This window comes from Rhizobium esperanzae, assembly GCF_002204185.1.
Classification (GTDB): Bacteria; Pseudomonadota; Alphaproteobacteria; order Rhizobiales; family Rhizobiaceae; genus Rhizobium; species Rhizobium esperanzae.
This window is the reverse complement of the sequence record NZ_MXPU01000004.1, coordinates 1-115343: the sequence shown is the minus strand read 5'-3', so window position 1 is coordinate 115343 and position 115343 is coordinate 1. Positions and strand designations below refer to the sequence as shown.

The window sequence follows — 115343 nt, the reverse complement described above, 5'->3', positions numbered from 1 at the left end:
CCGCCATTCGCATGGCGACCGGGTCGTCGAGGCGGTTGGCGAGCGCACCGTAGCTGTTGGGGTTCAGCGGCAACAAGGTGTGGAAGTACGCCAAGGCAAAGTTGCCGTGCGTCTCGTCGAGCACAAGACGCAATTCGCCTGCAGCCAGCGACTCTTCGAAATGCTGGCCGAGCTGCGGCAGGGTCAGCGGTTCGCGCCAGTCGATGTCGAAATGACCGGCATAGGCGCTTTGCCGGCCGAATGCCAGCACGTCGCGCCACCAGCCGTTTTCCGGCGAGGCGGCCATATGGTTTGGGACGATGTCGAGGATGAGGCCCATGCCCGCCAAGGCGAGGCGCTCGGTCAGCCGGTCGAAACCTGTCCGGCCGCCGAGCGCGGGGTCGATCTCGTTGGCGTCGGTGACGTCATAGCCATGGGTCGAACCGCTGACGGCGGTGAAAATCGGTGAGGCGTAGAGGTGGCTGATACCGAGCGTCTTCAGATAGGGAATGAGACCGCAGGCGCGATCGAAGGTCATGCCGTTGCGAAACTGTATCCGGTAGGTCGCTGTCGGAAATGTCATGAGCCCGCCTGACGTTAGAGGGAGATTTCTTCCAACGGTTGCCTCCGGACTTTGGTTCCTTCAGTCGATGAAAACGCCCACACTTGCGGCGCGCCCGGCCGAGTCGATGACGGTCAGCTTGGAATAGCCGCCGCCATCGGGCTGCCATTGCTGCGTGCGCCGGCGCGAGAGATCGGGTAAGGGCTTGCCGTTGGCAAGCCAGCGAAAGGGCGCACGGCCACCTTGCAGCTTCAGCATCAATGGCGACAGATCGCCGCCTTTTGCACCGAGATCGATATGGGCGCCTTCGGGCGGATAGACGATCTGCGGCGCGGGTTCGCGCCAGGAGGCGACGAGCAGGCCGCTGGCATTCAGCGCAAAACGCCGCTGGCTGATCGGAAGCTCCGATTGGGCGATGCGCACGGCTCCGGCCGGGGGGCGCGGCAAGGGTGTGGTCGCGATGCCTGATTTGGCGAATGCCTCGAACAGGATGGGGGCGGCGGTGCCGTAGCCGGTCAAACCCGGGACGGCGCTGTTATCGGGCCGGCCGACCCAAACGCCGAGCACGTAACGGCCGTTATAGCCGACCGACCAGGCGTCGCGATAGCCATAGCTCGTGCCGGTCTTATAGGCGATGCCGCGCTGCGGCGCGCCGGCGGGGGGAATGACGCCGGAGAGAATATCGGCGACGTTCCAGACGGCGATCGGCTCCAGCAGCGGTTCGCTGTCGATTTTGCCCGGTGTGCCGGTGACACCGTCGCCGAGCCTTGCCGGCTGGCCGCGATTGGCGAGCGCCGTATAAAGCTGCACCAGATCCTTCAGCGTGAGGCCGACGCCGCCGAGACCGATCGCCAGTCCGGGCGTTTCATTCGGCGGCAGGGCCGGGCGCACCTCGGCGCGGCGGAAGCGCACCAGCAGGCGCGACGGCCCGACGGCGTCGAGCAGCTTGACGGCCGGCACGTTCAAGGAGAGCTGCAAGGCCTCGCGGACGGTGACATCACCCTGATAGCTCATGTCGAAATTGCGCGGCCGGTAGCCGAAGAAATCGGCGGGCCGGTCTTCAATGATCGTCTCCTGGGAGACGAGGCCCTGCTCGAAAGCGAGCCCGTAGATGAAAGGCTTCAGCGTCGAGCCCGGCGAACGGTTGACGCGCGTCATGTCGATCCAGCCGGAGCGGCTCGCATCGAAATAATCGGCCGAGCCGACTTCGCCGACGATCGCCCCGGTCTGCGCATCCGCCATCACCATGGCGAGCGAAAGTTTGGGCCCGAGTTTCGTCGCGGCTGCGCGCGCCACGGATTCCAGCCCCTGTTGCACCTGCTTCTTCAACGTCGTCTGATGCTTGAGGACCAGAGGCTCCTTGCGCAATGCGGCTTCGCCGAGATGGGCGGCAAAGGCAGGCAATTGCAGGCGTCGCGGCGGAATGGCGACAGCTTCGGCTCGTTCCGCCTCGCCATCGCCGACGGCCTCGGCCACGGCGACGCGATCGAGCACGCGTTTGCGCGCCTCCTGCGCCGCCTTCAGATTGCGGTCCGGCCGACGCCGTTCCGGCAATTGCGGCAGGGCGACCAGCAGCGCCGCCTCGGCCACCGTCAGGCGGCGCGGCTCCTTGCCGAAATAGGCAAGGCTTGCGGCGCGCACGCCCTCGAGGTTGCCGCCATAGGGCGCATGTGTGAGATAGAGGTCGAGGATCTCTTCCTTCGACAGCCGCCGTTCGATCTGCACGGCGCGTGCGAGCTGCAGGAGTTTTGCCGAAAACGAACGTTCGGCGCGCGGCTCGATCAGCCGGGCCACCTGCATCGAGAGCGTCGAGGCGCCGGAAACGATGCGGCCGTTGCGGACGAACTGCAGGCTGGCACGCCCGAGCGCCCAAAGATCGATGCCGCCGTGATCGTAGAAGCGCTGATCCTCATAGGCAACAAGCATGCGCAGGAACTGCGGATCGACATCGGCGACCACAGTCTTCAGCCGCCAACGGCCTTCTGGCGTGGCGAAGGCGCGCAGCAGCTGCCCATCGGCATCCAGCACCTCGGGTGAAACCACATCAGCCTTGTCGAGCGGCGGCGGAAAGGCCCGGTCGGCGGCGTCGAGCGCGAAGAGAGCCGCGCCGGCAAGCAGGATGCCGGCGGCGGAGCCGATCGCGAACTTGTGCCACAGCCTCATTATTGTGCTGCTACGACCTCCATCTTGCCGGTCGCCGTGCGGGCCGAAAGCTCCGGCCGGTACATGTCCTCGACGCTTGCGGCCGGATGGTCGTAGGTGCCGGGGGTGACGGCGCGTACGACATAGGCGACGTTGAATTCACGCTCGTCGCCCGGTGCGCGGTTGAAGGCGGCGACAAAGCGGTCGTAACGGAATTCGGTATGGGCGGCTGATATTTCGCCGATCCAGTCGAAATTCGTCATCTGGGCGCTGTCGACGAGGTTCGGATTGTCGATCTGGAACCCGGCCGGCAGAAGGTCGGTGATGACGATGCGCGACTGCCAGTCATTGGTTTCGCGCACGTGGATGACGACCACATAACGCTCGTTCTGCTTTGCCTCGCTGACATTGGCCTCCTCGCCGTCGAGCGTGTAGTAGCTGCGCTCGATGAGGAAGCCGTCGCCGCCGGCCGGCAGCGGCACGGTGGGGGCGGCAACGGTGGTGACGACAGCCGAGACGGAGTCGTTCGTCTGGTTGGTCAGCGTTAGCGGATGATCGGCGAGCGCATCGCCGGTCATGCGCGCCATATAGGCGCCGCTATGCGCCGCGCCGTTGACATCGATCTTCAGGCCGTCATCACCGCCCTGGAGGGCCCGCGCGGCAAGCAGCATCCAGGCCTCTTCCTGGGTGCTCTTGTATTTGCTGCGGCCCCATTCCTTGGCGACGGCCTTGGCGAGATCCGGAACGACAGGCGGCACCGGCCGGCTTTCGGCGGCGAGCGCCAGGATCGCCGCACCGTCGCGCAGGATCGTGCCGTAGTCGGTGCGCGAGAGGTTGACGCGCGACACCATCGATTGCTGCGACATCTGCAGCGCGTCGATAAAAATGTTCTTCGAACGCTGGGCGTCGCCATAAAGCGCCAGTGCGGCGGCGATATGCGCCTTGGCAAGCGGCGTCGGAAAGTCATTGATCATCGTATCGGCGTAATAACGCAGATCGCTGATTGCGGCCTTCTTGTTGCGGGCAAGAACATAGATGGCATAGGCGATCTGGTCGCCCTGGCCCTTGATGTCGGTGGTGTAGGAGAGGGTGTTCTGCAGGTTTTCGAGGGCCTGCACGAAGGCCTTTTCCGGCACGTCATATTTCATTTCGCGGGCCCGCGTCAGGAAATCGGTGACGTAGGAATCGAGCCAGACGTCGCCGGAATCCGGTCCCCAGAGGCCGAAGCTGCCGGCCGAGGCCTGGTAGGAGAGCACGCGATAGATCGCGTCCTGCACGCGCTTGTGCACGTCGTCGTCGTTTTCGATGCCGGCCTGCTTCGCCACTTCGGCGAAGTAGAGCAGCGGCAGCGCCCGGCTGGTGGTCTGCTCGGCGCAGCCGAAGGGATAACGGTCGAGCGTCATCAGCAGCGCCGGAATGTCGAATGCCGCCGAACGGGTGACGTTGACGCTGATCGAGGCGCCGGGCAGCACGCTGTCGGCCAACAGGTTCTTGTCGACCGTCAGCTTGGCCGCCGGCTTCAGCGCCAGCACCCGGCGTTGGGTGATCGGCAGGGATGCCGGACGAACCGGCACATCGACGGTTTGGTCGAGCGAAAGGCCGGAGGCGTCGGACAGGTTGATCGAGACACTGCCGGCGCCCGGCTGTTTGCCGATGAGCGAAAGCGTCAGTTCGGATTTCGCCCCGGCTTCGAGGCGGATCGTCTGCGCGGCGGATGCTGCTTCGATGCCGACCGCGTCATTGCCGGTCAGCTGCAGCTTGTAGTCGCCGGCCGGCGCATCGGTATTGGCGATGTCGAGGCGCAGATTGGCCTTGTCGCCAGGGGCGAGGAATTTCGGCAGGCTCGCTGTCACGACCACGGGATCGCGGATGATCACGTCCTTGACGCCGTGGCCGACACCTGATTTCGACCAGGCGACCGCCATGACGCGCGCCGTGCCGTTGAACTGCGGAATGTCGAAGGAGACCTTCGCCTTGCCCTCGGAGTCGAGCTTGACCGGGCCGGAGAAGAAGGCGACGAGCTTCTGCGTCGGCGGGCTTGCCTGCAGCGCAATGGCGCCGCCGTCGCCGCCGGTCCTGAGCTTGCCGGTCGCACCCAGCGAGCCGTCGATCAGCCGGCCATAGAGATCGCGGATCTCGAGACCGAGCTGACGCTGGCCGAAATACCAGTCTTCCGGGTTCGGCGGTTCGTAACGCGTCAGGTTGAGAATGCCGACATCGACGGCGGCAACCGTCACATAGGCATCCTCGTTGGCGCCGGCGCCCGCCACCTGCAGGCTGATATCAAGCGGTCCGCGCGGCAGCATCTTTTCCGGCGTATCGAGTTTCACATCAAGCGCGCGCTGTTCGGGGTCGACCTTCAGCCACTTGATGCCGATCGAGCGCATCGGCATACGGCTGTCCTGCGCGTCGCCCGGGCGGAAGAGTGTTGCCGTGACATAGGCGCCGGCGCCCCAGTCCGCCGTGACCGGGATGTCGATCTCGCCGCCGGTCTCGCCGATCGTGGCGTTCTCTACGGCAACGAGCTTTTCTGTTCCGGCCGTCACCATCAGTTCGCCGCCGTAGCGCGACGTGATTTTCAGTTTGGCGGTTTCGCCGATCTTGTAGCTGTCCTTATCCAGGGCGATTTCCAGGCCGTCCGGCGTTTCGGTCGACGTCGAGGCGACGAACCAGCCGGCGTCGAATTCGACACTGGAGGTCGGGCCGTCGGCGTCAGGGCTTTCCACTTCGAGGCGGTAGCGGCCCCAGGTCACCGGCACGGAAATCTTGCCGCCATCCATCGTCGCGTCGACGCTGCCGTTGGAAATCTGCTCGGCGGTATAAACCGGCTCGTATTTCCAGGCCGTCCCTTCGCGATACCATTGGTACTCGCGGTTGAGGCTGTAGAATTTCCAGCGCAGGCCCTTCGTCTCCTGCTTCTGTCCCTCGGCATTGACGCCGATCACCGTGAAGTTGGCGACGGAATTCTCGGGCAGCTCGTCGGAAAATTCCGGCTTGATGCCGATCGAGGCGCGCTCGCTCTTCACCGGAAGGACAAGCGAGCGCTCGATGGCGCGCCCACCCGCTTCCTGCATGCGTATATAAACGGTGGCGTTGAGCAGCTGCGTCGTTGCCGGCAGCTCGCCGACGGTGAGGTCGGTCGAAGCTTCGCCATTTTCGTCAAGTTCGGGCAGCCCCTCGATCGGCAGACGCGAATCCTCGTTCGCCTCCTCGTCGGCAAGGCCGAAGAAGAATCCCTTATAGGCGGCGCTCTCACGCGTCGGCTTGACGACGACGTCGCCCTCGAGCGTCAGGCCGACGGCCGGAGCGCCATAGAGATATTTGCCTGAGATGGTGATGTTCGCCGGCGTGTCCGGGCCGATCTCCTTGGCCTCGGTCTTGATCTCCATGTCGGTACGATCGGGGACGAAATCGTCGACCAGGAAACTCTTGCTGGCGATCGCGCTGCCCTTCGGATCGGTATAGATGTTCATCGTCCAGGTGCCGCGCATGGCGTTTTCCTGGGTGGCGAAATCGACGGAATAACCGCCGAGATTGCTGGTCTGGCTGACGATCCGGCGGTCTTCGACGCCATCCGGCCGGCTGAAGATGAAGGTGAGCGGCAGGTTCTCGATGGCATTGCCGTCGGTATCGCGGGCAAGAGCCTGCGCATGCACCGTTTCGCCGGCGCGATAGATGCCGCGTTCGGTAAAGGTCAGCACGTCGATCGCGCCGGGTGAGGCCCGGCCGGTGACGCCGCGGTCGGAGAGATCGAAGCCGGCGCGTGTCATATCGAGGAAGACATAATCCGACGCGCCGTTCTTGGCGGTAATGACGGCGGGCGTCAGCGCCGCCGTGCCGCGGATCAGGCCGGCGGTGAAGGTCGCGCGGCCGTTTTCGTCGGTCGTTGCCGTGCCGAGCACCTCATTGTTCTTGGCAAGCAGCTGCAATTCGACGCCTGCTATCGGCTTGGCCGAGGCGAGCGAGCGGGTGAAGACGTTGAGCCCGTCGGTGCCGGCATAAGTGCTGATGCCGATATCGGAGACGAGGAACCATTGTGTCGCCTGCGAATCCCACTCCTGCGCCGGGCCGTTCGGCGCCGTCGCCGTCAGCACATAGATGCCGGGCTTGCGCTCGGGCAGCGCCTCATCGACGGGGAAGCTGGTGATGATGTCCTTGTTGAGCTCGTTGGCGATGTCGATCGAACCCTGCCACACGAGTTCGCCGCTTTGATCCTCGATGTTCTGGGCGCTGTAGCCGTCGAGCTGGGTCAGGAACTGCGAGTTGGTCAAGAGCGGCGCGATGGCGCGGTCGCCGATGCGGTAGAGCTTGAGGTTGGCCGAGGTCAGGTTGACCGAGACGATCGGAATGCCGCGGCGCGCCGTCGAAGGCAGCACGAAGCTGTCACCGGTGAAACGCACCATCTGGCTGCGGTCCTTGATATAGACGTCGATGGTAACAGGCGCATCGAGCGTCTCGTCGACCGATGACGGCAGGCCGGTGCGGAAGGCGATCTTGTAGGTCTGGCCATGAGTCAGGCCCTCGACGCAAATCTGCTTGTCCTTGGTTTCGACCGCCTTTGGCGCCTCACCGTTCAGCGTCACGAAAGGCGTGTAGTCGGTGGTCTTGATCAGCGCCTCGGAGAAGGTGACGCAGGCGCGCGGCGTGGCGCTGTCGGCGTCGACCGTATGTTCGGTGATGCGGAAGCCCTGCGTCGATTTCAGCTGCAGGTAGGCCGCCTGCACATCCTCGGAGGCAACCAGCGCCAGGCTCGCCTTGTAGGCGTCGAGTGCCGGACGGTAATTGGCGTTTCGGTTCAGGGCGTCGGCGAGGACGGCGAGCGCCTCGGCGCGCTTGGGCTTGGTGCGCGTCAGCTCGTAGCCGTTCAGCGCGTCGAGCACGGCCTGGCCTGATGTATTGCTCTCGGCGCTGCCGAGCGAAGCGGCGGCGCGGGCGGTTTCGAGCCAGAGATCGGCGTCGTCAGGGGTGATCGACAGCGCGCCATGGAAGGACTTCAGCGCCTCGGCCAGATTGTTGCCGGTGAGGTCGATGCGGGCGTTGGCCGTCAGGCTGTCGACGCCCTGGCCCTGCTGGTCGTCGGCAAGCGCGAGATTGTCTTTGAAGTCATGCGCCTGCTGGACGAGGTCGTTGCTCAGGAAGGTCAGGCGCGGTGCGGCCCCGAGATCCGGCTCCTGCTTGCCTGATGTCTCGACGATCTTGCCGGCGATGGCGCCGGGGAAGGCGTTCATCGTCTTGAAATCTGATTTCAGGAAGCACCATTTCACCTTGGGATTGTAGGTGAAGGCCTTGCAGCTCTTGTCGCCGATGCAGGAGGTCTTGCACTGGTCGAGCGAGACGTTCTGCTCGGTGCGAAGATCGAAGCCGAAGAAATCGGCGTCTTTTATCGTCTGGATGTCACGCTTGGTCTCCGCAGCGGCGGCTGGAAGGCCGATGGCGATGGCGGAAAAAAACGCGATAATGGCGAAAGCAAAGAAAGAGCGCACGGACATAGGTTCCCCCCGGAATGCTGGCTCTGATCGGCGGCACTCTCCTCACTCCTCATGCGATTGTCAACTCAACTTGAGCGGTGTTTCATCTCCAAACACACGCTTTCATCTGGTTGTCACATCGGCGTGAGTGAACGCCTTGTGATTTGCCGCTTTTGCAAGGATGAGCAAGGATTTGAGTGATCGTCAGGAGGTCGTGCAATGTCGATGTCGTCGCGCCGCCGCAATAGCCTTGCCGGGGTCTTTGCCGCCACCATTCTCACACTCGGCGCCGGTGCTGCCGGTGCGGCCGAGGAAGCGGTTGTGATACCGCCGCCCGCCATGGACGAGACCGCCGGGTCCGGCACCGAGACCGCCATTTTTGCCGGCGGCTGTTTCTGGGGCGTCCAGGGTGTTTTCCAGCATGTGAACGGCGTCGAGAACGCCGTCTCCGGTTATGCCGGCGGCGAGGCTGAAACGGCGCAATACGAAACGGTCAGCACCGGCTCGACCGGTCACGCTGAAGCCGTCGAGGTCAGGTTCGATCCGAAGAAGGTGACCTACGGCAGGTTGCTCCAGATCTTCTTCTCCGTGGCGCACAACCCGACGCAGCTGAATTTCCAGGGACCGGATCGCGGCACCCAGTACCGCTCGGCGCTGTTCGTCACCGCTGCCGAGCAGCGAGAGGTGGCCGAACGCTACATCGATCAGCTCGACAAGGCGCACGTCTTCCCGAAGCCGATCGTCACCAAGGTATCGGATGCGCGCGGCTTCTATCCCGCCGAGGCCTATCACCAGGATTTCCTGACACGCAATCCGACCTATCCCTATATCGTCTACAACGACCTGCCGAAGATCGAGAATTTGAAGTCGCTGTTTCCCGCCGACTACCGCAGCCAGCCGATGCTCGTCGGGAAGACCAAGGGCTGATTTGAGCCTGTCGGTCTCGGGGTTGATGCCGGTGGACTGGATCGATCGCACTCGCTTAAGGCATGATGTCGATGGGCGTATGGTCGGGAACGCGAGCCCAGACATCGCGCATCTCCGCATCGGTGACCGCGATACAGCCATCCGTCCAATCCCATAGGCGATGGATTCCTCCGAGCAGGCCCCAGCCATTGGGCAGCCCGTGGATCATGATGCTGCCGCCGGGCGGATAGCCGCCTACTTCAGCCTCATGCTGCTCTTTCGGATTCGGATAGGAAATGTGCAGGCTGAGATGGGCCACGGATTTTGGATTGCGCCAGTCTATTTCATAACGCCCTTCCGGTGTTTTCTCGTCGCCTTCGCGTTGTTTGGGGCCCGCATCGGCGGCACTTCCAAGCGAAATCTGATACGTCGAGATCGGAGCGTCTCCCCTGAAAAGGACCATGCGGCGTTCGGACTTGTAAACGCGAATGAGGTCGGCGCGCTGCTCCGGCGGTGCATCCGCGGGCGGCGAGCCCGAACCGATCCTGGCCATCACTTTGGTATAGGCGAAAAGGCTGACGGCCACGATGACCAGGACGATAAATTTGGTTCGCAACGTGATCCTCGATCGCCGAGTTCCATGGAATGATCCGATCGTATCATTGCCCGCTCTCATCCAGAAGTAGGCGGTTGAAATTCAACGTGATTGAGCGGCGGGTTTTTGCCTTGTCGGCTTCGTGTTTAAGGATTTGTCAACGTTAACAATAGGTTAAATGGCGAAAATCGCGTTCCACCGCGGAACATATCGTCAGGTTTCCCGTTACGACAATGAGTTTCGGCAGGGACGACTGCCAAGCGGCTCCTTCTTTCGAAGTATGTGCGTAACAAGAGGACGGATCATGGCCACCAATGTCGTGCGGAGCTGCCAACGAGATGATCTCATGAAGCAGAGAGTATTGATCGTCGAAGATGAATTCCTGATCGCGCTTGATCTCGGCGCGACGGTGGAAGGTATCGGCATGCAGGTCGCAGGCCTTGCGAATAATCGCGAACAGGCGCTGCGGCTGGCGCCGTCCGCCGATATCGCCTTCGTCGACGTCAATCTCGCCGATGGCCGGACCGGGCCTGAGCTCGGCAGGCGGCTGGCGGAAGAGCATGGTCTCGCCGTCGTGTTCATGACCGGCAATCCCGAGACCGTCGCCGGCGGTGTCAAGGGAGCGGTCGGCGTCGTCCAGAAGCCGGTCATGCCTTCGCTTGTCGAACAGCTGCTGAAATATCTTGCCGCGCGCCGTGTCGGCCGCTTCGCGGTCGTGCCGGCGCAGATGACGGTCTTTACGTGATCGCAAGGGAGATCAGCCGGACATGGCCGCGAGCTGCGGCTCTCCGGCGCCCTTTTCGGCCTTCGGGTTGCCATAGGCCTTGAGAAAGGTCCGCACGGCATTGCGCGCCGCCTTTTCCAGTTCTTCATTGGTGGGTGTGCCGCCGAACAGCGTCATCATCTGCAGGTCGGCATTGGCGAGCGCCACGAACTGCCGGGCGGCGACGTCGAAATCATCGATAGCAAGCGCTTGACTGTGGGCAAGGCGCGCGAGAAGCGCGGAAAGCGCAGTGGTCAGCTTGCCCGGCCCCTGCTGGCGCCAGCTTTCGAAGAGGTGCGGATATCGCTCACCCTCCGTCTGCACCAGTTTGCGCAGGAATTTTCCGTCATGATTGCAGATGCAGTTTTTGTTGAGGCGCACCGCAAACGCCGTCAGACCGTCCTCCAGATCGTCGGCGCTGTCAGGAAAGGTCGACAGCACGGAAAAGAGCGTGGCGTTGGCGCGGTTCATCACGTTCTCGACGACGGCGACGAACAGCGTCTCCTTTTCCCGATAATGATTGTAGATCGTCTGGCGGGAGACACAGGCAACGGCGGCGATCTCGTCGATGCTGGCGGCTGCAAAGCCCTTGCGGCAGAAGACGTCGGCGGCGGCATCGAGGATCGACATACGCTTGGCGCATTGTCCACGCTGCGTATGCCCCGCCATCCGGCCTGCCGGTGTCACGCTGTCTTTCATGGAGCGAAGATAAGACGTCTTGACGGTTTAGACAATGGCGTCTAACTTTACAAGCGTGTCCAAATTTATTGACACCCTTGGTTCCGCCGCTGAAGATATGAGCTCCCAACTTCGTCTTCGCGCGAACGATCATCATTGAACCCAGCGCATCGGCGCGAAAATCGGACTGATTTTCGGAGAGCACGATGCGTCGATTCCAAAGAGTGCGGAGCGACGATCCGGCGCCTCCGCTGCGCTTTTACGAAAGATCACCATTATGACGGCTTCCTTCTTTCGCATTGCCCTCATTCTCGGCCTGTTGTCGGCCATCGGTCCTTTTGCCATCGACATGTATCTGCCTGCGCTGCCCTCCATCGGCCAGGACCTGCATGCCGATAACAGCGTCACCCAACTGACCTTGCTCGCTTTCTTCATCTCCTTTGCGCTTGCGCAGCTCGTCTACGGGCCGCTGTCGGATATGTGGGGCCGCAAGCTGCCGCTCTATTTCGGTATCGGTCTCTTCGCCGTCGCGTCGATCGGCTGCGCATTTGCGACCGATATCGAAACGCTGATCGCCTTCCGTTTCGTCCAGGGCATCGGCGGTGCCGCCGGCATGGTCATCCCCCGCGCCATCGTCCGCGACATGCATACCGGCGTCCAGGCCGCGCGGCTGATGTCGCTGCTGATGCTGGTCTTCTCGATCTCGCCGATCCTGGCGCCGCTGACGGGCAGCGCCGTCATCGAGCTCTCCGGCTGGCGCGGCGTATTCTGGGCCGTGACCGGTGCCGCGGTGATCGGCCTCCTCCTGCTTTCCACCCAGCTCGAGGAAACCCGCCCGGTCGAGGAGCGCAATGGCAGTGGCCTCGGCAGCGCCATGAAGGCCTATCGCCTGCTGCTCGCCGATCGCAATTTCCTGACGCTGACTTTCATCGGCGGTCTGGGCATTTCGAGCTTCCTCGTCTATCTCGCCAACTCGCCTTTCGTGCTGATCCAGCATTACGGGCTGACGCCGACCGAATACAGCTTCGCCTTCTCGATCAATGCCGTCTCCTTTTTCTCGGTATCGCAGGCGACGGGCTGGCTCGGCGAGCGTTTCGGCCTGGTGCGCGTCATGCGGATTGCCGTCAGCGCCTTTGCGCTGGCCATGATCGTCATGGCGGTGGTGATGGCTTCAGGCTTCAACCAGCTGCCTGTTATGGCGACCTTCCTGTTCATCGGCTACGGCTTTCTCGGCCTCGTCATCCCGACGAGCGCGGTGCTCGCCCTTGAGGATCACGGCGCAATCGCCGGCACTGCCTCGTCGCTGATGGGCACGCTGCATTTCGTCATCGCCGCCGTTGCCATGGTGATCTCGAGCCTGTTCTTCGATGGCACCGCTGTCCCGATGGCCGCCGGCATCGCCGCCTGCGCCTTCCTGGCCTTCGTGCTGACGCAGGCCACGATCGGCCGCCGCGCCGCGGTCGCCGCCGCCGAATGATCAGGACAGGCCGTAGCCGGTTGTCGGTTGCGGCCACCAATCAGGGTTGCGGCGTCGGAGAAAATACTTCGCACAATTGAATATTGGTCGATAGCGCTATCTAGGCGTCTAACGACATTGTCATTGCGGAGAATATGCATGGTCGACGAGAAGCGGCTGATCTCGAAAATCATCTGGAAGCTGATGCCGTTTCTCGGCATCCTCTATCTCATCGCCTATATCGATCGGCAGAATGTCAGCTTCGCCAAGCTGCAGATGGTCGATGCGCTCGGTTTGAGCGAATATGCCTATGGCCTCGGCGCCTCCCTCTTCTTCATCGGCTATTTTCTTTTCGAGGTGCCGAGCAATCTCTTCCTCGACAGGCTCGGTGCGCGTGTCTGGTTCGCCCGCATCCTGGTCTCCTGGGGGCTCGTCACCATCGCGCTTGCCTTCACCCAGAACGCGGCTATGTTCTATATCCTGCGTTTTCTGCTCGGGGTCTGCGAAGCCGGCTTCTTTCCCGGCGTCCTCTACCTTCTGACGCTGTGGTTCCCTTCGGCCTATCGCGGCCGGATGGTCGGGCTGTTCATGATCTTCAGCGCGATCGCCAATGCGGTAGGCGCACCGCTCGGCGGCGCGCTGCTGGATCTCGACGGTCTCTACGGCTTTGCCGGCTGGGAATGGGTGTTCCTCGCGACCGGTATTCCGGCCGTCATCGCCGGCATCGTCACCTTTTTCTATCTTCCCGGCCGGCCTGAAAACGCGAGCTTCCTCAACAGTGGGGAGAAGAACTGGCTCGAACGCCGGCTCACCTCGGAAAATGCCGGCATGGACGAAAATGCCGGAAACGGCTTCAAGGCGCTCGTCGACCCGCGCGTCCTCTTGATGGCGCTCTGCTATATCGCCTTTCCGCTGTCGGCCTATGGGCTCAGTTACTGGTTGCCGACCATCGTTAAGGCCTTCGGCGTCAGCAATACAGTGAACGGTTTCCTCAACGTCATTCCCTGGCTGCTGGTCGCCGTCGCGCTCTATGCCGTTCCCGCCATGGCCGACAAGGCTCAATCGAAGACGCCCTATATCGTCATTCCGGCGTTTATCGGCGCCGCCTGCCTGCTGCTCTCGGCGCTGATCCCGAACCACACGCTGCAATTCGCCTTCCTCTGCGTCGCCGCCGCCGGCATCTTCGCGCCGCAGCCCGTGTTCTGGAGCCTGCCCTCACGGTTCCTGAAAGGGGCGGGAGCGGCGGCCGGGCTTGCCGCCATCAATTCGGTCGGGAATCTCGGCGGCTTCGTCGCCCAGAACGTCGTGCCCTGGATCAAGGATGAAAGCGGCAGCACGATTGCGCCGATGTTCTTCCTCGCCGCCTGCCTTGCGGCGGGCGCCCTGCTGGTCTTCTTCGTGACGCGCCAGTTGACGAGCCGCGAAGCTTCGGCGGCACCAAGCCGGGTCTGAGCAGTGTGCTTCAAGCCGACAGCGTGAAGGCGTCGCTTTCGCCCGGAACGAGCTCCATCGGCCAGATCCTGTTTCGGGCGCCCTGCGGGTAATGATCGGCATAGGCCGGCATGGTGGCGAGCAGGGTTTCGCCGAGCTGGGCGCCGAGATCGCGCAGCGACATGCGGAAGGAGGTCAGCGACGGCTGCAGGAAATGCGTGCGCGGCTCCTCGCGGAAGCCGACGACGGCGAGGTCGCGGCCGGGCACGATGCCGGCCTCGGTCAGCCTGCGGTAAAGTCCGATCGCCATCAGCTCGTGGATCAGGATGATCGCGGTCGGCCGGTCTTCGATCATCAGCAATTCATGGCCGGCCTGATAGCCGCCCTGTTCGCTCGACTTGACGCGGATGACGAGCGCCGGGTCGAAGGCAAGGCCGTGGCGTTGCAGCGCCTGACGGTAGCTGTCGAGAAAGATATAGCCGAGATTGATGTCGGAGGAGGGGGCAGCCACCGCAATCCGCCGATGGCCCTTGGCGACCAGCCGGTCGACGCCGCGCGCCGCCACGCCTTCGAAATCGAGGTCCATCCAGGTGTAGCTGCCGCCGGACGCGCTGCGGCCGAGCGCCACGAAGGGGATGCGGGCCTTTTCCAGAAGCTCGATGCGCCGGTCGGTGCGCCGCGTCGCCGAAATGATCAGCGCGTCGACAAGGCGGCGCGCCACCATGCGCTTCAGATATTCGTGCGGATCCTCGTCGTCGGGGCAGGGCAGCATGACCAGATCGAGCTTGTGGCGGGAAAAGACGCTCTGCAGCCCGTCGGTGACGCCGAGGAAGAAGTCGTCGCTGTTTTCGACCGTTTCGCGACTGACCTCGAGCATCAGCCCGATGACGTTGGTCATGCCCTGGCGCAGGCTGCGGCCCGACTGGTTGGCGACATAACCGAGCTCTTCGGCGGCGGCGAGCACGCGCCGGCGCGTGTCTTCATTGACATCCGGCTTGCCGTTCAGCGCCCGGGACACCGTTCCGATCGAAATGTCGAGATGCTCGGCGAGCTGGCGAATTCCTTTCATCTGCAGCGATCTTCCTCCCTGACGACGCCGCGCGATGGAAACGCGCAAGGGACGTTACGCCTCGATTGCCAGATCCTTCTTGCCACAGGATGGCGCCTGCGAAAAGCTAAGGCTTGAAGCTCTGACGAATGATGAGTTCCGGGATGACTTTGATGAGGATCGGAATGCTGCCGCGCCGGATCAGGGCTTTGGCAAGGGCGGCGGCCAGATGCGCACGAAAACCCAACTCCGGCCGTGTGGCGACGATGCCGACAAGGCGGCTCTGATCGGCAAGCACGCCGCGCGCCAGATCGTTGACGTGATAACCGAGCTCCTTAGCCGCCCGCAGCACCTTTTCGCGCGTTGCAGGCGCAACGCTTGCACCCGGCCTGAAGGTGCAAGATACGGCGGAACGCGAAACCCCCGCCAGCTTCGCCACCTGCTCGGCGCTGACAAAACGCATGCGCTCTTTTTTCGGCATCCTGCCGTCGGTCACGGGGCCATCATTCATCGGCTGTCAGCTATTGCTTGTCTCTGACAGCCGGATGACAGGCGGCGGGATGAGCGGGATTTTTTGCGAAGGTGCTCTCGCCCGCATGCCGGCTGGCGTGCCCTCGCATCCGCTTCACCCTTTGCATCCGCAGAAAGCTTGACGTCTGCGCAGTTGGCGCAGCGTGTTAGCCCCTCCGCCTTGAGGGGAAGGGTTGGGGAGGGGTGCGCAGCAGCCGGATGGGGCTCATCTCTTGGAGGGATGTCGCTGATATTGAATAAAAAAACCGAGGCTGCGGGAGGCAGCCTCGGCTGGAGACAAACCGGGGGCGATTAAAACCAACGCCGCCGCAACAATTCAGGGGCTACTCGCAGACCCGCACGGTTTCGGTATGGTAATAGCCGTCATAGCGGTTGCGGACGTCGCGGTCCTCATACCAGCACCTCGGCGCCGGCTCGACATAGCGAGGGCCATCGACGTAGTAGCGCGGGCCGCTATTGGCGATCGCGCCGCCGATCAGGCCGCCCACCACACCCGCGGCAACGCCGCCGGCGATGACTCGGCCAGTATTGTTGTGGTGATGGTGGTCACGCGCGGCAGCAGGCTGGATAGCCGATCCAACAAGGGCCGTCGCGATCAACAGGCTGCTAATGATTCTCTTCATGACATTCTCCTCAGTGGCATTTGCCCCGGATAAAAGGGAAATGCGGCAGCAACGCGTTTGTTCGTTCAAACTTTGCGACAAGTGGTTAATTCAAGTCATAGGCGCCATCAAGTCGCCGACTGCGCCGCCGTCGTATCTTCCAGTACGTCCTCGGGAATATCGTCGAACGAGGCGTAGTTGAGGTTATAGAGCCGGGAATAGAGCTTGCCGTTCTTCATCAGCTGGCGGTGGTCGCCGCTTTCGATGATCTCGCCGTTCTGCAGCACGATGATGCGGTCGGCTTCGCGGATCGTCGCCAGGCGATGGGCGATGACGAGGCCGGTGCGGTTTTCGAGCAGCTTTACCAGCGCCTTCTGGATCAGCATCTCGGTATAGCTGTCGATGTTGGCGGTCGCCTCGTCGAGCACCAGGATCTTCGCATCCGCCACAAGGGCGCGGGCAAAGCTCAAAAGCTGGCGCTGGCCGAGCGAGAGATTGCCGCCGCGCTCGCCGAGAATGCTGTCATATCCATCGGGCAGGCGCATGACGAAATCATGCGCGCCGACGGCTTTCGCCGCCTCGATCACCTGCTCGCGGGTCGCTTCCAGCTTGTGATAGCGGATGTTTTCGAAGACGGTGCCGGTAAAGAGGAAGGGCTCCTGCAGCACCATCGCGATCTGCGCTCCGAGCGAATCCTGCGTCAGGTTGCGCACATCGTGGCCGCCGACCAGCACCTGGCCCTGTTGCACGTCGTAAAAGCGATGGATCAGCGACATGCAGCTCGATTTGCCCGATCCCGTAGGACCCACAAGCGCCACCGTCTCGCCCGGGTTGACCTTGAAGCTCACATGTTTCAGCACCGGATGCTTGGGATTGTAGCCGAAGACGACATCCTTGAATTCGACCGAACCGTCCATGTCGCGCGACAATGTCTTGGCGTCAGGGGCGTCCTTGATGTCGACGGGCACGTCGAGCACTTCGGTCAACCGCTGGCCCGACGCCATGGCGCGCTGCATCACCGAATATTGCAGGGTCAGCGAACGGATCGGATCGAAGAAGCGCTGGATGTAGAACAGGAAGGCGACGAGCACGCCGAGATCGAGCGCCTGGTTGAGAACGCGGGCGCCGCCGACGACGATGACGAGCGCCATCGCCACACCCGTCAGGCTGTCGACGATCGGCACCATCACCTGGGCATAACGCGCCGCCGTCAGATGCGTCTTGAGATTGGCATGCGCCTTGTCGTCATAGAGCGTGAAGTTGACGCCCTGGCGGTCCATGCTCTGGACGGCGCGCACGCCGTGGATCGCTTCGGCGAGCGCCCCTGCCGCAACCGAATTGGTCTCGTGCGCGGCCATGAAGGACTTGCGGGCGAGCGGCAGCCAGAAGAGCCGGACGACGAAGAGCACTGGCAGCACCGAAAGCGTCAGCAGCCCCAGCTTGAAATCGAGATAGAGCATGACGAAGACGATGCCGAAGAGCAGCACGATATCGCCGACCGACAGCACCGAGGTTTCGAGGAATTCCTGCATCGAGTTGACGTCGCCCTGCAGGCGCGACATCAGCCGCCCCACTTCGGTCTTGTCCATGAAGGAGAGCGAAACCCGCTGGAGATGCGAAAACATCGCCTTGCGGATGTCGAACAGCACCTCTTCCGCGACATTGCCGACCAGCGTTTCCTGGGCGTAGCTTGCCGCATAATTGATTGATATGGCGACGGCAAAAGCCGCGATTGCCCAGATCAGCGCCGCATGATTGCCGCCCGGCGACATGCCGTGATCGATGGCGTAACGGATGATCAGCGGGATCAGCAACTGCATCGTTGTGAAGGTCAGCACGGCGACAACAGCCCAGAGGACCTGGGTGCGGTAGGGGCGAACGAAAGCCCAGATCCGCTTGATGATGTTGCCGTCGAAGGCCCTGCCGAACATCTCCTCCTCGACGCGATGCGAGCCGACCACCGCCCGCGGCGGGCGGCGTCCATCCTCGCGAATGTCGGGACGCTCGGTTTCCAGTTCCTCGGCCATCGTCGTTCCTCCTGCGGCCATCACTCGAGGTGGTCCGCGCGTGAATTCCTTGTCCGCTTCTCCCCAGCGGGGGGAAGGTGCCCGAAGGGCGGATGAGGGGGCCGCACGGCACGCCCTCCGTTTGCCCTTCGCTACCGCGCCTCGCCCCCTCATCGCCTCGCTTTGCTCGGCACTTCTCTCCAGCGGGGAGAAGAGGGAACTACGCGCTCAACACTTCGTCGCCCGGTCGTACCTGCAGCTCGTAGAGCGCCTTGTATCGACCGCCGAGGGCAAGCAGCGCCTGATGCGTCCCGCGCTCGACGATCCTTCCGTCTTCGACGAACAGGATCAGGTCGGCATGCATCAGCGAACTCAGGCGGTGGGCAACGATGATGGTCACGCGGTCGGCGGCATAGCGGCGCATGGCGCTGCGGATGCGCTGCTCGGTGGCCGCGTCGATTGCCGCCGTCGAATCGTCGAACACCATCACCGCCGGCCTCAGCATCAGCGCCCGGGCGATCGACAGCCGCTGCCGCTGACCGCCAGAGAGCGACACGCCGCGCTCGCCGACGACGGTGCCGTAGCCGGTGGGAAGGCCGAGCACGTAATTGTGCAGCTGAGCGCTTTCGCTGGCGCGTTCGATGCGGCTTTCCTTTGCCCAGGGATCGCCATAGGCGATGTTGTTCTCGATCGTCGTCGTGAACAGAAAGGAGTCCTGCTGCACGACGGCAACGGAACGGCGCAGCGACTGCAGCGTCGCCTTGCGGATGTCCTGTCCGTCGATGGTAATCCTGCCGCCGGTCACATCGTAGAAGCGCGGGATCAGATGGGCGATCGTCGACTTGCCGCTGCCGGGAGGGCCGACGATGCCGATCGTCTGGCCGCGCCGGGCTTCGAAGGAGACGTCGTGGAGCACGGTGCGCTTTTCCGCGCCGGGATAGGCGAAGCTGACATTCTCGAAGCGCAGCACGCCCTCCGTTAAAGCAAGCTCCCTGGCATCCGGCGCGTCCTTGATCGAGATGTCGAGGTCGAGCAGGTTGAAGAGGCGCGAGCCGCAGGTGGAGGCGCGGGCAAAGGCATTGACCATCAGGCCGAGCTGGCGCACCGGCATCTGCAGGATGGTCATGAAGGTCAGGAACGAGGCGAGCGTGCCGACGGTGATCTCACCCGCCATCACCTTGCCGCCGCCGACCCAGAGCACCAGACCCATCGCGGCGAAGAAGGAGAAGGTCATGGCGCTGGTGTTGACGACACGGATGCCGACGCGCTGATGGGCGAGCGCGAGCGCGTTTTTCGATGCCGCCTCGAATTTCGTCAGTTCGTGCTCCTGGGCGGCAAAGGCGCGCACGACGCGAATGCCGCCGAGATTCTCCTCCATGATCCGGGTCAGCACCGAAAGCCGCTCCTGCAGGTCGAGCCAGGTGGCGCGCAGCCTGAGCTGCGTCGCCGAGGAACGCCAGCCGACGAAGGGCACGAAGGAGAGTGCCAGCAGGCCGAGCACGACATCGGTCGACAGCAGCATATAGGCGCCGATGCCGATCAGGACCGACAGCAGGATCATGCGGACCAGCGCTGTCGAAAAATACATGCGCACGCCTTCGAGATCGAGCAGGCCGACGGTAATCAGATCGCCGGAATGGACCGTGTCGTGAAAGCTGAAGGAGAGGCGCTGGATCTTCTCGTAGCAGGCCAGCCGCAGCTCGTAGCCCATGTGGTGGCCGACGGATTCGCTGAAATAGTTCTGCACCATGGTGAAGAGGCCGCGCAGCACGCTGGCGCCGAGCAAGAGCAGCGCCGTGGTCAGAAGCGCGTCCTGCGCCGCCTGGCCGGCCGCGCCGCCGCCCATCGCCATCTGCGTGTGGTCGACGGCCCGGCCGAGAAGCCGGGGAATCATCAGCTGGAAGGTGGAGGCGATGAGGGTGGCGCCGATCGCAAAGCCGGCCTGCCAGGGGTGGCGGAAGGCCATCACGGTGATGCGCACCAGTGTATAGAGGCCTCTGCCCCAGCCTGCCGCAGTTGCAAGCGCCATCGAAGCCGAAGGCTTCGTCGCGCGTGTTGACGCATCGCTGCTCACGGTATTTTTCCAATAGATGTGGTGCTCGGACGCTGGCCCGAAAAGACGGCAAATCCATGAAGGGATTGATAGCACCATCATTTTTGCCGATTCCAACTGGGCGTTCAAGTAAAGAATTCACCAACTGGTTATTTTTACGTGAGGCTCCCCGCGCGTCCCTACGGAACAATGGGCGCGCGGGTGGGTTGCAGCAGCAAACCCCCGTCAGGCAACCGCTACGGAGAGACCCATGCCGCTGAAAGCCCTTGCTCTCAACGCGACGCTGAAGGCGAGCGACGCCAAGGATCCGTCGTCGACCGAGCGGATGATCGCTCTCATCGACAAGGCGATGGCTGAATACGGTGTTGCGACCGAAGTGCTGCGGCTTGCCGATTTCAACATCAAGCCGGGCGTCACGTCGGAAGAAGGCGCCGACGACGACTGGCCCGGCATTCGCGCCAAGGTGCTCGCCGCCGATATTCTGTTGATGGCGACGCCGATCTGGCTCGGCCAGCCCTCCAGCGTCTGCAAGCGGGTGCTCGAGCGCATGGACGCCTTTCTCGACGAGACGGACGATCAGGGCCGTATGGTGTCTTACGGCAGGGTCGCGGCCGTCGCCGTCGTCGGCAACGAGGACGGCGCCCATCACGTGTCGGCCGAACTCTACCAGGCCCTGAACGATGTCGGCTTCACCATTCCGGCGAATGCCGTCGCCTACTGGGTCGGAGAGGCGATGGGCTCGACCAATTTCGTCGATCTCGACAAGGTGCCGAAGGTCGTGACGAAAGCCGTGGACATGCTGGCGCGCAACACCGCGCATCTGGCGGGCCTGCTGAAGGCGAAGCAATATCCGGGCGAAGGCGGCTGAAGGCGACCGCTGGCGCGGCGCACAAAATCTAAAATCTGATCAACGGTTTAAAACAAGAGATAATAAAGCTCTTGCCAGGGGTGCCGTTTAGCGCTTTCATACACGACCAGTTTGATAGACTATCGCCGAGAGATCGGCCCCTCGTTTTGGCGGGTTCCCGGTTGGACCCGAGTTGCGGCAGGAATTGCCGCGTGACCCTCATCAACGCGTGATCCGCTGTTTATGCGTTGAAACCTCGATCGACCCCAGGCTGCGGATGAAGCGCAAAGGAGTTGCGATGACGGTTCAGGGACTTTTTTCCGGAAGGGCCAAGGTGGCGGCACAGATCTCGGCCCTGCCGCGCATAGCGATTGTCGGGCGCGGCTTCTCCGGAATGATGACGGCCATTGCGCTGATGAAGACGGTGCGCGCACCCTTCCATCTGCAGCTGTTCGATCCGAATTCGTCGGTCAGCGGCGGCCAGGCGCTGGCCTCGGCCCGCGCCTCGACGATCCTCAACACCCGCGTGCGTGACCTCTCGGTTTCGGTCGGCGACAGCGACGATTTCAACGACTGGCTCTGTAGCAATGCCGCTTTCCGCGCCGCCGTGCCGGCCGCCATTCCCGGTTTCCGGCAGATCTTCGTGCCGAAGGAGATCTTCAGCGATTATGTCTACCAGCGCTTTTCGGAAGCGCTGGCCGCGCGCCGGGACATCACCGTTCAGGTCTGCAACGATCCTGTGGTGGCGATCCGCCGGAGCCATGGCAACCGTTTCCTGCTCGAAAGCGCCAATCCGGCCAATCCGTTGTTCGATACTGTGATTCTCGCCACCGGCTACGGCCTGGGCGATCCGGATGCCGAGGAGCCGGATGCGTCGCCGGTCAGGGCCCAGCGCCTCGTCGCGCGGCCGCATGCCGTGTTGCTCGGCAGCGGCATCCGCGTCGTCGACCAGTTGCTGCAGCTGCGCGATTCCGGTTATGCCGGCCAGGTGACGATCATTTCCCGGCGCGGCTTCCTGCCCCAGAGCCATACGCCGAATTCCGCCGATCCGGTGTTTCCGGCCGAAGCGCTGCCTCAGAGCCTGCCTGACATCGTGCGCTTCATCCGCCAAGCCTGCCGCGAGGCGGAAGAAGAGGGGCGAAGCTGGCAATCCGTGATGAACGGGCTGAGGAAACATGCCCGCTCTCTGTGGAGATCGCTGCCGGCCCGCGACAAACATCAGTTCAACCGCCATTTGCGGGCGATCTACGACAGCCACCGCAATCGCCTGCCGGAGGCCATGCACCTGCGCCTGAAACGCGAGCTCGCCGAAGGCCGCACGGTGCTGCGCCGCGGGCGGGCCGGTCGCCGGGGCCTGAGTGGCCTGTTTTTCACACCGGCGGGATCCTCCGCCGAGGAGGTGATCCAGGCCGAGCGCATCATCGATTGCCGCTGCCAGGCGCCGGATCTCTCGGCGCCGCTGATGCAAAGCCTGTTTTCCGCCGGTCTTGCCATGCCCGACGAACTCTCGCTCGGACTGGCGGTCACTGCGCGCGGCGAGCCCTTCCTGGAGGACGGTTCCACGGTTGCCGGGCTGTTTGCCGTCGGTCCGCTCGGCCTCGGCAGCCTGCCCGATATCGATCTCGTGCCCGAGATTGTCTCGCAGGCTTACGCCGCGGCCGAACGGATCGGCGAGCGCTTCTATCCGCATGTCAAGGCGGTTTGAAAAAGTGTGATATTTTCGGAACCATCTGTTCGGTACCGCGTTAAAAGCGCTGGTAACCGAGAGGGGCAGATGGAAGTGCTGGATCGATATGATACGTCTCTTGATGAAGAGGGACGCTTTCGTCTTCTGGTCGATGCCATCACCGACTATGCCATCTATATGCTGAGCCCGGAAGGCATCGTCACCAGCTGGAATACCGGCGCTCAACGTTTCAAAGGTTACAAGCCCTCGGAAATTCTCGGCGAGCACTTTTCCCGTTTCTATGTGGACGAGGATCGCGCCGCGGGCATCCCCGAGCGCGCCCTCGCCACGGCGGTGGAAGAGGGCCGGTACGAGGGGGAGGGCTGGCGCCGGCGCAAGGACGGCAGCCGCTTCTGGGCGCATGTGGTCATCGATCCGATCCGCCATCCCTCCGGCGAACTGGTCGGCTTTGCCAAGATCACCCGCGATCTGACCGAACGAAGGGCCGCCGAACAGGCTATCCGCCAAAGTGAGGAGCAATTTCGCCGTCTGGTTCAGGGCGTTTCGGACTATGCGATCTACATGCTCGATCCTGACGGGAATGTCAGCAGTTGGAATTTCGGCGCCGAGCGTATCAAGGGTTATCGGCCTGATGAAATCATCGGCCGGCATTTCTCGACGTTTTATACACCCGAGGATCGCGCGGCCGGCCTGCCGGAGAAGGCGCTCCGGGTCGCGCGCGCCGAAGGCCGGTTCGAAAGGGAGGGCTGGCGTGTCCGCAAGGATGGCAGTCGCTTCTGGGCGAGTGTCGTCGTCGACGCTATCCGCGACGAAGACGGCGAAGTACTAGGTTTCGCCAAGATCACCCGCGACATCACCGAAAAAATGGAAACGCAGCGGGCGTTGGAGCAGGCGCGCGAAGAGCTTTTCCAATCGCAGAAGATGGAGGCGATCGGCCAATTGACCGGCGGTATCGCCCATGATTTCAACAATCTGCTGATGGCCGTGCTCGGCAGTCTCGAACTCCTGAAGAAGCGCATGCCGCAGGACCGCTCGCTGACGTCGCTGGTCGACAATGCCATGCAGGGCGCCCAGCGGGGTGCTGCCTTGACGCAGCGCATGCTGGCCTTCTCCCGCCGGCAGGAGCTGCACCTGGAGCCGATCGACGTCTCGGGCCTGGTGCGCGGCATGATGGACATTCTGAGCCGGTCGCTCGGCCCCCTCACCACGATCGAGACCTCCTTCCCGGTCAGGCTGCCGACAATCCTCACCGACCCCAACCAGCTCGAGATGGCGATCCTCAATCTCGTCGTCAACGCGCGCGACGCCATGCCTTCCGGCGGCCGTATCATGCTTCGCGCATCCGAGGAAACGATAACCGCAGGCAAGGGGCCGCTGTCGGCCGGCCGCTACATCCGAATCGCGGTGATCGATGAAGGCGAGGGCATGGATGCAAAGACGCTGGAGCAGGCGGTCACGCCGTTCTTCACCACCAAGGGGGTCGGCAAGGGCACCGGTCTTGGCCTTTCCATGGTCCAGGGTCTCGCAAGCCAGTCCGGCGGCCGGCTCAGCCTGAAGAGCACGCTGGGCGAAGGCACGACGGCCGAGCTATGGTTTCCGGTCGTCATTGCCGAACAGACTGCCGAAGCACCGGCCGACATGCCGCAAAAGCCAGATAACGCACCGCAGGGGCTGCGCATTGTCGCCGTCGATGACGACGGCCTGGTGCTGATGAATACGACGCTGATGCTGGAGGATCTCGGCCACACCGTTTTCGAGGCGATGGCCGGTCCGGAGGCGCTCGACATCCTGCGCAAGGAGCCGGTCGATCTGGTCATCTGCGATCACGCCATGCCGCGGATGACGGGAGCGCAGCTCGCCGAGGCGATCCGCAGCGAGTGGCCTGAGATGCCGATCATTCTCGCCACGGGTTACGCCGATCTGCCCGATGGCGCCGGCGCGGCCAATCTGCCCCGCCTCGGCAAGCCCTTCTCGCAGGCGCAGTTGGCCGAAGCGATCAGCCGGATCTCTTGTTAACCGCTCTAGGCGCGAAGCTTCTCGTCGCCATTATCTTGGATGACCGCGTGGTCGGCTCCGAGTTCTGAGGTCGTCGGAATTTGCTGTTTACCCGTCGTGGCCGGAGTTGTGCCGTCCAGCAGGCGCTTTTCAGCCGCCTGCAGGTCGAGGATTGCCCGCTCGATCCCCGCGGCCGGCGTGTCGCGCGAAACCAGGCGCCACCGACGATGCTGCCACAAGGTGACGAGCAGGCGTCGGCTTGGGACTTCTATCGTCTCATGCAGGAACCATGCTCCCCCCACCGCGACGGCAAGCGCCACCGCGATGAGCACCGGTTCCGGCATCAGCGCCTCGAAAGCCCGGCGTACAAGGAACATGATCGGGACGTGGAAAAGATAGAGCGAAAAGCTGATCGCGCCGAAGAACCGCACGGGTGCCGCTGCCAGAACATCGGCTGCGATGGGAGGCTGCCGAGCGACGAGCGCCACAATCACGGCTGCGGCGGCCGCGCTTTGCAGGCTCCAGAATTCAGGGGAGAAACCAGGCAAGACATGCCTGTAAACAAAGAACGCCGCCAGAAGGAACAGCGTGAAAGCGCCTGTGGAGGCGGATGGCCTCCACCTGTCCCAGCAGGAATGCATCGCCCCGGCAAGGGCGCCGAACAGAAAATAGGGGAACTTGGAAAGAAGCAGTATGCCTGGTCCCGGCAGTTCAAGCAGACCATCCACCACGAGCAGCACCGCCAAGCCTACGATCACGCCGCTATAGCGCTGCGGGCGGGTCAAGCAGAGCCAAAGGATCGGGAAGAACAGATAGAACTGAATTTCGGGTGGAATTGACCAGAAAACCCCGCTCGAGCCCAGAAGAAAGACGTGGCGGAGAAATTCCGTGCCGCCAATGATCGGCTGAACGAAGTTTAGACTTCGCATTCCTGACAGCATCGCCACAAGCAGGACAGCAGCCAGATAGACCGGATAGATACGGGCAAAGCGGCTTACAAGAAAATCCAGGACGGTTTCCTTGGTCACCGGTCGCGAGCCGTAGAGATGGGCCATCAGAAAGCCGCTGAGGGCGAAGAACAGGCCGACGGCTTCGCTGCCCATCGTCATGTCACGCAAGGCTGTATTCGGAAAGATGAGCCCAATATGCGCCTGCACGACCAGAAGCGCGGCGATACCGCGCAGACCATCGAGACTGGGGATGTAATCCGGCCGGCTCATGTACAACTTTGAAATGTTCTGTTCAGGCAAGCAGTATCGGACATCGCTTTACAAGAGATTAATCCGGCGCGCGCGAGCCATCGGCGTGCAACTGCTGCTTGCCGGCGCGCTCGAATGAAGCAAGCGACCGCTCTAGTCTCGGCGCCTTATTCCGATCTCGCCGCGAAGAATAAACATCAGCAACGCCAGCACCATCACCGCCAGTCCGTACCAGGTGATCGCATAGACGAGATGGTTGTTGGGAAAACGGATGACGGTGAGGCCGCCGACGGGCAGGCCGCCGGGATTTGCAGCGGCCTCGGCATCGATGAAATAGGGCGCGACCGCGCCGAGGCCGCGCTTTTGCGCGATCGCTGCGACATCGCGCGAATACCAGCGGTCGGCGGCGTCGTCATTGGATTGGAGCAGCGATCCCTTCGGCTCCGTCATCCGCATGAGCCCGGTGATCTCGATCGGGCCTGATATCTGACCGTCGCGGCGCGAGGCGGGGTCGCGCCTGTCCGTCGGCACGAAGCCGCGATTGACGAGGATGGCGGTGCCGTCAGCGAGCATTAGCGGCGTCATCACCCAATAACCCGGACCGAGCACGGTCGAGGCGTAGACCAGCGTTTCCTTGTCGTTTGCCAGCATTCCCTCGACGCTCACCCGTCGATATTCGCCTTCTGCGGCATTGAGCTTGTCCCAGTCGGGGCGCGCCGGGGCCGGCACGGCGGCTGCGTGCACGCGCTGGTCGACGCGGGCGATGAGGTCGCGCTTCCAGCCCAGGCGTTGAACCTGCCAGGTGCCGAGACCAAAGAGGATGGCGGCAAGCAGCGTCAGACAGACGGCGAAGAGCGCGCGTTTTGCCCTGAAATGCCGTCTTTCCGATTTATCCGTGGGGGCTTCGCTCATTGGTCTCAGGGCGGCGCTGCGGCCGCCCCTTCGTTTGCCGTTACGGCATGTTCTTCATCATCTCGGGGCTCATCGGCATCATGTTGGTGTTGAGATGATGCATGACCCAGAGGGAACCGGAGAGCGCGATGGCGACGATGATGAGGGTGAAGATCAGCGCCATCATCGTCCAGCCGCCCTCGCTTCTCGGGTTCATGTGCAGGAAGAAGACCATATGGACGACGATCTGGACAGCGCCGATCGCCATCACCAGCACCGCCGTCACCGCCGGGCTTTCGAAGACGCCCGCCATGACCAGCCAGAAGGGAATGGCGGTCAGGATGACGGAGAGCGCGAAGCCCGCCATATAGCTGCGGAAGGTGCCGTGGCCGGCCTGATGACCGTGGCTGTGGCCGTGATGCGCCTCGTGGGCGTCCTCATGAGCAGGGGCTTGCGAACTCATCCGACAACTCCGAGCAGATAGACGAAGGAAAAGACGCCGATCCAGACGACGTCGAGGAAGTGCCAGAACATTGACAGGCACATCAGGCGGCGGCGGTTGGCCTCGACCAGGCCGTGCATCGAGACCTGCACCATCAGCGTGATCAGCCAGATGATGCCGAAGGTGACGTGCAGACCGTGCGTGCCGACGAGCGTGAAGAAGGAGGACAGGAAGGCGCTGCGCGTCGGCCCGGCGCCCTCGTGGATCAGGTGGATGAACTCGTAGAGTTCGAGCCCGATGAAGGCCGCGCCGAACAGACCGGTGACGGCGAGCCAGAACAGCGTTTCCGCCTTGGCGTTCCGCTCCATCTGCAGCATGGCAAAGCCGTAGGTGATCGAGGAGAACAGCAGCATCGAGGTGTTGAGGGCGACGATCGGCAGATCGAAGAGATCGGCCGGCGACGGGCCGGCGGCATAGTTGCGGCCGAGCACGCCGTGCGTGGCAAACAGCACCGCGAAGATCAGGCAGTCGCTCATCAGATAGAGCCAGAAGCCGAGATTGGTGCTCCCTTCCGGATGATGGTCTTCGGTCAGATAGAATTCAGGCTTTTCGGCCGTGTCGATGGTTTGATCGCTCATGGTCATTACACCTGCTCGGCAAGCAGCGCCGTGCGCTTGCCTTCCGTTTCGGTCACCTTGCCGGCGGGGATGTAGAAGTCGCGTTTGTAGTTGAAGGTATGGCCGATCGCCACCACCAGCAGTGCGACGGCGGAGAGGATCACCAGCCACCACATGTACCAGATCAGGCCGAAGGCAAGCGCGACGCTGATCGCCGACAGGATCGCACCGGTGCCGGTATTCTTCGGCATGTGGATCGGCTTGAACCCGCCGAGCGGGCGTTCGTAGCCGCGCCTTTTCATATCGTACCAGCTGTCATGGTCGTGGACCACGGGCGTGAAGGCGAAGTTGTAGTCCGGCGGCGGCGAGGCGGTCGACCATTCCAGCGTCCGGGCATCCCAGGGATCGCCGCTGTCGTCGCGCAATTCCTCGCGTTTCATGAAGCTGACGACGATCTGGATCAGGAAGGCGGCGATGCCGAGCGCGATCAGGCCGACACCGAAGGCGGCAATGATGAACCAGATCCGCAGCGACGGGTCCTCGAATTGACTCATGCGGCGGGTGACGCCCATCAGGCCGAGCACGTAGAGCGGCATGAAGGCGAACCAGAAGCCGATCTGCCAGAACCAGAAGCTCATCTTGCCCCAGAAGGGATCGAGCTTGAAGCCGAAGGCCTTCGGGAACCAGTAGTTCACGCCGGCGAACATGCCGAAGAGAACGCCGCCGATGATGACGTTGTGGAAATGGGCGATGAGGAACAGCGAATTGTGCAGCACGAAGTCGGCCGGCGGCACGGCGAGCATGACGCCGGTCATGCCGCCGATGACGAAGGTCACCATGAAGCCGACCGTCCACAGCATCGGCACCTCGTAGCGGATACGGCCGCGATACATGGTGAACAGCCAGTTGAAGATCTTCGCTCCCGTGGGGATCGAGATGATCATCGTGGTGATGCCGAAGAAGGAGTTGACGGAAGCACCCGAGCCCATGGTGAAGAAGTGGTGCAGCCAGACGATGTAGGACAGGATCATGATCACGCAGGTGGCGTAGACCATCGAGGCGTAGCCGAACAGCCGCTTGCCCGAGAAGGTGGCGACCACTTCCGAGAAGATGCCGAAGGCTGGCAGCACCAGGATGTAGACCTCCGGATGACCCCAGATCCAGATGAGGTTGATGTACATCATCGGATTGCCGCCGAGGTCGTTGGTGAAGAAGTTCGTCCCGGCATAGCGATCGAGCGACAGCAGCGCGAGCGTTGCCGTGAGGATCGGGAAGGAGGCGACGATCAGCACGTTGGTGCAGAGCGCCGTCCAGGTGAAGACCGGCATCTTCATGAAGGTCATGCCCGGCGCGCGCATCTTGACGATGGTGGCGATCAAGTTGATGCCGGAGAGCGTCGTGCCGACACCGGCCACCTGCAGGCCCCAGATATAATAGTCGACGCCGACACCCGGACTGTAGGCGGCCCCCGACAGCGGCGGATAAGCGAGCCAGCCGGTCTGGGCGAATTCGCCGATGAACAGCGACAGCATGATGATGATGGCGCCGGCGGTGGTCATCCAGAAGGAGAAGTTGTTGAGGAAGGGGAAGGAGACGTCGCGCGCCCCGATCTGCAGCGGCACCACGAAGTTCATCAAGCCGGTGACGAAGGGCATCGCCACGAAGAAGATCATGATGACGCCGTGGGCGGTGAAGATCTGGTCGTAATGGTGCGGCGGCAGGTAGCCCTCCGATCCGTTGAAGGCGATCGCCTGCTGGACGCGCATCAGGATCGCGTCGGAAAAGCCGCGCAGAAGCATGATGACGGCGAGGATCACATACATGATGCCGATCTTCTTGTGATCGACGCTGCAGATCCAGTCGTGCCAGAGCGGACCCCAGAACTTGAAATAGGTGATGGCGCCAAGCACGGCGAGACCGCCGATGACGACGCCGATGAAGGTCACGACCAGAATCGGCTCGTGGTAGGGAATGGCGTCGAGGGTCAACCGGCCGAAGATCAACTTCAGGAGGTCAGGATTGGAAAACATGGAACAACCCGTTCATTATGTCTTGCGACGCAAAGCGCCAGGTTAATTGTTGTTGTTGAGCTGCGCCGGCGCCGGATCGGCGCCGTTGCCCGTGCCGGGCATGGGATGGCCGTCATGCTGCATGTCCATTCCGGGCATGTCGTTGCCGTCGGTGCTCTTGGGCGGCTCGACCTGTGCTGGGACGCCCGTTGCCGGCACGGTAGCCCCAGGCTCGACGACGTCTTCGCCGGCATGGCGGTTGTCGTATTGCAGCTTCTCGCGGTTTTCGGCGCTTTCCTTGCCGCCGCCGCCCATCATATCGATGTGCATCATCTCGTTCATGCACATCTTGCCCGGCGTGGCGCACATGTTGAGGATGGCGTCGTAGAGATCGGCGTCGGCGCCGGCATAATATCGCACCGGCTCCTTCTCGCTCGGCTTCTCGAGCTTCAGATAGGCGTCGCGGTTGAGCATCGTGCCCTGCTGCTTGACCTTGGCCACCCAGGCGTCGAAGCCTTCGCGGGTGAGGCCATGGAATTTGAAGCGCATGTGCGAGAAGCCGGCGCCGCTGTAATTGGCGGAGAAGCCTTCATATTCGCCTTCCCGGTTGATAACGGCGTGCAGCTTTGTCTCCATTCCGGGCATGGCGTAGATCTGGCCGGCAAGGGCGGGGATGTAGAAGGAGTTCATCACCGAGGAGGAGGTGATCTTGAAATTGACCGGCATGTCGACGGGGGCGGCGAGTTCGTTGACGGTGGCGATGCCGAGTTCGGGATAGAAGAACAGCCATTTCCAGTCGAGCGCCACCACCTCGACGGTCAGCGGCTTGGTATCGGCCGGGATGGCGCGCTCCGCATCGAGGCGGTCGAGCGGGCGGTAGGGATCGAGCTTGTGCGTGGAAATCCAGGTGACGGCGCCGAGCGCAATGATGATCGCCAGCGGTGCTGCCCAGATGACGATTTCGAGGCGGGTCGAATGATGCCATTCCGGCGCGTAAGTCGCGGCCGTGTTGGAGCGGCGGTAGCGCCAGGCGAAGAGCAGCGTCAGGAAGATCACCGGAACGATGATCAGAAGCATCAGCACCGTCGAGATGACGATCAGATCGCGCTGTTGCGCGGCGATGTCGCCGGAGGGCGCCATGACCACCATGTTGCATCCTGCCAGGAAAAGCAGCGGCAAGACGGATAGAAGGCGGGAAAACTTCATGAGTTTTGGCACGTCTCTAAGCTCTTGTTGTTTCGTTTTGTCCGCGACTAAAGCACTGAACGGGATAGCGACATGAGGCGGAAGGTCGCAGTGCAGCAAACATGCCGCACTGCGGCAAAAATCATCGGGCGCTAGGGCTTTGAAATCCTGATGAAATGTAGAAGGATTTTAAGCCTGCGCATGTTTCAGTTCAATATATCCGCAACTGCCAGCCAGGCCAGCATTTGCAGGGGAAAATCACGCTCCGGATCAAGCAATTTTTTCGGTCCGCGCTTCATTTGAGCCCTGATGATGAACTATTTCGGTCTTACGGACTTGATAAGCCTGCCGGTTTGATCAAGATCACGCTTGAGGCGCCTTGCCGGAAGCGCCTTAACGAGGAGGCGTTTTATGGCAACAACATCGCATTACGGACCGTCGTCGTCGTCGCTTGAGCGCGACGCGCGGCGCATTCACGACGACAAGCCGGTTTCACCGGGCAGCATCGCCATCGGCGTGGTGATCGGCCGCATGTCGGAATTCTTCGATTTCTTCGTCTACGGCCTCGCCTCGGTCCTGGTCTTTCCGCAGCTCGTCTTTCCTTTCGCGCCCGACAGGCTGACCGGCACGCTCTATTCCTTCGCCATCTTCTCGCTCGCTTTCCTCGCCCGGCCCGTCGGCTCCGTCGTCTTCATGACCATCGACCGGATGTACGGGCGCGGCACCAAGCTGACGATTGCGCTCTTCCTGCTCGGCGGCTCCACGGCCTCGATCGCCTTCCTGCCGGGCTATGCGGAGATCGGCGTCTGGTCGATCGCGCTGCTGGCGCTCTTTCGTCTCGGCCAGGGCTTTGCGCTCGGCGGCGCCTGGGACGGCCTGGCATCGCTCCTCGCACTCAACGCGCCGCCCAATCACCGTGGCTGGTACGCGATGATCCCGCAGCTCGGCGCGCCGATCGGTTTTGCGCTGGCAAGCACGCTCTTCGGTTATTTCGTCGCCAACCTTTCCAGCGAGGATTTCCTTTCCTGGGGCTGGCGTTATCCCTTCTTCGTCGCCTTCGCGATCAACGTCGTAGCGCTGTTTGCGCGTCTGCGCCTGGTCATGACCAAGGAATTCGGCACGCTGCTCGAGCAACATGAGCTGGAGGCCGCACCGATCCTCGAGGTGCTGCGCGTTCACGGCCGTGACATCCTGATCGGCGCCTTCGTGCCGCTCGCGAGCTTCGCCATGTTCCACCTGGTGACCATCTTCCCGCTCGGCTGGATGAGCCTTTACGGCAACCAGCCGATCGGCACCTTCATGGTGGTGCAGGTGGTCGGCGCCATGGTCGGCGTCGTCGCCATCATCGCCTCCGGCCTGATCGCCGACCGCATCGGCCGGCGCGCCCAGCTCGCGATCTGCGCCGTCATCATCGCCGTCTTCAGTTTTATCGGGCCGATCCTGATCGCCTCCGGCAATAACGGTCACGACGCCTTCGTCATCATCGGCTTCGGCGTGCTCGGCCTCTCCTTCGGCCAGGCGACCGGCTCGATCTCGTCGCGCTTCGGCCGCGGCTATCGCTATACCGGTGCTGCTTTCACCTCGGACCTCGCCTGGCTGGTCGGCGCCGGTTTCGCACCGCTGGTGGCGCTCAGCCTCTCCAGCCGCTTCGGCCTGACCTTCGTCGGCTACTACCTGCTCTCAGGCGCCATCTGCACGCTGGCGGCACTCGCCTTCAGCAAGGCGCTGGAACAGCGCGAATAGGTCGAACCACAGCAGCACGCCGGCTCCGGTGTGCTGTCTCATTCTTTATCGTATCGAAGAACGGCACTGCCGAATTGATGCAAAACTTGTTGGTTGTTAGCGATATCCACGGCTTTCCCGAAACCTTCGCCGAACGATTGGATGTTAGGTGCTCTAAGCATCGTCTATTACACCTGGCCGAGCTGAGCGGTCGACCTGGCCTGCGCGGAGACGAGCTTCACCACCATCTTTTCAACGAAGATGGCATGCGGCATGCGGTTCGGGCACTTCGCGAGGTTGGCGGGCACAGGTGTTTGGGGGTTGGTTTCAGCGCCGGCGGAACCGCTTTGTGGAATGCGGTCAAAGAGGGACTGGAGCTTCAGGCTCTGATCTGCGTGTCGTCAACCAGATTGCGCTTCGAAACGTCTCCATTGAATATGCCCACAATGGTAGTCTGGGGAGAGCTTGATCCATATCGGCCGCCTGAAAGCTGGAACCACGCTGTTCCCCAGCGTTGGAAAACCTATGCTGGCAAGCAACACGATTTTTATCGCATCGAGGCGCTTGCATCCGAATCGCCGTTACGGGCCGATATCGCCGTGTTCATCGAAGACTCTTTCCTCTTTGCATAGCGTATATTGCGGCGCTTCGGCCGGTGCCGGCCGGCCGGCCGCCGGATCTGTAATCGTTGGGGGCGAATGGTGCTGGTTTGTTCTGAGTGGATGCCCGCAATCCGCCAAATCGACGAACGGACGGCCATTTGCGCGATAGGCGATAGCTGATCTTCGGTCGACGGGGAACGGGCGCGGGGTTTCATCACTTGTGGACGAAGGCCCGTGCGCCCTTCATCGCCGCGCTGACCAAATCCTCAACTGAGAACCTTACTGCGCCATCTGCGGCTGCTTCGCCGCCCGCGCCGCGGTCAGCTCCGCGGTGGTGTGGTTCAGGCGGTCGGCGAGCACGCGCATGATTTCGACGGCCATTTCGGGGAAGTCGCTCAGCAGTTTCAGAAAATGTTCCTTGCTGATGCGCAGCACCTCAAGCGGCGAGGTGGCGCGCACCGTTGCCGTGCGTGAGACATCGCAGAGAATGGCGATTTCGCCGACGATGGAATTGAGCTCGACATCGGCAACCTTGATCTCGCCGGCCGGCGAGGAGACGATGATATCGGCGCTGCCGGAAAGGATGACATAGGCGGCGTCGCCGACATCGCCCTGATGGAAGAGATCCTGACCGGCCTTGTAGGTCATGCGGTCGGAGGTGAAGGCCAAAAGCTTGAGTTTCGCTGGCGCAATCCTCGAAAAGATTGGCACCCGGCGCAGCATTTCGACTTCGTCTCTCAACAGCATGAGCGTTTCAATCCCCTGACGCAGGGTTCTTGGAACCCGGCGCCTCAATTCCAGGCGTTCCCCCGGGAACGCCTACCATCGCCGCCCCAATAGAATATTACGATAACAGTTCCTTGAACATACCGTTTTTCTCGGAAAGTTCCGGATAGTTCCCGGCTTCCGCCAGCCCGCCGCGGTCGAAGAGCAGAATCCGGTCGAACATCTCGGCAAGTCGGGCATTCGAAAGCACCCAGATGATCGCCGGGCGCTTACCTTCCTTATGCAGATCTTCGATGATGTTGCGGGTGATTTGATCCTGAACGCGCTGATCGAGTGCGGACAGCGGCCGGTTGAAGACGAAATAATCCGAGCGCTTCAGAAGAGCGCGGGCAAGGTTCAGCTTCTGGCGCTGCACCATGGTCAGCCGCTTGCCGCCGGAGCCGACGTCGAATTCGAGGCCGATCGACAGGACATCGTCATAGAGGTCGAGCGCGTCGAAGAGCTCGCCCATGATGGCGCGGATGCGGTCGGAGGCGTCGGCCTGCTGATAGGCGATACGGCCGAAGAGAACATTGTCCATCAGGCTTGCCGACGGGGTGAAGCGCTCGGCGTCGTAGCGCTCGATCAACTCGGCGAGGTCGGCCGGAATATGCGCATGGAACTGCTTGCGGGCGCTGACGATCTTGTCCATCAGCTCGTTGGTCAACAGGCCGAAGCGGTGGCGCGGCTCGATATAGGCGAAGCTCAGCCGGATGATGGCGGACCGCTCCTCAGGCGTGGCGTCCTCGAAGCGGCGGCTTTGCAGCTTCTGCAGAAGCGCCTGATAGGTCGGAATGTCGTCCGCCGTCATGAAGGTCAGCTGCTGGAAGAACGGATGATCCGGCGGCAGGTCGTGGAAGAGTTCGACGGCGTTTTCGGCAATCTCGAGGCCCATGGCGTAGAGGTCGGTGCTGAGGCCCGTCTCGCGGAACAGCTGCTGGAAATAGGGATGGGCGGCAAGCCGGCGGTTGGTCATCAGCGGCCGCTTCATCGTCCCGAAGAGCAGGTTCTCACCGACCGTCGCCTGGGCGTTGTAGGCGTCGAAATCGAAAGGCACGACGATGCCGTCGAGACCTTCATCGCGCAGCCGGTCGCGCAGCGAGGCGCGCAACGCCACGACATGGTCGCTGACCGCCACATGCACCTCGGTATTGACGTTCGAGCGCAGCGCCAGGTCGAGGATGTCCTGCGAGATCAGCACGGCGTCGAGCACCGGCCGGATCGCTTTGAGGAGATCATCCGGTCCATTGGCGCCGGCCGCCTGGTAATCCACCCAATCGCTGTTGAGGTCGAGCGTCGGGTTGCCGGCCTTCACCGCCTCGATGGAGTGCCATTTATACTCCTGCGCTTCCTTCTCGTCGTAGACGGCGTCGATCATCGGCGCGTGCTTGAGGCCGTAGAGCAGATTGCTGGCGAGCGTGCCATGGAAGAAGAAGGTGTCGGCCGAGGCATAGGAGATGCGGCGGCCGGTGATCGATTCCGGCAGCTCGAGCAGGTCGCGTCCGTCGATGGTGATGCGGCCGGAGTCGGGCCAGATCATGCGGCCGAGCGCTTCGGCGAAGGCTTCCGCGCCGCTGCCGTTCGGACCGACGATCGCAACCGTCTCGTTCGGCTTGATTTCGACCGAGACGTGATCGACGAGGCGGGCGCCGCTGTCGTCGGAGAGCGTCAGATTGGTGACGACGAGCGCGCTGGTCAGTGCGCCCACGGGTGCGGTCGCCAATTCCTGGATGTGGCTCTCGATCAAGGGCTCGACGTTGAACTGCTCGTAGACCTGCTGGTACTTCACCTGCACGTCCTGGCGCATCTGGTCCCAGTCGATCAGTTCCTTCAGCGGACCGGGCAGGTCCTTGTAGGCTGATATGACGGCGACGAGCTGGCCGATGTCGAGCCGGCCCTGAAGCGCGAGATAACCGCCGATCGCGTAGAAGAGGAAGGGGGTGACCTGGGCGAGAAAGTTATTGATGAACTTCACCAGGAACTTCCACTGGTAAAGGTCGTAGCGGATAGAGAAGATGCGGCCGAGCCGCCAGGCGATATCGGCGCGTTCGAGGTTGGATGTGTCGTTGCCGTGAATCGTGCCGATGCCGTCGACGATTTCGCCGACGCGGCCGGAAAGCTCGCGCGCCGTCAGCTGCCGCTGGCGGCCGAGATCCAGCAGGCGTTTGCGCATGCGGGGAATGACGACCGCCTGGACGCCGACGATGGCGGCGGCGATCATGCCGAGCCAGAAATTCTGCACGATGATGAAGGCGAGCGCGGTGATCGCCTGGCCGCCGAGCAGGGCGGGCGAGACGAAGGCGTCACCGGTGAAGCCGCCCATCGGCTCCACCTCGTCCTTGATCATGGTGGCGATCTCGGCCGATTTCACGCGCTTGAAATGGGCCGGCGGAAACCGCAGCACCCGGTCGATCAGCTCGAAGCGGATGCGCCGAAGCATGCGCTCGCCGAGCCGGCCCTTATAGGTGTTGATGTAGAACTTGAAGAGCCCGTTCAGCACCACCAGCGCCAGGAATACCAGACTGAGAGCCATCAGCATCTGGAAGCGGTCGAGCTGCACGCCCTTGAAGAATTCGACATGGCCGATCAGCGGAATGTCATAGGCGATGTGCATGAAGGTCTGGGTTGCGCCGGGGCCTTCAAAGCCGTCGCCCTGGATCGGTCCGTTGACGATTTGCTTCGGCAGATCGAAGGACAGGAAATAGGGGATCATCGAGGCCGCGACGACAGCCAGGATCCACAGCTGCTGCAGCCGCGTGTTCTTCCAGATATAGCGGGCGAGGCTCTTTTCCATGGCTAACCGTCAGCGTGCTGGGAAATTCCGAAGGCGCGATCCGGGCGCGGGGAGGGCAGGAATTGTCGAGAATAGGACCATGCAGCCGGACCGCCGATATCGCAATGAAAACAAGGCGAAGGGACCGGCTGCAGAAAGGCCGATTCTCGCCGGACCTCTGCTTATATCACAGGATTTTTAAATTAGGCGAGCGATTCGGCAATCATGGAGCGAATGATGGCGGCGGTCTTCTCCGCCCCATCGAGATCGAGCGAGACCGGCTCCTGCCGAGGCGCTGCCAGCGCCTTTTCGACAGCCTCTTTGACATGGGTCGAGGTCAGCCCTTGTTCCGGCAGGATATCGGCAAGACCCAGCGCCTGCAGCCGTTCGGCGCGCACTGTCTGTTCGGTCTCGCCGCCGGCGACGAAGGGGATGAGGATCGGCCGGCTCTCGGTGCGCAAGAGGTCGCCGACCGTGTTGTAGCCGGCCTGCGAGATCGAAACCCTGGCGCCACGCAAGAGCGAGGGAAAATCCTTGCGGAAGCGCACCAGCGTCACATTCGGAGCTGCGTCCCGCGACAGCCTGGCGAAATCGGCCTCCGGCAGGTTGGGACCTGAGATCAGCAGCCAGCGAAGATCGCCCGGCAGCAGCGCCGCGGCCTCCTTTGCCGCGCCGATCAGCTCGGCGCCGACCGCGCCACCGCCGGCCGATGCGATGATGTCGAAGGTTTCCGTCGGTTCGGGCGCCGGCGGCGGCGCGACGAGGCCGGTATAACGCAGCCTGTCGGCGATTTCTGGCGTTAGCGGGAAGGTATCCTCAAGCCTGACGAAGCCGGGATCGCCATGGACCAGCACGGCGTCGAAGTGACCCCTGACCAGCGCCACCGTCTCGGCGTCGCGGCCGGCCTTGCGGTTTTCCTGCAGGATGTCGCGCACCGAGCTTAGGAGTTTTGGCCGCGGTTCGGCCGCTTCGATCGCTGCGAGCAAGGGCAGGAGTTCGAATCGCATCTGCCGCCGGCCGAAGGGGAAGGCCTCGATGATAACGACATCGGGTCTGGCGGCATGGAAGGCGTCGAGCAGCAATTGCCGGCGGGCGGCGAGGAATTCTTCGCCCGCCGGCCGGCCATCGGCATCGGCGAGCCCGGAGAAACCGGCATTGCTGGCGACGACCGCCGGCAGGGCCACGGTCTTGACACCCTCGCCGGGAAAGCCCGGCACCGGCAGGCCGCCGGTCACGACGGTGACGTCGAAGCCGTCCCTGACCAGCGCATTGGCGATGCGGCTGGCTCGGGCGATGTGGCCGATGCCGAGCAGGTGCTGGACGTAGAAGAAGATGCGCGGTGCCGTCATGAGGCCTTCTGCCATTCGGCCTCGAACAGGCCGGTGAGCTGTCTGATGCTGGAATGATAGTCGAAGTCCTCGCGCACCCGCCTTTCGGCGGCGTCGCCGAGGCGCTGGCGCAGCGCCGGATCGCGGATCGCCGCCTCCAGCGCCCGGGCGAGCAGCGCCGGATCCTCCGGCGGCACGACGAGGCCGTTCTCGCCGTCCGTCAGCAGTTCCGGCACGCCGGATACTGTCGTGGAGATGCAGACGAGGCGCTGGCTCGAGGCCTCGACCAGCACGTTCGGCAGGCCGTCGCGGTCGCCGTTGGCGGCGATGCGGCAGGCGAGGGCAAAGAGATCGGCGCGGCGGTAGTGATCGAGCACGTCTTCCTGCGCCATGGCGCCCTTCCAGACGATGCGGCCGGAGAGGCCGAGCTCGGCGGCGAGCGCCTTCAGCGTCGCAAGCTCGCCGCCGCCGCCGATATGCTCCAGGCGCCAATGGAGATCGGCGGGCAGCAGCGCCAGCGCCCGCAACAAGACGTCATAGCCCTTCTTCTCGACGGCGCGGCCGACGCTGAGGATGAAGGCCGGATCAGCCGGGTCGCTGCCGGTTCTCTCGGAACGCGCGCCGGAAAAATGGCCGAAGCGGGCGAGATCGAGGCCGTGATAGCTCAAATGGACGGCCTGCTTGCGCGATGTCAGCATGCGCATGTGCTCGTAGCCGGTCCGGGTGCAGGTGACGGTCCAGCGGGCGCTCTCCAGCTTCTCCTTCAGTTCCCAGTCGGGCGAGGTCCAGATGTCCTTGGCATGGGCCGAACAGGTCCAGGGCGTGCCCGTCAGGATGCTGGTATATTCCGTCACCGAGGCCGGCGTGTGGATGAAATGGGCATGCAGCCACTCACCCGCATCCGGCCATTCGCGCGCCAGCACCAGCGCCTGGCCGAGGCGGCGGAAGCGGTTGCGGGAGAGGTCGCGCCTGAGGTCGGCGAAGAAGCGTTTCATCAGCGCCTTGAAGCCGGTTTTGCCGAAGCCGGCGACGAGGCCTTTCAGCACGCGGATCGGTTCCTCGTGCAGATATTCCGGCAGATAGACGACGCGCGCCTTGATCTCGTCATGCACGGGATGGCGCTTCTTGTCGGTCGGCCGGCGCATCGAAATCAGCGTCAGGTCGAAGCCGGCCCTTTCGAGGCCGAGCAGTTCCTGGGCGATGAAGGTTTCCGAAAGGCGGGGATAGCCTTTCAGCACGACGAGGATCTTGCGGCGTGGCGGCAATTCTGTGCCCTATTCTGCGCCGACGACGGCAAGGTGGGTGGCCCGGCCGTCGAGCCATCGGCCGACGGTCTGCGAGATGTGGTCCAGCCCTTCGAGATGCATATTGCTGCCGCTTTTCGACGGCGGCAGGCGGGAGGGCAGGCGCTTCAGCGCCGCGGCCATGATGGCGGGATCAACCGATTGCTCCGGCAGCAGCATGTCGACGAGGCCGAGCTCGCTGGCCCGCTTTGCGCGCAGCAGCTGTTCCTGGCGCGGCTTGACGCGCGGCACGATGAGGGCCGGCTTGTCGAAGGAGAGGATCTCGCAATAGGTATTGTAGCCGCCCATGGCGACGACACCGGTGGCGCCGTCGATCAACTCTTCCATGTGGTTGTCGAATTCGATCACCTCGATATAGGGAATGGCTTCCCCTTTCTGCACCAGCTTGGCGCGCTCGGCAGCCGGCATATAGGGGCCGAGCACGACAAGCGCCTTCTGTGTCAGCGTCGGATCGGCCTCGTAGGCGTTCATCACGTCGTGGACGAGATCGGAGCCGTCGCCCCCGCCGCCTGTGGTGACCAGCAGGTAATTGTCCTTGCGGGCATTGATCGAACTCTTGCCCTTGGAAACGCTGCGCTGCAGGAAGCCGACGAAATCCATCTTCCTGCGCAGGCTAGCCGGCACGTCGAGACCGACCAGCGGGTCGTAGAAATCAGGCGGGCCGTAGACCCAGACGCTGTCGTAGTATTGGTCGATCTTTTGCATGATGCCGTTTCTTTTCCACTCGGCATCGAGCAGATGCGGCGCGTCCATGATTTCGCGCAGCCCGAGCACCAGCACGGCGCCGCGGGCCTTGAGATAGGCGAGCGTATCCTCGACCTCGCCCTTCAGCCCCATCGGCTCCTTGTCGACGATGAAGATGTCGGGCTGGAAGGTCTCGGCAGTGTGGCGGATGCTCGATTCGCGCATCTTCAGCGTCTCGTGCAGGTCGATATGGCTGGCGAGCGAGGTATATTCGCCGTTGCGCAGCTTGATGACGCTCGGGATCTTCACGAAATCGACGCGGGCACGGTAGTCGAAGGCGCCGGCGATCGTCGCACCCGAAATGATCAGGATGTTGAGGCCGCGATAATCCTCGACCAGCGCATGGGCGATGGCGCGACAGCGGCGCAGGTGGCCGAGGCCGAAGGTGTCGTGGCTGTACATGAGGATGCGAGCATCTTCGAGACGTCTGGCCATGGGTGTTCCCTCCGGGGTGAACAACATGCGTTAGTACCCCCACCGTCCGGAGGCCACGAGGCGGGGGCGGTGCCGTGCGGCGCCGCCGGGTTTCCTGCTATTTGTAGGGATCTGCCGCATCACGCAAGCCGTCTCCCAGAAAGTTGAACGCCAAAATGACAAGAACAACAGGAATGATCGGAAAGAGCAGCCAAGGATAGAAGGCGATGACGCTGACGCTTTTTGCCTCGGTCAGCAGAATGCCCCAGCTGGTGATCGGCGGGCGAAGACCGAGGCCGAGGAAAGAGAGCGCGGTCTCGCCGAGGATCATGCCGGGGATCGAGATCGTTGCCGAAGCGATGAGATGCGACATGAAGCCCGGCACCAGATGGCGGCCGATGATACGCGGCGTGCTGGCGCCCATCAGCTGGGCGGCCTGCACGTAATCCTCCTCGCGCAGCGCCAGCAGCTTGGAGCGCACGGCACGCGCCAGCCCGGTCCAGTCGATGATGCCGAGGATGACGGTAATGCCGAAATAGATGACGATCGGGCTCCATGTCACCGGCATGATGGCGGCGAGCGCCATCCAGAGCGGCAGGCTCGGCAGTGATTGCAGCACCTCGATCAGGCGCTGGACGATGAGATCGAAGACGCCGCCCCAATAGCCGGCAAGACCGCCGATGACGATGCCGAGCACGAAGCTGATCGAAATGCCGATCAGGCCGATCGTCAGCGATATCCGCGCGCCGTAAAGGATGCGCGACAGCACGTCGCGGCCGAGCCGATCGGTGCCGAGCAGGAACATCTGGCCGCCGATCGAAGGGCAGACCAGATGATAGTTCGAGGCGACGAGACCCCAGAATCTATAGGAATCGCCGCGGCAGAAGAAGCGGATCGGCTGCACGTCGTTCGGCCGGTCGGTATAGACGCGATGCAGCGTGTCGAGATCGAGCGTCATGCTGCGGCCGTAGACGAAGGGGCCGACGAACTCTCCCTTGTCGAAGAAATGGACGCGCTGCGGCGGCGCATGGATGAAATCGACATTGCGCGTGTGCAGGCCATAGGGCGCCAGGAACTCGACGATCAGGATCATCAGGTAGACGGCGGCAAGAAAGATGCCGGAGATCAAGGCCAGCCTGTGCTGCTTGAACTTCCACCACATCAGCTGCTTCTGCGAGGCGAGATGGATGCGCGATTGCGCCGCCGTCATGCTCTCGGTCGCGTGGGGATCGAAAGGCGCGGCGGAGACGTAATGGGGAAGTGGCGCGCCGGGTGCGGGAAGGGGCGACATTATTTGGTGCTCCTGCCTTGCAGACGGATTCGGGGATCGAGGAAGCCAAGGGCGATATCGGAAATCAGCACGCCGATGACATTGAGAAAGGCGAGGAACATCAGAAACGAGCCGGCGAGATACATGTCCTGACTCTGCAGCGCCTTGATCAGCATCGGCCCGGTCGTCTCCAGCGACAGGACGATGGCGACGATTTCGGCGCCCGAGATGATCGACGGCAGGATCGAGCCGATGTCGGCGATGAAGAAATTGAGTGCCATGCGCAGCGGATATTTGACCAGCGCCCGCATCGGATGCAGGCCTTTGGCGCGGGCCGTCGTCACATATTGCTTCTGCATCTCGTCGAGAAGATTGGCGCGCAGCCGCCGGATCATCCCGGCCGTGCCGGCCGTGCCGACGATGACGACGGGGATCCACAGATGGGCGAGGATCGACTTCGCTTTTTCCCAGCTCATCGGCGCGTTGAGATATTGCTGGTCCATCAGGTGGCCGATCGACAGCCCGAACCAGACATTGGCGAAATACATCAGGATCAGCGCCAGCATGAAGTTTGGAATGGCGATGCCGAGCAGGCCAAGGAAGGTCAGCCCGTAATCGCCCCAGCTATACTGATGCGTCGCCGAATAGATACCGATCGGAAAGGCGATCAGCCAGGTGAGCAGGATCGTCGTGAAGGAGACGAGGATCGTCAGCCACAGCCGTTCGCCGACCACGTCCGAGACCGGCAGCTGGTATTCGAAGGAATAGCCGAAATCGCCGTGCAGCATGCCGCCGACCCAGTAGAAATAGCGCACGATCTCCGGCTTGTCGAAGCCGTATTGCTGACGCATCTCCTCGATTTCCTGGAGGTTGGCGGTCTCGCCGGAAGCGCGCAGCTCGGCGATCTGGCTCTCGAAGAAGTCGCCGGGGGGCAGCTCGATGATGGTGAAAACCAGCGCCGAAATGACGAAGAGCGTCGGCACCATGGCGGCGATGCGCCAGAGAATGTATCTGAGCACGCCTCAGGCCTCCTTGTACCAGAAAACATCCGGCATATAGACGCCGAGATAGGAGGTGGGATCGAAGCCGTAGAGCGCTTTCTCCGGCAGGTTCTGCAGCTTGGCGGCGCGCAGGATCGGTTGCAGCGTGCTGTTGATGAGGCCGATCGAGAAGACCTGCTGCGTATAGAGCGACAGCATTCGGTGCCAGATCGCCTGACGCTCCTCGAACTTCGCCGTCGAGCCCCATTGGCCGAGCAGATCGACCAGTTCGGCCGCTTCCGGCAGGTCGGGAGCGACACCTTCCTGACCGGCGGAGAGATAATGCATGCCCCAGAGCGGCCATTGCAGCTGATCGTCGAGCGTCGGCGCAAGACCGGACGGCGACATGTCGGCCGTCGGCACGCCGTTGTCGAGGCCGTACCAGATCGACATCATGATCGTGCCGCTCATGGCGCGGTTGCGGAAGACGTCGCGCTGCGAGGTGCGGGTATAAAGCGCAAGGCCGATATCGGCCCAGTGATCGTGCACCAGTTCCAGTACGTCAGTATCGAGATTGCTTTCGCCGGCGGTCTCGACGGTGATCTCGGCGCGGCGCCCATCCGGCAGCAGCCGGATGCCGTCGTCGCCGCGCCTGGTCAGGCCGAGCTCGTCGAGCAGGCGATTGGCCTCGTCGGGATCGAATTTGACGAAGGCGTCGGCATATTCCTGCTTGAAGAGCGGACTGTCAGGCAGCACGGTATCGGCGCTCGGCGTGCCCAAGCCGTAAAAGGCGACCATGTTGATCTCGTGCCGGTTGATCGCCAGCGACAGCGCCCGGCGCAGGCGCACGTCGCGGAAAAGGCCGCGCCACACCTCGTCGGCGCAGTTGAGATTCGGCAAGAGCGTGATGCGCGAGCCGCGCGCCACCTTCCAGAGATTGACCTTCACCGGGAAGCGCTTCTCGGCCTCCTTCAGGAAGGTGTAGTCGTTGAAATCGATGCCGGTCGCCTGCAGGTCGGCTTCGCCCGCGCCCGCCTTGGCGGCGATGATCGACGAGGAGGAGACGTTGAGGACGAAACGGTCGAGATAGGGAAGCTGCCTGCCGTTTTCGTCGACGCGGTGGAAGAACGGGTTGCGCTCGAAAACGAACTGCTCGGCTGGCAGTGCGGTGGTATTGTGCCAGGGATCCAGCGTCGGCAGGTTCGGATTCTCGGGACGGTAGGAGCGCGCCATCTTGATGTGCAGGTCCTGCCATTTCTTGGCGCGGTTGGCCTGCATCATCTGTTCCATCTTCGCCTGGTCGGGCTGATACTTCTTGTGGAACTGCTTGAGGTAGTGCGCCGGCCCGACGATAACGAGCGGTATGGGTCCTGCCAGGGCCGGCAGGAACATCGGGTTGGGTTTTTCCCAGGTGTAACGTACGGTCAGCGGATCGAGCATCTCGAAGCGCGGCAGGCTGCCGTGCGGACGAAGCTCGAGCGCACCGCCGCCGGGTGTCAGCTTGTCGTTGAGGATGACGTCTTCCCACCAGTAGCGGAAATCATCGGCCGTGAACGGCGCCCCGTCCGACCATTTATGGCCCTCGCGCAGCATGAAGGTGAAGACCGTGTCGTCCTCGGAGCGGAAATCGGCGAGAATGTCAGGCTGGAACTGAAGGTGCTTGTCGTAGCCGATCAGGCGGGCATAGCCGTAGATCGTCATAAAGCGGATGTCGCGCTGGCTGCCGATGATGGTGCGCACCGTGCCGCCATAGGCGCCGGGTTCGAGCCCCATCTCCTTCAGATTGACGATGCGCGGACGGGCGGGAATGCGCTCGGCCATGCCAGGCAGGCTGCCGGATGCCAGCCGCTCCTTGAGGAATTCCGGTTCGCCGGCCGACTCGGCTCGCAGCACCGCCGGCGCGATCGCCGCACCGACGAGGCCGCCCAGAAAAGTGCGACGCGTCACCATCAGCGCAACTCCCTGGCATCGGCGCCCTTGCGGGCGCGCACCAGATGGCCGTTACCGAGGTCGGCATAGGCAAGCTCGGAAGCGTCGTCGTGCTCGGCGGTGAAGGTCGCGCCCCAGTTCTGCTTGTCGGCGGCGCCGTTTTCCCGGAGCGCCGTGAAATCGAGCGGCCGATCGAGATCGGGGAAGGGGACGGCGGCGAGCAGCGACTTCGTATAGGGATGCACCGGATCGCGCAGGATGATCTCGCGCGGTGCGATCTCGACGATACGGCCCTTGCACATCACGGCGATGCGGTCGGCCATGTAGTCGACGACGGCGAGGTTGTGCGAGATGAAGAGATAGGTCAGCCCCAGCTCCTTCTGCAGATCCTTCAAGAGGTTGAGGATCTGTGCCTGCACCGAAACGTCGAGGGCCGAGACCGGCTCGTCGAGGATGACGAGTTTCGGGCCGAGCGCCAGTGCACGGGCAATGCCGATGCGCTGGCGCTGACCGCCGGAGAAGCTGTGCGGGTAACGGCTGAGATAACGCTTGTCGAGGCCGATCGCCGCCATCAGCCCTTCGACCTTGCGCTTGCGCTCGTCACTGTCGCCGCGATCGTGGATCTCCAGCGGTTCACTGAGAATGTTGCGCACCGTCATGCGCGGCGAAAGCGAGGAGACCGGATCCTGGAACACCATCTGGATCTTGGTGCGCATATCCTGCAGATCGTCGCCTTTGACCGCGAGGACGTCGATGACCTCCTTGCCGTCGTTGAAGAGGACCGCGCCGGAATCCGGCGTTATCGCGCGCATCAGGATCTTGCTGAGCGTGGTCTTGCCGCAGCCGGATTCGCCGACCAGGCCCAGACATTCGCCGCGGCGGATATCGAAGCTGACGTCGTCGACGGCGCGCAGCACGGTGGCCTCGTGCTTGCCGAGGAAGCTGCGCTTGCGCGTCTTGTAGGTCTTCGACAGATTGGTGACGGACAGCAGCGTGCCCGGCGTTTCCGCCTGCAGCGGCTTTTTCTGGCCGACAAGCGCCTCAAGGTTGACCCGCACATCGCGCAGCGCCTTCAGCCGCTCGCCGGGTTTCATGTCGAAATGCGGGACGGCGGCCATCAACGCCTTGAGATACGGATGCTGCGGGTTGCGGAAGATCGCCTCGACCGGCCCGGCTTCCATGATCTCGCCGTGATAGATGACGACCACCTCGTCGGCCATGTTGGCGACGATGCCGAGATCGTGGGTGATGAGCAGCATCGCCATGCCGAGCTTGGCCTGAAGATCGCGCAGCAACTCCAGGATCTGCGCCTGGATCGTTACGTCGAGCGCCGTCGTCGGCTCGTCGGCGATCAGCAGCGCCGGCTTGCATATCAACGCCATGGCAATCATGGCGCGCTGGCGCATGCCGCCCGACAACTCGAACGGATACATGTCGTAGGTGCGGTGCGGATTGGAGAAGCCGACGAGGCCGAGCATTTCCTCAGTCTTTTGACGCGCCTCCTGCTTGTCGGTCTCGGTATGGATCAGCAGCACCTCGCTGATCTGGTTGCCGACAGTGTGCAGCGGCGAGAGCGAGGTCATCGGCTCCTGGAAGATCGTCGCCATGCGCTTGCCGCGCAGATCGCGCATCTCCTCGCTGTCGCGCGAGAGCGACAGGATATCGGTCGTGCTGCCGTCGAGCGGGTCGGTGAAGAGGATGCTGCCCGAGGCCCTGGCGGGGTTGGGCAGAATGCCCATGATGGCTTGGCTGATCACCGATTTGCCGGAACCGGACTCACCGACGAGAGCGGTGACCTTGCCCGGAAGGATACGAAGATTGGCTTCCTTTACGACGCGTAGCCGGTCGCCGAAAACGGAGAAAGAGACATCGAGGTTCTCAATACGCAACAAATCGGCAGCGGACGCCATACCAATGAAATTCCCCAGTCTTCTATGTTCCCGTTAGGGCACACTATCGTACCGCAAACGGGGTGTCTAGCTGATGACAATCAAGGGGATATTGCCGCCTTTCGCCGTGGTGGTGCGGACGAAACACGCAATTTTATCGGTGCCGACCTGGCGTTTTACTGGATGAACTTCTCCATGCTGGTGCGCTTGACCTGTTTCTTCGCATCCCGGTGCAGCAGAATGACCTGCTCGGCTTCGGAAAGTCCGTTCTGCACGGCCTCGCGGAAATGTTCGTCGACATGGATCTCCGGGGCCGGGGCGCGTGGCTGGAGCACCGTCACCTTCTGGCGGATGCCGCGCAGCTTCTCCTCTCCGAGGGTCGTCCATTCGCCACCGCAATAACCGGCGAAGGCCTGGCTGGCGACGACCTCGCGGCCGTATTTCTTGGTCAGGATTTGCAGACGCTGCACCTCGTTGACCGCCGATCCGAAGGCGGAGAAGGTCAGCCGGTCCTTGAGGCCGACATTGCCGAACATGACGTTGCCGACATGCAGGCCGATGCCGTAACCGATCCTGGCCAGCCCCTTTTCCTCGCGGTCGCGGTTGAGTTCGGCCACCCGCGCCTGTGCCTGATAGACGGCCGAAAGTGCAGCCTCGCAGGCGATTTTGGACGGATCCTTGTGACGCCCGCAGGGATAGACGGCGAGGAAGCCGTCGCCGAGGAAGCTCAGAATCTCGCCGCCATTGCGGTTGAAGGGGGCGGCGATCGCGTCGAAGAAATGGTTGAGCGTATCGATATAGGCCTGGCGGCCTTCCTTTTCGGCATACATGGTGGATTCGCGCATGTCGCCCATGACGAGGGCCGCACGGATCGTTTCGCCATCGCCGCGGCGGATCTGGCCGTTCAGCACCCGCTTGCCGGCGTCGCCGCCGAGATAGGTGGTCAGCATGTTGTTGGCGAGCTTGCCGAGCACCGCCATCTTGGCGGCGACTGCCAGATGGTTCTGCATCCGGAGCAGCGCGTCGATCATGTCGTCGGTAAAACCGTCATGGTGATCGGTCGACCAGGAGCCCATCATGCCCTGCACCGAATCGTCGCCGAAGGGCTGCACGAAGGCGAGATAATCGGTCATCCTGTCCTTGCGCAGGTCCTCGAAAATCGGGAATTCGGCCGGTCCTTCCTGCCTCAGCCGCCGGCGGATGTGCTGCAGGTTGTTGTCGAGCAGGTAATAATAGGGGCTCTGCAGGAAGCGGTCCGGCTTCTGCCCGGCCGGCATGCGAAAACCCTCGATGGTGACGCCGCTGGCGCGCCGCCAGGTGAAGCTCAGCGCATCGTAGAGCGGATGCAGCATCGAAAAGGTCAGGTGCACGCGCGCAATCGGCAGGCCGGCGGAGGCAAGCCTTTCGCAGAAGCCGCGCACGATGTTTTCAAGGTCGTCGCCTGCCAGCGAGGAATGCGTCAGCCATTCGGCGACCCGGTCCAACAGGATGGAGGACACGCTGGATTCGATCGTGCTCATTCGCGGTATGATCCTCATAAGGCACGCCATCCCTAAGAGCCAAAAGTCCCTCGGCCGACGCATTTTCATGCGCAGGTCACAAGAAAATCAGGATGTACGAGCGGTAATATTTGTCAACGATCCGCCGAAAGCCCGGCAGCAGCGCCCCTGAGTTCCCCGAGCGGGGACCGGACGGGAAGTCCTTTCTCGATGGTTCAATATCAAACTCAGATAGGGATGCTGCAGATGCGAAACAATGGGAGGCGGACGCTTTTGTGCGCCGAAGTTGCAGCAAAGGCCGCCGCCGGGGCATTTTCGCCACACCCGGCTAAAGGGATTCATCTGGCCTAAGAGATTGGTGAGGCCGGCCCCTCATTGGCTCCAACCGGACGGCATTGCGGCCGGGGAAGAAGCCCCGGGTTTAATTCCCCGCCATCATGCATTAGATCAGCTTCCTGAATTCCCCAATTGAAAGAGCCCGCCTTGGCCACCTCCACCTTCGACACGCTTTTGCAGAAGATCGAAACCCGCGCGGCGCGTGCCGGCATCATCGGGCTCGGTTATGTCGGCCTGCCGCTGGCGATTGCGGTAGCGCGCAGCGGTTTTGCGGTCACCGGCTTCGACATCGATCCCTCAAAGATGGTGGCGCTCGAGGCCCGCCGTTCCTATATCGACGCCGTCAGCAACGAGGCGCTCACCGCCGAGATCGAGGCGGGTCGGTTCCAGGCGACCACGGATTTCGCAGGCCTTGGCGAGTGCGACGTGATCATCATCTGCGTGCCGACGCCGCTCACCAAACATCGTGACCCCGATCTTTCCTTCGTCGAGGCGACCTCGCGCTCGATCGCAGAACATCTGCGCTCCGGCCAGCTTGTCGCGCTGGAATCGACCACCTATCCCGGCACCACAGACGATATCGTCAAGGTCATCCTCGAAGGCTCCGGCCTGAAATCCGGCGCCGATTTCTTCGTCGGCTTCTCGCCGGAGCGCGAGGATCCCGGCAACCAGCATTATCACACCGCGACCATCCCGAAGGTCGTCGCCGGCGACGGGCCCGAGGCCTTGGCTCTGATGAAGGCCTTCTACGGCGCTGCCGTTTCGACCGTCGTTCCTGTCTCCTCGAACGCGACCGCCGAGGCCGTCAAGCTCACCGAAAACATCTTCCGTTCGGTCAATATCGCCCTCGTCAACGAGCTGAAGACCGTCTATGCGGCGATGGGCATCGACGTCTGGGAAGTGATCGACGCGGCCAAGACCAAGCCGTTCGGTTACATGCCCTTCTATCCAGGCCCGGGCCTCGGCGGCCATTGCATCCCGATCGATCCCTTCTACCTCACCTGGAAATCGCGCGAATACGAGTTGCCGACCCGCTTCATCGAGCTTGCCGGCGAGATCAATTCGGCGATGCCGCGTTATGTCGTCGGCAAACTGGCCGAAGCGCTCGACATGCGGGCAGGCAAAGCGCTGAGCCGCAGCCGTGTGCTGGTGCTGGGGCTCGCCTACAAGAAGAACGTCGCCGATATAAGAGAGAGCCCGTCGCTGCGGCTGATCGAGATCATCGAGGAGCGCGGCGGACGCGCCGATTATCACGATCCTTTCGTCGCCGAGATCCCGCCGACACGCGAACACCAGGCCCTGAAGGGCCGCAAGTCGGTGACGCTGACTCCGGAGGCGGTGGCCGGCTACGACGCTGTGCTGGTCGCGACCGACCATGACAGGATCGATTATACGATGCTCGCCAAAACTGCGGCGCTGATCATCGATACGCGCAACGTCTTCGACCGGCTCGGCCTCTCGGCCTCTCACGTCATCAAGGCGTGACCGAAACGGCCGATTTGCCGGTCATCCGGCTGGCGGCGACGGCATAACCGCCTGATGCGAGCAAGCGCCAGCACCCATCCCTCCGGCAGCGGCCGGTAATTGTCGGCATCGGTCACGCCCTCGAAGGCGCTGAAGAGCGGCACGTTCGCAAAGAATTCTTCGTCGGTCTCAGTTGTCATGTCATCGACCTTAGCACAGACACATATCGCTGCTGCAACGCCAATTCCCATTTACGGCAATCGACTTGGCAAGGTTTCATGTGTTAGCACGCGCTCACGATTTTCATCACGGATACGGATTTCGATGAGCCGCCTCGACAGCTTCATTCGCCGGTTGACGGCCCAACGCGACATTCTGAACGCAATCGCCGATTTGGTCGAGGACATCGAAGGTCCGGTGCTGGAGTTCGGCCTCGGCAACGGCCGCACCTATGATCACCTGCGCGAAAAATTCCCCGACCGCCGCATCATCGCTTTTGACTGGGAGGTCCGCTCCTATTCGGCCTCGACCCCAGAGCCGCAAGATATGGTGACCGGCAACATCCGCGACTCCGGCCAAGCCTTCCTCGGCATCGACGCAGCCCTTGCCCATGCCGATATCGGCACCGGCCATGACGAGATTGACGCCGTGACGCTGACCTGGCTGCCGCAGCTGATGGCCGGCGTGCTCGCTCCGAACGGGTTTGCGGTCAGCGGTCTGCCGCTGGAGCATCCGGAGCTCACCGCACTGCCGCTGCCTGAGGGGATCAAGGAAGGACGCTATTTTCTGTATCGGCGGGTGTGAGGGGGAAAGTAAGCCCCACCCGCCTCTTGAAGGAGGAGAAAATGAAACGCATCGAGACGGAAGTGAGCGGCGGCTGTCAGTGCGGTGCCGTGCGCTACCATGCAACCGCCATGTTCGACAATTCGCATCTCTGCCATTGCCGCATGTGCCAGAAGGCCTCGGGCAACATCTTTGCCGCGCTCGTCGCCGCGCCCGACGATGCGCTGAGCTGGACACGCGGCAAGCCGAGCGTCTGGAAGAGCTCGGAGCTTGTCGAGCGCGGCTTCTGCGCCAATTGCGGCACCCCATTGTTCTTCCACCATCTGGAAAACGGGCGCACCAACCTAATGATCGGTTCGCTCGACAATCCGCATCCCTTCGCACCGCATGCCAATACCTGCACCGAAAACATGGTGGCATGGTTCGAGACGATCACGGGTATAGAAAATACCGGTGCGACCGAAACCAGCGGCGCCGACTGGGCCGCGGCGATCAGGGCGAGCAACAACCAGCACCCCGATCGCGATACCGCCTCGTGGACGGTGAGGGGGCGTGACGGCTGAGTCCTCGGAGCTTCCGCTCACGAGGCACAGGAATAAGCCGCAGCCGAACGCGCCGTCAGTTTTGCTTCGAATTCAGCCGCAATTTCCTCCAGCGTCACGCTGCCTAGCCGCCTCAAAAGCAGCGCCTCCGCCTCCTTCATCGCATCGGCCAGCGCGTTATTCACCGCCTGTTCGACCAGACATTTGGGCTGATCGTCGGCGGGGCCGATGGCAAAGACGTGCGGTTCGCCAAGCGCGTTGTAGACGTCGAGCAGGGTGATCTCTGACAAAGGCCGCACCAGCGTCCAGCCGCCGCCATGGCCCTTTTCCGAACGCACATAGCCCTGTTGGCGAAGCCCCGCCATGGTGCGGCGGACGACGACGGGATTGGTGTTCAGCATCTTTGCAATCATTTCGGAGGTCGCCGCATCCTGATGCCGATCCATGTGGATCAGCACGTGCAACATGCGGGAAAGGCGGCTGTCGTTGCGCATGGTTCTATCCTGTCGACCGAGCACGCCATTATTGCAGCCACTTTGTAACAAGACAAGTGACATGAGTCTTGACTGCTCCGTTTCATGTAACTTATGATGATTCGTGAGCCAATATCGAAGGAGTCAGCGCATGTCCTACGAAGTCATCGTCATCGGCGGCAATTTTGCCGGCCTGTCGGCAGCCATGCAGCTCACCCGCGCGCGGCGGCGGGTTCTGCTCGTCGACGCGGGCGCGCCGCGAAACCGATTTTCGCAGGCTTCGCACGGTTTTCTCGGACAGGACGGTCAGGCGCCGGCGGCGATCATGGGTGAGGGGAAGAGGCAGCTTTCGCTTTATCCGAACATAACGCTACGCGACGCCAAAGTTATCCGCGCCCAGAAGGAGGGCGAGGAATTCGTCGTCACCGTCGAAGGCGGCGGTGAAGAACGCGCTGCCCGCCTCATTCTCGCAACCGGCGTCAGCGACACGCTGCCCGACATCCCCGGCCTTGGCGACCGCTGGGGCCGGTCGGTGCTGCACTGCCCCTATTGCCACGGCTATGAGGTAAGCGGCGGCGAACTCGGTGTCCTTGCAAACCATCCGCATTCGGCCCATTCCGCCATGATGATCCCGGACTGGGGCGCGACCACCTTCTTCACCCAGGCACTGTTCGAGCCCGATGAAGAGCAGCTGGCACGCCTGACTGCCCGTGGGGTACGCATCGAGCGCAGCCCGATCGTGGAGCTGTTGGGCGATAGCCCGAAACTCCAGGCGGTGCGTCTCGCCGATGGCCGTATCGTTCCGCTCGACGCCATATTCGTCGCGCCGAAGACGGCGATGGCGAGCCCCATCGCCGAACAGCTCGGCTGCGCCTTCGACAACGGTGCCTTCGGGCCGGTCATCCGCGCCGGCGAAAACAAGGAGACCAGCGTCAAGGGCGTCTTCGCCGCCGGCGATGCCGCAAGCTCGATGCACAGCGGCACGCTCGCCTCCGCCTCGGGTGTCCTCGCTGGCGTGCACTGCCATCAGTCGCTTACCGTGCAGCCCGCGGCTTAACGCAGGCGCAATCAGCAATACCGGTCGAGTTCACACCAGTGGGGTAGAGACCCGAGGCCCAGCTGCGCGGATCACTGGGTGGTAAAAGTACAAGCGCAGTTTTTAAGGCTGCGCCAACCAGGTCATATTGCAATTTTTGCGTTTAAATTGTAGTCACTTTCTGGCGGAATGATCTTCGTTCCGACGCTGGTGAGACATCAACAGATTTGCGGCAAGCAGGAATGGGGCGTTAAAGTGAGGTTTGCTGAGGCTGCCGGAATGGCGCTGGTGCAGAAATATGCAACTTTCTCCGGCAGGGCCTCACGCTCGGAATATTGGTGGTTTGTCTTATTCTATTCTCTAGTGCTGTTCGCAATCGGGCTCGCTTGTCTTGTGACAGCCAGCTTTTCCGATCTTCGAGACGGCGTTCCACCCCCAGTCGCCCTTCTCTTATTCATCGGCGGATTGATTTGGCTCGCAATGTTTTTGCCACAGGTGGCCGTTCAGGTTCGTCGCTTTCATGATCGCAACATTTCCGGCTGGTGGTATCTCGCACTGTTTGTCTGTGGTTTCGTTCCCTACGTTGGTTTCATTGCGGGTATCGCAGTCTTCGTGATCAGTGTGCTTCCCGGCACCGAGGGGCCCAACAGGTTCGGACCTGATCCGTTGCGCCCCGAGGCGCGAGCTGAGGTCTTTGCCTAGCGCGTGGCCACCCGCACTCCGTCCTGCCTTTAGCTCTGCTGCTGCCTGCGGCTCAGTTTTCCGCCTGCATAACGCCCTTCAAGAAATGGGCTTATTGCAATTTCTGCGTTTGAATTGTAGCTGTTTTCATAGAAGTGACTATTGTGGCAAGGCGATGTAAGGTTCGCTGTGCTGCAGTAAGCAGGATTGAGGGGTTAATATGGGGTTTACTGAAGCTGTTCGAACAGTTCTAACGAAGAAATATGCAACTTTCTCTGGGAGGGCCTCCCGCTCGGAGTATTGGTGGTTTCAGCTATTCTATATGCTTATAGCGATCATACTTGTAATTCTGGCCGCCTTGAGCGGCGCTTTTTCCGTTAATCAGAATGAATCTTCGCCGGTGATCTTTATTTTCGGGGCCATCGGCGGATTGTTGGGGCTTGCATTGGCTTTGCCGATCCTCTCCCTTCAGGTTCGCCGCTTTCATGATTGCAACATGTCCGGTTGGTGGTACCTCGCAATTATTATTTTGGCGGGCACTGTTCCCTTTATCGGTCGGGCTACGGGCATCGCAGTTGCGGTTCTTTCCGCGAGGAAGGGCACGGAAGGTCCAAACAAGTTCGGGCCGGATCCGCTGCGTCCCGAAGCGCGAGCAGAGGTCTTTGCCTAGAGCATGACCACCCGCAACGCCGGCCTGCTGGCGGCCCTTTTCCTCGCCGCCTCGGTTTCATTTCCGCCCGTCTGGGCGCAGGACAGCGGCAGCCAGCCCGCCGATAGCCATCAGCCGATCAGCGCCGTCGGTACGGAATATGCCTCGCAGTGCCTGCTGAATGACCTGCGCTGCACGCTCGTCTACGGCGATGCGTCCGATCAGGCCAAAGCGGCGTCGGGTACGAGGTCGTCTCAAGACAAGCCGCCGCTGCGACGCGCACCGTCATCTTTCCCGCGGGAGCCGGTGATCAGCGGCGGCCCTCTGGCCATTGCCGTCGTGCTCGTCGGCTTGGCAGCGGCAATCGGCCTGTGGATGCGTTTCGGAAACGGCGGCGTCCTGCTGTCGTCTGCTCCGAGCGACATCAAGCAGCGCCAGGAGGCGCCGGAAAACTGGCGGACCGGCGCCGACGAGGTTGAGGAAAAGTCAAGCGATTTCCTGCAGCGGATTGCGGCCATGGCCGATCGAAGGCAGGCGCTTGTCCTGCTGCTCAGGCATTGTCTGCTCCACGCCGCCGACATCACGGATACGCGGCTTTCCCGCGCCGATACGGAACGTGCCGTCTTTGCCCGCTTGCCGAAAACCATGCCGGGCCGCGAGCGGCTTGCCAGCTTCCTGACGGCGGTGGAACTCGTTCATTACGGTGGCCGCACCGTTGCGGAGAACCATTTCAGCGTTCTTCTTGCGACCGGGCGCGATCTGCTTGCAACAGGCAGAGTGGCCCATGCGTAAATCCGCCCCCGTTTTAATCCTGGGGCTGGTGCTCGCGCTGGCTGCACTGGCGGTCTTTGCGGTGTCGCGGGGCAGCGATTACGACCGTTCGCCTCTTGGCAACAAGGGGCTCGAATTGTGGCTGCAGACCAAGGGTATCCCGGTCGTCCGTTCCGACCCTCATCTTGTCCAGGCGCGTTCCAAAATCTCGCTGCGCATCGTTCCCCTGTCGATACGCCAAGGCGAGGCTGTCACACCTCGGTCACACGATGAAACGGACGGTCTGGACCCGGAAAACCCCGTTGTGGAGGCAGACCGATACGCCCTGCCGACGCTGATCGTTTTGCCGAAATGGCGCGGCAGCGTATCGACGGAAGGTGTTGCCGGCAAATCGGGGCTGATTGATCTCGCCGATATCAGCAATGAACTCGACAAGATCGGCTACTCGGATTTTGGCTTCGCCCGCAGTGAGACAAGTTTTGAGGAAGCGCAGCCGCAGCTGCAACCGGGCCAGCCGATCAAGATTGCCCTCTATCGGGCGCAAACCTTCGAGCGGTCGAGCCTGCCGAGCGGCTGCGGGGAGGTCGTGGGCACGCCATCGGGTGTGCTGCTTCTGCACTGCGCGGCCGATCCCACCGTCTATCTGCTGTCGGATCCCGACCTATTGAACAACCACGGACTGGCGTTGGCCGATAACGCCGCCTTTGCCGTCTCACTGGTCCAGTCTCTCCGCGCCGCCGGCGAGTCGCGGCCGATCTATTTGGATACATCGGGCGAACCTCTCGATAGCGAGGCAACCGTCGACGAGGGGCAATCCTATGAGCGCTCCACCACCGATCTGAAGCGCTTTTTCGCCTATCCCTTATCGGCCATCTGGGGAACCGTGCTGGTTGTGGCGGCGATCTGCTTCTGGCGGGGCGCCTATCGCTTCGGGCCACCTTTGCGTGAGGTCTCCGGAAATATCGAATTGTCCAAGACCGCCGCGATCGAAGCCACGGCGCGGCTCTTGCGGCTTTCGGGCAATGACGGCCGGATGACGGGACAGTTCGCGCTGCATCTGCTCGCCGATAAGGCGCAATTGCTCTTCGGCTCCGGCGCCGGCAATCAGGCAGGCATCGCACGATTGTTCCAACGCCTGGCGCGTCAAGACAAGGCAGCCGCACAGGCCTTGCACGCCGCAGCCGAGGCGCTGATCGAACGCGGACATATCATGACGCGCTCGGATCTGCATCGCAATCTCGAGACATTCAGAAAATTGCTAGGGAGCTTTGAGTTTGGATCTAGGTGAGTTTCGCGATCTTATCGCTACGGTTCGTGGGGAAATAGGCAAGGTGGTGCAAGGACAGGACGCGATCATCGATCTCGTTCTGATTTCGATTTTTGCCGGCGGGCACTGCCTTGTCGAAGGGCCGCCCGGCACGGCCAAAACCCTGCTGGCCCGCTCGGTTTCCGCGGCCATGGCGCTGGATTATCGCCGTATCCAGTTCACGCCCGACCTGATGCCGGGTGATGTGCTCGGCGTCAATCTCTTCAACTTCCAGACCAATCAATTCCACCTGACCAAGGGCCCCGTCTTTACCGACATCCTTCTGGCCGACGAGATCAATCGCGCTCCGCCGAAGACGCAATCCGCCCTGCTGCAGGCGATGAACGAGCGGATGGTGACGATCGATGGGACCGATTATTTGCTGGGCTCGGATTTCTTTGTGCTTGCCACGCAGAATCCGATCGAGCAGCAGGGCACCTATCCCTTGCCCGAAGCACAGCTCGATCGCTTCCTGTTCAAGCTCGTCGTCGATTTCCCCGACCGCAACACCGAAATCGCCATCCTTTCCAAACACGCCAGGCAGGCGCTGAAATCGGATATGCGCAATGCCGGCATCCGTCCGCTTGTCACCAGCGCAGCGCTTGCCGAGGGGCGGGCGCTGATCGACGCCATCCATCTGGATGAGACGACGCTAACCTATGTCGTCGACCTGGTGCGCGCCACGCGCTCCGATCCCGATATTCTCTACGGCGCATCCACGCGCGCTGCCGACGCCCTTGCCTCGGCGGTCAGAGTGCGGGCGGCCTTCGAAGGCCGGGATTACGGCTTGCCGGACGATATCCAGGCGTTGCTGGTGCCCGCGCTTCGCCATCGCATCGTTCTTTCGCCTTCGGCCGAAATCGATGGCCGTACCCCCGACGAGGTGCTGCGCAGCATCATGAACCGCGTGGATGCGCCTCGTTAATGCGGCCATCCCGTTACCTGATCGCGCTCGTTCTGATTTTGGCCGCGGTGACGGTCTTCGTCAGCGTATGGTGGCGCGATATGGGTTATCCGCTGCTGATGCTGTGGGTCGCGCTCGCGGCATTGACGGCAGGCGATCTGGCGATGTCGGCCTCATCGGGCCGGATGACGGTGGAATTCGATCTGCCGCCGCAAGGTTTTGTCGGTCACACCGCTGTATTTGCGGTGGCGATCCGGCCGCAGAAGGACGCGGTGCCCGACAATGTCGAGATTCGGATCGATTGTGCTCCCGAGCTTGCCGTCGGCGAAGGCAGATTGGCGCGTGCTGCGTCCGTCGCCGGAGAAAGCCATGTCAGAGCCACTGTGAATCTTCGTCTGACGCGACGGGGGCGGTATGCGATCCATGTGCTGTGGCTGAAATGGCCATCGCGGCTGAGGCTGCTGGACATTATCGCGCAGATGCCGGTGGAAAAGGAGATCGCCGTCCTGCCTGACATATCGCCGGTCCTGTCGGGAGCGATAAGGACCCAGATCCTGCCGCTGGAAGCCGGCCAGAAGGATTTGCGGCTGCGCGGCGAAGGATCGGAATTCCATCAGCTGCGCGAGTTTGCCAGCGGCATGGACCCCCGCAGCATCGACTGGAAGCGATCCGCCCGGATGCGCAATCTCGTCGTGCGCGAGATGCGGGCCGAACGAAACCATCAGATCATCCTGTGCATCGATTCCGGGCGGCTGATGGCCGAGCAGCTCGGCGGTTTCACCAAGCTCGATCGCGCCATCAACGCCGCCTTGGCGATGTGCTGGGGGGCCGGGCTCGCCGGCGATCTCGTGGGCTTCTACAGCTTTGACAGCCGCCCGCGGCTGTTCGTGCCTGCCTTGCCCGGAAGAGCGGCCTTTCCGCGGCTTCAGACGAAATGCGCCGAGCTACGCTATGAGACCCAGGAGAGCAATCATACGCTCGGACTGACGCATTTGTCGGGACGGCTGAAGCGACGTTCGTTGGTCGTGATATTCTCCGATTTCGTCGACAGCATCACGGCGGAGCTGATGATCGAGAACATCCAGGTCCTCGCCCGGCATCATTTCATCGTCTATGTCGCCTTGCGCGATCCGATGCTCGCAAAGCTTACGGAACCGGAGGAAATCAGCTTGGACGCGGTCGCCCGCTCCGTGGCAGCGCGTCAGATCGTTCAGGAGAGGCGCACTGTCATGGAAAAGCTGGCGCGTCTCGGCGTACTCTGCCTCGACAGCACGCCAGAGGCGCTGACTTCGGATCTCATTGCGCGCTACATCGAAATCAAATCCCGCGAGATGATATGATGGATCTTGGGATCGACAGCAGGACAGAGACGGGCGCGTCGGTAAACGTCGGCGCCATCCAGACCGATTTGCTGCGCTCGGCGCGCTTTCGCATGGAGCGCGAGGCGCACTGGCGTCAGCTGGACGAGCTCGTGACGCGGGCGGAGAAGGGTGGCGCAGCGACGCTCGGTTATGACGATGTCCGCAACCTCGCCGCCGGATACAGGCAGGCGATGAACTCGCTGAGCGTCGCGCGTGACATTTCCCTCGATCGGGCCCTCGTCGCCTATCTGGAGAGCCTCTGCGCCCGAGCCTATCTGGTCGTCTATGCGCCGCAGGAAAGTCTCGGGGGGCTGATTACCCGCCTGCTGGTCCAGGGCATTCCTCAGGCGGTGCGCCGATCGGCATTGCCCCTGTTCATCGGCTTCCTGGCTCTCATCCTCGGGGCGGCCGCCGGATACAGGCTCTTCACCCACGACCCGAGCTGGTTCTATACCTTCGTGCCGCCCGACATGGCCGATCAGCGCACCCCGGCAGCATCGGTCGATTTTCTCCGCTCGACGCTTTACGGCGACGAACGGCATGCGAGCGACAGGCTCGCGGCATTTTCCGCATTTCTCTTTTCCCACAACACCACCATCGTCGTCTTCATTTTTGCGCTCGGCGTTTTCATGTCGGTGCCGAGCTTCATCCTGACCTTTTACAATGGCCTGATGCTGGGCGCGTTTTTTGCGATGTTTTCTCGCAAGGGGCTGGGCTACGACATCTTCGCCTGGCTCTCGATTCACGGGGTGACCGAGCTTGCAGCAATCGCCATTGCCTGTGCGGGCGGTGCAAGGCTCGGCCTTGCCGTTCTCGTTCCGGGTATGCGAACGCGCAGGGAAGCCCTGCGCCACCAGGCGCATGATGCCGTCAAACTCGCGATCCTCGCGGCTCTGATGCTTATCGTGGCAGCCTTCATCGAAGGGGTTCTTCGCCAGACGATCCAGGAGCCGATATGGCGCCTCGGCATCGGCTGGGGTATGGGTGTCTTCTGGGTGAGCTGGCTGATGTTCAGCGGACGCGAAAGCAAGATTTCGCGGGGGCCGAAGCGATGAATGGGCCAGTGACGGACGGCAGGCGCACCGAACAGTTCATCCCGCCCGAAGGAGTGCCGATCAATTTCGCGATCGCCTCGCTGGCGAGCCGCTTCGGCGCGCAATTCCTCGACATCCTCTTTACGGCGCTCATCATCTTCATTTGCGCGGCCGTTATCATCTTCACGGGGTTTCTGCCGGTGAGCGCCGATCTGATGCTCGCTGCCTTGCTCGGCTTTCTCTTGCGCACCCCTTATTACATCCTGTCCGAGCTCATCTGGAACGGCCGCACGCTTGGGAAAAGAATTACCGGTATCCGCGTCGTCAACATGGACGGGCGGCGGCTCACCCCGCACCAGGTGACCGCACGCAACCTCATGAAGGAGGTCGAGATCTTCGGCCCGATGGGCCTACTGGCGCGCATGGAAACCCAGGGAGCTTTGGAGAACGGCCTGGCGGGCCTCTGGCTTCTGGTGGTGGTGGTCGTTCCGTTGGCAAACCGACGCCGGCAACGGCTCGGCGATATCATTGCCGGCACGCTGGTCGTGGACACGCCGCGCTCCGTGCTGCTCGCGGACCTTGCTTTGTCCGCACCCGCCGCCGCCTCGTCGCAGCCGGCCTTCGATTTCCAGCCGGAACATCTCGATGTCTACGGCAAATATGAGCTGCAGACGCTGGAGGATGTGCTCCGCGACTCGATCAAGGCATCAGACCATAAAGAGATTATACAGATCGTGCGAACCATTACTCGAAAGATCCGGTATGAAGACATTGTGAGGCCGGGCCAGGAGCTCCTGTTCCTCAATGACTTCTACCGCGCTCAGCGCGAGCATCTGGAGAGCTTAAAGCTTTTTGGAACGCTGCGGGAGAACAAGTATCATGAGCATACGCGGACGGAGGCGAAGAAACTCGTTTGAGGGTCTACCGATCGAAACGTGAAAGAATCGTGGTTTTGAGCTGCAGCCAATTGACCGCGGAAATTCGCGGACGCCGACGCCGGAATACGCCGCCCCGAAATGAAAGGCGTGCCCTGATGCCCCCCTCGTCCGACCCTGCGGGCCACCTTCTCCCCGCTGGGGAGAAGAAGGGAGAACGCCGGTTCGTCATCGCCAGCTTGGGCGGGGTCCCTTTAGTAGGCGTGTTTCGTGCAGGCATGCCGGTGCGGCTTGCTCGCTCTTCTCCCCAGCGAGTGGCCCGCAGGGGTGCACGGGCACGGGCGCCAATGGTCCGCTTCAGGGCGTAAGCCTACGGCAAAAACAGCACATTGTACTGATCGAACTCGTCAGGCAGGTCCCGCACCTTCATCTCCACCTCGCGATCCTCGAACAGCACGACACAGTCTTCGTAAAATCCTGACAGCATCGCTATGAACGCCTTCGTTCCCTCGCGCCCGTAGAACAGCGGCGTGAACTCCATGTGGAGCGGCACGCGGCGGGAAAGCAGCGGCTGCATCGAGCGGCAGGCGACCGGCTCGTAGCCTTCGATATCCATCCATACAAGGCCGATTGCGGTCGGATCGATCGAGAGGCCGGCGAGGATTTCGGAGACCGGCTTCACCGGCACGCTGATCTTCCGGTCGGTCGGGCTCTGGCGGATGGCGCTGCTCTTGCCGTGATTGTTGAGGTTGAGAAAAAAGTCGATCTCGCCTGCGTGCTCCCCGGCGGCGCAGTTGACGAGCCGAACCTTCTCCTCTAGCCGGTTCTGGCGGATGTTGAGTTCAAGCAGCGGGAAATTGCGCGGATCGGGCTCGACGCTGACGATATCGGCGTAGGTGCCGCTCAAGGCGAAATAGATCGTCTGGGTGCCGATATTGCCGCCGATCTCGAGCAGCGTCGCATCCTTTCTGAGCAGGCCGCGCTCGCGCAGGATGACGATCAGCCGGTCGACGGCGTCGCGCTCGAAGTGGCCCTTACGGAAGACCTTGCGGCCGATATAGTCGGAAGGCGAGAAGGTCATCAGGTGATCACCGGCATCGACTGTCATCGAGACGACGCGCGGGCCGATATTCTCGATCAGCAGGCGACGGCCGAGGCGACTGTCGAAGAAGCGCGAGGCGGCGCGATTGCGCGCCTTGCGCAGGCGGCGGCTCCAATATTTGGCGGTGAGCCACGGCTTGCCGGGCATTAGGCTTTTCCTTCGAGCGGTTCTGCCGCTTTCTCTCTCGGAACGACATAGACTTTCAAGGGCAGGGCGCGGCCGCGCACGCTGATTTCACGGCTTTCGACATCGGCAAGATCGGCGCCGGCAAGCCTGGCCACCGGCTCGGAGAAGACGATCGCCGCGTCGAATTCCTTGGCCGCACTTTCCAGCCGGCTCGCGACATTCACCGTATCGCCGATCGCCGTCATGCTGCGGACCCGGCCGTAGCCCATCGTGCCGACGACGGCCGGGCCGGTGTGGATGCCGATGGCGATCCGCAGCGGCAGCGTCAGCTCTTCGGCCAGTTCGGCGGCGAGTTTCTCGATTCCCGCGACGATCGCCGCCGCCGCGTCGAGCGCTTGGCGGCAGGCCTCCTCCGGCGCGGCGTTGAGGCCGAAGAGCGCCATGGCGCCGTCGCCGATGAATTTGTCGAGCCGGCCGCCCGCCTGCTCCACCGCCTTGCCGATGATGGCGAAATAGCGGTTCAGCAGGAAGACGACGTCGAAGGGCAGGCGGGTTTCCGTCAGCGTGGTGAAATGACGGATATCGACGAAGAGCACGACGATTTCACGCTCACGGCCAGGGCTCGTCTCCTGGCTGTTGGCGGGAAGAGCCGCCTCGACGGCTGGTACGAGAAGGGGCGCGACCGCGACGTCGGCATCCGGCCGAAGCTGGCAGGCGAGGCGGACATCAGGGCCGGCATTGATGCGTTTCAGTGTCGTCTGTTCCAGCTTGTCGGGCGGCGGCAGCTTCTGGTAATCGCCAAGAATCTGCACCCGGCAGGTGGAGCACTGGCCCTTGCCGCCGCAGACCGAATAATGCGGCAGGCCGCCGAGCCGGCTCGCCTCCAGCACCGTGAACCCACGCGGCACCCGGATCACTTCGCCGCCCGGATAGTGCACGGCGACCTGATCGAGACGCTCCTTCAGCCTGCGCCGGGTGCGGGCGGCAACGACGATGATCAGCGAGGCCGAGAAGGCGCCGTAGAGTCCGGCGCGGACCATGGCGATTTGGCTGCGAATCGCGGGGTCGGAGACATAGTGGGAATTCACCGTGGTCGCGTAAGGCTCGATCGAGGTCAGCTGATAGGCGGGGTCGGCGAGTGTGCGGCCCATTTCGACGAAGCCGAGCAGCGACAGCACCGGCACGAGGATCGCCAGCGCCAGCAACAGCGGTGCGAAACCGCCGTACCAGGGGCGATAACGCAGCCAGTAATGGATGCCGATGCAGCCGTGGAACCACACTGCGATCAGGCCGAGTGCCTGGCGCACGCCCGTCGCCGGCGTCCGCAGCCACAACATCCCGACGATCGTCTCGTAGTTGTCGATATAGCCGTAGAGTTCATGAGCGATGCGGGTGCCGATGACGTGATCGATGAGAAGCAGCGGGATCAGCAGGCCGAGCACCATCTGGGTTGCTTCCCCCTTGGGCATGACCAGGCTGCGCCTGATGTAGATGGCGCGCAGCACCAGGGTCACATGGACGAGGACCGATCCATAGAACAGGACGGTGCCGAGGGGATTGCGCCAGAGGGCCAGGAAAATGTGGCGAGCCTTATCGGCTGCGGCGATCGAAACGAGTCCGAGCGCATGGTTCGATAAATGCAAGAGGACGAAGACAAAGATGACCAGCCCGGAACCGAGCCTTGCCCTTCTGATCGAGCGTTCCGAAAAAATCCCTGTGGCCGAGACCGTTGTCATTCATTCCCGTTCTTGCCGATGCAATCGCAGGCCCATAGAGAGGGGGAAAGAGGCGGAATTGCTTCCATTGCGATCACATTGCATATGCTTATGCGCAAGTTTTCGGGAAGGCAGCAATAAGGGATTTTTCCGCCGCCGGCTACGATGGCGCAAACAATGGGCGGGCTGAATGCGACCTCCTCATCCATCTAGCTGATTTGGTTACGGATTCGAATAACTATGATCGCCGGTGGAAACTGATTGGAAACAGTGTGTCTATGCGAGGGATGCGCATGCGGGTCGCCTTCTATGCGCCGATGAAATCGCCGAACCATGCGGTGCCCTCGGGCGACCGGCTGATGGCGCGGCTGCTGATCCGGGCATTGCAGCTTGCCGGGCATCAGGTCGAGGTCGTCTCCGAATTCCGCACCCATGCCGCGACGCCCGAGGCGGCCGCGGCGCTCGAACCCGCAATCTCAGCCGAATTGGCGCGGCTGCGGGCGAAATGGCAAGAAGAACCCCGGCCGGAGCTCTGGTTCTGCTACCACCCTTACTACAAATCCCCCGATTCCTTCGGGCCGGTGATCTCAGTCGAATTCGCCATTCCCTATGTCACGGCCGAGGCCTCCTATGCGGCAAAACGCGACCGGACCGGTTGGGCGGCCCGGCAGAAACGCGTGGGCGAGGCGGTCATGCAGGCGGCGGTCAATATCAGCTTCACCGAGCGTGATCAGGCAGGGCTTTCCGCCGCCTTTCCGCAGGCGCGGCTTGCGGCTCTCAAGCCGTTCATCGACCCGGCGCTGTTCGAGGCGGTGCGGCCGGCGCCCGATCCCAGCCGGCTGATGACCGTCGCGATGATGCGGGCCGGCGACAAGATGGAAAGTTACGCGATGCTCGCAAAAGCATTGCGGCTGATCGAAAGCCGGCAATGGACCCTTGTGGTCATCGGCGATGGGCCGATGCGCCGAGAGGTGGAGGCACTGTTTGCCGGCTTTGCCGGCCGCATCGAATGGCTGGGCGAGCAAGGTGAAGCTGAGATCGCCAGCCTGCTCGCGCGCGGGGGCATCTATGTCTGGCCCGGCTGCGGCGAGGCCTATGGCCTTGCCTATCTCGAAGCCCAGGCCGCCGGCCTGCCTGTCGTGGCGCAGCAAACGGCGGGCGTGCCTGCCGTGGTCGAGGCCGGGGTCACCGGCCTGCTGACGCCGGAGGGCGATGTCGCCGCCTATGCCGGGGCCATCGCGGCCCTGCTTGGCGACGGGCAAAAACGCGACGCGATGGGACAGGCGGCGCGACGCTTCGTGCTCGAGGAGCGCTCGCTTGCGACGGCTGCCCGCGCTCTGGACGAGATTTTGCGCAACAGCGCAGGAACAGGAGTGAGGTGATGAGCGAAGGGATGAGCTGGGAACCGCTGCGCCGCGAGCTCGACCGCTGGCGTGCCGCCGGCCGCGTGGCGCGGCTCTGGCTGCGCGACGACGACGCCGTCGAGCCGACGCCCGATCTGAAGCAGCTGTTGGCGCTGACCGACGGGAACGGGATTCCGCTGACCCTTGCCGTTATTCCTGCCCTGACCGGCGAGGCCTTGGCTGCGCGGCTGGCGGCGGAAGCGGGCGTTGCTGTCGCTGTGCATGGCTGGTCGCACAGCAATCACGCCGGGCAGGAGCGCAAGAAACAGGAACTCGGCGGCGAACGGCCGGCCGAGGTGGTGCTCGGCGAGCTGCGTGCAGGATGGCAGCGCTTGAAGCGGCTCCATCCTGCCCGCTTCGTGCCGGTGCTGGTGCCGCCGTGGAACCGGATCGACGCCACGCTGATCCCGGCATTGCCCGAACTCGGCTTTGCGGCGCTCTCGGTGTACGGGCGGGCAAGAGAGGGCGGGCCGATCCCGCTTCTCAACACCCATATCGACATTATCGACTGGCACGGCACGCGCGGTGGCCGCAGCGCGGAGGAACTGGTGGCCGAATTGGTTGCCGAACTCCGCGATCGGTTTGCCGGCAACGACGAGCCGATCGGCGTGCTCACACATCATCTGGTGCATGATCATGCAGCCTGGGATTTCCTGTCGGCCTTGTTTGCGGCGACGGCCGATCATCCTGCCGTTGCTTGGTCGTCGGCGCCCGAACTCCTGCAAGATTAGGCTATCGATCAGCCGGCGTGAACACGCCCGAGGAAATCCCGCATGAGTTCTGCGACCTCATCCAAATGCGTTTCCAACAGCCAATGCCCGCCGTCGAGCAGATGCAGTTCGGCCTCCGGCAGATCGCGGAGATAGGCGCGTGCCGACTTTTCCGGCATATAGTGGTCGTTCGGCCCCCAGACGATCAGGGTCGGCGGCCGGTACTCTCTGAGATATTTCCGGTGCTCGGGGAACCAGGCGCGGTTCTCCTTCAATCCGGCGATCAGGTCGATGGCGATTTCCTTGCGCCGCGGCGTGATCAGCGACCAATGCAGCCGCCAGAGATCCGGCGGGATCGTGCCGGCCAGAGGCGGCGGCAGGTCGTTGAGGAATTCCTCCCGGAAAGTCTCCTCGCTGATTGCTTCCGCCAGCGCCTTCTTCATCTCCGCGCGCGGCAGCGCCCAGGTCGCCTCGATGTCCGCATATTTGGGGCCGAGCGCATCCTCATATGGAATATCGCCATTCTGGATGATCAACGCCACGATGCGGCTGGGGATTCTGATTGCCAACCGCGCTCCGATCGGCGAGCCGAAATCGTGGAGATAGAGGGCGAAGCGATCGACATCGAGCGCGCCGATAAAAGCCTCCAGCCAGGCGGCATAACCATCGAAGCTGTAGTCGAAATCGTCGGGCGTGCCGCTATAGCCCGCGCCGGGGAAATCCGGGGCGATCAGCCGCCAGCGGTCGGCAAGGCGCGGCATGAGATTGCGAAATTCGTAAGACGAGCAGGGATAGCCGTGCGGCAGCAACAGGACCGGCGCATCAGGCGGACCAGCCTCACGGTAAAAGATCTCGATGCCTGCGATCGTAACGAGCTCATGCCGGACGAGCGTGGCCAGGTTCACGTTCGGTCCTCCTCATACTGCTCTGCGCCCTCCACGGGTCGCAGCCACGTCTCGCGGCGTTTGATCCAGAGTTCGTAGCGCGGCACCAGCGGCGTCGGCGCCTGCGAGAGGATGCCGAGCTTGATTTCCGCCTCTTGATCATCGGCGGAAAACAGCCGCGAACCGCAGCCGGTGCAGAAGCGTCGGCCGTGAAATTCGCCGGTTTCGCCGGAGTGTTCAAACTGGCCGGCTGGCCAGATTCCATAAAAGGTAAAGGCCGAACCGCTTTCCTTTCGGCAGTCGGTGCAGTGACAAATGCCGACGCGCAGCGGTTCGCCACGAACAGAAAGTTTCACCTGCCCGCAAAGGCATCGTCCGGAGAGCACGGTCATGGTTGATACCCCGTTTCATCGATCTTGCGCTGCCGGGGAAACGGTCGGACCCGGCATCTGTTCCGTCAGCAAAGCGCGAACGGACCGGCGCCTGCGCCGGCGCAGGAGACTTGGTGTCCTAGATCACTACCGTCTGATTGTCGCGGGCGGCGAAGGCGCCGGGGAAGGCGGCCTCGGCCTGCGCTTCCATTTCGGCCAATTGTTCGTCCGTGCGAGAGGGCGCGTGGTGGAACAGGGCGAAGCGCTTGGCGCCCGCCATTTTGGCCAGTTCGGTGCCGTGCTCCCAGGTCGAATGGCCGAAGCCCTTGAAGCGCTGCATCTCGTCTTCATTGTAGGTGCAATCGTAAACGACGAGATCGGCGTCCTGCATCATCTCCAGCGAGACCGGATCATAGCTGCCAGGGATATGTTCGATATCGTAGATCAGAGCGATCGAACGGCCCTGCCATTCGATGCGGTAGCCGATGGCGCCGCCTGGATGGTTCAGCGTGAAGGTCTTGATCTCGATGCCCTCATGCGGGGTCAGAATCTGGCCGGCATGGAAATCGCGGAAGTTCATCGTCGCCTGGCAGATGTCGGTCTTGACCGGAAACCAGGGCGGACTGATGAACTGCTCGACCATCTCACGCGTGCTCATCTTGCCGTCGAGATGGCCGGACCAGATGTTGACGTTGATCGAGGGATAATAGATCGCCTTGAAGAAGGGCAGGCCGATGATGTGGTCGTAATGGCAGTGGCTGAAGAACAGATCCACGTTACTGACGCCGTCGGCGAGCAGCGACAACCCCGCCTCGCGCAGACCCGAACCTGCGTCGAAAAGCAACCGATGTTTTCCGCAACGAATCTCGATGCAGGAAGTGTTACCGCCGTAGCGGTCGAACTCGGGGCCTGATACGGGAATACTGCCGCGGACGCCCCAAAATTTTATCTGAAACAGTTCTGTCGTCATCGTTTTTCAAACCGGCCTTCCCGCATCGCCATCGTAATCATTGTTTATCCCGATGCGAAGCAGCAGAATTCCACGAGTTTGCCTACGCCCCCTTTCGTTCTCCTAACCGCTAGCGGAAGAAGAAGTATATTCTCCTAAGCAATCGGCTTTCGTGTCGGAAAGCAACCCAGTATGGTTGGTTTTCGGTAAATGGGCTGCTCGGGCGGGGTGTTTTCCGCAAGTCATGCTTATTAGATGGTTGCGCACGATTGAAAAAGCAAATCGCTATGCTTGTGGCCATCCCGCCGCATTCCTTTGCCGCCGCGCCGGCCTTCAGCTGCGGCCTCAGCCCGTACCAAGCCGCTTGATATTTCCGGTCAGTTCTCGGGCAAGCCGCAGGCTCGCAGCGGTTCCCACCGTCATTTGCGGCAGCAGCAGCCATTCGAGCGTCCAGGCCGCTCCCGAGCGTTCCTGTTCATGGACGAGGGACTGGTGGATGCCGGAGAGCGCTGTGGCGTTGAAGCGGGCGAGCGAGACCAGCACTTCGGCGGCAACCGGATTCCGCTTGTGCGCCATGGCCGAGGAGGTGCCGCCGCCCGAGACTTCGATCTCGCCGCCCATCTGAGCGAGCAGGGCGATGTCCTGGCCGATCTTGCCGAGGCTGCCGGAGATCGAGGCGAACAGGCCGGCGATATCGGCGATCGGCAGACGTGCGCTCTGCCATTGCCTGGTGTCGGAGAGGCCGAGCTCCTGGGCGAGCGAAGCACGGACGGCCACAGCCTGTGGGCCAAGTTTGTCGAGCGTGCCGGCAGCACCGCCGAACTGGACGGGAAAACTCTGCTCGGTCAGGCGGTCGCGATAGGTCGCGAGCGGCGCGCGCCAGACGTTGAGACGGTCGGAGACGCTGATCGCGATCGCCGCCTGCATGCGGGTATGGCCCATCAGCCGGTTGCCGCCGAATTGCCGGTCGAGCCCGTCGAGCGCTGCGAGGATGGCGGAAAGCCGGCCGGCAAACAGGAAGGCCACCGCTTTCAGGCGGATCATCAGGCTGGTGTCGATGACGTCCTGGCTGGTGGCGCCGAGATGCAGGTTTTGGCCCGCTTCCTCGCCGACCTCAGCGCGCAGCTGCTTGACGAGGTCGGGGACGACGACGCCGTCCTTCGCCATTGCCGAGCGAAGGCTGGCGAGATCCGGAGAAAAACCGGTGCAGGCTTCGGCAATCTTCCTTGCGGCTTCTGCGGGAATGAGGCCGTGCGCGGCTTCGGCCCTGGCGAGCGCCGCCTCCAAGGAGAGCATCGCGCGGATATCGGCTTCGGCGGAAAAGTAGGACGCGATTTCGTCATCGCCGAGGAGGCCGGAGAGGAAGGGGTGATCGAAGGGCGATGCGGTCATGGTCTGCTCTTTGTGGCTGCGGCCCCCTCATCCGGCTGCCGCCACCTTCTCCCCCAGGGGAGAAGGGACTCGGGGCGAGGCCCCGGTGTTTATGAGCGGGCGATCTCGTATGGCACTGTTCCCCTCTCCCCGTCGGGGAGAGGGCAGGGTGAGGGGGCCACTTGCGCGAAGCTATCCGATTAAATAGCCCGCATACAATTAAATATCCAGAAACACCGTTTCGTCAGGACCCTGCAAATGAATGTCGAAACGGCAGATAGCGCCGTCGCGGGTGGCAACCATGGTTGCGACCCGCTCGCGATGTTCGATCCGCAGCAGCAGCGGGTCGCCGGCGTTGGCCTCCGTCTCCTCCGGGAAATACATCCGCGTATGCAGGCCGATATTGATGCCGCGGGCGACGATCCAGACGGTGATGTGCGGCGCCTGCCTGCGGCCGTCCTTGAACGGGACCCGTCCGGGTTTGATGGTCTCGAAGCTGTAGACGCCGTCTTCGGCGCGGGTCGGGCAGCGGCCCCAGCCGGCGAAGTTCGGGTCGGCGGCGCCGCGCAGTTCCGAGGGGCTGTTGTAGAGGCCGGCGCTGTCGGCCTGCCAGATCTCGACGACGGCATCGCGCACCAGTGCGCCGGCACCGTCGAAGATGCGGCCGGTGACGGTGATGCGCTCGCCGAGCGCCTTGTCGTTGACCATCTGCGTGCCGAGATCGCTGTCGTAGACGCCTGTGACGTCGCAGAAATTCGGCGTCAGGCCGATATGCACATAGGGACCGGCCGTCTGCGACGGGGTTTCCTTGAGATAGCCGAGCTGCTGCATGGTCAGTTGCCCTCCAGCCTGTTTTCGAACATCGTCGAGCGGCGGCCGCGCAGCACGATATCGAATTTATAGGCGCGTGAATCCATCGGAATGGTGTTGCCCCAGTCGAGCGGTGCGATCAGCTGCTCGATCGCCGCCTTGTCCGGGATCGTGCCGACGATCGGACATTTCCAGATCATCGGATCGCCCTCGAAATACATCTGGGTGATCAGCCGCTGGGCAAAGCCGTGGCCGAAGATCGAGAAATGGATATGGGCGGGGCGCCAGTCGTTGACGCCGTTCGGCCAGGGATAGGCGCCCGGCCGTACGGTGCGGAAATGATAGCGGCCTTCCTCGTCGGTGATGGCGCGGCCGCAGCCGCCGAAATTCGGATCGATCGCCGCCAGATGGGTTTCCTTCTTGTGGCGGTAGCGGCCGCCAGCATTGGCCTGCCAGAATTCGACCAGGGCGCCGGCCACAGGCTTTGCCCGCTCGTCGAGCACGCGGCCGTGGACGATGATGCGTTCGCCGATGGCGCTTTCACCGGGGCGCGCATAGTTCAGGATCAGGTCGTTGTCGAGTTCGCCGATCATCGAATGGCCGAAGACCGGACCTGTGATTTCGGAGATCGTGCCGTCGAGCGACAGCAGCGCGCGCTGCGGCGCGCGCAGCACCGAGGTTTTGTAGCCTGGGGTCAGCGCCGGCGCGTGCCAGGCGCGGTCGCGGGCGAAGAAGGCGCCGGTCTCCGGCTTGCTGTTTGCTCGTTCGGACATTTCTCCCCCTCAGGCCGCCTTTTCGGCGTCCATCTGTGCAAAGGCCTGCTTGGCAATCTTGATCGCGTGATTGGCGGCGGGAACTCCGGCATAGATTGCCACATGTAACAGCGCCTCGCAGATATCATCGCGCGTCGCACCCGTATTGGCGGTGGCGCGCACATGCATGGCGACCTCCTCATCCTGGCCGAGCGCGGCCAGCAGGGCGATGGTGACGATCGAGCGCTCGCGCTTGGTCAGCGTCGGACGCGACCAGACATGACCCCAGGCGGCTTCGGTGATCAACTCCTGGAACGGGCGGTCGAAGCCGGTCTCGCCGGCTGCGGCGCGGTCGACATGGGCGTCGCCGAGCACAGCGCGTCGGGTTGCCATGCCTTGCCGGTAGCGTTCGGAGGGGGACGCGGTTTCGTTCATGGGCTGCTTTCTCCAGGCGGAAGGGATGTGAGGAAGGCGCGGATGATCGCCGTCAGCGCTTCCGGCTGCTCGACGCAGGGGATATGGGCGCAGTCCGGGATCACCTCGTAACGGGCGCCCGGGATCAGCCGCGCCGTGGAAAGCACGAGATCGGGAGGCGTCGAGCCGTCCTGGTCGCCGACGATGCAGAGCGTCGGAACGGCGATCGACTTGGCCACTTGGGTGAGATCTGCGTCGCGGATCGCTTCGCAGGCGGCGATATAACCCCCGACCGGCTGCCGCGTCAGCATGTTGCAATAGCCGGAATAGGCGGTGTTTTCCGGCCGGCGGAAGGCCGGGGTGAACCAGCGCTCCATGATCGCGTCGACGATGCTGGCGATGCCGTTTTTTTCCACGGCGGCGATACGGGCATTCCAGCTTTCCGCCGTGCCGATCTTATGGGCCGTGTCGCTGAGGATCAGGGCGCGCACGAGATCCGGGCGGCGCTGATAGAGCGATTGGGCGATGAGGCCGCCGACGGAAAGGCCTAGAATAACCGCATCCTTCACCGAGAGCAGATCGAGCAGGCCGGCGAGATCCGTCGCATGGTCTTCGATCGACGATGGAAGCTGGCCGACATCGGACAGGCCGTGGCCGCGCTTGTCATAAAGCACCATGGCGTAGTCGCCGGCCAGCCGCACCACGACGTCGCGCCAGATGCGGAAGTCCGTTCCGAGGGAATTGATGAAGACGATCACCGGCCGGTCGGCGGGCGCACCGATCACCTGATAATGGATCGTCACGTCGTTTATGCGGGCAAATTGCACTTCACGTCCTCATCAAGTTAGCTCGGCCGAGGGACCGGCATCGTTTGGTTCCGCTGGCGAAGCGCGTTTCGACACGAGTACCCACGCCGAGAATGGCTCCGTCCGTCTCTCCACCCCCCCGTCATGCTCGGCCTTGAGCCGAGCATCCACACGGCATCCACCAATAGCCGCGCCATGGATCCTCGGGTCAAGCCCGAGGATGACGGAGAGGGGGCGGCGTCTCGCCCAACTCGCCAGCCCTACAAAGCACGCCGCGTCTCGGATGCTTCATCAGGCCGGCTTTCACCTCTCCCCTCAACCGGCTGTACGCCGCGAATAGCTCGGTTCGTCCCCGCACTCCGTCATGCTCGGCCTTGAGCCGAGCATCCACCACGGCACCCACCAACGGCCGCGGCATGGATCCTCGGGTCAAGCCCGAGGATGACGGAGAGTGGGATTGGCCGCCCCTCCTAGCCTGCCGGGATCAAGCCACGCGGCATCCACCCGAGCAGCCACGGTATGCATCCTCGCTCAAGGCCGAGGATGACGAGTGGCTATTCGCCAAGCTCGCCCGCCGCATGGCGCCCATCCAACAGTACATACACCTGCTGATAAAACTGGCCGGTTGATCCGGTTAAGTAAAATGATATTTTCCAGCTTTTCGATAACCCAGGAGTTATGCGAACAATGATCGACAGCCGCATCAAGTTTCGCCATTTGCAGACCTTTGTCGAGGTGGCGCGGCAGAAGAGTGTGATGAAGGCGGCCGAGCTGCTGCATGTCAGCCAGCCGGCGGTGACGAAGACGATCCGCGAGCTGGAACAGGTGCTGGGCGTCGACGTCTTCGAGCGCGACGGCCGCGGCATCAAGATCACCCGTTACGGCGAGGTCTTCCTGCGGCATGCAGGCGCCGCGCTGACGGCGCTGCGCCAGGGTCTCGATTCCGTCTCTCAGGAGCAGTTCGCCGATGCGCCGCCGATCCGGATCGGCGCCCTGCCGACGGTATCGTCGCGGATCATGCCGCGGGCGATGGAACTCTTCCTCAAGGAAAATACTCGAAGCCGGGTGAAGATCGTCACCGGCGAAAACGCCGTGCTGCTGGAAGAGCTTCGCGTCGGCGATCTCGACCTCGTGGTCGGCCGTCTGGCCGGGGCGGAGAAGATGGCAGGCTTCTCCTTCGAACATCTCTATTCCGAGCAGGTGGTGTTTGCCGTCGGGGCCGGCCATCCGCTGCTGAACAGCCGGCAATCGCTGTTTTCGGGCTTCGGCGACTATACGGTGCTGATGCCGACGCGCGGCTCGATCATTCGGCCGGTCGTCGAAAACTTCCTCATTGCCAACGGCATCTCCAGCCTGCCGAACCAGATCGAGACGGTGTCGGATTCCTTCGGCCGTGCCTTTCTCAAGGCAAGCGACGCCATCTGGATCATTTCCCACGGCGTGGTAGCAGGCGATGTGGCCGATGGGCGGCTGGCGCTGCTGCCGGTCGATACCGGCGAAACCAAGGGGCCGGTCGGGCTGACGATGCGCGCCGATGCCGTGCCGTCGGCGCCGCAATCAATCCTGATGCAGACGATCCGGGAAGCGGCCGCGGAGCTTTCCTGAACTCCCCCTCTTTCAATTCCCTTGCCGGATGCCCAGATTTGGACTAAATCTAGTTCAAGACAGGAGATTGCTATGCAGCAGGCAAGACGCAGGGAGCAGGAGCCGGAGCGGCTGGAAACGGATCGGTTTGCACCTGCCAATCGAAGGCGGCTGAGTCCGCCGGCTTTGCGGACCTTCCTGGCGATCGCCGATCTCTGGGGTTTGAGCGAGGAGCAGCGCCTGCTCGTGCTCGGCTATCCCTCCCGCTCGACCTATCACAGCTGGGCCAAGCAGGCGCGCGAGCACGGCGCTTTCACCCTCGATGTCGACACGCTGACCCGCATCTCCGCCGTGCTCGGCATCCACCAGGCGCTCCGCGTGCTGTTTGCCGACGAACGCTCAGGCATCGCCTGGCTGCGCACGCCGCATCAGGCGCCTCTTTTCGGCGGCCATCCGCCACTCGATATCGTCACAAGCGGAACCCAGGACGGGCTGATGACCGTGCGCCGGTTCCTCGACGGTGCGCGCGGCGGGCTCTACATGCCGCCGAACGGGCTCGACGAGGCATTCACGCCTTACGAAGATACGGACATCGTCTTCCGGTGAGCGATCGTTTTGCCGAGGCGCCGCGCCCATCCTACCGGCTGATCCCGTCGCAATTTCCGCCAATCGGTTTGTTCGATACGGTAGCAAGGGCGGCCGATCTCGAAGCCGTGATGGAACTTGTGGGATGGACCAACGACCGGCTCGTCGCCGACCGCATCCGGCGGCTTCCCGAAAACGAGTGGGTTTACGGCAGTGCGAACGCCAGTATCGTGATGGCGGCGTTCCTGCATGTCGCACCGAGCGGCATGCGCTTCAACGGCCCCGATCTCGGCGCCTGGTATGCCGCCGACAATCTCAAGACGGCCGCCGCCGAGGTCGGTCATCATCTCCGGCGCGAGGCTGTGGCGCGTGGGGTGGCGACGATGGCGCGCACCTATCGAAGTTATGCTGCCACCCTGATTGGTGACTATCTCGACATTCGCGGCGAACAGGCGCTGCGGCCCGATATCTATGACGGCACGAGTTATGCGGCATCGCAGCTGCTCGGCGAGGCGGTGCGCTTAAGCGGCGGCGCCGGCATTCTCTATGACAGTGTGCGGCTGCGAGGCGGGGTGAACGTCGCGGCGCACCGGCCGAGGAATATCCGCGACGTGGTGCAGGCCGATCATTTCGAAATCACCGTTTTCGCCGCCGACCGGCGTATCCATGTGAGGAAGCTTTCCACCCGACGGCGACCGCCGAAAGCCGGCGCCTAGACCGGTAGGCGTTCGGCCCATGCCTTTGCCATCTTCGCCATCGTCGCAAGGTGGTCGGCGGCGGAGAAGCCGGAGATTTTCTTGCGCGGCTTGAGGTCGTGGTCGCCGTCCTCGAGCCAGAGGATCTCGATCCTGTCGGAGAGATCGTAGCCCGGCACTTCGTCCTTTGTTCCGAACTCGTCGCGCGTACCCTGACAGATCAGCGTGGGCGTCTTGAGCCCTGCGAGATGGCCGGTGCGCAGCTTCTCCGGCTGGCCGGGCGGATGGAAGGGATAGCCGAGGCAGATGAGGCCGGCGATCTTTCCACTGTCATAGAGACCGTCGGCGACCATGCTCGCAACCCGTCCGCCCATCGACTTGCCGCCGATGATGAGGGGACCGCCGGCGTCGAGCGCGGCAATCGCCGCCTGATATTCGGGGTTGAGCTTTTCGGCGCGCGGCGGCGGCTTGCGGCCTTCCGCAGTGCGGCGGGCGGCCATATAGGCGAATTCGAACCTGGCGACGCGAAAGCCGACGCCGGCAAGCGCGTCGGCCGCCGCTGTCATCGACGCCGAATCCATCGGCGCGCCGGCGCCATGGGCAAGTAGGATGGTGACGCGCGCATTGCGAGGGCCTTGAAGCAGAAACCTGTCAGACATCGGCAGTCCTCCATTCACCGCCGGAACCATGTCGACGGCCCCGACTTCTCCCTGGAAAGGAGACAGACAATGTCGACGAATGACGAAAACGTAAAGCCCGAGCAGCGCCGTCCCAAGGGTGTCAATGTGGTTCCCGGCAAGCCGGAACCCGCCGATGCAGAATCGCTGCCGCCGCCGGCCGTACAGCCGCCTGGGGAGGGCGACAAAAGCGAGCGGCCGGTGGTCAATCCCGTCACCGGCGTCCCTTTTTGACCGTGCCCCCATCGTCGCGCATATCCGCCCTTGAAACCTCGCCTTGGAGGGTCCATATAGCGGGCCTGCCTGAAAAACGGATGCGCCCGGTATCGACGTGGTCGAGCTGTTCGCTGTCCGACAGGATAAGGGCGCTCCCCGCAAGGGTCGAGCGCCCTTTTTGCTTCTCGCACCTCGGGTGGAATCATTGCCTGGTGGCGGTAGCGAGCAACTCCCACCAGAATCTATATAGCACTTCGGAATCCCGAAATTGGCTGCATTATTGAAATCACTGCGTATTTTCTTACGCCGACGGCGCTAAAAACGCCGCGAATTTCGGACTCCCGAAGCGGGGGAATTTCGGGATTCCGAAGTGAGATTTTTTTCGCGCCGGTGTTTTCGCGCTGAGCAGGATTATCCCATCTCCCGGGTGCTCGCCGTCAGAAAATCGATGAAGGTGCGGACCTTGGCCGAGAGATATTTGCGGCTCGGATAGACGGCGTAAAGTGTGCTGTTGAAGCCGAGCATAATGGCCGGAAGTACGATCTCCAGTCGGCCGGCTTCGATATCCTGCTCAGCCATCCATGCCGGCAGGAAGGCGAGGCCCATGCCGCGCAGGGCCGCCAGGTGCATAATTGTCTCGTTGTCGCTCAGCATCACCGTGCGGAAGGTGATCTTGTGTGGTCCGTCCGGGCCTTCCAGCGACATGCTTTCCCCGAGGTTGACGCCGGAGTAGCGAAGCAATGCGTGGCCGTTGAGGTCGGCGACGTTTTGAGGCCGCCCGGTTCGCGCGAGGTAATCCGGCGAGGCCATGAGACGGAACTGTACATTCGTCAGCGGGCGAGCGACGAGACCCGGATCGAGCCGGTCCTGCGACGTCGCCCGCAGCGCCAGATCGAAACCTTCGTCAACCAGGTTCACCAGCCGGCCGCTGAGATCCAGGTCCAGGCAGACATCGGGGTAGCGCCGGTTATAGGCTGCCAGCATGTCTGTAAAATAACCGGTTGCCGCCCAAACCGGCGCACTCAATTTCAGGGTGCCACGCGGAGCCACCGTCACATTGCCGATGGCATCTTCCACCTCGTCAAGCCGTTCGAGCATCTCCCTGGTCTGGTTGAAATAAAGCCGCCCGGTCTCCGTCAGGCTGACATGGCGGCTGGTTCGGTTGAGCAGCCGCGTCCCCAGCCGGTTCTCGAGCTGCATCACATGCTTGCTCGCCATTGCCGGTGAAACGCCGAGGCGATCGGCGGCAGCGGTGAAGCTTTTCAGTTCGGCGACGGTGCAAAACACCCGCAGGCTCGTCATCGTATCCATTAATCATCAACATCCAGGAAATGGTTCTTCAATATCTGCCACATTGATCAATAGCAGGGAAAAAATCAAAATCTTCCGATCGAAGCGCTGCTCCAATGCTCGTGGCAATGATGCGAAAGACAATTCCGATGACAAATTCCAGACTCCCGACCTATTTCGTCAGCCATGGCGGCGGCCCCTGGCCCTACATGACGGGTGAATTCCGCCGCAACTTCAATGTGCTCGAACAGTCGCTGGTCGATATGCGCGCCGAACTCGGCGGTGCGCCGAAGGCGATCCTCGTGGTCTCGGGTCACTGGGAGGAGAAAGGTTTTGCCATATCGTCGGGCGTCAAGCCGGGCATGGTCTACGACTATTACGGCTTTCCCGAACACCTCTATCACATCACCTACAATGCTCCGGGTTCGCCCGAACTCGCAAACCGCGTGCAGCATCTGCTGCGGGCGAGCGGCATCGAGGCGGCGCTCGATCCCACCCGCGGTTACGATCACGGCACGTTCAGCATCATGAAGCCGCTCTATCCGGAAGAGAACATCCCTGTCGTGCAGCTTTCGCTGGATGCGGGTTACGATCCGGCGCTGCACATCAGCGTCGGCCGGGCACTTGCGCCCTTGCGTGACGAGGGCGTCCTGATCATCGGCAGCGGTCTCAGCTATCACAACCTTTCGGCCATGCGCGGCACGGGTGGATATGAGCCGTCCCGCCGCTTCGACGCCTGGCTTCAGGAAACGCTGGTTCACACGGCCTGCGACAAGCGCACCGAGCGGCTGCTCGACTGGCAGCAGGCCCCGGCTGCCCGGGCGGCGCATCCGCGCGAAGACCATCTCATCCCGCTGATGGTGGTGGTCGGCGCCGCCGAGAACGAAACCGGCGCCACCACGTATCACCAGAAGGACTTCGCCGGCGGGCTCACCGCATCGAGCTTCCGTTTCGGTCGCGTCCCCGCAGCCGCGCCGTCGAACGGAGACCCGCAATAACCAGCGAAACCCTTCAGGCTGTCTTCGCCATAAGGTTCTGGAAAGAAAACCAGGAACTCAAGAAGGCGGCCTCCGCCGCCTGACCTCCCCTCAACCTCTTTGGAGAAACTCGATGACCAATACCGGCAAATGGACGCCATACGTCCTCGCACTTCTGCGCATCATGGCGTCCTTACTCTTCCTCGAACATGCAACCATGAAGTTTCTGCAGTTTCCGGGTCCGATTCAAGGCGTCCCCTATCCGCTGCCCACCATCATGCTGGTTGCAGGCGCGATCGAGGTGATCACCTCTGCTCTGATGCTCGTCGGATTTCAAACGCGCATCGCAGCATTCATCGCGTCGGGCGAAATGGCTGCCGCCTACTTCATGGGCCACATGCCGTATGGCTTCTGGCCCGCGCTGAACATGGGCGAAGGCGCCATCCTGTTCTGCTTCATCTTCCTCTACATCGCCTTTGCCGGCGGCGGCGCCTGGACGCTCGACAACGCGCGTCGTCCCGCCACGGCCTGAGACCGCACCATCCGGAAATCGCCTGTGCCCGGCTGCCGGGCGGCAATTGGGCATAGGCGCAACGAAACGCTGAAATTCTGGAGACGCCATGAAAGCGGCACTTCTCAAATCCTACGGTGATGTCGACCAGTTCGAAATCGCGGACCTTCCGGCGCCGAAGCCCGGACCGGGCGAAGTCCTGATCAAGATCGAGGCATCCGCCGTCAACCCTTTCGATCTCATTCTCCGCCAGGGCCTCATGGCCCAATATATCCCGCTTCCGCTGCCGGCCGTGCTCGGCGGTGACGCCGCCGGCACCATCTCGGCCCTCGGCGAAGGCGTGACCGGTTTTGCGGTCGGCGAGCGGGTCGTCGCGGATTTTGCCGCAAACGGCAAAGGCGCCCATGCAGAGTATGGTGTCGTTCCCTCGACATCCATCGCAAGGCTGCCCGCCGCACTCGGCTTCGAGCAGGGCGCCTCGCTGGTCAAGGCAGGTCTTACCGGCCGGCAGACCGTCGAAGCGCTCGGCGTCAAGCCCGGCGACCGGGTTCTGGTTTCCGGCGGCCTGGGCACGGTCGGACGGTCCGCCATTCAATACCTCAAGCAGATCGGCGCCCAGCCGGTTGCCGGCGTCCGGCCCGAGCGGCTGAACGAAGGCCGGGGGCTGGCAGGCGAAGCGCTCGACATCACGGTTGCCGCCGCAAGCCCGAGCTTCGACTATGCGATCAGCACGGCCGGCCCGGTGGCCGGCAACCTCATCGGTCATGTCCGCTACGGTGGCACGGTTGCGAGCATCGTTCCGGTGCCGGAAGGCGCCAATGCCGCAGGCCGCGTTATCGTCCGTGAACTCTACCATCGCACCGACGCGGCCATGCTCGACGCTATTCTGGCATCCGCCGCCAGCGGTGAACTGGTGATCCCGATTTCCTACGCCTTCACCCTGGACCAGATCGGCCTCGCCCAAAACGCCGTTGCGGCAGGTGCTCCCGGGAAGGTCGTTCTCAAGCACTGAAAGACAGAGAAGCGGCACGGCATCACGCGAACGGTAGCACCGGCATGAATTCTTCATGCCGGTCGCCTCGGTCGCTACCGCGGTTTTCTGTTCCACTCCTCCTCGAAGGCGGATTTTTCCCGCCGGTCCTGTCGATTTTCGCATCTGCGGATCGTCATTCTAACGATGTGCTGGAAATCCGTTGCGATCGCGGCACATCCTTTGAGCGCCAGAGACGCGCGACGATAGAAGGAGGATAGTGATGGATGATCAACAGCTGGTACCCGCAGCCGTGCTCGCGGCAAAAAACGGCGTCCGTTTTCCCAACGAGAGCGAGGAATATCGCAGAGCCCGCGACGCGCTGCTTGCCGAGGAGATCGAATTGCGCCGGCACATCGAGCGCGTCGCGAGACAGCGCCGGGCGCTGCCGCCGGGCGGCGAGGTGAAGAAGGATTATCGTTTCGAAGGCGCCGACGGGCCGATCTCCCTCAGTGAGCTCTTTGCCGACAAGGAGACGCTGATCGTCTACAGCTACATGTTCGGGCCGGAGCGCGAGCGTCCATGCCCGATGTGCACCTCGCTGCTGTCGGCCTGGGATGGCGAGGTGCCCGATATCCAGCAGCGCGCTGCCCTTGCTGTCGTTGCGCTTTCTCCGATCGGCAGGCTGCTCGCCTTCAAGAAGGAGCGCGGCTGGCATCACCTGCCGCTTTATTCCGATCCGTCGGGCGATTACAGCCGCGACTATCACGCCATCGGCAGAGGCGGCGGCGATGACGCCGCCTATAACGTCTTCACCCGGCGCGACGGCACCATCCGCCACTTCTGGAGCCAGGAAATGGGCGACGTCACCTCCGATCCCGGCGAGGATCCGCGTGGCGCGCCCGATCTGATGCCGCTCTGGACCCTGATCGATACGACGCCGGAAGGCCGGGCGCCGGACTGGTATCCGAAGCTGTCCTACTGACGGCTTTAGCGTGTGCTGCGTCAGCCGGTGGAGCGGTTTCTCGAGGTCTCGATCCATTCGAGATTGGTGACCGAAGCCTCGGGCAGCAGCGATGGATCGAGATCGTAGACATAGCCGCTCAGCATGTCGGCGGCCCGTTCGGCCGCTTTGATCTTCGCTTCGGTTTCCGCGACCGCCTTGGAGATCGCTTCGATGCGGGCGCGGAACATATGGGCGAGCACGTCGCGGCCGGACTGCTTTTCCAGCCGTTCCAGATGCAGGCCGACGCGTGAGGCGTGGCGCTCCAGCTCGCTCTTGCTGAAACGCGCCTTGCGCAGTTCCTCGGACAGGCTTTCCTGCATGACGGCGACCGGATCGAAACTGCCCGGCGCCCGCTCGTCGAGAACGGCGTCGGTCACGAGCTTCTCGATCATCACAAGCGCCTGCAGCTCGGCGGCATCGGCGAACTCGACGTCATAGCCGGTATCGTCATAGACCTTGCGTCGAACCGGATCGAGCAGCAGCGCATAGGCCTTCTGCAAATTGTCGAAAGCTTCGGTATCGCCGCCCGAATCAGGATGGGCGACCTTTGCCAAGCGACGGTAGGCCGCCTTCAGCTTCGCCTCGTCCGCATCGCGTTCAACGCCGAGAATATCGTATGGATCCGTCACACCTGCTCCCTTGCCGCCCTTGATGTCACGGGCGGTCTAGGTCTTCTTCTGCATCAGAAGGGCAAAGTTTAGACCGAAAGCAGGAATGGCGTCCATGGCCTGATATCGCATTGGTCGGTGCCCAGGCTCGGATATTTGCCATATTGGCATGTTTTTTCAACGGTTTGCCTGATGTCGACCAGTGACAATCGCGACGAGATAAGCGATGGCTTCGCCATCGATTTCCAGCACGGGCGCCGTCGCCTGCTCGATCAGCAGCGCGTCGCCGGCTCTCAGCATCCCGGTCTCGCCATTCCGCCGGAATGATACCGTGCCGCGATGGCAAAGGAACAGGCATGTCGGGGATGGCAACGGCACGGGCGTGGCGCCGTCGATTTCGATTCGGATGAGACTATGAGTGAAACCGCCCCGGCGCGTCATGACGTTGAGGTCGGTGATCGCGCCCTCTGCCAGCCTGGCGGTAACGGGAACATCGGCCGGGAAGGCAAGAGGCGCGCTTTCCGTCGTCAGCGGCGCGGGCGCACGGCCGTCGATCTCGAGCACCATGCCGTTGCCGTCGAGGACCGCCAGCGTCCGGTCGATGCCCGGGAAAGTCGAAAATGGTCCGTCCTCCGCGACCGCTGCCATGCTGATGCGCCAGTCGAAAGCCTCGATGGAAGCACCAGAGGGAAAGACGGCGATCTCCACCGTCTCTCCCTTGCCGTTCTTCCACGGCATGCGCTTGTGGTCGCCGGCGCGCAGCATCTTCACGGGGTTCAGTTCCCGAGAATGCCGGGCAGGCGCAGGCCCTTGTCCCGGGCGCAGTCGAGGGCGATGTCGTAGCCGGCATCGGCGTGGCGCATGACGCCGGTCGCCGGATCGTTCCAGAGCACACGCTCGAGACGCTTTGCCGCATCGTCGGTGCCGTCGGCGCAGATGACGACGCCGGAATGCTGGGAGAAGCCCATGCCGACGCCGCCGCCATGGTGCAGCGACACCCAGGTGGCGCCCGAGGCGGTGTTGAGCAGCGCGTTCAGCAGCGGCCAGTCGGAGACGGCGTCGGAGCCGTCCTTCATCGCTTCGGTTTCGCGGTTCGGCGAGGCGACGGAACCCGAGTCGAGGTGATCGCGGCCGATGACGATCGGAGCCGAAAGCTCGCCGTTTTTGATCATTTCATTGAAGGCCAGCGCCAGGCGGTGGCGGTCGCCGAGGCCGACCCAGCAGATGCGCGCCGGCAGGCCCTGGAAGGAGATGCGTTCCCTGGCCATATCGAGCCAATTGTGCAGGTGGGTATTGCCGGGGGTCAGCTCCCGCACCTTGGCATCTGTCTTGTAGATATCCTCCGGATCGCCGGACAAGGCGGCCCAGCGGAAGGGGCCGATGCCGCGGCAGAACAGCGGTCTTATATAGGCCGGCACGAAGCCGGGGAAGGCGAAGGCGTTTTCGAGGCCTTCTTCCTTGGCGACCTGGCGGATATTGTTGCCGTAGTCGAGCGTCGGAATGCCGGCATTCCAGAAGGCGATCATCGCCTCGACATGTTCGCGCATCGAAGCGCGCGCCGCCTTTTCCACCGCCTTCGGATCGCTCTCGCGCTTGGCCTTCCACTCGGCCATCGTCCAGCCCTTCGGCAGGTAGCCGTTGATCGGGTCATGCGCCGAGGTCTGGTCGGTGACCATGTCGGGGCGGATGCCGCGGCGAACCATTTCCGGCAGGATTTCGGCGGCATTGCCGAGCAGGCCGACGGATTTGGCTTCGCCCGCCTTGGTCCAGCGGTCGATCATCTCCAGCGCCTCGTCGAGCGTTTCGGCCTTGGCGTCGAGATAGCGGGTGCGCAGGCGGAAATCGATCGAGTCGGGATTGCATTCGACGGCGAGGCAGCAGGCGCCGGCCATGACGGCGGCGAGCGGCTGGGCGCCGCCCATGCCGCCGAGGCCGCCGGTCAGGATCCATCTGCCCTTGAGATTGCCGCCATAATGCTGGCGGCCGGCCTCGACGAAGGTCTCGTAGGTGCCCTGCACGATGCCCTGCGTGCCGATATAGATCCACGAGCCGGCCGTCATCTGGCCGTACATGGCAAGGCCCTTCTTATCCAACTCGTTGAAATGATCCCAGGTCGCCCAATGCGGCACCAGGTTGGAATTGGCGATCAGCACGCGCGGCGCATCCTTGTGGGTGCGGAAGACGCCGACCGGCTTGCCGGATTGGACGAGCAGGGTCTCTTCTTCCGTCAGCGTCTTCAGCGTCGCGACGATCCGGTCGAAATCCTCCCAGGTGCGGGCGGCGCGGCCGATGCCGCCATAGACGACGAGCTCGTTCGGATTTTCGGCGACATCGGGATCGAGATTGTTCATCAGCATGCGCAGCGGCGCTTCGGTCATCCAGCTCTTGGCATTGAGCTCGTTGCCGCGGGGTGCGCGGATTTCGTGGATGTTATGGCGTGGATTGCTCATGGCGGTTCCCCTGTCGAGTGATCGTTATCGTTTCAAAGCTGGAGCGATCTGTTCGATCCGCACCAGAATGTCTCTGAGATGGACGCGAAGCCTGTCCGCCTTCATCGTGTCGTAGGCAAAGGGCGGCGCCTCGGCCTCAAGATGGGTCGATTGCGCAAGCTCCATCTGGATCGCATGCACGCCGGTTTCCGGACGGCCATAATGGCGGGTCGTCCAGCCGCCCTTGAAGCGGCCGTTGAGCACGCTGTCATAGCCTTGCGCGGCTTCAACGACGGTGAGCGTCGCCTGCTCGATCGACCCGTCGCAGGTCCGGCCCATATCGGTGCCGATATTGAAATCCGGCAGCTTGCCTTCGAAGAGGAAGGGAATGCGCGAGCGGATCGAGTGGCAGTCGTAGAGAATCGCGACGCCGTGGATTGCTCTGACCCGCTCGATTTCGGCGGCAAGGGCGGCATGATAGGGCGCATGAAAATCCCTAAGCCGCGCCGCGATATCGGCCTCATCGGGCGCTTGCCCATCCTTCCAGATCGGCTTGCCGTCGAAATCCGTCTCCGGGACGAGGCCGGTGGTGTTCTGGCCTGGATAGAGGCTGACGCCTGCGGGATCGCGATTGGCATCGATCACGTAGCGATGGAAGGTGGCGCGCACGGTCGTGGCGTCATCGAGCAGGCCGCCATAGAGCCGGTGGATGTGCCAGTCGGTATCGGCGAGGATCCGGCCATTGTCGTTGAGGCGATCGTAAATCGCCGGCGGCACGTCGGTGCCGGTGTGGGGGAAGGCGAGGACGACGGGGGAGGTGCCCCGACGGATTTCGAAGACGGGGGTGCTCATGGGCAGAGCGCTCCGGCGTCTGGGGCATCACCCCCCTCTGTCCTGCCGGACATCTCCCCCACAAGGGGGGAGATCGGCAAGTAGATGAGACTTCCCCAAACAATCGATGTTGGAGCGAGCGGGTCCGCCCAGCCGATCTCCCCCCTTTTGGGGGAGATGCCCGGCAGGGCAGAGGGGGGTACCAAGTGCACATACATCACCATCAACCCTCCAGAACCGGCAAGATGCCGGATGAAACCGAGGCGTTCAGCGCGCCCGTCGCCACCAGTTCAGCGGCGGCGGCGAGATCGCCCGCCATGTAGCGGTCGCTATCGAGGCTCGGCACCTTGCCGCGGATCGCGGCGATCGCCTTTGAAAGCTCCGGACTCGTCAAAAGCGGCGCGCGCAGTTCGACGCCCTGGGCGGCGGTCAGCGCCTCGATGCCGATAATGGCGAACAGGTTTTCGGTCATGCCGAGCAGGCGTCGGGCGCCGTGGCAGGCCATCGAGACGTGGTCTTCCTGGTTGGCCGAGGTCGGCGTCGAATCGACCGAGGCCGGGTGCGACATCTGCTTGTTCTCGGACATCAGCGCCGCCGAGGTCACTTCGGCGATCATCAGGCCGGAGTTCAAGCCGGGCTTCTTGGCGAGAAAGGCCGGCAGGCCGTAGGAAAGGGCAGGATCGACCAGCAGCGCGATGCGGCGCTGCGAGATCGCGCCGATTTCGCAGACGGCAAGCGCGATCTGGTCGGCGGCAAAAGCGACGGGTTCAGCGTGGAAATTACCGCCCGAGACAACGGAATTGTCCGACAGCACCAGCGGATTGTCGGTGACGGCGTTGGCCTCGATTTCGAGGGTGCGGGCGACCGAGCGCAGGAGATCGAGGCAGGCGCCGTCGACCTGCGGCTGGCAGCGGATGCAATAGGGATCCTGCACGCGCTCGTCGCCCTCGATATGGCTCTGGCGAATGACGGAGTTTTCGAGCAGGCCGCGAAGCGCGGCTGCGGTATCGATCTGGCCCTTATGGCCGCGCAGCGTATGGATATCGGCGTGGAAGGGCGCCGAGGACCCCATGGCCGCATCCGTGGACATGGCGCCGGTGATCAAGGCGGATTGCGCGGCGCGATGGGCGCGGAAGAGGCCGGCCAGCGCCAGCGCTGTCGAAGCCTGGGTGCCGTTGATCAGTGCCAGGCCCTCCTTGGCGGCGAGAACGACCGGCTTCAGCCCAGCTTTTGCAAGGGCCTCGGCGCCGGAAAGGCGTTCGCCGGCGAAGAAGGCTTCGGCCTCGCCCATCATCACCGCCGCCATATGGGCAAGCGGCGCAAGATCGCCGGAGGCGCCGACCGAGCCCTTTTCCGGGATCAGCGGAATGACGCCCTTTTCGAGCATGCCTTCGATCAGCCGCACCAGTTCCAGCCGTACGCCGGAGGCGCCGCGGCCGAGCGACACCAGCTTCAGCGCCATGATCAGCCGGACGATATTTTCCGGCAGCGGCGCGCCGATGCCGCAGCAATGCGACAGGATGAGATTGCGCTGCAGCGTGGCGACGTCAGCGCTGTCGATCTTGATCGAGGCGAGTTTGCCGAAGCCGGTGTTGATGCCGTAAACCGGCGCGTTGCCGGCGGCGATCTCGGCAATGCGGGCGGCGGCCTTGATAATGCCGGCATCGAAGCCGGGATCGAGCCTTGCCGGCTCACCCGTCCAATAAATGATTTCCAGATCCCTGAGCGAGACGGAGCCCGGGTGGAGCGTGATGGTCATCGACCGTTCCTTTCGCCTTTGAAGACGCGTGTATGAAGCGGGTTGAAGCCGATGCGGTAGACGAGCTCGGCAAGGCTCTCGACATTCCAGACGGCGAGATCGGCGGATTTGCCGGCTTCGAGCGTTCCGGTTTCGCCGATGAGGCCGAGCGCGCGCGCACCTTCGCGGGTGGCGCCGGCGATGCATTCCTCGACGGTGAGGCCGAACAGCGTCGCCGACATGTTCATGGTCAGCAGCATCGAGGTGAGCGGCGAGGTGCCCGGATTGCAATCGGTGGCGATTGCGATCGGCACGCCAGCCCGGCGGAGCCCCTCTACCGGCGGTTTCTGCTTTTCATGGATGGCGTAGAAGGCGCCGGGCAGCAGCACGGCGATGGTGCCGGCGGCGGCCATTGCCGCAACGCCTTCCTCGTCGAGATATTCGAGGTGATCACAGGAAAGCGCGCCATAGGCGGCCGCCAGCTTGGCGCCGCCGAGATTGGAGAGCTGCTCGGCATGCAGCTTGACCGGCAGGCCGAGCGCCTTGGCCTTGTCGAAGACGCGGGCGATCTCGGCCGGCGAAAAGGCGATGCCTTCGCAGAAGCCGTCGACGGCATCGGCAAGGCCGAGATTGTACATGTCGTCGAGGCCGGGCAGCACGACATCATCGAGATAGTCGCCGTTGCGGCCCTTATAGTCGACAGGCGTCGCATGGGCGCCAAGATAGCTGGTGGCGACGCGGACCGGCCTGACATGGCCGAGCAGGCGGGCGCTCTGCAGCATCTTCACTTCGCCGCTCCGGTTGAGGCCATAGCCGGATTTGATCTCGACCGTCGTCACGCCTTCGGCCAGCAGCGAATCGAGCCGCGGCAGCGCCGTGGCGACAAGTTCTTCGACCGACAGTGCATTGGTCGCCTGAACCGAGGAGACGATGCCGCCGCCGGCCCGCGCAATCTCCTCATAGGTCGCGCCTTCAAGCCGCATCTCGAACTCGCGGGCGCGATTGCCGCCGTGGACGATATGGGTGTGGCAGTCGACGAGGCCGGGTGTCATCCAGCGGCCTTCGAGATCGACGATCTCGGAGCGTTCGATGGCCGATACCGGCAGTTCGCTTTCGGCGCCGACAAAAGCGATACGGCCGTTTTCGGTGAGCACGGCACCCTTTTCGACGATGCCGAGCCCGGGACCATCAGGCGCGAGCGTCGCCAGTCGGGCGTTGCGCCACAGCACCGGCCTGGTATCGGCGGATGCGGTTCCCTCAGAAAAATTGTTCCCGGTCATCAGCTTTGCGCCTTTCCTTATGCCGAAACATGTATATACATAATAAGCAGGTGACAAGAGAAATTTTGCGCGCTCTTTTGGAAAAGAAAGATCGGTGGCGCGGCAGAAGGGGAGAAAAGGCCATGACCACAGTTCACGCAGGCACAGCGCTGACGCCGCAAGGCTGGCAGAAGGACGTGCGGCTGACGCTCGACGCCGGGCGCATCGCCCGGGTCGAGGCCGGCGTCGCCGCAGCACCCGGCGATGAGCGCCACGCGCTGATCGTTCCGGCCATGGGCAATCTGCACAGCCATGCCTTCCAAAGGGCGATGGCCGGTCTTGCCGAAGTGCGCGGCCCAACCAACGACAGCTTCTGGAGCTGGCGCACCGTCATGTACAAGTTCGCTTTGGCAATGACGCCGGACCATGTCGAGGCGGTCGCGGCCAAGCTTTATGCGGAAATGCTGGAGGCCGGATTTTCCCGGGTCGGCGAATTCCACTATCTCCATCACGACAGGGACGGCGCGGCCTATGCCAATATCGCCGAGCTTGCCGAACGTATCGGTGCGGCGAGCCAGGAGACCGGCATCGGCCTGACGCTTCTACCGGTGTTCTATGCCCATTCCGGTTTCGGTGGTGCGGCGCCGATCGACGGTCAGCGGCGCTTCATCAATTCGCTCGACAGCTTCGAAAGGCTGATGGAGGGATGCCGTGCCGTGACCGGCCGGCTCGACGGCGCCGAACTCGGACTGGCGCCGCACAGCCTGCGCGCCACCACACCGGAGGAATTGGCGAAGCTCGTGCCGATGGCGGGCGACGGTCCGATCCATATCCATGTCGCCGAGCAGGTAAAAGAGGTCGAGGACTGCGTCGCCTGGTCGGGCGCGCGGCCGGTGCAATGGCTGCTCGATCATATGCCGGTGGATGAGCGCTGGTGCCTGATCCATGCGACGCATATGACCGAGGACGAGACGCGGCGGATGGCGAAAAGCGGGGCGGTCGCCGGCCTCTGCCCGATCACCGAGGCCAATCTCGGCGACGGCGCCTTTGCCGCGCCGCTCTTCCTCGAAGAGGACGGCCGTTACGGCATCGGCTCGGATTCCAACGTGCGGATCTCCCTGTCGGAAGAACTGCGCCAGCTTGAATATTCGCAACGTCTGGCGCTGCGCGCCCGCAATGTCGTGGCTGCGCCCGGTGGTTCAACGGCGCTGTCGCTGTTCAACCAGGCGCTTGCCGGCGGCGCCGCGGCGCTCAAAGCCCCGGCCGGTCTCGTCGAGGGCCATCATGCCGATCTTGTTTCGCTCGATATGTCAGCCGTTCCTTATCTCGCAGGCGACCAGATCCTCGATCACTGGCTGTTTGCCGGCGGCATCTCCGTCGATTGCGTCTGGGCGCGCGGCCGCAAGCAGGTGGAAGGCGGTCGCCATCTCGAGCGTGACGCCATCGACCGTCGCTTCCTTGCTGCGATGGGCGCGTTGCTGGCTGCCTGAAAAAGCGCTTTTCATGAGCGGGGCATTCGGACTAGATCGGGAAACCAACCGGAACGTGGCGATGAATCAGAGCAGGGACACCACCTTGCATCAGCGCATCCTGAGCGACATCGAGGGCCGTATCGTCTCGGGCGAATGGCCGCCGGGTCATCGCATTCCCTTCGAGGTCGATCTCGCCACCCAGTATGACGTCTCGCGGATGACGGTGAACAAGGTGCTGACCCAGCTCGCCAAGGCCGGCCTGATCGAGCGCCGCAAGAAGTCCGGCAGCTTCGTCACCCAGCCGCAGGCGCAATCGGCGGTTCTCGAAATCCACGACATCAAGGCCGAGGTGCAGTCGCTGAACCTGCCCTATTCCTATGCGGTTGCGAAGAAGGCGAGCCGCAAGGCGAAGGCGGAAGACAGCCGCCGGCTGGAACTGCCTGTGGCGTCTTCGGTCGTCGAGGTCGTCTGCATCCATAATGCCGGCGCGCGGCCCTTCTGTTTGGAGGAGCGGCTGATCAGCCTTGAAACCGTACCGGAAGCCGCCGATGCCGATTTTCTGACGGTGGCGCCGGGGCCGTGGCTGCTCGACCAGGTGCCGTGGAGCGCGGCCGAACACCGGATCCACGCGGTCTCCGCCAGTGCCGAGGTGGCGGCGGCGCTCGACATCGCCCGCAACACCGCCTGCCTGGTGGTCGAACGCCGCACCTGGAGCGGCGCCGGTCCGGTGACCCATGTCCGCTTCACCTATCCGGGCGATCGCCACACGCTGGTGGCGCGGTTCACGCCGGCGTCACAGTAGGTTCCATATACAAGATGGCAGGTGTTTTACTCTTCGAACATCTTGCCGCTGCGCGCTTCGAGCCGGTAGCGATAGCCGGGATAGACGAGGCGGGCGGTCGAGACTACCTGTTTTGCCGACCATGTGCGCCGGCGGATCGTCAGGCAGGGTTCGGTCTTGAGGATGGTGAGCAGCTTGCATTCCCATGCCTGCGGCATTGCCGCCTCGACAACGTGCTCGGAGCCGCTAAGCGGGGCTGCCGCCGTCAAATAGGCGTTCGGCGTCAGCGTCGTGAAGTCCTGCTTGAGATAGTCGGGAGCGGCTTCCGGATGGACGAAACGGTCCTCGATCTGCACCGGAACGCCGTTTTCGCTGTGGACGATCAGCGAGTGGAAAACGGCGGCGCCGATTGCCAGCTCCAGGGCGTCGGCGATCTCGGGAGAGGCGGTTTCCTGGGCGAGAACGACGACGGACGCCTCATGAACATGGCCGCGTTCGGCGATTTCCTCGGCGATGTTGCGGACCTCGAACAGCGCCGAATAGCCCTTGCGCTCGGCGACAAACGAGCCGACGCCCTGGATGCGGACGAGTTCGCCCTCGTTGGCGAGTTCGCGCAGTGCCCGGTTGGCGGTCATCTTGCTGACGCCGAGTTCGACGACCAGCTCGTTCTCCGACGGCACGCGGTATTTCGGCGGCCATTCACCGCTGTGGATCCGGTCGAGGATCACCTGCTTGACGCCGGCATAAAGCGGCGTGCTGTCATTCCCAACCAGGTCGCGCTTCATCTCGCCGGAACGCCTCATTGCCTATTCCTTTTGCACGGATGCAATTTGCCACATAATCGACTTTCCTCTTGCATATCACAAAATATCTCATATGGTACCATATACAACCTCCCAATCGGTCCTCGAGATAAAAATAGGACGGAAAGGGCAAGCCGGCGGAGATCGGCGGTGCCGCAAGGTCTGTTTCAACTCCAGAGGAGAATTCATCAATGAAATTCAGCACAATCCTGTTTTGCGGCGCCGCCGCTCTTTCCGCCTTCGCAGCACCTGCCTTTGCCAAGGACTGGACGAAGGCGACCATCACGCTTGAAGGCGCCTATGCGCCGTGGAACCTCACCAATGCCGACGGCACGCTCGGCGGCTTCGAGCCGGAGCTTGCCAAGGTGCTGTGCGAGCGCGCCAAGATCGAATGCACGCTGGTCGCCTCCGATTGGGATGGCATGATCCCGGCGCTCAATGCCGGCAAGTTCGACGTCATCATGGATGCGCTGTCGATCACCGAGGAGCGCAGGCAGGTGATTGATTTCACCATTCCCTATGCCGCCACACCCGCCGCCTTCGCCACCGCCAAGAACAGCCCGCTGGCGAAAGCCGCCGGCACCGGCGCCACGATCAAGATGACGCCCGGCCAGACCGGCGTAAAGGAGATCGACGCGCTGAAGGAGGCCTTCAAGGGCAAGACGATCGGCATCCAGGCGGCGACCGTCTACGCCAAGTTCGTCTATGACAATTTCGGCGATATTGCCGAGATCCGCGAATACAAGACCGGTGCCGACCGCGACCTCGACCTGCAGAATGGCCGTATCGACCTCGGCTTCGACGACGCCGTCTATTTCGCCAATGCCTTCCAGGCCGCCAACGGCGCGCTCGACTTCACCGGTCCCGAGATCGTCGGCTCGATCTGGGGCGAGGGCGAAGGCCTCGGCATCCGCAAGGCCGATACCGATCTGCGCGACAAGTTCAACGTGGCGATCAAGTCGGCGCTCGCCGACGGCACCGTCAAGAACCTTTCGATGAAGTGGTTCAAGGTCGACGTCAGCCCGCAGCAGTAAGCGCTTCGGCCCTTTGGCCGCAGGCGCCGGTCTCCGGCTTTATCGCCGGAGACCGCGTGTTATTCTCGATCGACAAAACACTGCCACGGACGGGGAACGGACGCTATGGCAACCTTGGAACTGCTTGGCTTCGGCTCGACGGGATGGGGCGCGCTGCTCATTCTCGCTGCCTTGATGACGCTGGCCGTCACCGCGACGGCGCTTGCGATCGGCGCGGTGCTGGGCGCCATCGTGGCGGGTGCGAAGCTCTCCGGCAATCCCTTCTTCGTGGCGCTCGGCAATGTCTATACGACCGTGTTTCGCGGCGTGCCTGAGCTGCTGATCATCTATCTCATCTATTTCGGCGGCTCCTCGGCCGTCACCTCGATCGGCAAGGCGATGGGCTACGAGGGTTTCCTCGGCCTGCCGTCCTTTGCCGCCGGCGCGCTTGCCGTCGGCATCATCTCCGGCTCCTATCAGGCGGAGGTGTTCCGCGGCGCCTATCTGGCGATCTCCAAGGGCGAGCTCGAGGCCGCTTCGGCGATCGGCATGCATCGCGGCATGCGTTTTCGCCGTATCATCATCCCGCAGGTGCTTCGCTTCGCCATTCCCGGCCTCGGCAATGTCTGGCAACTCAGCCTCAAGGATTCGGCGCTGATCTCGGTCACCGGCCTTGCCGAGCTGATGCGCACCAGCCAGGTCGCGGCCGGCTCGACCCGGCAGTATTTCCTGTTCTTCATTGCCGGCGGCTGCCTCTATCTGATCCTGACCAGCCTTTCCGACCGCATCTTCAACGGGGCGGAGCGCCGCGCCAACCGCAGCATGCCGGCTTCCGCCATGGGCCAGGCGTAAGGAGGCGACGATGGATTTCACCTTTCTCGCCTCGACCATGGTGACGCTGCTGAAGGCGGTGCCGACGACGCTGATCCTGTTTTCGCTGTCGATCTTCTTCGGCGGCCTGCTGGCGCTCGTCATCGTCACGATGCGGGTCAGCGGCAACCCCGCGCTTTCGGGTTTCGCCAAGGGCTATATCTTCGTCTTTCGCGGCTCGCCGCTCCTGATCCAGATGTTCCTGGTCTTCTACGGCCTCGGTCAGTTCGGCGTCATCCGCTATTCCTTCCTCTGGCCGTTCCTGCGCGAGCCGATGGTCTGCGCCATCCTGTCGCTGGCGCTCTGCACCGCCGGCTACACAGCGGAAATCTTCCGCGGCGGCATCCGCGCCGTGTCCCCGAAGGAGATCGAGGCCGCCCGCTCGATCGGCATGTCCGGTTTCCTGATGGTGCGCCGCATCCTGGCGCCGATCGCCTTCCGCCACGCGCTGCCGGCCTATTCCACCGAGATCGTGCTGATGATGAAGTCGACGGCGCTCGCAAGCCTCGTCACCGTCTGGGAGGTCACCGGTGTGGCCCAGCGGCTGATCTCGCAGACCTACCGCACGATGGAAGTCTTCCTCTGTGCGGCGATCATCTATCTCGTTTTGAACTTCATCATCCTGCAGGGCATGGCTCTGCTCGAATATTCGCTGTCCCGACACCGCCGCGCGGTCCCGCAGGCGCTGAAGGTCTAGGCGGAACCTGAATCGATTGGAGCAACCATGCCAGGCGTAACTCGACTTTCGGTCCGCAATATCCGCAAGAGCTTCGGCACGCACGAAGTGCTGCGCGGCATTTCCCTCGATGCCGAGGACGGCGACGTAATTTCGCTGCTCGGCGCCTCCGGCTCCGGCAAATCGACATTTCTGCGATGCATCAACCTGCTCGAAACCGCAAGCGACGGTGAGATCTGGGTCGATGGCGAGCACATCGAGATGGTTCACAAGAACGGCAAGACAAGACCAGCCAGCCAGAAGCAGGTCGACCATATAAGATCCGAACTCGGCATGGTGTTCCAGTCCTTCAATCTCTGGTCCCACATGACCATCCTGCAGAATGTCATCGAGGGACCTATCCATGTGCTGAAGCGGCCGCGCGCCGAATGCATCGCCGAGGCCGAAGCGCTGCTCGAAAAGGTCGGCATCGCAGACAAGCGCCACGCCTATCCCGCCCATCTTTCCGGTGGCCAGCAGCAGCGCGCCGCAATCGCCCGCGCTTTGGCGATGAAGCCGAAGGTCATGCTGTTCGACGAGCCGACCTCGGCGCTCGATCCGGAGCTCGTCGGCGAGGTGTTGCGCGTCATGCGGGCGCTTGCCGAGGAGGGCATGACCATGCTCGTCGTCACCCACGAGATGAGCTTTGCCCGCAACGTCTCCAATCGCGTCGTCTTCATGCGCGAAGGATTAGTCGAAAGCAGCGGCAAGCCGGACGAGATGTTCGGCGGCGGCGCGTCGCCGGCCTTCCGCCAGTTCATCGGCCACTTCGGAACAGGCAATGACCGTCACCATCGATAGAGTGCTGACCTGGCGCGATGTCGCGCGCGTCGGGGCAGGGGAGGCGCTTGCGCTGTCACCGGCCGCGTGGGCTCGCGTCGAGCAGGCAAGCCGCATCGTCGAGCGCATCGTCGAGACCGGCGTGCGTGCCTACGGCGTCAATACCGGTGTCGGCGCGCTCGCCGACACCGTGGTCGATCGTGCCTCGCAGAGCCTGTTGTCGCGTAGCATCGTTCTCAGCCATGCCTGCGGCGTCGGGCCGCTGCTTGGGTCCCGCGAGGTGCGCGCCATTATCGCCGCCCAGATCGCCAACTTCGCTCACGGCCATTCCGGCGTGCGCCGCGAGATCGTCGCGCATCTGGCCGTCTTGCTGGAGCATGATTGCGTTCCCGACGTGCCGTCGAAAGGCTCGGCCGGTTATCTCACCCACAATGCCCACACAGCGCTTGTGCTGATCGGAGAAGGCAGCGCGACGCTTGCTGGCCGGCGCATGAGCGGCCGTGAAGCGCTGGCGGCGATCGGTCTTCAGCCGCTGGTGCTCGGTGCCAAGGAGGGCCTGAGCCTCGTCAACGGCACGGCCTGCGCAACGGGGCTGACCGCCATGGCACTTTTGCGCGCCGAGCAGCTGCTCGACTGGGCCGATGCCATCGCGGCGCTGACGCTGGAGGCGGCAGGCTGCCAGATCGCTGCCTTCGACGAGGCGGTGCTGGCGTTGCGCCCGTCGCCGGGAATTAAGAAGGTCGGCGCCGCGCTCCGCGCACGCCTTGCCGGCAGCGGCCTCGTCGCCGCCGCCTTGGGCCGGCGCACTCAGGATGCGCTCAGCCTTCGCTCGGTGCCGCATGCCCATGGCGCCGCCCGTGATGTCTTCGACAATTCCGCCCGCATCACCGATCAGGAACTTGCCTCGGTCACGGACAACCCGGCGGTGTCAGGCACGCCGGAACAGCCTGTCGTCTCCTCCGAGGCGCATGCGGTCGCCCCGGCGCTCGGGCAGGCGGCCGACAGTCTCGCCATTGCGCTTGCGCAGATCGGCGCCATCAGCGAACGGCGCATGGACCGGCTGGTCAATCCGCTGGTGAGCGGCCTGCCGCCGTTTCTGGCGAGCGATGCCGGCAGCCATTCCGGCTTCATGATCGCCCAATATACCGCAGCCGCGCTCAGCAACGACAACCGCCGCCTTGCTGCGCCAGCCGCCCTGGACGGCGGCCTGACCTCCGGCCTGCAGGAGGATTTTCTCGCCCATCCGACAGCCGCCGCCGCCAAGCTGCTCACCGTCATCGACAATGCCGAATATATCCTGGCGATCGAGCTGATGGCCGCGGCGCAGGCGCATGATTTCCTGGCAGCGACGGCGGCGCGGGCGGTGGGCACCGATCTCATCTACAAGGTCGTGCGCGAACATGTCTCGCATTATGGCGACGATCGGCCGCTCAATAGCGATATCGAAGCTGTGCACGGCCTGATCCGCGAGACGCGCCCGCCACCGATCGACTGAAGCGGGCGAGTGCGTCAGAAAGGCTTGCTGCTCGCCGAATCCTGCTTGGCCTTGTCGCCGGCCTCGAGGCGTTTGAGGCATTGGGCGAAGGTGGGATAGAGCTGGTCGACCCTTGAGAGCGGCAGCGTCCAGTCGCCTTCATCGCCGGCAAAGGTCAGTTGCACGTCAGGGGTTCCGGAAAAGGAATTCTTGATAAGCTTCTTCAGACCGCCGCTGCCCTTGCTGCCTTTGGGCCAGAGGCGAAGCGTGTTCTTGTCGAAAAATTCGGCGGCGACCACCTTCGTTATATTGCGATCGGTCAGCGTCACCTCGGTCTTCGTGCCGGCGGGAATGTCCCATGTGTTCTTTCCCACCAGCCAGAAAGTTTCGCTGGCGCTCTGACGAAATTCCATCGTCTTGCCCAGTTCGCTGTCCCACAGCAGCCGGCAAGAGGCGGGATGTTCGCTGGCAAAGCCGACCGACCATTGCCTTGCGCCGCCCATCCATTCGGTCTCGCCGAAGGCCGAGACCGGCGGCAGGACGGCTGCCATCAGAACCATCGCGGTCAGAATTTTCATCGCCGAAACCTCTCCAGGTCATTCGCTCCAGCGATAGCAAAAGAAGGTTGAGCTTTTGCTACCGACCGCCGGGATGGGCGGCGGATGCCCTTTATGAACGTGCCGCAAGTGTCGCAAGGTCTTGAATTTGCGGCTCAGCTTGCCGATCTGGCGAGGATCGGAATGGTAAAAAGGAGTTCGACGTCAGGTATGAGCGAGGTTCAACGACGCGGATTTTGGGCGAGGCTCGGCGCATATGAGCCGCTGACTTTGATCACCATGGCATCGATCGCCGGCGGGCTGTTCGTGCTGCAGCGGCTGACGAGCGAGGTTCTCGAAGGCGAGACCTTTCGTTTCGACGAGGCGATCCTGCTGGCGCTGCGGCGGGCGAATGATCTCGCAGTGCCGATCGGTCCCGGCTGGCTGACGCATGCCGTCGGCGACATCACCAGTCTCGGCGGCGTCACCGTCCTGTCGCTGCTAACCGGCCTCATCACGATCTATCTGCTGCTCGACCGGCGATGGCCGATTGCCCTCTTCGTCTTTTCCTCGGTGTTAACAGGCTGGCTGGCCAGCACGCTGCTGAAAATCCTGATTGCACGGCCGCGTCCCGATGTCGTGCCGCATCTGATCGAGGTCAGCGATCTCAGCTTCCCCTCCGGACACGCGATGGTCTCGGCGGTCACCTATCTGACGCTCGGAGCGCTGGTGGCGCGCACGCAGCGTTACCGGTCGACCCGGATCTTCGTCATGGCGGCGGGCGTTTTCCTCGCCGTCATCATCGGTCTCAGCCGGATCTATCTCGGCGTCCACTACCCGACGGATGTCTTCGCCGGGTGGTGCGCCGGTGCGCTGTGGGCGCTCGGCTGCTGGCTGATCTCGAAACAGTTCGTTCCGAGCAGAGCGCCGGACAATGGCGCCGAAGGTGACGATCGCGACGGCAACTAGCGCACATCGCATAAAAAGACTGTGGCGCCCGGTGGGCGCCACGAGAGTTTCAGCACTTAGGTGCGCGGCTTAAGGTTTTCCGGGTCGTAGATCGGCTTGTAGCCGACGCCGACGACCTCCACCGGATAGGTCTCTGCGAAATACTCGACGTTCAGCTTGCGGCCGACCTGGCAATAGGACCAGGGCAGATAGGCCAAAGCGATGTTCTTGCCGACCGTTGGGCCGTAGGCGACCGAGGTCGTGTAGGAGCGGCGGCCGAGTTCGTCGACCAGAACCTCTCCGGTATCGGGATCGACGACCGGCATGTTGCCGACGGGATAGCGCTTGACGCCTGATTTGTCGGTATTCTCGGTCATCACAAGCGTGCAGAGCATGGCCGGCTGATGCTCACGCGCCTTGTATTCCAGATGTTTTGCCTTGCCGCGGAAATCGGCTTCCTTGACCTTCGGACGGGCGAGATCGGCTTCGATCAGGTTGTACTGGGTCAGCAGGTCGGCGTTCTGCAGGCGCAGGCTCTTTTCCATGCGGCGCGAGTTTGCATAGGTCTCGACGCCGAAGGCCATCACCCCGGTCGAGCGCAGCGCATCCCAGACGGCGAGGCCGTCCTCGTACTTCATGTGCAGCTCCCAGCCCTGCTCGCCGACATAGGAGATGCGGAAGGCGGTGACTGTCTTGCCTGATATTTCGATCGGCTTGATCGCCGCGAAGGCGAAGTTTTCCTGATCGAGACCGGCCGGGTCTGCAACGACCTTCTTCAGCGTCTCGCGGGCATTCGGTCCCCAGATGCCGATGGTGATGTACTTCTCCGAGACATCGGTGATCGTCACGTCGAGGCCACGATCCTGGGCGACGCGCCTCATATAGTGCAGGTCACGCGGGCCGGCATCGGCGCCGTTGACGAGACGGCAGCGGTCGGCCATGCGGAAGACGGTGAAGTCGGCGCGCACCATGCCTTCGTCGTCGAGGAAGTGGGTGTAAATGCCCTTGCCGATATTGGCATCGCCGCCGACCTTGGCGGCGCACAGCCATTCCATTAGCTCGACATGGTCAGGTCCTTCGATATCGACCATGTGGAAGTGGCTGAGATTGACGATGCCGCAATCCTCGCTCATCGCCAGATGCTCGGCATTCGAGACGCGCCAGAAATGACGGCTGTCCCATTCGTTCTCGCGGACCGGCACGCGGTCGCCGTATTTTTCCAGAAGGTGCTCGTTGGCGGCGTAGCCGTGCGCACGCTCCCAGCCGCCGAGCTCCATGAAGTAGCCGCCCAGCTCCTTTTCGCGTTCGTAGAAGGGCGAGCGCTTGACGTTGCGGGCGGAGGCATAGGGTTCGCGGGTGTGAACAGCCGGGAAATAGATTTTCTGGGCGGCTTCGAAGCAGCGGCCCTCGATGAATTCTTCCGTCAGCTGATGCGGATAGAAGCGGGAATAATCGATGCTGTTGTGGTCGATTTCGGTCCGGCCGTCGGTCATCCAGTCGGCGATCAGCTTGCCGTAGCCCGGGCCGTCCTTGACCCAGATGGCAACGCAATACCAGAGACCGCGAACCTTCTGGCTTTCGCCGCAGGACGGGCCGCCGGCGGCGGAAACCTGCAACAGGCCGTTGAAGGAGTGACCTTCGTTGTAGCCGAGTTCGCCGAGGATCGGCGTCAGTTCCATGGCGCGCTCGAGCGGCTCGAGGATCTGTTCCATCTCGAGGTCGCGCTGCGAGGGCGAAAGACGGGCTTCGTGCTTTTCCAGAAGCTCGCGCGGATGGCACATGCGCGGATTGGTGGCTTCGTAATAGCCCCACTCGATCTGGCCACCTTCGGTCGTCGCCGGGTCGCCGGTATCGCGCATATAGGCGGAGTTGCCCTGGTCGCGCAGCAGTGGGAAGCCGATTTCCTTGCCGGTGCCTTCAAACTCGTTGTAGGGACCGAAAAAGGTGAGCGGGTGATCGACCGGCATGACCGGCAGGTCTTCGCCGACCATTTCGGCGATCAGGCGTCCCCAGAGGCCGGCACAGACGATGACGTGGTCGGCCATGATGGTGCCGCGATGGGTGACGACGCCCTTGATGCGGCCGCCTTCGACGATCAGCGATTTGGCCGGCGTGTTGCCGAACACCTGCAGCTTGCCGGCTCTTTCGGCGGCATCGACCAGCTTGCCGGCAACGGTCTGCGAACGCGGGATGACGAGGCCGGCATCCGGATCGAAGAGGCCGCCCATTACCTGATCCTCCTCGATCAGCGGGAACTTTTCCTTGATCTCCGAGGGGCTGACATAATGGGCGCGCGTACCGAACGCGCGGGCCGAGGACAGCTTGCGCTTGATTTCCTCCATCCAGGCATCATCGCCGGTGCGCGCGACTTCGAGGCCGCCGATGCGGGCGTAATGGCCCATCTTCTCGTAGAAATCGATCGAATATTGCGTCGTCCAGACCGACAGATAATCGTGGCTGGTGGTGTAACAGAAGTCCGAGGCGTGGGCTGTGGAGCCGATATCGGTCGGTATGCCCGACTTGTCGATGCCGACGATATCGTCCCATCCGCGCTCGACGAGATGGTGAGCGATGGAGGCGCCGACGATACCGCCGAGCCCGATGATGACGACCTTTGCCTTTTCCGGAAATGCTGCCACGTGCTGTTCCTTCTACAATCGCACGAACTAAAATGACCCAGCCGCGCTTGGCTGATGCTTCGCGCGCGGGATGCAGGAGCCATGCCGCCTCGTAAGGGGGCCACATTTGCCGAAGCTGCGGCCCCCAGTTCCTCCGCATGGAAGCTCCGATAGGACTATTATGCATAAGGCTCAAGATCGTCATTGGTCCTACGCCGCCGAGTAACGGCGCAATTACGCCAGTCGGCAGCGAGGCTGGAGCAATTCCCACGAAGGCGAGCGCCAACCTCTCATGCCTGCGCGCCGTCACGGCACGGAAATCGCCTGGAGCCGGTCGATATCGACGCGCACGATCTCTTCGGAAACAGGCTCGCGATTGTGCAGGCGGAACCATTCCATCGCTTCGCGCACGCGCTCCCCATGCGGCGATGGATAGGCGCCCAGTCCGAGGACCCATTCGCGCACGGTTTCGCGCTCCATCCGCCCGGCCCGGTACCGGTCGCAGACGGTTTTCGCCGAGGTGACGAGATCATTGATGCTTTTCACGGGGCTGCCCCTCAATGCACGGAAGGTTCTTCGTCTTCGAGAAAGGACCGGATGCCGTCGCGCGCCACCACCGCCAGGAATTCGTCGAAGGCCTCCCGGTCGGTCGCAAAGGGCTCGTCCCAGCGGATCAGGTCCTCCGACTGGGTGACGACTTCCATCGTCCAGTCTTCGTTGCTGCCGGCGGTTCGAAAGATATCGACAAGCACGGTGATGCCGTCGTCGGTGAATTCTCCGGCCAGTTCCGAGTGCTCAAGCTTCTGCTTCTTCGTCATTCAGCCGCCAGCGCCGGGAGGGGCGTCGTTTTTCAAATATTCGTCGTATTGAACCGTCTCGGTCTCGTCAGTGTCTATAGAAGCCGATGCCGGTTTTGCCAAGCGAACGCCGGCGCCGCCGCCATTCTCCGGAATGAAAAGCACGCCGGCGTCTTCCAGGGCGCGCTTGATATGTCGCAGCGTTCGCTCGCCAGGGGAAAGCGTTCCGGCCTCGAAACCGGCAATCGTCGCCTTGGTTATCTCGGAAGCTTCCGACAGATCCCGCTTGGACCAGGCGATGAGAGCACGCGCGGCACGGCACTGGGCTGGAGACAGCATGAATATCCACCTGGCATTGAGACTCTGATCTGGCGCTGGGCAGCACTATGAAGATGTGAGCCCGCCCAAAGAAAGCAAGCACATGAAATTGCTGCGACTTCGATAACTACCCTCATTGGGCGATGGGCAGGGTTGATTGACTGCGTATCAGCAAAGTCTAATTTAAGGCTCCCTTATCACGCCCGGGAGGTGACAATGCGTGAGCCGGATATGCAGAAACTCGATGCACTTGTCGGTCGTCTCGTCGGCGATGTCGGCGCGGCCATGTCGGGGGCCTTGGTCGTGCTGGGCGACAAGGTGGGGCTGTTCAAGGCGATGGCCGACGGGAAGCCGATGAGCGTTGAGCAGATTGCCGCCAAAACCGGGATCAAGGAGCGCTATGTCAGGGAATGGCTGAGCGCCCAGGCGGCCGCGGATTATATCGTTTACGACGAAAAGACCGATCGTTTCAGCATGACGGCGGAACAGGCGATGGTCTTTGCCGAGGAAAACAGCCCGGCCTTCTTCGTCGGCGCCTTCGAAGTGGTGCAATCCATGTGGATGGACGAGCCGAAAATCGCCGACGCCTTCCGCACCGGCAAGGGTCTCGGATGGCACGAACACAGCACCTGCCTCTTCCGCGGCACCGAGCGGTTCTTCCGCCCGGGCTACAACAGCCATCTCGTCAATGAATGGATTCCGGCGCTTGCCGGCATGGACGAAAAACTCAAGGCCGGCGCCAACGTCGCCGATGTCGGCTGCGGTCACGGCGCCTCGACCATCCTGATGGCGCAGGCCTATCCCGCCTCGCATTTTACCGGATTCGACTATCACGGCCCGTCGATCGAAAGAGCCAGGGCCGCCGCCAAGGAGGCCGGCGTCGCCGACCGCGTCACCTTCGAGCAGGGCAAGGCGGCCGAATTTCCGGGCCGCGACTATGATATGGTCGCCATGTTCGACTGCCTGCACGACATGGGCGATCCGGTCGGCGCCGGCCGGCACGTCAAGGAGACGCTGGCCCCGAACGGCACCTGGCTGATCGTCGAGCCCTTTGCCCATGACCACCTCAAGGATAATCTCAATCCTGTCGGACGCGTCTATTACGGCGCCTCGACGATGATCTGCACCCCGGCATCGCTCTCCCAGGAGGTCGGGCTCGGGCTTGGGGCGCAGGCGGGGGAAATGCGGTTGCGGAAGGTGGCGCTCGACGCCGGCTTCACGCATTTCCGCCGGGCGACCGAAACGCCGTTCAACATGGTGTTCGAGGTCCGGGCCTGAAGACACCGGCTCCGGGGACGAAGCTATTTCGGCCGGCCGATGCTGGCATACATGCCGGTCGTGCGGAATTCGGTGGGATTGGTGCCGTAGACGCGGCGGAAGACCTTCGAGAAATAGTTTGCGTCCTCGAAGCCGCACATGATGGCGACTTCCTTGACCGGCAGGAAGTCCGCCTTGGTCAGAAGCTTGACGGCGCGCTGCAGCCGCTGCTGCAGCACGAATTCGGCCGGCGGCACGCCTTCGCTCTCGGCGAAACTGCGGGAGAAATGCGCGCGGCTGAGGCCGACGATGGCGGCGAGTTCATTAACCGGCAGCGGCTTGTCGAGATTGGCGTTGATGTGGTCGATGACAGGCTGCATCGGGCTGAGCTCGGCGGCAAAGGCCGGTGAGTTGAAGACGTCGTCATAAAGCGCCATCGCCGCTTCATAGGCGATTGCCGAGGCCGCACCCGGTGAGGCCGCGCCCTTGACGAGGCGCAGGCTGCAATCGGCGAGATGATCGATGGTCGCCGGCTGCAGCTTCAAGACCGGGCCGGCGGTGGAGAGCACCAGCTGATGGATGCGCAGCGTCTCCTCGCCATTCATCGAGATCCAGAAATACTCCCAGCGCTCGCCCTTCTCCAGCCAGTAGCGGTGATTGTGCGGCACGAGCACCAGCAGCGTGTCGCCGCCCTGAAGGCGATAATTGCGATTCAAATAGCGTAGCCGGCCGCTGCCGCTGATCGTGTGCTGCAGCACGGTGAACGGGGTCTGGCCGCGTTTTCGGCCGTCCCAGTCATAGGTCTCGTTCTCCCGCACTTCGTAGCCGGCGCTGGTCGGCATGGCGTGCAGACGCTGGCGTCCGCGGGGCAGCGAAACCGTCCTCATCGACTGTCCGTTGGCGATCAAATCCTGCAGCACAAAATTACCCCTGAAAGCATAATCCTTCTCTGGTCGGCCTGCCGAATTCGGGCATAATCCCGCTCAACAAAACGAGGAGAACGCGGCCGATACAGCGGCCGGGAGGAAAACAGGCAGGTTTTACGGCTCTTTCAACCACATGCGCCGGCATGCGGCCTGATCCCTCACAACCATATTTTCTCTAGCATTCCATCGGGTCGAGGTGAAGATCATGAGTTTCAAAATCGCTATCATCGGTGCGGGCAGCGTCGGTTTCACCAAGAAGCTGTTCACCGACATATTGTGCGTTCCGGAGTTCCGCGACGTCGAATTCGCGCTGACCGATCTCAGCGAACACAATCTCGAAATGATCAAGGCGATCCTCGACCGCATCGTCGAGTCGAACGGGCTGCCGACCAAGGTGACGGCGACGACCAACCGGCGCCAGGCGCTGGAAGGGGCGCGCTACATCATCAGCTGTGTCCGTGTCGGCGGGCTCGAGGCCTATGCCGACGATATCAGAATTCCGCTGAAATACGGCATCGACCAGTGCGTCGGCGATACGATCTGCGCCGGCGGCATTCTCTACGGCCAGCGCAACATCCCCGTCATTCTCGATTTCTGCAAGGATATAAGGGAGGTCGCCGAGCCGGGCGCGAAATTCTTGAACTACGCCAATCCGATGGCGATGAACACCTGGGCGGCGATCGAATACGGCAAGGTCGACACCGTCGGTCTCTGCCACGGCGTCCAGCACGGCGCCGAACAGATCGCCGAGGTGCTCGGCGCCAAGTCGGTGCGCGAGCTCGATTACATCTGCTCCGGCATCAACCACCAGACCTGGTTCATCGATCTGCGCCTCAACGGCCGTAAGATCGGCAAGGACGAACTGGTCGCCGCCTTCGAGGCGCATCCCATCTATTCGCAGCAGGAGAAGCTGCGCATCGACGTGCTGAAGCGGTTCGGCGTCTATTCCACCGAAAGCAACGGTCATCTCTCGGAATACCTGCCCTGGTACCGCAAGCGGCCGGAGGAAATCACCCGCTGGATCGACATGTCCGACTGGATCCATGGCGAGACCGGCGGCTATCTCCGCCACTCCACCGAAACGCGCAACTGGTTCGAGACGGAGTTCCCGCAGTTCCTGGAATCCGCCTCCAAGCCGATCGATCCGGCCAAGCGCTCGAACGAACATGCCAGCCACATCCTGGAAGGGCTGGAAACGAACCGGGTCTATCGCGGCCATTTCAACGTCAAGAACAATGGCGTCATCACCAACCTGCCGTCCGATGCGATCATCGAATCGCCCGGCTTCGTCGATCGCTTCGGCATCAACATGGTCTCGGGCGTCACCCTGCCGGAAGCCTGCGCTGCCACCTGCATCGCCTCGATCAACGTCCAGCGCATGTCGGTGCACGCCGCCGTCTCGGGCGATATCGACCTCTTGAAGCTTGCCGTGCTGCACGATCCGCTGGTTGGAGCCGTCTCGACGCCGGAGGAGGTCTGGCAGATGGTCGACGAGATGGTCGTTGCCCAGGCGCGCTGGCTGCCGCAATATGCCGATGCCGTGCCGGCCGCCAAGGAGCGGCTGTCGAAATCGAAGGTGCAGACCCGCGATTGGGCGGGGGCTGCGCGCCGCAACGTCCGCTCGATCGAGGAGCTGCGTGCGGAAAAGGCGGCGCTGAAACAGGCCGTCTGATTTTTTCGTGGAAGATGGGTCGTCATGGATTTCCGGGAGGGAAATCCATGACATCAAACCCGCTTTCACATCGTGCGAGGAACAGGAGCCCGCGTGACCGCGCTCCGAAACAGAGGGAGAAACGATGATGAATTTCCGCAAAACAAGCATTCTGGCCGGACTGGCGCTCGGCGTCTCAGTCATGGCGTTGAATGCCTACGCCTCCGAGGCGACCGTTCCGCCGGTGCCGCCGGAATTCCCGGCCGAAGGCAAGATCAACTATGTCGCGCGCGACTCCATCCTGGAGTTCAAGGCGCTGCCCGAATATCACGAGCCCGACTGGGTCACCAAGAATTTCGTCTCCGCCGGCAAACTGCCGCCGGTCAAGGATCGTCTACCGAAGGAGCCGCTGGTCTTCAAGACGGGCAATATGCCCGACGGCATCGGCGTTTACGGCGATACGATGCGCCATGTCATCGGCGGCCGGCCGGAAGGCTGGAATTACGGCGCCGGCCAGACGCAGGGCTGGGGCGGCATCGACATCGGCCTGTCCGAATGCCTGACGCGCACCGCGCCGCTCTTCCAGGTGAAGGCCCAGGATACCGAGCCGCTGCCGAACCTTGCCAAGAGCTGGGACTGGTCGGAGGACGGCCATAAGCTGACCATGCACCTGATCGAAGGTGCCAAGTGGTCCGACGGTGCGCCGTTCAACGCCGACGACATCATGTTCTACTGGGAAGACGAGGTCATCGATCCCAACGTCTCGCCGCTTGGCGGCGGCGCTTCGCCTGAGGCCTTCGGTGTCGGCACCACGCTGAAGAAGATCGACGATTACACCGTCGAGTGGACCTTCAAGGAAGCCTTCCCGAAGCAATATCTCTACACGATGGCCTACCCGAACTTCTGCCCGGGTCCGTCGCACATCCTCAAACCCCAGCATCCGAAATATTCGAAGAACACCTACGACCAGTTCAAGAACGCCTTTCCGCCGGAGTTCATGAACATGCCTGTGATGGGCGCCTGGGTGCCGGTGGAATATCGCCCTGACGACATCATCGTCCTGCGCCGCAATCCCTATTACTGGAAGGTCGACGAAAAGGGCAATCAGCTGCCTTATCTCAATGAGCTGCACTACAAGCTCTCGACCTGGGCCGACCGCGACGTTCAGGCCGTGGCCGGATCCGCTGATTTCTCCAATCTCGAGCAGCCGGAAAACTTCGTCGCATCGCTGAAGCGCGCTGCGGAAAAGACCGCGCCCGCCCGCCTTGCCTTCGGCCCACGCCTGATCGGCTATAACCTGCGCATGAACTTCTCCGCCAACGGCTGGGGCAACCCGGACGAGCGCGGTCAGGCAATCCGAGAGCTCAACCGCAACGAGGACTTCCGCAAGGCGGTCAGCATGGCGCTGGATCGCAAGGCGATCGGCGACTCCCTGGTCAAGGGGCCGTTTACGGCGATCTATCCGGGCGGACTTTCCTCCGGCACCAGCTTCTACGACCGCAACTCCACCGTCTACTATCCCTTCGATCTCAAGGGCGCCAAGGCGGAACTCGCCAAAGCCGGCCTCAAGGATACCGATGGCAACGGCATCGTGAACTTCCCCGCCGGCACAGCGGGCGGCAAGGATGTCGAAATCGTCATGCTGATCAACAATCAGTACACGACCGACAAGAGCCTTGCCGAAGGTGTCGTTGGCCAGATGGAAAAGCTTGGCCTGAAGATCGTCATCAATGCGCTCGATGGCGCCAAGCGTGACGATGCCCATTATGCCGGCCGCTTCGACTGGCTGATCCAGCGCAACACGACGGAGCTATCGTCGGTGGTGCAGAATACCGAGCAGCTTGCCCCCGTCGGTCCGCGCACCAGCTGGCATCATCGCGCCGGCAAGGACGACAAGCTCGATCTGATGCCGTTCGAGCAGGAGCTTGTCGATGTCGTCAACAAGTTCACCACCAGCCAGAACAATGACGAGCGCGTCGATCTGATGAAGCAGTATCAGAAGATCTCGACCGAACACGTCAACACGGTAGGACTGACGGAATATCCCGGCGCCCTGATCATCAACAAGCGCTTCTCCAATGTGCCCCAGGGAACGCCGATCTTCATGTTCAACTGGGCTGAAGATTCGGTGATCCGCGAACGCCTGTGGGTGGCTGCCGACAAGCAGGGAAAATACGAGCTGTTCCCCGAGCAGCTGCCCGGCAAGCCTGGCGACAAGGGCCCGACCAACTGAGGCCCGACCAACTGAGGCCCGATCAATTGAGTCTTGTCGCCTGAAACCAAGAGCTGAAGCGCGTCGCATCCGATGCGGCGCGCGGGAAAAGTTCCCTCCCAGCTGAAGTGAATTCCGGGCCGCGCGTGCCGCGCGCGGCCTGATATGACCAACGAGCCGGCCGCGCCGACAGGAGCGACTGGCGGCAAAGCGAAGCGAACCGTCCGATGTTGCGATTCCTGCTCGTGCGCATAGCCTCCGCGATCCCCGTTCTGTTGATCCTGAGCGTGGTGACTTTCGCGATCATCCAGGCTCCGCCCGGCGACTATGCCGATTACATAAGATCCCAGCTGATCAACCAGGGTGGCGCATCCTATGCTCAGGCCGACGCGCAGGCGCAGGCCTACCGGGTCGAGCACGGCCTCGACAAGCCGCTGGTCGTCCAATACGTCAACTGGATCGGCGGCATTCTCACCCGTGGCGATTTCGGCTACAGCATGTTCTACAACAAGCCGGTTGCCGACGTCGTCGGCGAACGCCTGCCGCGCACCCTGCTTCTGGCGCTCGTCTGCCACATCTTCGCTTCGGTGCTCGGTATCGGCTTCGGCATCTGGGCAGCAACGCGACAATATAGCTGGATCGACAGCACGCTGTCGGCAGTTTCCTTCCTCGGCATGACGGTGCCGCGCTTCCTGATGGCGCTGATCATCGTCTATCTCCTGGTCTTCCAGTTCAACGTGACGGAGATCGGCAGCTTCTTCTCGCCGCAATATGGCGGCGCACCCTGGTCCTGGGCGAAGTTCCTGGATCTCGTCAGCCATGTCTGGCCGGTTGTGGCGATCGCCACCTTCGGCGGGCTCGCCTACAATATGCGCGTCATGCGCGGCAATCTGCTCGATACACTGAATGCCCAATATGTCGAAACGGCAAAGGCCAAGGGCCTGTCCGGCAGCGCGGTGGTGATGCGCCATGCGGTGCCGAACGCGCTGCATCCGCTGGTCATGTATCAGGGCGTCGTGCTGCCCTACATGCTGACCGGCGAGATCGAAACCGCGATCATTTTCGCACTGCCGACCGTCGGCCCGGCAATCGTCGGCTCGATGGCGATCGGCGACGTCTATGTCACCGCCACTTTCATGATGGTGCTATCGGCGACGCTGATCGTCGGCAATATCATCGCCGACATGCTGCTCGCTCTACTCGATCCGCGCGTGCGCCAGTTCGGAGGAGCCTGAGATGCTTGCTTTCGATTCGTCCGACACACCACCGACAACCGAACCCGCGATCAAGAAGCCTTCGCATGGCAGCGAAAGTTATCTGGCGCTCGTCTGGCGCCGGCTGCGGCGCTCCTGGACCGGGATGATCGGCCTGGTGCTCGTCGGGCTCTTGATTCTGATGGCGGTCTTTGCCGATTTCTTCGCGCCGATGGACCCGAAGGCGACCGATGTCGGCTTCGCGCCGCCGCAGGTGATGAGCTTCCACGACAAGGACGGAAACTTCGTCTTCCAGCCACGCGTCTATGCGCTGTCGGATTCCGAGGAGCTTGATCCCGTCACCTTCCAGCCGATCGTCGGTATGGATTACGACAATCCGCGGCTGCTCGGCTTCTTCGTCAAGGGCGCCGAATACAAGCTGTTCGGCGTGATCCCTGCCGACCGCCACTTCTTCGGTTCGACCGACGGCCAGCCGGTGCATTTCCTCGGCACCGACAAGTTCGGCCGCGACGTGCTGTCGCGCGCCATTATCGGTTCGCGCATCTCGCTGATGATCGCGCTGACCGTCGTCTTCATCGTCACGCTGATCGGCACGACGGTCGGCATGGTTTCCGGCTATTTCGGCGGCACTTTCGATATCTGGTTGCAGCGCTTCGTCGAACTGGTGCTCGCCTTCCCGCAGCTGCCGCTCTATCTCGCATTGACGTCGCTGATTCCAGTGACGGCGCCGACCAATGTCTTCCTCGCCTTCGTCATCGTCGTGATGTCGGCGCTCGGCTGGGCGCAGATGTCGCGCGAGGTGCGCGGCAAGACCCTGGCGCTTGCCCGCATTGATTACGTCCGGGCGGCGATGGCGGTCGGTGCCACCGATCGGCGCATCATCATCCAGCATATCTTCCCGAACGTGATGAGCCACGTCATCGTCGCCGTGACGCTCGCCATACCCAGCGTCGTGCTGCTGGAATCCTTCCTTGGTTTCCTCGGTTTCGCCGTCAAGCCGCCGCTGATCTCCTGGGGGCTGATGCTGCAGGATACGGCGACCTATTCGGTCATCGGCTCCTATCCCTGGATTCTTTCCCCGGTCGGCTTCGTGCTCGTCACCGTCTTCGCCTTCAATGCGCTTGGCGACGGACTGCGTGACGCCGTCGATCCTTATTGAGGTGATTGATATGGCTCTTTCCCTGGTCAATTGCTTCGCCCCGCCCGTCCGCCACGATCATGACGGCCGCTCGGATGTGCCGATCATCGACGCCCGCAACGTCGCGGTGAATTTCAAGGTCGAGGACGGCATGGTCGAAGCCGTGAAGGACGTCTCGTTCCAGCTCTATCGCGGCGAGACCATCGCCATCGTCGGCGAATCCGGCTCCGGCAAGTCGGTGACTGCGCGAACGGTGATGGGGCTATTGTCGAAGCGCGCCGTCGTCTCCGACAAATCGACGGTCTCCTACGACGGCAGCAACATCCTGAAATTCTCCGAGCGGGCGCGCCGCAAGCTGCGCGGCGACCGCATTTCGATGATCTTCCAGGAGCCGATGAGCTCGCTGAACCCGATCTATACGATCGGCAGCCAGATCGTCGAGGCGATCCGCGTGCATCGCCGGATCAGCAAGCGGGATGCGGAAAAGCGGGCGCTCGAGCTGCTCGAACATGTGCAGATCCCCGATCCGGCCGCGCGCCTCAGGCAATATCCGCATCAGCTTTCCGGCGGCCAGCGCCAGCGCGTGATGATCGCCATGGCGCTCGCCAACGATCCCGACGTGCTGATCGCCGACGAGCCGACGACGGCGCTCGACGTCACCGTCCAGGCGCAGATCCTCAACCTGATCCGCAACCTGCAGAAAGAGCTGGGGATGGCGGTCATCCTCATCACCCATGATCTGACGGTGGTGCGGCAGTTCTCCGATTACGTCTATGTCATGCAGCATGGCGAGGTGCGCGAGCACAATGTCACCGAGGCGCTGTTTGCCAATCCGCAGCACCCTTATACCCGGCATCTGCTTGCCTCCGAGCCGCGCGGGCAAGCCAATCCGCTGCCGGAGGGCTCCGACATCATCCTCGATGCCAAGGGCGTTCGGGTCGGCTTCATGCTTCGCCACGGCACCTTCCTGAAACCGGAGATGCGCGAGCTTGTCGCCGTCGACAGCCTGAGCCTGACGCTGCGCCGTCACGAGACGCTCGGCCTGGTCGGCGAATCCGGCTCCGGCAAGACCACGTTCGGCCAGGCGATCCTGCGGCTGAACACGCCGCAGGCCGGCGAGATCCATTTCGACCGTCAGCCGATTCACGGCCTGTCCAGGGCCGAGATGCGGCCGCTACGGGCCCGTATGCAGGTGGTGTTCCAGGATCCGTTCTCCTCGCTCAACCCGCGCATGACAATCGGCCAGATCATCGACGAGGGCCTCGTCGTCAACAAGCTCGGCGCCACGAGGGCCGAGCGCCAGGACCGGGTGCGCGAGGCGCTTGTTGCCGCCGGCATGCCCGGCAACATCCTGTCGCGTTTCCCGCATGAATTTTCGGGCGGCCAGCGCCAGCGCATCGCCATTGCCCGCGCCATTGCGCTGGAGCCGGAATTCATCCTGCTCGACGAGCCGACATCCGCACTCGACCTCTCCGTCCAGGCGCAGATCATCGAACTCTTACGCAAGCTGCAGGACGAGCGCGGCTTGAGTTACCTCTTCATCTCCCACGATCTGAAGGTCGTCCGGGCGCTGTGCCACCGCGTCATCGTCATGCAGCATGGCAAGATCATGGAAGAAGGGCCCGTCGACGAAGTTCTCACCAATCCCAAGACCGCCTACACCGAACGGCTCGTCAAGGCCGCTTTCGAGGTAGCATGATTATCGAATGCCGGAGGCTATAATGGCAGGAAATCCCAAAATCACCTTCATCGGAGCAGGCTCCACCGTCTTCATGAAGAACATCATCGGCGACGTGCTGCAGCGGCCGGCGCTCTCGGGCGCGACGATCGCGCTGATGGATCTCAATCCGCAGCGGCTTGAGGAAAGTGCCATCGTCGTCAACAAGCTGATCTCGACACTCGGCGTCAAGGCGAAGGCCGAGACCTATTCCGACCAGCGCAAGGCGCTTTCAGGCGCCGATTTTGTTGTCGTCGCCTTCCAGATCGGCGGTTACGAGCCCTGCACCGTCACCGATTTCGAGGTGCCGAAGAAATACGGGCTGCGCCAGACGATTGCCGATACGCTCGGCGTCGGCGGCATCATGCGCGGGCTTCGCACCGTACCGCATCTGTGGAAGGTCTGCGAGGACATGCTCGCCGTCTGCCCCGAGGCGATCATGCTGCAATATGTCAACCCGATGGCGATCAACACCTGGGCGATATCGGAGAAATACCCCACAATCCGCCAGGTCGGCCTCTGCCACTCGGTGCAGGGCACGGCGATGGAACTGGCGCACGATCTCGACATTCCCTACGAGGAAATCCGCTATCGCGCCGCCGGCATCAACCACATGGCGTTCTATCTCAAATTCGAGCATCGCCAGGCCGACGGTTCCTATCGCAACCTCTATCCCGATCTGCTGCGGGCTTATCGCGAGGGCAGGGCGCCGAAGCCGGGCTGGAACCCGCGCTGCCCCAACAAGGTGCGTTACGAGATGCTGACCAGGCTCGGTTATTTCGTCACCGAAAGCTCGGAGCATTTCGCCGAATACACGCCCTATTTCATCAAGGAGGGCCGCGAGGACCTGATCGAGAAATTCGGCATCCCGCTCGATGAATATCCGAAGCGCTGCATCGAGCAGATCGAGCGCTGGAAGGGTCAGGCCGAGGCGTATCGCTCGGCCGACAAGATCGAGGTGACGCCGTCGAAGGAATATGCCTCCTCGATCATCAATTCGGTCTGGACCGGCGAACCCTCGGTGATTTACGGCAACGTCCGCAACAATGGCTGCATCACCTCGCTGCCGGAAAATTGCGCCGCCGAAGTGCCCTGCCTCGTCGACGCCTCCGGCATCCAGCCGACGTTCATCGGCGACCTGCCGCCGCAGCTGACGGCACTGATGCGCACCAACATCAACGTGCAGGAACTGACGGTGCAGGCGCTGATGACCGAAAATCGTGAGCACATCTACCACGCCGCGATGATGGACCCGCATACGGCGGCCGAGCTCGACCTCGACCAGATCTGGTCGCTGGTCGACGACCTGCTCGCCGCCCACGGCGACTGGCTGCCCGAATGGGCCCGCACGAACCGTAAAGTCCAGGCCGCCTGATCCCCTCTCCCGGGTGAGGCGTCGAGAAGCCCCGCGGTGGCAACGGCCGCGGGGCTTTGCGTAAAAATCTTGTGAGTGGCCTCGTCAAAATAAATATTAAATTGGAATTCCGAGGTATTTATAAGATAGATGCAAAAGTCTATGCATTTATGTCCGGGCATAAGGGCTGATTCACTAATTAACGATAGGCATTACTTATTTTCGACATGGAGCAAGGTCCGTCGATTCTTGTTTATGTGCACACGGCCAGGGGTATCCGATCCGGAAAATACGGGGTTAGCGCGGTTCTTTTTCCAACATGGACGGCTCGAACAAATCGTCACTCGGTGTCTATCAATGCGCTGAAACTTACTACGGAGATCATGGTTATTCGATGAGGCTTGATGGGTTTGAATCAACCAATGATCAAGCGCGCCACCGGGCTATCGTTATCCACGCGGCAAACTATGTCAGCGAAGCGCTTTGCGGACGAAAATGACCGCGTCGGCCGTAGTCTCGGGTGTCCGGCGGTTGACGCAAAATTCAGCGCGGGCATCATCGATCGTCTCGGAAGCTATGGAGATTTCTAACTATCTGGGCACCGGTTTTTACGCTAGTGGGTCGTTGCTCCTAACTTCCAAGAATTCCCAGAGGGGCAAACTACGCCACCAAAGCGCGTAGTACCCTCAAGTGACTGGCGACTTGTTACGAAACCACGGCATCCATCAGGCCTATCGTGGGTGTCAATCTGTTCGATAACTCCGGCGCTCCCAGTCGACGGATTTGCCCAGGCGAGAGCTTTCGTTCCGACAGTTCCGCGGCCAACCACATCTGCAATTACAGCTTGATCGCTGACTGGGGCGGCGCCTGGTGAAACGGAAGGCGCGGCAGACACTTCGAGAGGTTCGGTGCGTGAGCAGGCGGCGAGAAACGCCACGCACGCGCACGCAATGATGACTGTTCGTTTCATGCAGAAAATGATGGATCTGAAGACGACTATTTCAACCCCACGGCGCATCAACTTTGGGGGAGGGCAGCGCCGCCTTCACGGGTCGGGGTCAGAGCAAGGCGATCGACATCGCGCCATTGATCGAACTTACTCAACACCGGCCGAGCTCGCCGTTTCCGCTCATTCGGGCTTGAATCCGATCACCATTGAGTCCGGTCCCAGCAACGGCTCGACGCGTGTGGACACGAAACCGGCGTCGCACATCCAGGCTTGGCAGTCGGCACCGGTGTAGTCGAACCCTCCGCGGGTCTCGATCAGCATGTTCAAGCTCATCAGCAAGCCGAAGGCGTTGCTGCGGCGCTCATCGTCGATGACGGCGTCGTAGACGATCAGGGCCCCGCCGTTCGGCAGCGCGGCGAAGGCTTTTTCCAGCAGCATCCTCTTCTCGGCAAGATCCCAGTCGTGGAGGATATGACCCATCACGATCACATCCGCTTTCGGCATCGGGCTGTCGAAGAAGTTGCCGCTGTGGAAGCGGATGCGGTCGGCAAGGCCGTGACGGGCAACGAACTCGTCAAATATCGGCTGCACGGCAGGCAGGTCGAAGCCGAGGGCCCGGAGATGCGGATGGGCCCGGGCGATCACCACCGGTACCATGCCTTGCGCCGCGCCCACATCGGCGAAGGTCGTGTATTTCGACCAGTCGAACTTCGCGGCGATCGCCTGCGCCGCACCGGCGCTGATCCCGCTCATCGCCGCAAGGAATCCGCGCAGCCGTGCCGGCTCCGCATATAGCGCAGCAAAGAAGTCCTCGCTGTGCTTGGCTTCGTTCTGTGGCTCTCCCGTGTGCAGGGCTTCGGTAAGCGAGCCCCAGAAACCGTAGAGCCGGGTATTGGCCATTTCGAGGATACCGCCGATATAGGACGGCTTCGCCTTGTCGAGGAAAAGGTCCGTATCGGTGGTATTGCGATAGCGGCCGTCCTCGCGTTCGAGCAGCTTGAGGGCCACCAGGGCGTCGAGGAAGTCGCGGGCTGAGCGGGGGTGCAGTTTCAGCCTGGCCTGCAGGTCGGGCAGATCGGCCGGGCCGGCTGCGAGCTCGGTGAAGACGCCGAGCTCGACCGCGCTCAGCATGGCTTTGGAGGCCCAGAACCCCATGCCAAGCTGCATGATGTTGTCCGGCGTCGTTGCGCCCATCGCTCGTCTCCTCGTAGATCGTGTCGTCGAACGGCGCCTGGGGTTGGTGCGGTAGCCAAAGTGGTCCGACGGCGCTGCGAAGCCGAGGACGTTCCGTCTTGTCGAGGCACCCTGCAAGTGAAAATAGAGCGGTTTACGATGGGGTGCAATTACTCAAGAATCACTAGCTAAGAGCCAAATGGCTGAGCGGTGAATCCGACACCTGACTTTCGCCGGGAGCTCGAGTCGCAGATATACGCATTCAAATTGGTGAGGTTGCCAACACTCAACCACATCAGCGGTTTTTGAGGATTCTGATCCCCTTTGGCGGCTCCTCAAATCCCCGACCCATCGAGCTGCTCGTCGTCGTCGCCTTCCCAGGGCGAGGGCATCGAGGTGCGGTTGGCCGAGGGCATCGGCATCCAGCACTTCAACTCGGGCTCGGCATATTCGATGATGTGCCCCGGCGAGGAATCCGAGGCGCGCCAGCCTTCTCCGCCGAACTGATCGCCATGCGACCAATAGGCGAGGTCGACTTCCGCCGGCCCCTGTTCGGATGCGCGGATCGTCACCAAGATGCGGCTGCCGTCTCTCGGTGCGCTTGCCATCTGGCGCCAGCGGTCTTGCTCGTCCATCGTGTTCCTCCTGCCTTGCTGCAGATGCAAGTGTTGCCTCGTCATCGAAGGCGGTCAACTCAAACTTTGCGGGGGCCGTCGCCGGTTGATTGACGACTAAGAGTCGTGGGCGTTGGAGGCGATCGAAAGCCCGGTTTTGCGCGTCAGCTGAGCGTTCCTGTCCGCTTACGCCGGTAACGTACACTGCACCCGCGGATCACTTGGATCCAAGGCAAAAGCCGTTTCAGCTCCACGCTGAATGCGCATACACTACGTTTTTCTTGGTGCATTTCTTGCACTCGCCCCGTCCGCCTATGCCGAGGTCGCAGCGCCGCCGGTTTTGAAGCCGTTGACGCGGCAGGCGCAGGCGGCTGAGCTCAGCGCGCAATTTCTCTCCCGATACAGCTACAAGCCGGTTCCGCTCGATGATGCCTTGTCGGGCAGGGTGATGGATCAGTTCGTCAAGTCGCTTGATCCCGACCGCATGCTCTTCCTGCAGGCCGATATCGACAAGTTCATGGCTGACCGCAGCGAGATCGACGATGCCATCGAGCGGCAGGACCTGAAGATCCCGTTTGCGATCTTCAACGCCTATCAACAGCGCGTCGTCGACCGCATGACCTATGCGCGCAGCCTGCTCAAGCAGGGCTTCGATTTCAGCGGCAAGGAAGACTATGCGGTGCAGCGCGACAAGGCGC

Annotated in this window: 101 protein-coding genes and 3 pseudogenes (1 of these 104 running past the window's edge); 48 read left to right on the top strand and 56 right to left on the bottom strand. The window is 62.6% G+C overall.

Annotated features, from left to right (window positions below):
* The 3 genes in view from treY to B5E41_RS06990 are tightly spaced (at most 60 nt apart) and all read right to left on the bottom strand, a layout consistent with a single transcriptional unit that may run on beyond the window.
* On the bottom strand, nt 1–562 hold the 5' end (the start) of the coding sequence (treY, locus tag B5E41_RS07000; RefSeq protein ID WP_088392192.1) for a malto-oligosyltrehalose synthase. Its footprint begins 2045 nt before the window's first position; only the first 562 of its 2607 coding nucleotides appear in the window; its start codon is at nt 560–562; its stop codon lies beyond the left edge, outside the window.
* Nucleotides 563–622: 60 nt separating this feature from the next.
* A complete protein-coding gene (gene pbpC / locus B5E41_RS06995) occupies nt 623–2704 on the bottom strand; it encodes a penicillin-binding protein 1C (RefSeq protein ID WP_088392190.1) in 2082 nt (693 codons plus the stop codon).
* Nucleotides 2704–8172: an alpha-2-macroglobulin family protein gene (locus B5E41_RS06990; RefSeq protein WP_088392188.1), complete on the bottom strand. Its 5469-nt coding sequence runs from the start codon at nt 8170–8172 to the stop codon at nt 2704–2706. Before B5E41_RS06990 ends, pbpC begins: the two co-directional genes overlap by 1 nt.
* 198 nt (nt 8173–8370) lie before the next feature.
* Between B5E41_RS06990 and msrA the strand changes: the two genes are divergently transcribed.
* On the top strand, nt 8371–9078 hold the full coding sequence (gene msrA / locus B5E41_RS06985; RefSeq protein ID WP_088392186.1) for a peptide-methionine (S)-S-oxide reductase MsrA: 708 nt from the start codon (nt 8371–8373) through the stop codon (nt 9076–9078).
* 55 nt (nt 9079–9133) lie between these two features.
* On the opposite strand, the gene B5E41_RS06980 is transcribed toward msrA, so the two are convergent.
* A complete protein-coding gene (locus B5E41_RS06980; protein WP_088392184.1) occupies nt 9134–9673 on the bottom strand; it encodes a L,D-transpeptidase family protein in 540 nt (179 codons plus the stop codon).
* A gap of 283 nt (nt 9674–9956) precedes the next feature.
* Between B5E41_RS06980 and B5E41_RS06975 the strand changes: the two genes are divergently transcribed.
* Nucleotides 9957–10397, top strand: a complete 441-nt coding sequence (locus tag B5E41_RS06975) for a response regulator (protein ID WP_088392182.1) — start codon at nt 9957–9959, stop codon at nt 10395–10397.
* Nucleotides 10398–10409: 12 nt separating this feature from the next.
* Here the strand turns inward: B5E41_RS06975 and B5E41_RS06970 are convergent, their stop codons facing one another.
* Nucleotides 10410–11114, bottom strand: a complete 705-nt coding sequence (locus B5E41_RS06970; protein ID WP_088392180.1) for a TetR/AcrR family transcriptional regulator — start codon at nt 11112–11114, stop codon at nt 10410–10412.
* 256 nt (nt 11115–11370) lie between these two features.
* On the opposite strand from B5E41_RS06970, the gene B5E41_RS06965 reads away from it, so the two are divergent.
* Together B5E41_RS06965 and B5E41_RS06960 are read left to right on the top strand one after the other, a co-directional pair.
* Nucleotides 11371–12570 carry a multidrug effflux MFS transporter gene (locus tag B5E41_RS06965; protein ID WP_088392178.1) on the top strand — a complete coding sequence of 400 codons (1200 nt, stop codon included), beginning with the start codon at nt 11371–11373 and terminating at the stop codon, nt 12568–12570.
* A 138-nt stretch (nt 12571–12708) separates the two neighbouring features.
* A complete protein-coding gene (locus tag B5E41_RS06960; RefSeq protein WP_088392176.1) occupies nt 12709–14001 on the top strand; it encodes an MFS transporter in 1293 nt (430 codons plus the stop codon).
* Nucleotides 14002–14011: 10 nt separating this feature from the next.
* On the opposite strand, the gene B5E41_RS06955 is transcribed toward B5E41_RS06960, so the two are convergent.
* The 5 genes and pseudogenes from B5E41_RS06955 to B5E41_RS06935 all read right to left on the bottom strand — a co-directional run bounded on the left by B5E41_RS06955 (nt 14012) and on the right by B5E41_RS06935 (nt 20349).
* Complete coding sequence (locus tag B5E41_RS06955; RefSeq protein WP_088392174.1) at nt 14012–15049, bottom strand: LacI family DNA-binding transcriptional regulator; 1038 nt, start codon at nt 15047–15049, stop codon at nt 14012–14014.
* Nucleotides 15050–15200: 151 nt separating this feature from the next.
* A pseudogene (locus B5E41_RS06950) lies at nt 15201–15539 on the bottom strand (LacI family DNA-binding transcriptional regulator); the annotation flags it as partial.
* A gap of 343 nt (nt 15540–15882) precedes the next feature.
* The gene (locus B5E41_RS06945; RefSeq protein ID WP_064812033.1) at nt 15883–16182 is read right to left on the bottom strand and encodes a hypothetical protein; all 300 of its coding nucleotides are present in this window, start codon (nt 16180–16182) and stop codon (nt 15883–15885) included.
* Between the two features lie 107 nt (nt 16183–16289).
* Nucleotides 16290–18188: an ABC transporter ATP-binding protein gene (locus B5E41_RS06940; RefSeq protein WP_088392172.1), complete on the bottom strand. Its 1899-nt coding sequence runs from the start codon at nt 18186–18188 to the stop codon at nt 16290–16292.
* A gap of 199 nt (nt 18189–18387) precedes the next feature.
* A complete protein-coding gene (locus B5E41_RS06935) occupies nt 18388–20349 on the bottom strand; it encodes an ABC transporter ATP-binding protein (protein ID WP_176439346.1) in 1962 nt (653 codons plus the stop codon).
* Between the two features lie 121 nt (nt 20350–20470).
* Here B5E41_RS06935 and B5E41_RS06930 point away from each other — a divergent pair, with 121 nt between their 5' ends.
* From B5E41_RS06930 to B5E41_RS06920, 3 genes are all read left to right on the top strand, one after another.
* Nucleotides 20471–21088, top strand: a complete 618-nt coding sequence (locus B5E41_RS06930) for a flavodoxin family protein (RefSeq protein WP_088392170.1) — start codon at nt 20471–20473, stop codon at nt 21086–21088.
* 277 nt (nt 21089–21365) lie between these two features.
* On the top strand, nt 21366–22772 hold the full coding sequence (locus tag B5E41_RS06925) for an FAD/NAD(P)-binding protein (RefSeq protein ID WP_088392662.1): 1407 nt from the start codon (nt 21366–21368) through the stop codon (nt 22770–22772).
* Between the two features lie 69 nt (nt 22773–22841).
* On the top strand, nt 22842–24770 hold the full coding sequence (locus B5E41_RS06920; protein WP_088392168.1) for a hybrid sensor histidine kinase/response regulator: 1929 nt from the start codon (nt 22842–22844) through the stop codon (nt 24768–24770).
* Between the two features lie 5 nt (nt 24771–24775).
* On the opposite strand, the gene B5E41_RS06915 is transcribed toward B5E41_RS06920, so the two are convergent.
* The 6 genes from B5E41_RS06915 to cyoA all read right to left on the bottom strand — a co-directional run bounded on the left by B5E41_RS06915 (nt 24776) and on the right by cyoA (nt 31125).
* Nucleotides 24776–25969 (bottom strand): acyltransferase family protein, encoded by a 1194-nt coding sequence (locus tag B5E41_RS06915; RefSeq protein WP_088392166.1) that lies wholly within the window; start codon nt 25967–25969, stop codon nt 24776–24778.
* A gap of 132 nt (nt 25970–26101) precedes the next feature.
* Nucleotides 26102–26860 carry an SURF1 family protein gene (locus B5E41_RS06910; RefSeq protein WP_088392164.1) on the bottom strand — a complete coding sequence of 253 codons (759 nt, stop codon included), beginning with the start codon at nt 26858–26860 and terminating at the stop codon, nt 26102–26104.
* 40 nt (nt 26861–26900) lie between these two features.
* Nucleotides 26901–27302, bottom strand: a complete 402-nt coding sequence (cyoD, locus tag B5E41_RS06905; RefSeq protein ID WP_088392162.1) for a cytochrome o ubiquinol oxidase subunit IV — start codon at nt 27300–27302, stop codon at nt 26901–26903.
* Nucleotides 27299–27919 (bottom strand): cytochrome o ubiquinol oxidase subunit III, encoded by a 621-nt coding sequence (gene cyoC / locus B5E41_RS06900; RefSeq protein WP_088392660.1) that lies wholly within the window; start codon nt 27917–27919, stop codon nt 27299–27301. Before cyoC ends, cyoD begins: the two co-directional genes overlap by 4 nt.
* A gap of 5 nt (nt 27920–27924) precedes the next feature.
* Complete coding sequence (gene cyoB / locus B5E41_RS06895; protein WP_088392160.1) at nt 27925–29928, bottom strand: cytochrome o ubiquinol oxidase subunit I; 2004 nt, start codon at nt 29926–29928, stop codon at nt 27925–27927.
* A gap of 42 nt (nt 29929–29970) precedes the next feature.
* Complete coding sequence (gene cyoA / locus B5E41_RS06890) at nt 29971–31125, bottom strand: ubiquinol oxidase subunit II (RefSeq protein ID WP_088392158.1); 1155 nt, start codon at nt 31123–31125, stop codon at nt 29971–29973.
* 378 nt (nt 31126–31503) lie between these two features.
* On the opposite strand from cyoA, the gene B5E41_RS06885 reads away from it, so the two are divergent.
* Together B5E41_RS06885 and B5E41_RS06880 are read left to right on the top strand one after the other, a co-directional pair.
* A complete protein-coding gene (locus B5E41_RS06885) occupies nt 31504–32835 on the top strand; it encodes an MFS transporter (RefSeq protein WP_088392156.1) in 1332 nt (443 codons plus the stop codon).
* 77 nt (nt 32836–32912) lie between these two features.
* Nucleotides 32913–33446 carry a dienelactone hydrolase family protein gene (locus B5E41_RS06880; protein WP_088392154.1) on the top strand — a complete coding sequence of 178 codons (534 nt, stop codon included), beginning with the start codon at nt 32913–32915 and terminating at the stop codon, nt 33444–33446.
* 249 nt (nt 33447–33695) lie between these two features.
* Here B5E41_RS06880 and B5E41_RS06875 read toward each other — a convergent pair whose 3' ends face one another.
* From B5E41_RS06875 to B5E41_RS06830, 10 genes are all read right to left on the bottom strand, one after another.
* Nucleotides 33696–34163 carry a cyclic nucleotide-binding domain-containing protein gene (locus B5E41_RS06875; protein ID WP_004679746.1) on the bottom strand — a complete coding sequence of 156 codons (468 nt, stop codon included), beginning with the start codon at nt 34161–34163 and terminating at the stop codon, nt 33696–33698.
* Between the two features lie 97 nt (nt 34164–34260).
* Nucleotides 34261–36975 carry an ABC transporter ATP-binding protein gene (locus tag B5E41_RS06870; RefSeq protein ID WP_088392152.1) on the bottom strand — a complete coding sequence of 905 codons (2715 nt, stop codon included), beginning with the start codon at nt 36973–36975 and terminating at the stop codon, nt 34261–34263.
* A 182-nt stretch (nt 36976–37157) separates the two neighbouring features.
* Nucleotides 37158–38303 carry a glycosyltransferase family protein gene (locus B5E41_RS06865; RefSeq protein ID WP_088392150.1) on the bottom strand — a complete coding sequence of 382 codons (1146 nt, stop codon included), beginning with the start codon at nt 38301–38303 and terminating at the stop codon, nt 37158–37160.
* Nucleotides 38300–39547 carry a glycosyltransferase gene (locus B5E41_RS06860; protein WP_088392148.1) on the bottom strand — a complete coding sequence of 416 codons (1248 nt, stop codon included), beginning with the start codon at nt 39545–39547 and terminating at the stop codon, nt 38300–38302. The genes B5E41_RS06865 and B5E41_RS06860 overlap by 4 nt, the downstream gene beginning before the upstream one ends.
* 9 nt (nt 39548–39556) lie before the next feature.
* Nucleotides 39557–40765, bottom strand: a complete 1209-nt coding sequence (locus tag B5E41_RS06855; RefSeq protein WP_088392146.1) for a glycosyltransferase family protein — start codon at nt 40763–40765, stop codon at nt 39557–39559.
* Between the two features lie 97 nt (nt 40766–40862).
* Complete coding sequence (locus B5E41_RS06850; protein WP_176439345.1) at nt 40863–42035, bottom strand: ABC transporter permease; 1173 nt, start codon at nt 42033–42035, stop codon at nt 40863–40865.
* Nucleotides 42035–43033, bottom strand: coding sequence for an ABC transporter permease (locus tag B5E41_RS06845; protein WP_088392144.1), 999 nt, complete (start codon nt 43031–43033; stop codon nt 42035–42037). The genes B5E41_RS06850 and B5E41_RS06845 overlap by 1 nt, the downstream gene beginning before the upstream one ends.
* Before the next feature lie 3 nt (nt 43034–43036).
* Nucleotides 43037–44944 (bottom strand): ABC transporter substrate-binding protein, encoded by a 1908-nt coding sequence (locus B5E41_RS06840; protein ID WP_088392142.1) that lies wholly within the window; start codon nt 44942–44944, stop codon nt 43037–43039.
* Nucleotides 44944–46833, bottom strand: coding sequence for an ABC transporter ATP-binding protein (locus B5E41_RS06835; protein WP_088392140.1), 1890 nt, complete (start codon nt 46831–46833; stop codon nt 44944–44946). Before B5E41_RS06835 ends, B5E41_RS06840 begins: the two co-directional genes overlap by 1 nt.
* Before the next feature lie 155 nt (nt 46834–46988).
* Nucleotides 46989–48332 carry an adenylate/guanylate cyclase domain-containing protein gene (locus tag B5E41_RS06830; protein WP_088392138.1) on the bottom strand — a complete coding sequence of 448 codons (1344 nt, stop codon included), beginning with the start codon at nt 48330–48332 and terminating at the stop codon, nt 46989–46991.
* 462 nt (nt 48333–48794) lie between these two features.
* On the opposite strand from B5E41_RS06830, the gene B5E41_RS06825 reads away from it, so the two are divergent.
* Nucleotides 48795–50132 (top strand): nucleotide sugar dehydrogenase, encoded by a 1338-nt coding sequence (locus B5E41_RS06825; protein WP_088392136.1) that lies wholly within the window; start codon nt 48795–48797, stop codon nt 50130–50132.
* A 53-nt stretch (nt 50133–50185) separates the two neighbouring features.
* Here the strand turns inward: B5E41_RS06825 and B5E41_RS31025 are convergent.
* A pseudogene (locus tag B5E41_RS31025) lies at nt 50186–50311 on the bottom strand (adenylate cyclase); the annotation flags it as partial.
* A gap of 124 nt (nt 50312–50435) precedes the next feature.
* Here B5E41_RS31025 and B5E41_RS06815 point away from each other — a divergent pair.
* Nucleotides 50436–50915, top strand: a complete 480-nt coding sequence (locus tag B5E41_RS06815; protein WP_088392132.1) for a class I SAM-dependent methyltransferase — start codon at nt 50436–50438, stop codon at nt 50913–50915.
* A 41-nt stretch (nt 50916–50956) separates the two neighbouring features.
* Nucleotides 50957–51457: a GFA family protein gene (locus tag B5E41_RS06810; protein ID WP_088392130.1), complete on the top strand. Its 501-nt coding sequence runs from the start codon at nt 50957–50959 to the stop codon at nt 51455–51457.
* Between the two features lie 17 nt (nt 51458–51474).
* On the opposite strand, the gene B5E41_RS06805 is transcribed toward B5E41_RS06810, so the two are convergent.
* Nucleotides 51475–51930: an Rrf2 family transcriptional regulator gene (locus B5E41_RS06805; protein ID WP_064808096.1), complete on the bottom strand. Its 456-nt coding sequence runs from the start codon at nt 51928–51930 to the stop codon at nt 51475–51477.
* A gap of 130 nt (nt 51931–52060) precedes the next feature.
* Between B5E41_RS06805 and B5E41_RS06800 the strand changes: the two genes are divergently transcribed.
* The 9 genes from B5E41_RS06800 (at nt 52061) to B5E41_RS06760 (ending at nt 60568) form a co-directional block, all read left to right on the top strand.
* Nucleotides 52061–52966, top strand: coding sequence for an NAD(P)/FAD-dependent oxidoreductase (locus B5E41_RS06800; RefSeq protein ID WP_088392128.1), 906 nt, complete (start codon nt 52061–52063; stop codon nt 52964–52966).
* 234 nt (nt 52967–53200) lie between these two features.
* Nucleotides 53201–53647 carry a DUF805 domain-containing protein gene (locus B5E41_RS06795; RefSeq protein ID WP_425350121.1) on the top strand — a complete coding sequence of 149 codons (447 nt, stop codon included), beginning with the start codon at nt 53201–53203 and terminating at the stop codon, nt 53645–53647.
* 199 nt (nt 53648–53846) lie between these two features.
* A complete protein-coding gene (locus tag B5E41_RS06790) occupies nt 53847–54296 on the top strand; it encodes a DUF805 domain-containing protein (protein WP_085861442.1) in 450 nt (149 codons plus the stop codon).
* Between the two features lie 3 nt (nt 54297–54299).
* A complete protein-coding gene (locus tag B5E41_RS06785; protein ID WP_088392126.1) occupies nt 54300–55067 on the top strand; it encodes a hypothetical protein in 768 nt (255 codons plus the stop codon).
* Nucleotides 55060–56334 (top strand): hypothetical protein, encoded by a 1275-nt coding sequence (locus B5E41_RS06780; protein WP_088392124.1) that lies wholly within the window; start codon nt 55060–55062, stop codon nt 56332–56334. The genes B5E41_RS06785 and B5E41_RS06780 overlap by 8 nt, the downstream gene beginning before the upstream one ends.
* On the top strand, nt 56321–57277 hold the full coding sequence (locus B5E41_RS06775) for an AAA family ATPase (RefSeq protein ID WP_064808107.1): 957 nt from the start codon (nt 56321–56323) through the stop codon (nt 57275–57277). The genes B5E41_RS06780 and B5E41_RS06775 overlap by 14 nt, the downstream gene beginning before the upstream one ends.
* Nucleotides 57277–58596, top strand: a complete 1320-nt coding sequence (locus tag B5E41_RS06770) for a DUF58 domain-containing protein (protein WP_088392122.1) — start codon at nt 57277–57279, stop codon at nt 58594–58596. Before B5E41_RS06775 ends, B5E41_RS06770 begins: the two co-directional genes overlap by 1 nt.
* On the top strand, nt 58596–59672 hold the full coding sequence (locus B5E41_RS06765) for a stage II sporulation protein M (RefSeq protein WP_088392120.1): 1077 nt from the start codon (nt 58596–58598) through the stop codon (nt 59670–59672). The genes B5E41_RS06770 and B5E41_RS06765 overlap by 1 nt, the downstream gene beginning before the upstream one ends.
* Nucleotides 59669–60568 carry an RDD family protein gene (locus tag B5E41_RS06760; protein ID WP_088392118.1) on the top strand — a complete coding sequence of 300 codons (900 nt, stop codon included), beginning with the start codon at nt 59669–59671 and terminating at the stop codon, nt 60566–60568. The genes B5E41_RS06765 and B5E41_RS06760 overlap by 4 nt, the downstream gene beginning before the upstream one ends.
* A gap of 328 nt (nt 60569–60896) precedes the next feature.
* Here B5E41_RS06760 and B5E41_RS06755 read toward each other — a convergent pair whose 3' ends face one another.
* On the bottom strand, nt 60897–61775 hold the full coding sequence (locus B5E41_RS06755) for an FkbM family methyltransferase (RefSeq protein ID WP_088392116.1): 879 nt from the start codon (nt 61773–61775) through the stop codon (nt 60897–60899).
* The gene (locus B5E41_RS06750; RefSeq protein ID WP_088392114.1) at nt 61775–63490 is read right to left on the bottom strand and encodes an adenylate/guanylate cyclase domain-containing protein; all 1716 of its coding nucleotides are present in this window, start codon (nt 63488–63490) and stop codon (nt 61775–61777) included. Before B5E41_RS06750 ends, B5E41_RS06755 begins: the two co-directional genes overlap by 1 nt.
* A gap of 272 nt (nt 63491–63762) precedes the next feature.
* Here B5E41_RS06750 and B5E41_RS06745 point away from each other — a divergent pair, with 272 nt between their 5' ends.
* Nucleotides 63763–64851 (top strand): glycosyltransferase family 4 protein, encoded by a 1089-nt coding sequence (locus B5E41_RS06745; protein WP_088392654.1) that lies wholly within the window; start codon nt 63763–63765, stop codon nt 64849–64851.
* On the top strand, nt 64851–65603 hold the full coding sequence (locus B5E41_RS06740) for a polysaccharide deacetylase family protein (RefSeq protein ID WP_088392112.1): 753 nt from the start codon (nt 64851–64853) through the stop codon (nt 65601–65603). The genes B5E41_RS06745 and B5E41_RS06740 overlap by 1 nt, the downstream gene beginning before the upstream one ends.
* A gap of 8 nt (nt 65604–65611) precedes the next feature.
* Here B5E41_RS06740 and B5E41_RS06735 read toward each other — a convergent pair whose 3' ends face one another.
* The 8 genes from B5E41_RS06735 to pcaD form a co-directional block, all read right to left on the bottom strand.
* On the bottom strand, nt 65612–66481 hold the full coding sequence (locus B5E41_RS06735; RefSeq protein WP_088392652.1) for an alpha/beta fold hydrolase: 870 nt from the start codon (nt 66479–66481) through the stop codon (nt 65612–65614).
* Nucleotides 66482–66483: 2 nt separating this feature from the next.
* Nucleotides 66484–66858, bottom strand: a complete 375-nt coding sequence (locus B5E41_RS06730) for a GFA family protein (RefSeq protein ID WP_088392110.1) — start codon at nt 66856–66858, stop codon at nt 66484–66486.
* A 118-nt stretch (nt 66859–66976) separates the two neighbouring features.
* Entirely contained in the window at nt 66977–67807 is an 831-nt protein-coding gene (locus B5E41_RS06725) for an MBL fold metallo-hydrolase (RefSeq protein WP_088392108.1), read from the bottom strand.
* 324 nt (nt 67808–68131) lie between these two features.
* The gene (locus tag B5E41_RS06720; protein ID WP_088392106.1) at nt 68132–69178 is read right to left on the bottom strand and encodes a 3-carboxy-cis,cis-muconate cycloisomerase; all 1047 of its coding nucleotides are present in this window, start codon (nt 69176–69178) and stop codon (nt 68132–68134) included.
* Between the two features lie 198 nt (nt 69179–69376).
* Nucleotides 69377–69988: a protocatechuate 3,4-dioxygenase subunit alpha gene (gene pcaG / locus B5E41_RS06715; RefSeq protein ID WP_088392104.1), complete on the bottom strand. Its 612-nt coding sequence runs from the start codon at nt 69986–69988 to the stop codon at nt 69377–69379.
* Between the two features lie 2 nt (nt 69989–69990).
* Nucleotides 69991–70740, bottom strand: coding sequence for a protocatechuate 3,4-dioxygenase subunit beta (pcaH, locus tag B5E41_RS06710; RefSeq protein ID WP_088392102.1), 750 nt, complete (start codon nt 70738–70740; stop codon nt 69991–69993).
* Nucleotides 70741–70749: 9 nt separating this feature from the next.
* A complete protein-coding gene (gene pcaC / locus B5E41_RS06705; RefSeq protein WP_011427916.1) occupies nt 70750–71154 on the bottom strand; it encodes a 4-carboxymuconolactone decarboxylase in 405 nt (134 codons plus the stop codon).
* Complete coding sequence (gene pcaD, locus B5E41_RS06700) at nt 71151–71960, bottom strand: 3-oxoadipate enol-lactonase (RefSeq protein ID WP_088392100.1); 810 nt, start codon at nt 71958–71960, stop codon at nt 71151–71153. The genes pcaC and pcaD overlap by 4 nt, the downstream gene beginning before the upstream one ends.
* 666 nt (nt 71961–72626) lie before the next feature.
* Between pcaD and pcaQ the strand changes: the two genes are divergently transcribed.
* The 3 genes from pcaQ (at nt 72627) to B5E41_RS06680 (ending at nt 74824) form a co-directional block, all read left to right on the top strand.
* Entirely contained in the window at nt 72627–73544 is a 918-nt protein-coding gene (gene pcaQ, locus B5E41_RS06690) for a pca operon transcription factor PcaQ (RefSeq protein ID WP_088392096.1), read from the top strand.
* A gap of 72 nt (nt 73545–73616) precedes the next feature.
* A complete protein-coding gene (locus B5E41_RS06685) occupies nt 73617–74129 on the top strand; it encodes an MbcA/ParS/Xre antitoxin family protein (RefSeq protein WP_088392094.1) in 513 nt (170 codons plus the stop codon).
* The gene (locus B5E41_RS06680) at nt 74126–74824 is read left to right on the top strand and encodes an RES family NAD+ phosphorylase (RefSeq protein ID WP_088392092.1); all 699 of its coding nucleotides are present in this window, start codon (nt 74126–74128) and stop codon (nt 74822–74824) included. Before B5E41_RS06685 ends, B5E41_RS06680 begins: the two co-directional genes overlap by 4 nt.
* On the opposite strand, the gene B5E41_RS06675 is transcribed toward B5E41_RS06680, so the two are convergent.
* Nucleotides 74821–75462, bottom strand: coding sequence for an alpha/beta hydrolase family protein (locus B5E41_RS06675; RefSeq protein WP_088392650.1), 642 nt, complete (start codon nt 75460–75462; stop codon nt 74821–74823). The two genes, B5E41_RS06680 and B5E41_RS06675, sit on opposite strands and share 4 nt — an antisense overlap.
* Before the next feature lie 69 nt (nt 75463–75531).
* On the opposite strand from B5E41_RS06675, the gene B5E41_RS06670 reads away from it, so the two are divergent.
* Nucleotides 75532–75714: a hypothetical protein gene (locus tag B5E41_RS06670; protein ID WP_088392090.1), complete on the top strand. Its 183-nt coding sequence runs from the start codon at nt 75532–75534 to the stop codon at nt 75712–75714.
* Nucleotides 75715–76107: 393 nt separating this feature from the next.
* Here B5E41_RS06670 and B5E41_RS06665 read toward each other — a convergent pair whose 3' ends face one another.
* On the bottom strand, nt 76108–77007 hold the full coding sequence (locus B5E41_RS06665) for a LysR family transcriptional regulator (protein ID WP_088392088.1): 900 nt from the start codon (nt 77005–77007) through the stop codon (nt 76108–76110).
* A gap of 128 nt (nt 77008–77135) precedes the next feature.
* On the opposite strand from B5E41_RS06665, the gene B5E41_RS06660 reads away from it, so the two are divergent.
* The 4 genes from B5E41_RS06660 to B5E41_RS06645 all read left to right on the top strand — a co-directional run bounded on the left by B5E41_RS06660 (nt 77136) and on the right by B5E41_RS06645 (nt 80429).
* Nucleotides 77136–77984, top strand: a complete 849-nt coding sequence (locus B5E41_RS06660) for a DODA-type extradiol aromatic ring-opening family dioxygenase (protein WP_088392648.1) — start codon at nt 77136–77138, stop codon at nt 77982–77984.
* Between the two features lie 112 nt (nt 77985–78096).
* On the top strand, nt 78097–78495 hold the full coding sequence (locus B5E41_RS06655; RefSeq protein ID WP_088392086.1) for a DoxX family protein: 399 nt from the start codon (nt 78097–78099) through the stop codon (nt 78493–78495).
* Between the two features lie 88 nt (nt 78496–78583).
* Complete coding sequence (locus B5E41_RS06650) at nt 78584–79486, top strand: NADP-dependent oxidoreductase (RefSeq protein WP_088392084.1); 903 nt, start codon at nt 78584–78586, stop codon at nt 79484–79486.
* Between the two features lie 241 nt (nt 79487–79727).
* The gene (locus B5E41_RS06645; RefSeq protein ID WP_088392082.1) at nt 79728–80429 is read left to right on the top strand and encodes a DUF899 family protein; all 702 of its coding nucleotides are present in this window, start codon (nt 79728–79730) and stop codon (nt 80427–80429) included.
* 20 nt (nt 80430–80449) lie between these two features.
* Here B5E41_RS06645 and B5E41_RS06640 read toward each other — a convergent pair whose 3' ends face one another.
* The 6 genes from B5E41_RS06640 to hutI all read right to left on the bottom strand — a co-directional run bounded on the left by B5E41_RS06640 (nt 80450) and on the right by hutI (nt 87336).
* A complete protein-coding gene (locus tag B5E41_RS06640) occupies nt 80450–81079 on the bottom strand; it encodes a J domain-containing protein (protein ID WP_011427926.1) in 630 nt (209 codons plus the stop codon).
* Nucleotides 81080–81235: 156 nt separating this feature from the next.
* Nucleotides 81236–81829, bottom strand: coding sequence for a HutD/Ves family protein (locus B5E41_RS06635; protein WP_088392080.1), 594 nt, complete (start codon nt 81827–81829; stop codon nt 81236–81238).
* Nucleotides 81830–81834: 5 nt separating this feature from the next.
* Entirely contained in the window at nt 81835–83508 is a 1674-nt protein-coding gene (gene hutU, locus B5E41_RS06630; RefSeq protein ID WP_088392078.1) for a urocanate hydratase, read from the bottom strand.
* A gap of 24 nt (nt 83509–83532) precedes the next feature.
* On the bottom strand, nt 83533–84339 hold the full coding sequence (hutG, locus tag B5E41_RS06625) for an N-formylglutamate deformylase (protein WP_088392076.1): 807 nt from the start codon (nt 84337–84339) through the stop codon (nt 83533–83535).
* Nucleotides 84340–84541: 202 nt separating this feature from the next.
* The gene (gene hutH, locus B5E41_RS06615) at nt 84542–86077 is read right to left on the bottom strand and encodes a histidine ammonia-lyase (RefSeq protein WP_088392074.1); all 1536 of its coding nucleotides are present in this window, start codon (nt 86075–86077) and stop codon (nt 84542–84544) included.
* Nucleotides 86074–87336 (bottom strand): imidazolonepropionase, encoded by a 1263-nt coding sequence (gene hutI / locus B5E41_RS06610; protein ID WP_088392072.1) that lies wholly within the window; start codon nt 87334–87336, stop codon nt 86074–86076. Before hutI ends, hutH begins: the two co-directional genes overlap by 4 nt.
* A 122-nt stretch (nt 87337–87458) precedes the next feature.
* Between hutI and B5E41_RS06605 the strand changes: the two genes are divergently transcribed.
* Nucleotides 87459–88805, top strand: a complete 1347-nt coding sequence (locus B5E41_RS06605) for a formimidoylglutamate deiminase (protein ID WP_088392070.1) — start codon at nt 87459–87461, stop codon at nt 88803–88805.
* A 61-nt stretch (nt 88806–88866) separates the two neighbouring features.
* The gene (hutC, locus tag B5E41_RS06600; RefSeq protein WP_088392068.1) at nt 88867–89589 is read left to right on the top strand and encodes a histidine utilization transcriptional repressor HutC; all 723 of its coding nucleotides are present in this window, start codon (nt 88867–88869) and stop codon (nt 89587–89589) included.
* Nucleotides 89590–89615: 26 nt separating this feature from the next.
* Here the strand turns inward: hutC (B5E41_RS06600) and hutC (B5E41_RS06595) are convergent, their stop codons facing one another.
* The gene (gene hutC / locus B5E41_RS06595; RefSeq protein ID WP_088392066.1) at nt 89616–90371 is read right to left on the bottom strand and encodes a histidine utilization transcriptional repressor HutC; all 756 of its coding nucleotides are present in this window, start codon (nt 90369–90371) and stop codon (nt 89616–89618) included.
* Between the two features lie 191 nt (nt 90372–90562).
* Here hutC (B5E41_RS06595) and B5E41_RS06585 point away from each other — a divergent pair, with 191 nt between their 5' ends.
* The 5 genes from B5E41_RS06585 (at nt 90563) to B5E41_RS06565 (ending at nt 95244) form a co-directional block, all read left to right on the top strand.
* Nucleotides 90563–91405 (top strand): transporter substrate-binding domain-containing protein, encoded by an 843-nt coding sequence (locus B5E41_RS06585; protein ID WP_088392064.1) that lies wholly within the window; start codon nt 90563–90565, stop codon nt 91403–91405.
* A gap of 105 nt (nt 91406–91510) precedes the next feature.
* Complete coding sequence (locus B5E41_RS06580; protein ID WP_088392062.1) at nt 91511–92236, top strand: ABC transporter permease; 726 nt, start codon at nt 91511–91513, stop codon at nt 92234–92236.
* A 10-nt stretch (nt 92237–92246) separates the two neighbouring features.
* The gene (locus B5E41_RS06575) at nt 92247–92951 is read left to right on the top strand and encodes an ABC transporter permease (RefSeq protein ID WP_088392060.1); all 705 of its coding nucleotides are present in this window, start codon (nt 92247–92249) and stop codon (nt 92949–92951) included.
* Between the two features lie 27 nt (nt 92952–92978).
* Nucleotides 92979–93770 carry an ABC transporter ATP-binding protein gene (locus B5E41_RS06570; RefSeq protein WP_088392058.1) on the top strand — a complete coding sequence of 264 codons (792 nt, stop codon included), beginning with the start codon at nt 92979–92981 and terminating at the stop codon, nt 93768–93770.
* Nucleotides 93751–95244, top strand: a complete 1494-nt coding sequence (locus tag B5E41_RS06565) for an HAL/PAL/TAL family ammonia-lyase (protein ID WP_088392056.1) — start codon at nt 93751–93753, stop codon at nt 95242–95244. Before B5E41_RS06570 ends, B5E41_RS06565 begins: the two co-directional genes overlap by 20 nt.
* Before the next feature lie 14 nt (nt 95245–95258).
* Here the strand turns inward: B5E41_RS06565 and B5E41_RS06560 are convergent, their stop codons facing one another.
* Nucleotides 95259–95801 carry a hypothetical protein gene (locus tag B5E41_RS06560; RefSeq protein ID WP_088392054.1) on the bottom strand — a complete coding sequence of 181 codons (543 nt, stop codon included), beginning with the start codon at nt 95799–95801 and terminating at the stop codon, nt 95259–95261.
* Nucleotides 95802–95990: 189 nt separating this feature from the next.
* On the opposite strand from B5E41_RS06560, the gene B5E41_RS06555 reads away from it, so the two are divergent.
* Nucleotides 95991–96728 carry a phosphatase PAP2 family protein gene (locus tag B5E41_RS06555; protein ID WP_088392052.1) on the top strand — a complete coding sequence of 246 codons (738 nt, stop codon included), beginning with the start codon at nt 95991–95993 and terminating at the stop codon, nt 96726–96728.
* 56 nt (nt 96729–96784) lie between these two features.
* Here B5E41_RS06555 and B5E41_RS06550 read toward each other — a convergent pair whose 3' ends face one another.
* From B5E41_RS06550 to B5E41_RS06535, 4 genes are all read right to left on the bottom strand, one after another.
* Complete coding sequence (locus tag B5E41_RS06550) at nt 96785–99346, bottom strand: GcvT family protein (RefSeq protein WP_088392050.1); 2562 nt, start codon at nt 99344–99346, stop codon at nt 96785–96787.
* Between the two features lie 285 nt (nt 99347–99631).
* Nucleotides 99632–99871, bottom strand: a complete 240-nt coding sequence (locus tag B5E41_RS06545) for a hypothetical protein (RefSeq protein ID WP_088392048.1) — start codon at nt 99869–99871, stop codon at nt 99632–99634.
* 11 nt (nt 99872–99882) lie between these two features.
* Entirely contained in the window at nt 99883–100143 is a 261-nt protein-coding gene (locus B5E41_RS06540) for a hypothetical protein (RefSeq protein ID WP_086083324.1), read from the bottom strand.
* Nucleotides 100144–100461: a helix-turn-helix domain-containing protein gene (locus B5E41_RS06535; RefSeq protein WP_088392046.1), complete on the bottom strand. Its 318-nt coding sequence runs from the start codon at nt 100459–100461 to the stop codon at nt 100144–100146.
* A 195-nt stretch (nt 100462–100656) separates the two neighbouring features.
* Between B5E41_RS06535 and B5E41_RS06530 the strand changes: the two genes are divergently transcribed.
* Nucleotides 100657–101718 carry a class I SAM-dependent methyltransferase gene (locus B5E41_RS06530; protein ID WP_088392044.1) on the top strand — a complete coding sequence of 354 codons (1062 nt, stop codon included), beginning with the start codon at nt 100657–100659 and terminating at the stop codon, nt 101716–101718.
* Nucleotides 101719–101741: 23 nt separating this feature from the next.
* Here the strand turns inward: B5E41_RS06530 and B5E41_RS06525 are convergent, their stop codons facing one another.
* Entirely contained in the window at nt 101742–102584 is an 843-nt protein-coding gene (locus B5E41_RS06525) for an AraC family transcriptional regulator (RefSeq protein ID WP_064808820.1), read from the bottom strand.
* A 244-nt stretch (nt 102585–102828) separates the two neighbouring features.
* Between B5E41_RS06525 and melA (B5E41_RS06520) the strand changes: the two genes are divergently transcribed.
* From melA (B5E41_RS06520) to B5E41_RS32755, 7 genes are all read left to right on the top strand, one after another.
* Nucleotides 102829–104295, top strand: a complete 1467-nt coding sequence (melA, locus tag B5E41_RS06520; RefSeq protein WP_088392042.1) for an alpha-glucosidase/alpha-galactosidase — start codon at nt 102829–102831, stop codon at nt 104293–104295.
* Nucleotides 104296–104419: 124 nt separating this feature from the next.
* Nucleotides 104420–106507, top strand: a complete 2088-nt coding sequence (locus tag B5E41_RS06515; RefSeq protein WP_088392040.1) for an ABC transporter substrate-binding protein — start codon at nt 104420–104422, stop codon at nt 106505–106507.
* A 206-nt stretch (nt 106508–106713) separates the two neighbouring features.
* Nucleotides 106714–107721 carry an ABC transporter permease gene (locus B5E41_RS06510; protein WP_088392038.1) on the top strand — a complete coding sequence of 336 codons (1008 nt, stop codon included), beginning with the start codon at nt 106714–106716 and terminating at the stop codon, nt 107719–107721.
* Nucleotide 107722: 1 nt separating this feature from the next.
* On the top strand, nt 107723–108859 hold the full coding sequence (locus B5E41_RS06505) for an ABC transporter permease (protein WP_088392036.1): 1137 nt from the start codon (nt 107723–107725) through the stop codon (nt 108857–108859).
* Between the two features lie 10 nt (nt 108860–108869).
* A complete protein-coding gene (locus tag B5E41_RS06500; RefSeq protein WP_088392034.1) occupies nt 108870–110537 on the top strand; it encodes an ABC transporter ATP-binding protein in 1668 nt (555 codons plus the stop codon).
* 22 nt (nt 110538–110559) lie between these two features.
* Nucleotides 110560–111930 (top strand): alpha-glucosidase/alpha-galactosidase, encoded by a 1371-nt coding sequence (gene melA, locus B5E41_RS06495; RefSeq protein ID WP_088392032.1) that lies wholly within the window; start codon nt 110560–110562, stop codon nt 111928–111930.
* Between the two features lie 298 nt (nt 111931–112228).
* A complete protein-coding gene (locus tag B5E41_RS32755) occupies nt 112229–112408 on the top strand; it encodes a murein L,D-transpeptidase catalytic domain-containing protein (RefSeq protein ID WP_425350118.1) in 180 nt (59 codons plus the stop codon).
* 114 nt (nt 112409–112522) lie between these two features.
* Here the strand turns inward: B5E41_RS32755 and B5E41_RS06485 are convergent, their stop codons facing one another.
* From B5E41_RS06485 to B5E41_RS06475, 3 genes are all read right to left on the bottom strand, one after another.
* On the bottom strand, nt 112523–112879 hold the full coding sequence (locus tag B5E41_RS06485) for an RT0821/Lpp0805 family surface protein (protein WP_088392644.1): 357 nt from the start codon (nt 112877–112879) through the stop codon (nt 112523–112525).
* Between the two features lie 159 nt (nt 112880–113038).
* Complete coding sequence (locus B5E41_RS06480; RefSeq protein ID WP_088392030.1) at nt 113039–114052, bottom strand: methyltransferase; 1014 nt, start codon at nt 114050–114052, stop codon at nt 113039–113041.
* Between the two features lie 314 nt (nt 114053–114366).
* A complete protein-coding gene (locus B5E41_RS06475; RefSeq protein WP_064695736.1) occupies nt 114367–114666 on the bottom strand; it encodes a hypothetical protein in 300 nt (99 codons plus the stop codon).
* A gap of 238 nt (nt 114667–114904) precedes the next feature.
* On the opposite strand from B5E41_RS06475, the pseudogene B5E41_RS06470 reads away from it, so the two are divergent.
* Nucleotides 114905–115343, top strand: a pseudogene (locus tag B5E41_RS06470) (carboxy terminal-processing peptidase); the annotation flags it as partial.

Bases quoted from the DNA above. Each gene is read 5' to 3' on its own strand.
- B5E41_RS06790 (WP_085861442.1), top strand. From the start codon at position 53,847: ATGGGGTTTACTGAAGCTGTTCGAACAGTTCTAACGAAGAAATATGCA.
- B5E41_RS32755 (WP_425350118.1), top strand. From the start codon at position 112,229: ATGGACGGCTCGAACAAATCGTCACTCGGTGTCTATCAATGCGCTGAA.
- B5E41_RS06990 (WP_088392188.1), bottom strand. From the start codon at position 8,172: ATGTCCGTGCGCTCTTTCTTTGCTTTCGCCATTATCGCGTTTTTTTCC.
- B5E41_RS06945 (WP_064812033.1), bottom strand. From the start codon at position 16,182: ATGAAGAGAATCATTAGCAGCCTGTTGATCGCGACGGCCCTTGTTGGA.
- B5E41_RS06855 (WP_088392146.1), bottom strand. From the start codon at position 40,765: ATGGCCAGACGTCTCGAAGATGCTCGCATCCTCATGTACAGCCACGAC.
- B5E41_RS06505 (WP_088392036.1), top strand. From the start codon at position 107,723: ATGCTTGCTTTCGATTCGTCCGACACACCACCGACAACCGAACCCGCG.
- B5E41_RS06765 (WP_088392120.1), top strand. From the start codon at position 58,596: ATGGATCTTGGGATCGACAGCAGGACAGAGACGGGCGCGTCGGTAAAC.
- B5E41_RS06830 (WP_088392138.1), bottom strand. From the start codon at position 48,332: ATGAGCACGATCGAATCCAGCGTGTCCTCCATCCTGTTGGACCGGGTC.
- pbpC (WP_088392190.1), bottom strand. From the start codon at position 2,704: ATGAGGCTGTGGCACAAGTTCGCGATCGGCTCCGCCGCCGGCATCCTG.
- B5E41_RS06580 (WP_088392062.1), top strand. From the start codon at position 91,511: ATGGCAACCTTGGAACTGCTTGGCTTCGGCTCGACGGGATGGGGCGCG.
- B5E41_RS06930 (WP_088392170.1), top strand. From the start codon at position 20,471: ATGCCGCTGAAAGCCCTTGCTCTCAACGCGACGCTGAAGGCGAGCGAC.
- B5E41_RS06865 (WP_088392150.1), bottom strand. From the start codon at position 38,303: ATGACGGCACCGCGCATCTTCTTCTACGTCCAGCACCTGCTCGGCATC.
- B5E41_RS06815 (WP_088392132.1), top strand. From the start codon at position 50,436: ATGAGCCGCCTCGACAGCTTCATTCGCCGGTTGACGGCCCAACGCGAC.
- melA (WP_088392042.1), top strand. From the start codon at position 102,829: ATGAGTTTCAAAATCGCTATCATCGGTGCGGGCAGCGTCGGTTTCACC.
- B5E41_RS06570 (WP_088392058.1), top strand. From the start codon at position 92,979: ATGCCAGGCGTAACTCGACTTTCGGTCCGCAATATCCGCAAGAGCTTC.
- B5E41_RS06645 (WP_088392082.1), top strand. From the start codon at position 79,728: ATGGATGATCAACAGCTGGTACCCGCAGCCGTGCTCGCGGCAAAAAAC.
- B5E41_RS06535 (WP_088392046.1), bottom strand. From the start codon at position 100,461: ATGCTGTCTCCAGCCCAGTGCCGTGCCGCGCGTGCTCTCATCGCCTGG.
- B5E41_RS06475 (WP_064695736.1), bottom strand. From the start codon at position 114,666: ATGGACGAGCAAGACCGCTGGCGCCAGATGGCAAGCGCACCGAGAGAC.
- B5E41_RS06870 (WP_088392152.1), bottom strand. From the start codon at position 36,975: ATGGAAAAGAGCCTCGCCCGCTATATCTGGAAGAACACGCGGCTGCAG.
- B5E41_RS06840 (WP_088392142.1), bottom strand. From the start codon at position 44,944: ATGGTGACGCGTCGCACTTTTCTGGGCGGCCTCGTCGGTGCGGCGATC.
- hutU (WP_088392078.1), bottom strand. From the start codon at position 83,508: ATGAGCAATCCACGCCATAACATCCACGAAATCCGCGCACCCCGCGGC.
- msrA (WP_088392186.1), top strand. From the start codon at position 8,371: ATGTCGATGTCGTCGCGCCGCCGCAATAGCCTTGCCGGGGTCTTTGCC.
- B5E41_RS06675 (WP_088392650.1), bottom strand. From the start codon at position 75,462: ATGTCTGACAGGTTTCTGCTTCAAGGCCCTCGCAATGCGCGCGTCACC.
- B5E41_RS06650 (WP_088392084.1), top strand. From the start codon at position 78,584: ATGAAAGCGGCACTTCTCAAATCCTACGGTGATGTCGACCAGTTCGAA.
- B5E41_RS06730 (WP_088392110.1), bottom strand. From the start codon at position 66,858: ATGACCGTGCTCTCCGGACGATGCCTTTGCGGGCAGGTGAAACTTTCT.
- B5E41_RS06835 (WP_088392140.1), bottom strand. From the start codon at position 46,833: ATGGCGTCCGCTGCCGATTTGTTGCGTATTGAGAACCTCGATGTCTCT.
- B5E41_RS06770 (WP_088392122.1), top strand. From the start codon at position 57,277: ATGCGGCCATCCCGTTACCTGATCGCGCTCGTTCTGATTTTGGCCGCG.
- pcaC (WP_011427916.1), bottom strand. From the start codon at position 71,154: ATGAACGAAACCGCGTCCCCCTCCGAACGCTACCGGCAAGGCATGGCA.
- B5E41_RS06670 (WP_088392090.1), top strand. From the start codon at position 75,532: ATGTCGACGAATGACGAAAACGTAAAGCCCGAGCAGCGCCGTCCCAAG.
- B5E41_RS06810 (WP_088392130.1), top strand. From the start codon at position 50,957: ATGAAACGCATCGAGACGGAAGTGAGCGGCGGCTGTCAGTGCGGTGCC.
- B5E41_RS06485 (WP_088392644.1), bottom strand. From the start codon at position 112,879: ATGAAACGAACAGTCATCATTGCGTGCGCGTGCGTGGCGTTTCTCGCC.
- B5E41_RS06565 (WP_088392056.1), top strand. From the start codon at position 93,751: ATGACCGTCACCATCGATAGAGTGCTGACCTGGCGCGATGTCGCGCGC.
- B5E41_RS06910 (WP_088392164.1), bottom strand. From the start codon at position 26,860: ATGAGCGAAGCCCCCACGGATAAATCGGAAAGACGGCATTTCAGGGCA.
- B5E41_RS06555 (WP_088392052.1), top strand. From the start codon at position 95,991: ATGAGCGAGGTTCAACGACGCGGATTTTGGGCGAGGCTCGGCGCATAT.
- cyoC (WP_088392660.1), bottom strand. From the start codon at position 27,919: ATGAGCGATCAAACCATCGACACGGCCGAAAAGCCTGAATTCTATCTG.
- B5E41_RS06740 (WP_088392112.1), top strand. From the start codon at position 64,851: ATGAGCGAAGGGATGAGCTGGGAACCGCTGCGCCGCGAGCTCGACCGC.
- melA (WP_088392032.1), top strand. From the start codon at position 110,560: ATGGCAGGAAATCCCAAAATCACCTTCATCGGAGCAGGCTCCACCGTC.
- B5E41_RS06940 (WP_088392172.1), bottom strand. From the start codon at position 18,188: ATGGCCGAGGAACTGGAAACCGAGCGTCCCGACATTCGCGAGGATGGA.
- cyoB (WP_088392160.1), bottom strand. From the start codon at position 29,928: ATGTTTTCCAATCCTGACCTCCTGAAGTTGATCTTCGGCCGGTTGACC.
- pcaH (WP_088392102.1), bottom strand. From the start codon at position 70,740: ATGTCCGAACGAGCAAACAGCAAGCCGGAGACCGGCGCCTTCTTCGCC.
- B5E41_RS06655 (WP_088392086.1), top strand. From the start codon at position 78,097: ATGACCAATACCGGCAAATGGACGCCATACGTCCTCGCACTTCTGCGC.
- B5E41_RS06880 (WP_088392154.1), top strand. From the start codon at position 32,913: ATGCAAAACTTGTTGGTTGTTAGCGATATCCACGGCTTTCCCGAAACC.
- B5E41_RS06720 (WP_088392106.1), bottom strand. From the start codon at position 69,178: ATGACCGCATCGCCCTTCGATCACCCCTTCCTCTCCGGCCTCCTCGGC.
- hutI (WP_088392072.1), bottom strand. From the start codon at position 87,336: ATGACCGGGAACAATTTTTCTGAGGGAACCGCATCCGCCGATACCAGG.
- B5E41_RS06480 (WP_088392030.1), bottom strand. From the start codon at position 114,052: ATGGGCGCAACGACGCCGGACAACATCATGCAGCTTGGCATGGGGTTC.
- B5E41_RS06885 (WP_088392156.1), top strand. From the start codon at position 31,504: ATGGCAACAACATCGCATTACGGACCGTCGTCGTCGTCGCTTGAGCGC.
- B5E41_RS06755 (WP_088392116.1), bottom strand. From the start codon at position 61,775: ATGCCCGGCAAGCCGTGGCTCACCGCCAAATATTGGAGCCGCCGCCTG.
- B5E41_RS06605 (WP_088392070.1), top strand. From the start codon at position 87,459: ATGACCACAGTTCACGCAGGCACAGCGCTGACGCCGCAAGGCTGGCAG.
- B5E41_RS06850 (WP_176439345.1), bottom strand. From the start codon at position 42,035: ATGTCGCCCCTTCCCGCACCCGGCGCGCCACTTCCCCATTACGTCTCC.
- B5E41_RS06785 (WP_088392126.1), top strand. From the start codon at position 54,300: ATGACCACCCGCAACGCCGGCCTGCTGGCGGCCCTTTTCCTCGCCGCC.
- B5E41_RS06960 (WP_088392176.1), top strand. From the start codon at position 12,709: ATGGTCGACGAGAAGCGGCTGATCTCGAAAATCATCTGGAAGCTGATG.
- B5E41_RS06540 (WP_086083324.1), bottom strand. From the start codon at position 100,143: ATGACGAAGAAGCAGAAGCTTGAGCACTCGGAACTGGCCGGAGAATTC.
- B5E41_RS06915 (WP_088392166.1), bottom strand. From the start codon at position 25,969: ATGAGCCGGCCGGATTACATCCCCAGTCTCGATGGTCTGCGCGGTATC.
- hutC (WP_088392068.1), top strand. From the start codon at position 88,867: ATGAATCAGAGCAGGGACACCACCTTGCATCAGCGCATCCTGAGCGAC.
- B5E41_RS06500 (WP_088392034.1), top strand. From the start codon at position 108,870: ATGGCTCTTTCCCTGGTCAATTGCTTCGCCCCGCCCGTCCGCCACGAT.
- B5E41_RS06805 (WP_064808096.1), bottom strand. From the start codon at position 51,930: ATGCGCAACGACAGCCGCCTTTCCCGCATGTTGCACGTGCTGATCCAC.
- B5E41_RS06970 (WP_088392180.1), bottom strand. From the start codon at position 11,114: ATGAAAGACAGCGTGACACCGGCAGGCCGGATGGCGGGGCATACGCAG.
- B5E41_RS06750 (WP_088392114.1), bottom strand. From the start codon at position 63,490: ATGACAACGGTCTCGGCCACAGGGATTTTTTCGGAACGCTCGATCAGA.
- B5E41_RS06585 (WP_088392064.1), top strand. From the start codon at position 90,563: ATGAAATTCAGCACAATCCTGTTTTGCGGCGCCGCCGCTCTTTCCGCC.
- B5E41_RS06760 (WP_088392118.1), top strand. From the start codon at position 59,669: ATGAATGGGCCAGTGACGGACGGCAGGCGCACCGAACAGTTCATCCCG.
- B5E41_RS06725 (WP_088392108.1), bottom strand. From the start codon at position 67,807: ATGACGACAGAACTGTTTCAGATAAAATTTTGGGGCGTCCGCGGCAGT.
- B5E41_RS06515 (WP_088392040.1), top strand. From the start codon at position 104,420: ATGATGAATTTCCGCAAAACAAGCATTCTGGCCGGACTGGCGCTCGGC.
- pcaG (WP_088392104.1), bottom strand. From the start codon at position 69,988: ATGCAGCAGCTCGGCTATCTCAAGGAAACCCCGTCGCAGACGGCCGGT.
- B5E41_RS06530 (WP_088392044.1), top strand. From the start codon at position 100,657: ATGCGTGAGCCGGATATGCAGAAACTCGATGCACTTGTCGGTCGTCTC.
- B5E41_RS06875 (WP_004679746.1), bottom strand. From the start codon at position 34,163: ATGCTGTTGAGAGACGAAGTCGAAATGCTGCGCCGGGTGCCAATCTTT.
- hutC (WP_088392066.1), bottom strand. From the start codon at position 90,371: ATGAGGCGTTCCGGCGAGATGAAGCGCGACCTGGTTGGGAATGACAGC.
- B5E41_RS06975 (WP_088392182.1), top strand. From the start codon at position 9,957: ATGGCCACCAATGTCGTGCGGAGCTGCCAACGAGATGATCTCATGAAG.
- B5E41_RS06525 (WP_064808820.1), bottom strand. From the start codon at position 102,584: ATGAGGACGGTTTCGCTGCCCCGCGGACGCCAGCGTCTGCACGCCATG.
- hutH (WP_088392074.1), bottom strand. From the start codon at position 86,077: ATGACCATCACGCTCCACCCGGGCTCCGTCTCGCTCAGGGATCTGGAA.
- B5E41_RS06560 (WP_088392054.1), bottom strand. From the start codon at position 95,801: ATGAAAATTCTGACCGCGATGGTTCTGATGGCAGCCGTCCTGCCGCCG.
- hutG (WP_088392076.1), bottom strand. From the start codon at position 84,339: ATGAGCACCCCCGTCTTCGAAATCCGTCGGGGCACCTCCCCCGTCGTC.
- B5E41_RS06920 (WP_088392168.1), top strand. From the start codon at position 22,842: ATGGAAGTGCTGGATCGATATGATACGTCTCTTGATGAAGAGGGACGC.
- B5E41_RS06575 (WP_088392060.1), top strand. From the start codon at position 92,247: ATGGATTTCACCTTTCTCGCCTCGACCATGGTGACGCTGCTGAAGGCG.
- B5E41_RS06745 (WP_088392654.1), top strand. From the start codon at position 63,763: ATGCGGGTCGCCTTCTATGCGCCGATGAAATCGCCGAACCATGCGGTG.
- pcaQ (WP_088392096.1), top strand. From the start codon at position 72,627: ATGATCGACAGCCGCATCAAGTTTCGCCATTTGCAGACCTTTGTCGAG.
- B5E41_RS06925 (WP_088392662.1), top strand. From the start codon at position 21,366: ATGACGGTTCAGGGACTTTTTTCCGGAAGGGCCAAGGTGGCGGCACAG.
- cyoD (WP_088392162.1), bottom strand. From the start codon at position 27,302: ATGAGTTCGCAAGCCCCTGCTCATGAGGACGCCCACGAGGCGCATCAC.
- B5E41_RS06965 (WP_088392178.1), top strand. From the start codon at position 11,371: ATGACGGCTTCCTTCTTTCGCATTGCCCTCATTCTCGGCCTGTTGTCG.
- B5E41_RS06685 (WP_088392094.1), top strand. From the start codon at position 73,617: ATGCAGCAGGCAAGACGCAGGGAGCAGGAGCCGGAGCGGCTGGAAACG.
- B5E41_RS06780 (WP_088392124.1), top strand. From the start codon at position 55,060: ATGCGTAAATCCGCCCCCGTTTTAATCCTGGGGCTGGTGCTCGCGCTG.
- B5E41_RS06665 (WP_088392088.1), bottom strand. From the start codon at position 77,007: ATGGATACGATGACGAGCCTGCGGGTGTTTTGCACCGTCGCCGAACTG.
- B5E41_RS06955 (WP_088392174.1), bottom strand. From the start codon at position 15,049: ATGAAAGGAATTCGCCAGCTCGCCGAGCATCTCGACATTTCGATCGGA.
- B5E41_RS06660 (WP_088392648.1), top strand. From the start codon at position 77,136: ATGACAAATTCCAGACTCCCGACCTATTTCGTCAGCCATGGCGGCGGC.
- B5E41_RS06510 (WP_088392038.1), top strand. From the start codon at position 106,714: ATGTTGCGATTCCTGCTCGTGCGCATAGCCTCCGCGATCCCCGTTCTG.
- B5E41_RS06800 (WP_088392128.1), top strand. From the start codon at position 52,061: ATGTCCTACGAAGTCATCGTCATCGGCGGCAATTTTGCCGGCCTGTCG.